Origin of the sequence: Nocardioides sp. Root190 (assembly GCF_001428565.1) — a bacterium.
GTDB lineage: Bacteria > Actinomycetota > Actinomycetes > Propionibacteriales > Nocardioidaceae > Nocardioides.
This window is the reverse complement of sequence record NZ_LMIA01000010.1, coordinates 172,333-285,823: the sequence shown is the minus strand read 5'-3', so window position 1 is coordinate 285,823 and position 113,491 is coordinate 172,333. Positions and strand designations below refer to the sequence as shown.

Here is a 113,491-nt window from a genome sequence, read left to right as displayed (position 1 = left end):
GAGCTCTCGTAGATCGGGACGGTCGCGGCGCCGGCGAACCAGATCGCGTAGTCCAGCAGCGTCCACTCGTAGCGTGTGCGCGAGATCACGGCGACCCGGTCGCCGGGCTCGACCCCCGCGGCGAGGAGTCCCTTCGCGACGGCGGAGACCTCAGCCAGGAAGGCGGCGCAGGTGACGTCGGACCATCCGCCCTTGCCGTCCGGACGGCTGAATTGCACCGTGTCGGGCGCCTCGGCGGCGTTCCGTACGACGTCATCGGTCAGGTTGCCGCTGGTGGGGACGGTCACCGTCTGCGGGGTGGAGTACTCGCGCACGTCCGCAGGCTACCGCCGGGCACGGGGACCCGCCCGTTCCGGTAACCTTCCGGCATGGCCGAACAGACGTCTTCGTCGATCGTTGTCGACGCCCCCGCTGCCGATGTGATGGCCGTCATCGCCGACTTCCCCGCCTACCCCGCCTGGGCCAAGGGCGTGACCGTCGCCGACGTCCGTTCCTCCTTCGACGGTGCGGACGAGCGCCAGGCCGGCCGCGCCCGTGAGGTCTTCTTCGCGCTCGACGTCTCGCCCATCAAGGACGAGTACACGCTCGCCTACGACTGGGACGGCGACAATCAGGTCACCTGGACCCTCGTCGAGGGCAAGATGCTCAAGGCGCTCGAGGGTGCCTACGTGCTGCGTGCCACCGGGCCCGGCACGACCGAGGTCACCTACCGGCTCGCGCTCGACGTCTCGATCCCCCTGATCGGCATGCTCAAGCGCAAGGGCGAGAAGATCCTCATCGACACCGCGCTCAAGGGCCTGAAGAAGCGCGTCGAGTCCGGCGCCTGAGGGCGTCGGCAGACAGCGGACCCGTGCGCATCGTTCTCTTCACCGGCAAGGGCGGCGTCGGCAAGTCGACCGTCGCTGCGGGTACGGCTGCGCTCGCGGCCGCCCGGGGCCTGCGCACACTGGTGATCTCGACCGACGCGGCCCACTCGCTCGCCGATGCCTACGGCGCCGCCGGCACCGGCTCGGCCCTCGGCGGTGCCGAGCCCACCGAGGTCGCTCCGAACCTCCACCTCCAGCAGGTCGACGCCCAGCTGCGCTTCGAGCAGTCGTGGGCCGACATCCAGCGTTACCTGCTCTCCGTCCTCGACGCCGCGGGCATGGACCCGGTCGCGGCGGAGGAGATGACGGTCATCCCCGGGGCCGAGGAGGTCCTGGCCCTCCTCGAGCTGCGCCAGCACGCGCGGTCGGGGCGCTGGGACGTGATCGTCGTCGACTGCGCCCCGACGGCGGAGACGCTGCGCCTGTTGGCCCTGCCCGAGGCGCTGGGCTGGTACATCGAACGGCTCCTCCCGATCCAGCGACGCCTGGTCAAGGCGCTGCGTCCCGTGCTGAACCGTGCGGCCGGCGTGCCGATGCCCGGTGACGCCGTCTTCGACGCCATCACGCGGCTGCACGCCGAGCTCGACGACGTGCACGCGCTGCTCTCCGGGCCCGAGGCGAGCGTCCGGCTGGTGCTGACGCCGGAGAAGGTGGTCCTTGCCGAGGCGCGGCGGGCATTCACGAGCCTGTGCCTGTTCGGCTACCGCGTCGACGGCGTCGTGGCGAACCGCGTCTTTCCCGCGGCCGATGGTGACGCGTGGCGCTCGGGATGGGTCGATGCCCAGCGCCGGGTGCTCGCCGAGGTCGCCCAGTCCTTCCCCGGACTCCCCGTCCACACCTCCGAGTACCAGCCCGCCGAGCCGGTCGGGGTCGATGCGGTGGCCGCCCTGGCCGAAGCGTTGTACGACGGCGCCGACCCCCTCGCAGTCCCCACCGGGGAGGGGCCGTTCCGGGTGACCCGGCCCGAGCCCGGGGTGGCGGTCATCCACCTCTCCCTGCCCTTCGTGACGCGCGACGAGGTCGATCTCGCCCGCAACGGCGACGAGCTGGTCATGACCGTCGGCTCCCACCGGCGCCTGCTGACCCTGCCCCCCGGCCTGGCGCGGCTGCGCGTGGCCGGCGCCCGGGTCGTCGAGGGCGAGCTCCGCGTACGGTTCGCCGAACCCGCTCCTGCTGTTGTCGGAGGTGAGCACTGATGACCGATGAGCACCAGCCCGAGGTCGGAAGCGTCGGCGAGGAGGCGATGAAGCTCTTCGGCGCCCTCGCCGACCTCGCCCGCCAGCACTCCGGCGACGCCGCCGGCACCGTGGGCGACCTCGCGGGCCAGGCCGCCGCGATGGCCAGCGAGGTCGGGGAGCACATCGCCACCGACAGCGTGGAGTGCCGCTACTGCCCGGTGTGCCGCGTGGTCCACGCCGTACGCCAGACCTCACCGGACGTGCGCGCCCACCTGATGGTGGCGGCGACGTCCCTGCTGCAGGCCGCTGCTGGCTTCATGGAGACGCTCCCGCCTCCGCCGGGCGAGGGGACGCCACGCGGCCCCGAGGTCGAGCGGATCGATCTGGACGACGACGCCCCGGAGGACGACCTGTGACCGACGGACTGACCTGTGGGATCGACATCGGCGGCACGAAGGTCGCCGGGGCCGTCGTCGACGTGGACGGCAACGTCATCGCCGAGGCTCGCGTCGTGTCGCCTGCGACCGACCCGTCGGCGATGGAGGCGGCGGTGGCCGAGCTCGTGGCCGGTTTCTCTGCCGAGCACGAGATCGTCGCGGTCGGCGTGGGGGCGGCGGGCTACATCGCCTCCGACCGGTCGACTGTCCTCTTCGCCCCGAACATCGCCTGGCGCAACGAGCCCCTCGGCGCGGATCTCGCCCGGCTGACGGGGTTGCCCGTGGTCATCGAGAACGACGCGAACGCTGCGGCCTGGGGCGAGTTCCGCCACGGCGCCGGCCGCGACGTCGAGGACCAGCTCATGGTCACGGTCGGCACCGGTGTCGGCGGTGGCGTGGTCACCGAGGGCCGTCTCCTGCGCGGCGCGCACGGTGTCGCCGCGGAGATCGGCCACCTGTGCATCGTCCCCGAGGGTCGGCCCTGCGGGTGCGGGAACCGGGGCTGCCTCGAGCAGTACGGCAGTGGTACGGCGCTGGTGCGCAGCACCCGCGAAGCCGTTGCTGCCGGATCCCTCCTCGCCCGCGACATCCTGCAGCGCGCCGGCGGGGACGCCGAGGCGATCACCGGACCGATGATCACCGACGCCGCCCGTGAGGGTGACCGGTTCGCCGTGGAGCAGTTCGAGCAGCTCGGTGCCTGGCTCGGGCACGGCATCGCCTCGCTCGCGGCGATCCTCGACCCGGCCGTCGTGGTCATCGGGGGCGGTGTCGGCGAGGCGGGCGACCTCCTGGTCACCCCGCTGCGCGCGACCTTCGAGCGGGAGCTGACCGGTCGCGGCTTCCGGCCCCGTGCCGAGATCCGACTGGCCCAGCTGGGCAATCGTGCGGGTGTCATCGGTGCCGCCGACCTCGCCCGTCGCGGAATCTGAACCTCCCGTGTCGGCCGGCAGCAGCATCGGCGTCGACGTCGGTGGCACGAAGGTCCTCGCCGTCCGGATCTCGGTCGAGGGAACGGTCCAGGACGTCGCGACCCGCCCGATGCCCGGCCGGAGCGCGCCGGAGGCCGAGGTCGAGCACGCTGTGGTCGAGGCGGCTCGCGCCGTCAGCGACGGGGACGGCGCGGCCCCCATCGGTGTCTCGGCCGCCGGCCTCGTCGACCGGGCGGGGGAGCACTACCTGTTCGGCGCGCACCTGCCGTGGCGCGACGCCCCGCTCCGCTCACGCCTGGCCGAGCAGACCGGGCACCCGGTCGTCCTCGAGAACGACGCCAACTGCGCCGCCTACGCCGAGCTCCTGCTCGGCGCCGCGCGCGACGTCGACTCGGCCCTGCTGATCACCATCGGAACCGGTATCGGGGGAGCGCTGGTCCTCGACCGGCGGATCGTGCGGGGTGCGAACGGTCTCGCAGGGGAGTTCGGCCACATGCAGGTCGTCCCGGACGGACTGGCCTGCGAGTGCGGACTGCGGGGGTGCTGGGAGCAGTACTGCAGCGGACGGGCGCTCGAGCGGGTGACCCGGGTCGCGCTCGGCAAGCACCGGGACGGACCCGAGGTCTCCCGGATGGCGCTCGACGGCGACGACGTGGCCCGGCAGGCATTCGCCACGATCGGTACCTGGCTCGGTGTCGGCGTGGCGGGCCTGGTCTCGGCGTTCGACCCCGAGCGGGTGGTCGTGGGCGGCGGAGTGTCCGCCGTGGGCGACCTCCTCCTGGCCCCGGCGCGGTCCGCCCTGCTGGGCTCGTTGCAGGGCACCGGTCACCGGCCCGTACCCGACCTGGTGCCGGCGGCCCTCGGGCCGCAGGCCGGCGCGATCGGCGCGGCACTGCTCGCCCGCGACGGCCGGCCCTGAGCCCAGGTCCGGACAGGCGGTCTACAACTGGGCGCCGTTGTCCCAGGGATCGCGCGGCTCGCTCGGCATCTGCATCACGAGGTACCCGAAGCCGACGAGGAACCAGCCGACGAGGGCCCATCCGACGAGCTGCGGCATGCCGAGTCCGGTGATGACGAAGAACAGCAGCACGGCCGGCGCGCCGAAGACACCGAGCCAGGCCAGCAGCCGGTCGATCGGTGGCCGCGGCAACGGAGGCGGGGTCGGCGGGACGAAGGCATCGTCCGGATCGGGCAGCAGCTCGTCCGGCACCTCGTCACGCGGTTCCGGACGGACCTGCTTCACGACGGGCGTCGACTCGGGCAGGGCATCGAGGGACGGATCCGGCTCGAGCACCGATTCGCCGTAGTTCTCGACGATGGCCCGCCAGGCGGCGTCCTGGTCGTCGGGCTGTTCCCGCTGCACCACACCAGCCTACGTGGTGGGGTTCAGCGGGTCACCCGGGCGACGAAGGCTGCTGACTCCTCGAAGATCTTCGGGGCGTCGTTGTCCAGGGTCGCGACGTGGTAGCTGTCGGCCAGCTCGATCCGGGTCACGTCGCTCGAGGAGATCCCGGCCAGGATGATCGGCTCGGACGAGCCGTCGACGACGTGGTCCTGCGGCGAGCGGAAGTAGACGAGCGGCGCGGTGATCTGGCCGAGGTCGGAGATGAGGGCGGGCCAGGTGCCGATGAAGGAGTGGATCGCCTTCAGCGGCGTGCGGGCGTAGCCGGACTCGTCAACACCCTGCTTCTTGATGTCGTTGGCGATGGCGGGGAACGACGGGACGAGGTGCTTGAGGACCGGTAGCAGCTTCACGTCGAACCGCTTCGTCGCGAGGGCCGGGTTGACCACCATCACGCCGGCGACCTGGTCGCCGCGGTCGGCGGCGAGCCGCAGCACCAGCGCACCGCCCATCGACAGTCCGCCGATGACGACGCTGTCGTGCTCGGCGAGCAGCGCGTCGAAGGTGGTCGACACCTCGGCGTACCAGTCGGCGAAGCGGTGCGTGTTGAGGTCCTGCCACGTGGTGCCGTGCCCCGGGAGGCGGGGTACGACGACGCCGTACCCGAGCGCGCCGAGGTGCTCACCCCACGGGCGGATCGACGCGGGGGAGCCGGTGAAGCCGTGGCTGAGCAGCACGCCGATCCGCTTGCCCCCGGTCAGCTCGGGACGCGCGGCGATGGTGAGGGCTTCGGTCTGCGGTGCAGGGCTCGACGGCATGGCGTGATTGTGCCGCACCCGCACGTCTCGCCGGACACGTCGGGGATACGTGCCGCACCCGCGCAGGCACTACGCTGCGAGTCAGGCGGGTTCCGTTCGGGCGGGATTCCGGTTCACAGGGGAAAGGCGCGGTCGGTTGTTCTACTGGTTCCTCAAGTTCGTCGCACTCGGTCCGCTGCTGAAGGTCATCTTCAGGCCGCGCTCCGAGGGCGTGGAGAACGTCCCGTCGAGCGGCCCGGCGATCCTCGCCAGCAACCACCTGTCCTACGCCGACTGGCTCTTCATGCCGCTGGTCATCCCGCGGATGGTGCGCTTCGTCGCCAAGGCGGAGTACTTCACCTCGCCCGGCGTCAAGGGCTGGCTGCAGAAGAACTTCTTCAGCGGCACCGGCAACATCCCGATCGACCGGGCCAGCGGTGACGCGGCGTCCGGCGCGCTCGTCTCGGCGAAGCGGGTCCTGGCGGAGGGTGAGCTCTTCGGCATCTACCCCGAGGGCACCCGCTCCCACGACGGCCGCCTGTACCGCGGCAAGACCGGCATCGCCCGGCTCGCACTGGAGACCGGTGTCCCCGTCATCCCCGTGGCGGTCGTCGGCACCGACGTGGTGGCGCCCCCGGGCAAGAAGTTCGGCCGGATCACCCGCCCCACCGTGCGTTTCGGCAAGCCGCTGGACTTCTCGCGCTACGCCGGCATGGAGAACGACCGCTTCATCCTGCGCTCGATCACCGACGAGATCATGTACGAGATCATGAGGCTCTCCGAGCAGGAGTACGTCGACATGTACGCCACCCGCGCCAAGTCCGAGTCCCGCAAGGCCGAGCACGGGGACGACCACCGGAAGCTCGCTTCCTGATCTCCGCGTCATGAGCAGCGGTACGACGACCAGGGCCGCGGTCGCGGTCGAGGACCGCATGTTCGCGGCGCTCGCCGTGCTGCGCGTCGTGGTGCTCGCCTACACGGTGGCGATCAACGCCTACCGCAACAACTTCGAGCACCCCGCGCTCGCGTGGACCTGCGTCGGCGTCATGGTCCTCGCGACACCCGCGGCGATCGTGGCCTACGCGGCCCCGGAGCGACGGGGCCCGGCGTTGCTCGTGGCCGACCTGGCCCTGGCGGTCGCCCTGCTCCTCGCGACGCCGATCGCCAAGGGCGAGTGGTTCAACGCCACCATCCCGGGCTACTGGATCGTCGGCGCCCTGCTGGCCTGGGCGGTGCGCTACGGCTGGCGCGGCGGCACTGCGGCCGCGGTGCTGCTCGGTGCGGTCGACCTGCTCAGCCGCGCGGAGATCGCCCAGAAGGACTGGGGAAATGTCTTCCTGATCCTCCTGGGTGGCTCGATGGTCGGCTTCCTCTGCGAGTCGCTGAAGGAGATGTCGGCGGCCCGTGACGTCGCGCAGCGCGAGGCAGCGGCGTCGGCGGAGCGGGCCCGGCTCGCCCGGGTCGTCCACGACGGCGTCCTCCAGGTGTTGGCGCTGGTCCAGCGCCGTGGAGGTGAGCTCGGCGGTGACGCCGCCGAGCTCGGTCGGCTCGCCGGTGAGCAGGAGAAGGCGCTGCGGACGTTGATCCGGTCCCAGGACTCCGTGTCGAGCACGGTCGGCCGCGCAGCGAGGACCGCCGACCTGGCATCGGTGCTCAATGCCCTCGGCAGCCGGCCCGCCACAGAGGTCGCCCTGCCCGCCGGAGCCGTCGTGCTGTCGAGCGGCGCGGTCGAGGAACTGGTGGCGGTGGTCCGCGCCTGTCTGGACAACGTGGACCGGCACGTCGGTGAGGCCGCCCCGGCCTGGGTGCTCCTTGAGGACCTCGGGGACCACGTCGAGGTGTCGGTGCGCGACGAGGGGCCGGGCATCGACCCGGACCGTCTGGCCGAGGCGGAGCGCGACGGTCGGCTCGGTGTCGCCGAGTCGATCCGCGGCCGGATCCGCGACCTGGGGGGCACCGCGACCCTCGACACCGGGAGCTACGGCACCGAGTGGACCTTCGTCCTTCCCCGAGAGCCCCAGGAGCGTTCATGACGATCCACACCACGCACCCCTTCGCCGAGGCCGATCCGGACCCGGCCCGCAGGTTCCGGGCACGCGCGTCCGGTGCGGTGACGCTCTGGACCACGGGCGACGAGGCCGAACGGGCGGGTCTGACGGTCACCTCGCTGATGGTGGCGCTGGGTCCGGAGGCGTCCGTGCTGGCGTTGCTCGACCCCGACTCCGACCTGCTCGACGTGCTCAGGGAGACGCGTCGAGCCGTCGTCCAGGTCCTGTCGTGGCCGGACCGTCAGCTGGCCGAGGCCTTCGCTGGTACGGCGCCCGCGCCCGGCGGACCGTTCCGGCAGGCCGAGTTCGTGGACACCACGCACGGCCCGCGGCTGGCCTCGGCGTCGACCTGGGCGCAGGTGCGCCTCGAGGACGAGCGTGAGATCGGTTGGTCGGTGGAGGTCCGGACAGTCGTCGAGCACGTCGGGATCGGCGACCTGGAGGACCCGCTGCTGCACCACGGTGGCCGCTTCCACCGCGCGGGCTAGGGTCCTGACCATGACGGAGCGGATCCGGGTGATGGTCGTCGACGACCACCCGATGTGGCGCGAGGCGGTCGAGCGTGACCTCGTCGCGGCAGGCTTCGAGGTCGTCGCGGCGGCCTCGACGGGCACCGAGGCGATCAACAGGTTCAAGGCGACCCGGCCGCAGGTCGTGGTCCTCGACCTGCAGATCCCCGAGCCCAGCGGTGTCGAGGTGACCGCGACGGTGCTGGCGAGCGAGCCCTCGTCCCGGGTCCTGATCCTCTCGGCGTCCGGCGAGCAGGACGACGTCCTCGCGGCAGTCAAGGCCGGTGCGACGGGCTACCTGGTGAAGTCGGCGTCGCGCGAGGAGCTCGTCGCCGCCGTACGACGCGTGGCAGCCGGCGACAGCGTGTTCACGCCCGGTCTGGCAGCCCTGGTCCTCGGTGAGTTCCGGCGGATGAACCAGCCGGAGACGCCGCCGGGGGAGCAGCTCACCGATCGCGAGACCGAAGTCCTGAAGATGGTCGCGAAGGGGATGTCCTACAAGCAGATCGCCGAGCGGCTGGTGCTCTCGCACCGCACCGTGCAGAACCACGTCCAGAACACCCTGCGCAAGCTGCAGATGCACAACCGGGTGGAGCTCACCCGCTACGCCATCGAGCAGGGCCTCGACACCGAGGACTGAGCCGTCGGGGTGCCGCGGTCAGTCGCCGCGCGCCGGGTGCGGTCGCCCGCCGCCCGGCGAGGTGTCGACCAGGTCGTGCTCGACGCCCCAGTCGCGGCGCAGTCGCCTCTCCTGCTCCTGCTCGTACTCCTTGCCCTTCTGGGTGCGTCGGGGCAGCGAGGAGGTGCGGAGGTCGCGGCGGTGGTTGATCCAGGTGAGGACGGGACCGCTGCGCGCCAGCACGGCCGTCAGCCGGGTCCGCGGGATCTCCAGCTCGTCGGCGATCTCGTCGCCCAGGAACAGGCGCTCCAGTGCATGGACGACCCGAGGTGCCTGACCGGCCAGGCGGCGCGGCAGCACGCCCTGGATCTCGGGGACCAGGAACTCGCGGTTGATGCTCGCGACGAGCGAGCGGCAGTAGTCGTCGACGACGGGGCGGGTGAGGAGGTAGATCTCCTCGAGCCGCTCCTGCTCGAGGGCGTCACGCGGCAGGAGCGCCGTGTCGATGCCCAGCAGGTGTCCGAGGTAGCGCCAGCGGGCGTAGGCAGCCCGCTCCTCGTGAGGCAGGTACGGCGCCCCGACCTGCCGCATCGCGCGCAGCGGGATCAGGGTGAACTCGACCAGCGTGTAGCCGAGGTAGGCCTGGCAGATCGGGACACCCCAGGCGTCGGTGTCCCAGTCGGGGCGCTCGAGAAGGCTCGCCCGGACCAGGGCGTGGATGATCCGCACGCGCACCGTGAGCTCGAAGCCGTCGCTGTGTCGCTCAAGGCCGCCGGGCTTGTTGACGGCGATCAGCCAGGACCCGACCTCGATGGTCCGCGCGCCGGCGTTCTCGACGTACCGCCCGGTCAGCTCGAGGGGTCGCGACGCGGCGGAGTTGGCGTAACCGCTGACCAGGGAGGCCGCGCCGAGCACGATGCCGGAGGCCAGCGAGTAGCGCGACGTGTACTGGCTGTCGCGGTCGATCGCCGTGGTGTCGAGCCAGTCCGGGATCTCGTCGAGCTGGGCGAAGAGCGCCCTCAGCGAGGTCGGCGCGTCCGGGACGGCGGCGATGCCCTCCTGGCAGGCGGTGCGCAGCATGCGCATGGCGCGGCCGTGGCCGAGGGCGGGGAAGTCGGCCACGAACGCATCGGCGAGCGGGTCGCCGACCCACATCGCGGCGAGGTAGTCGTCGGTGAAGGACCCGTAGCGCCCTCGCGCCTCCTCCACCCGACGCAGGCTGGAGGGGATCGGCGCGACGACGTCCGCGCTGTGATTGTCGGGCAGCTGCTCGGTCACCATGCGACGACGATAAAGTGAGGAACTCTCACCTTCCATTCACTTTTCACCGGGCGACCTCGAGGAGCTGCCGTGGCCCAGCGACAACGCGCACTGCCCCGGCAGGACCGGGCGGTGCAGACCCGACGGATCCTGCTCGACACCGCGGTGCGGATCCTCGACCAGCAGGGAATCGAGCGGCTCACCACCACCGCCGTGATCCAGCAGGCCCACGTCAGCAGTGGCACCTTCTACCGCTACTTCAACGACCGCCAGGAGCTCCTGATGGTGCTGCGCGAGGAGGCGGTCCGCTCCATCAGCGACGACCTCATGGTCAGTGTCGTCGACGCACTCGAGCTCGACCTCGACGATGCGTTGCGGCTGGTCGTGACCACGCTCGTCGACGGGTTCGAGCGGCACCGCGGCGTCATCCTGGCGATGGTCAGCCAGCTGCCTGCCGGCAACAACGCCAACGTCCTGCCCGAGATCGAGGCCGACCTGCACCGGCTCGCGTCGATCCTGCCTCGCCGGCACCGCCCGGACCTGCCTCCGGAGCAGCTGGAGGGCGTGGTCTTCATGCTGATGGGTGTGCTGGTCTCGACGTGCCTGCGCATCGCTCTGGGTCGTCCTGTGGCGGTGGGGCGCGACCAGCTGGTCGACCTGACGGTCACGATGATCGCCGCGGCCTTCCACGAGCTGCCCGGACCGGCCTGAGCGGGTCCGGCCTGACAGACTCGGCCTCGTGGCCGACCTGCTGGAGATCGCCGACGAGCTCTACGCCCTCACGCTGCCGGAGTTCACTCCGGCCCGCGACGCGCGCGTCAAGGAGCTGAAGGGCACGCCGCTCGCGGCAGCCGTCAAGGCGTTGCGCAAACCCAGCACGTCGGCCTGGGTCCTCAACCTGCTCGTACGACGGGAGGCCGGTCAGGTCGACCAGGTGCTGAGCGTCGGAGCAGCCCTGCGCGAGGCACAGCAGGCGATGTCGGCGGGGGAGTTGCGGGCGTTGACCCGGCAGCGGCGCCAGGTCACGGCGGCCGTCACCACCCAGGCACGCCGCCTCGCCGGCGAGGAGGGGCTGCGGGTGACCGAGTCCGTCGCCGAGCAGGTCGAGGCCACCCTCACGGCGGCCATGGTCGACGAGGGGTGCGGCCGCGCCCTGCGCAGCGGCCTGCTGGTGGCGGCCCTGAGCACGACCGGCGTCGAGCCGATGGACGATGCCGACCTGGCGGCGGCCGTGGCCCTGCCCGATGCGCTCGGGTTCAACGCGACACCACGGGCCGCTCCGGTGCCGGGTCCTCCGGACCTGCACGTGGTGCCGGATCCCGACCGGGCCGCCAAGGCACGCGCCGCTGCCGAGGAGCGCCTCGCGGAGGCGACGGGCGAGCACGAGGAGGCGCAGTCCGCCTTCGACGAGGCGAGCGGCGAGGTGGAGCGGCTGCAGGCGCGCTCCCTTCAGCTCGAGGCGGAGATCGACGAGCTCCGGCGCCGGCTCTCGGACCTGGAGGAGGAGTCGGACGGGCTGGAGGAGGAGCTCGCCGAGGCCGAGGAGGTCAGGGACGGCGCCGGCGCAGAGCTGCGCACGGCCACCGCCGCGCGCGATGGTGCGCAGGCGGCCGTCGACCGCCTCGATCGCGGCCAGCGCTGAGCCTCAGGCGTCCCCGCGCACGACGTCGAGGATCCGCTGGTCGATCCACGACAGGTCCGGCGCCACCCGCATCTCGTAGTTCTCGGTGCCGACCCAGGAATGGAAGTCGCGGTGCCCGGCACCTGCGGCGAAGGTCTCCAGCTCGTTGCGGAGCGCGTCGTCGACGGTGATCTTCTCTTCGTCGGTCGAGGCGGTGAGGTAGAGCTCGTGCAGGTCGAGCAACCGCACCATCTCCTCGATCGGGGTCGCGTGGTCGTCGACGCGCAGGTCGACCGCGACGTCGTCCAGCCCGCCGTAGCCCGCCTCGTCACGGACCACGAGGATCGCCGCCGACTGGCGGCCGCGGCGATCGCCACCGGCCGCATCACCCGCGGCCAGGGCGGCGATCAGCCGGTCCTGGAGCGGCGCCTCGGGGGTGCTGTCGGCCCAGGCCTGCTCCATCGCCTCGAGGACCTCGGGCCCGGTGAGGCAGTTGCCCTGGACGGCGTACCCGGCCCCGGTCCGTCCGCCGGCCCACGGGATGCACTCTGCGCCCGTGTGCGAGGCCGCAGTGCCGTCGAGGTCGACGATCCCGACCTGGCGGTGCGCGTGGCCGGGGTCCTCCTCCAGCAGTCGCTCGAGTGCGATGGGTGCCGTCGCGCCCTCGTCGAGGTGCGACAGGGCCAGGCCCTTGTAGGCGACGTTCGCGTCCGCCTGGGTGGCCAGGGCACCCACGCCGGCGACCGCCGCGGGGACGGCAGAACCGACAGCGAGGAACTTCGAGGCGACGGCGACGCCCCACGACTCACCGTCGGCGGACCGGGCAACGATCGAGAAGGTCATGGTCGTCAGCCTAGGAGTCCGCCGGCGAGCGCGTACGTTGGAGTCATGCGCGTCGGTGTACTGACCGGTGGGGGCGACTGCCCGGGACTCAATGCGGTGATCCGGGCCGTGGTCCGCAAGGGGGTCAACGAGCACGGCTTCGACTTCGTCGGCTTCCGCGACGGGTGGCGGGGGCCGCTCGAGGGGATCACGATGCCGCTCGGGATCGAGCAGTGTCGCGGCATCCTCCCGCGCGGCGGCACGATCCTGGGCTCGTCGCGGACCAACCCGTTCGCTGTCGACGGCGGCGTGGAGCGGATCCGCGAGAACCTCGCCGCAGCCGGGGTCGAGGCGCTCGTCGCGATCGGCGGCGAGGACACGCTCGGCGTCGCGACGAAGCTCGCCGACCTCGGGGTGGCCGTCGTCGGCGTCCCCAAGACCATCGACAACGACCTCTCCGGGACCGACTTCACCTTCGGCTTCGACACCGCGGTCAACATCGCCACCGAGGCCATCGACCGGCTCCACACCACCGCCGAGTCCCACCACCGCGTCCTGGTCGTCGAGGTCATGGGCCGTCATGCCGGCTGGATCGCGTTGCACGCCGGCATCGCCGGGGGAGCGAGCGCGGTGCTCATCCCCGAGGTGCCCTTCGACATCGAGGCGGTGTGTGCCCACGTCCAGACCCGTTTCCACAGCGAGTACGCGCCGATCATCGTGGTCTCCGAGGGCGCTGTTCCGGCCGACGGCACCGGCATGACCCTGGCCAGCGGGGAGAAGGACGCCTTCGGTCACGTCCGGCTCGGCGGCATCGGCGACCGGCTCGCCCACGAGATCGAGGTGCGCACCGGGTCAGAGGCCCGGGCCGTCGTCCTCGGTCACGTCCAGCGCGGCGGCACTCCCTCGGCCTTCGACCGCTGGCTCGCCACCCGCTTCGGGCTGCAGGCGATCGGTGCGGTCGCCGACGGGGACTTCGGCGTCATGGTCGCGCTGCGGGGCACCGACATCGTGCGCGTCCCGTTGAGCGAGGGCACGGCTGCCCTCAAGCTGGTCAGCGCCGAGGAGTACGCCGAGGCGCAGGTCTTCTTCGGCTGAGCCCGACCGACCCCGGCTCGAGGTCGACCACCAACGCCCGGTGGTCCGACAGGGCCATCCGGCGGGCCTCCCCCCGGGCGGTCATCTCCGGCTCGCCGAGCACGTGGTCGAGCTGCTCGACCGGATCGCCCACCGGGAAGGTCGCCGCGCGAACCAGCGGCGAGAGACCGGTGATCCGGCTGGCGCGGTCGGCACCCATGTTGAGGTCGCCGGTCAGCACGAGCGGACCGCGCGCGCCGCGCAGTGCCCTGGCGAGGTGGGCGAGCTGGCGTCCGTTCCACCAGCTCACGAAGGACAGGTGGGTGGTGGCGACGGTGACCGGGCCGAAGGACGTCTCGAGAAGGGCCGCGACGGCCACCCGCGGCTCGTCGCGCACCAGGTTGGGCCGCAGCTGGCCTGCGAAGCGCATCGGGACCGGGGCGCGCAGTGCCGGGAGTCGCACCACCTCCCACCCGGTGACCGGAACCCTGCTGAGCAACGCGATCCCGTAGGCAGCGTCATCGGGCTGCTCCTCACCCGTCGCTGCCGTCCAGGTGGCACCGGGGCTCCCGGCCAGCGCCGCGACGAAACGGTGGGCGCGGGCTCCCATCGCCTCGGCGGCCACCGCGGTGAGGTCGGCCAGACCAGAGCGTTCCTGGCTGCGGTCGACCTCCTGCAACGCGAGGACGTCGGCGTCGAGGTCGCGGACGGCGTCCGCCAGCACCTGCACGTCGACCACGTGGTCGTGCGGCGTGCGACCGTTGAGGATGTTGAAGGTGACGACTCTCATCCCTGTGGGGGTACCCGATCGGCGTCGTCGCATATCGGCCCGGAGCACGGGTACATCGGTCCCGAGGTGATCGACGATGACGTACGACGAAGCCGACGGGTGTGAGCCACGGCCGGTGCCGGTGGGACCCAACCTGCTGCGGGAGGCGCTCAAGCTCGTGGCGGTGGTCCTGAAGGAGGGCGAGGTGGACCATGCCCTCGCCGGCAGCTACGGACTGTGGGCACGGGGAGGTCCGGAGCCCGACCACGACGTCGACTTCATGGTGGCCGAGGAGGACGCCGCGCGTGCGCGTGACCTGCTCGCGGCACGCGACCTCGTCGTCGTACAGCCTCCCGAGGACTGGCTGTTCAAGGTCTTCATCGAGGGCGCCATGGTCGACGTGATCTTCCGGGTCAAGGGCGAGCCGATCGGGCGCGGCCGGTTCGAGGACGCCGAGGTCATGGAGGTCGAGTCGGTCTCGATGGCGGTCCTGTCCGCGACCGTGCTCATGGGGGACAAGCTGTCCGCGATGGAGGAGCACGCCTGTGACTTCACCCGGGTGATCCCGGTGGCGCGGGCGGTCCGGGAGCAGGTCGACTGGTCGGTCGTCGAGACCCTCACTGCGGACAATCCGTTCGCGCAGGCCTTCCTCGGACTCCTCCGCGCACTGCACGTCGTACCGCCGCGCGGGGAAGGTGCTTCCGTTCCGCGGCTCACTGCGCAAGGGTGAGTCCGGCAGGAATGACTTCCGCCTCGGGAAGGGATGGAGCCCCATGACCAGCGACACCACCGGCGCCGACACCACGGACGCGCACGACCAGCCAGACCTGAAGCGGGTGCTCGGGCCAGGGCTGCTGCTCCTGTTCATCGTCGGCGACATCCTCGGAGCCGGTGTCTACGCGGTCACCGGGCGCCTGGCCGGCCAGGTCGGTGGCGTCGCGTGGCTGCCGTTCCTCGTCGCGTTCGCGGTCGCGACGCTGACGGCGTACTCCTACCTCGAGCTGGTGACGAAGTACCCCCAGGCCGCCGGCGCGGCCTTGTACGCCCACAAGGCCTTCGGCGTGCACTTCGTGACCTTCCTCGTCGCGTTCACCGTCATCTGCTCGGGCATCACCAGCGCGGCGACCTCGGCCAACCTGCTCGCCAACAACCTGCTGATCGGCCTCGACGAGATCTGGTCGGGGGTGCCGACGACGCCCGGGTGGGCACTGTTCGTCGCCCTGGCCTTCATGCTCCTGCTGGCCGCCGTGAACCTGCGCGGCGTCGGTGAGAGCGTGAAGTTCAACGTCGTCCTGACCATGGTCGAGATGCTCGCCCTCGCCATCGTGATCGCGATCGGCTTCTCGGTGATGGCCAAGGGCGACGGCGACTTCGACCGGATCACGGTGTTCGAGAGCCCGAGCGACAAGGGCCTGTTCATGGCGGTGACGATCGCGACGGCGATCGCCTTCTTCTCGATGGTGGGCTTCGAGGACTCGGTCAACATGGTCGAGGAGACCAAGGAACCCGAGCGGATCTTCCCGAAGATGATGCTCACCGGGCTCGGGATCGCGGTCCTCATCTACATGCTCGTGGCCATCTCGGTGGTGATCGTGATCCCCGCCGGCGACATCGGCACGCCGACCAATGCCGAGGCCGGCATCCTCATCGACGTCGTCAAGATCGGCGCGCCTGACCTGCCCATCGACGACGTGTTCCCGTTCCTGACCGTCTTCGCCGTGGCCAACACCGCCCTGATCAACATGCTGATGGCCAGTCGCCTGCTCTACGGCCTGGCTCGCCAGGGCGTGTTGCCGCCGGCCCTCGGCAAGGTGCTCCCGGGGCGTCGCACCCCCTGGGCCGCGATCGCGTTCACGACCGTGCTGGCGATGGCGCTGATCGTCGCCGTGGTGGGACTGCGCGACGCCAAGCTCGGCGACGCCGACGAGGGCACGGAGGTCACCGTCGTCAGTGCCCTGTCGGGCACGACAGGACTGCTGCTCCTCGCGGTCTTCGCGATCGTCAACGTCTGCTGCCTGGTCCTGCGCCGCGACCCCGACAGCGGCCACTTCAAGGCACCGACGGCGGTGCCGGTGCTCGGCGCGGCGTTCTGCCTCTACCTGCTCGGACCGTGGGCACGGCTCGCGCCCGACCGGATCCAGTACGTCATCGCGGGCTTCATGTTGCTCCTGGGCATTGTGCTGTGGGCCGTCACGCGGGTGTTCTACAAGCCGAAGGGCGGCTACTTCGCCGACATCGAGCACATGGACGACGACCCGTTGGACGACCCCAGGCAGCCGCACCGCTGAGTGACGCCGTCCACGGGTCAGCGCCGAGTCGGTGACCGTGGGCGGCGCGCCGTACGCTTGAGGGGTGAGCACACTCCCGTCCCTCGAGCAGTTGCACGCCATCGGCGCGAAGCAGCAGCCGTCGTACGACGACCCCGCGGCTCTCGCTGCGGCCGTCGCGCGACTGCGCACGCTTCCTCCGCTGGTCTTTGCGGGCGAGTGCGACGAGCTGAAGGCCAAGATCGCGGCCGCGAGCCGCGGCGAGGCGTTCCTGCTCCAGGGTGGTGACTGCGCGGAGACCTTCGTCGACGCCACGGCCGACAACACCCGCAACAAGCTGCAGGTCCTGCTGCAGATGGCCGTCGTGCTGACCTACGCGGCCTCCGTGCCGGTGGTCAAGGTCGGCCGTCTCGCGGGCCAGTACGCCAAGCCGCGCTCCTCGGACTCCGAGACCCGCGACGGCGTGACCCTCCCGGCCTACCGCGGCGACGCCGTCAACGGCTTCGACTTCACCCCCGAGTCCCGTCGCCCCGACCCCCAGCGCCTGCTGGACGTCTACCACGCCTCGGCCTCCACGCTGAACCTCGTGCGGGCCTTCACGACCGGTGGCTACGCCGACCTGCGGCAGGTGCACACCTGGAACTCCGAGTTCGTCCGCAACTCGCCCGTCGGCCAGCACTACGAGGCGATGGCGGCCGAGATCGACCGCGCACTGTCCTTCATGCAGGCGATCGGTGCCGACCCCGACGAGTTCCACCGCGTCGACTTCTACTCCTCGCACGAGGCACTCCTGATGGAGTACGAGCACGCGATGACGCGGATCGACTCGCGCACCGAGAAGCCGTACAACGTCTCGGGCCACATGGTCTGGATCGGCGAGCGCACCCGCCAGCTCGACGGTGCCCATGTCGAGTACTTCAGCCACATCAGCAACCCGATCGGCTGCAAGCTCGGTCCGACCGCGACGGCCGACGAGGCACTGGCGCTCGCCGCGAAGCTCAACCCGACCAACGAGCCCGGCCGGTTGACCTTCATCACCCGCTTCGGCGCGGGCAAGATCCGCGATGGCCTCCCGGCGCTGGTCGAGAAGGTCACCGCCGAGGGCGCCGACGTGGCCTGGGTGTGCGACGCGATGCACGGCAACACCTTCGAGGCCTCCAACGGCTACAAGACGCGCCGCTTCGAGGACGTCCTCGACGAGGTCCTCGGCTTCTTCGAGGTGCACCGCGCGCTGGGCACCGTTCCGGCCGGCATCCTGGTCGAGAACACCGGCGACGACGTCACGGAGATCATCGGTGGTGGCGAGGAGCTCGACGAGGAGGGCCTGACCCGCCGCTACGAGTCGCTGGTCGACCCGCGCCTCAACCGGGTGCAGTCGCTCGAGCTCGCCTTCCAGGTCGCCGAGAACATTCGCCTCAAGTGAGCGCAGGGGGATCCTCGGTGATCGACCTCCGCTCCGACACGGTCACCCGGCCGACGCAGCCCATGCGTGCTGCGATGGCTGCGGCCGAGGTCGGCGACGACGTGTACGGCGAGGACCCCAGTGTGATCGCGCTCGAGGAGCGGGTCGCGGCGATGTTCGGGCACGAGGCCGCGCTGTTCACGCCGACGGGGTCGATGGCCAACGTGCTCGCGGTCGCGTCCGTCGTCTCGCCCGGCCAGGAGGTCCTGTGCGAGGCGCGTGCGCACATCGCCCGCGCCGAGCTCGGTGCGCACGGCGCCGTGTCCGGACTGACGATGCGCACGTGGTCCCACCCGCGCGGCCAGATCGACCTCACCGCGCTCGACGACCTGTTCGCGCCCGACCTGGGCATGTACTTCGTGCGCACCGCTGCGATCTCGGCCGAGAACACGCACAACTTCGCGGGCGGTGCCGTGCTCCCGCTCGCCGACCTCCAGGCCCTGCGGGCGTTCGCCGACGAACGACAGGTCGCCGTCCACCTCGACGGAGCCCGGATCTGGAACGCCCACGTCGCGACCGGCGTGCCACTGGCGTCGTACGGCGCCGTGGCCGATGTCCTGGCGGTGTGCCTGTCCAAGGGACTCGGTGCCCCCGCCGGCTCGCTGCTCGTCGGCGGCCGTGAGGCGGTCCTCGAGGCACGGGTCCGGCGCAAGCGCCTCGGCGGCGGCATGCGCCAGGTCGGCGTCCTCGCTGCCGCGGGCCTGTACGCCCTCGACCACCACGTCGACCGGCTGGCCGAGGATCACGCGAACGCGCGCCTGCTCGCGGAGGCAGTCGGTCTGGATCCCGCTGTCGTGGACACCAACATCGTCGCGTTCGACTGTGCCGATGCCCCTGCGCTGGTCGCACGGGCCCGGGAGGCCGGCGTACTCATCGGCGCCGTCGGTGCGCGGACCGTCCGTCTGGTCACCCACCTCGACGTGACGCCGGAGCAGGCAGCGGCTGCCGCCCGGGTCCTGGGCGAGCTCGTCGCGTCCCAGGACGCCTGAGGGACACGCCCTCCGGGGTCAGCGCGGCGCGCCGAGGAAGCGGATCTCGCTGATCGCGGTGAAGTCCCGGCCGTCGGCACCCTTGGCCGGTGCGGAGACGCCGAGCAGGTGCACCGTCACGCTGCGCGTCTCGACCGGGCCCAGGTCGATCATCTGGATGACCTGCTGGTCGTCGAGGTCCTGGGTGACGCGGGTGCCGTCGTCGAACTCCCACTGCACGGTGCGGATCCGGCGGTTGGAGGTGTACCAGTTGGTGGGTCCGTCGATCTTCGCGTAGCCGTTGATCATCCCGACCTCGGTGATCACGACGTCCTCGTCGAACGCGAACGTCAGCGTCTGGCCGGTGCCGTCGCCGGGCATCCGCCAGGCCGTGCGCGGCTTGTCGTCCCACATGTTCGCCGGACGGAACCGGACCGGCCGGTTCCGGGTGTCGCGACTCGGGGGTGCGATCGCCGGGACCTCGGCGGTGACGCTCGAGGTGAGGTCGACGACGTCGTCCGGGTCGGGCTCCTGGGCCGGGGCGCCGGTCCCGGTGCTGTCCGGCTGGTCGGGCTGGTCACTGGAACCGTCGTCGCTGGGCCGGGTGGAGTCGGTCGACTGGCTGGATCCGCGCTCGTCGGAGGCCTGGTCGCCGTCGCTGTCGTCGCCGCCGAGGAGCAGGACGCCACCGACGCCGCCGATGAGTGCGAGCAGCACCAGTGCGACCAGCCACGGGATCCACACCGGGCGGCGGTCCGGAGCCGATGCGGACGAGCGCGACGACGGGGCCATGGGGGGCGAGGGCGGAGGTGCGTGCTGCGGAGGTGCGGAGGGGGGAGGTGCGCCGGGGCCGGGTGCCATGACCGTGGGCGGTGCGTCGGCGAACAGCGGATAGCGCGCCGCTGGCGGCAGCTGCCCGCTCGGCGGCGGCACCACGGGGGCCGCGGGCAGGGTCGAAGCCGGGGTGGCCTCGGGGTGTCGGCCGGGAACCGGCCTGCCACAGTTGGTGCAGAACCGGCCGATCCCGAGGTCGTGCCCGCAGCTGGTGCAGTACGTCGGGGAGGTCATCGCGGGCACACGCTACCGCGACCTCGCCGCTGGGACGTGGTTCTGCGGACCTTCGGATGCGCACACGGGCGCCTGGGGTGCTCAGCCGGTCATCGCGCGGCGGCAGGCCTCCGTCTCGATGTCGGCCAGGTCGTGCTCGAGGACCTTGCGCGACTGGTCGAAGCTGAAGCCGCCGAACATGGCCCACATCGCCCGCGACACCGGGGAGCGCTGGATCATCTCCACGGTCGTGGTCATGGCCAGGCGGGTGCTGGTGCGATCCGGTCCGGCCGGCGTCAGCCGGTAGGCCGTGCGGATGACGTCGTCGCCCACCTCGGCCTCCACGACGGTGCGCAGCGGCGGATCGGACTCGACGACGTGGAGCTGCTCGGCGCCGTGGTGCCCGAAGAGCGTGCGGCGCTCGCTCCAGCGGGTGCCGACGTCGTACTCGCCCTCGGTGAGGAGCTCGCACTCCTTGACGCTGCGCAGCACGGCGTCCGCGTGAGCGACATCGGTGATGACGTCCCAGACCTGCTCTGCCGGAGCGGGGATGGTGGCGTGGACATGGATGATGTGACCGGCCATGGTGCCTCCTGGATCGGGTTCCCCCAAGACCTCCATGGTGCGCCTGCGCAGCCCGGAACGCCAGAGGCTCACACCACCAGGTGGGTCACCTCGGCCTCGATCTTGCGTCGGGGCAGCGCCTCGACCACGACCATGGCCGCCAGCACCATCGCACCGCCGACCAGCATCCGCCCGGTGAGGGACTCACCGCCGAGAAGGACGGCGAAGAAGGTCGCGAACACCGGCTCCATGCTCATGATGATCGCGCTGCGGGTCGGAGGCAGATGGGACTGCGCCCAGGTCTGGGCCAGCATTGCCGCCGCGCCTGCGACGAGGGCCATGTAGACGAGGGAGACCCAGTCCCCGCCGCGCTCCGGGAGCACGATGCCGGGCGCGCCGGAGACCAGCGCCGCCACCAGGCAGATCGCCGCGATCACCAGGACCTGCAGGATCGACATGCCGAGTGCGTCGGCAGGCGTCGACCATGCACCGAGGCCCACGATGTGCGCCGCGTAGAGGAGCGCCGCGACGAGGGTGATCGCCTCGCCGTAGCCGATCGAGAGCCCGTCGAGGGTCAGCACGCCGAGCCCGGCGGTGGCCAGGGCCACCGCCGCCCAGGTGAGCCCGGAGATCCGGGTGCGCAGCAGGACGGCCGCGAACAGCGGCGTCGCCATGACGTAGAGGCCGGTGATGAAGCCGGACACGCTGGCCGGCGTGTGCGCCAGGCCGGCGGTCTGGAGGATCTGCGCGACGCCGTACAGGCCTCCGAGCAGGACTGCGCGACGGCGGACCTCGGGGGAGAGGCGCGCGATCGCGCGCGGCGCGACGAGCACCATCGCGGCACCGGCCACCAGGAACCGGACGGCCAGGAAGTCGGCCGTCGGGACCCGGTCCAGCAGGTCCTTGATGAGGAAGAACGTCGAGCCCCAGCAGGCGGTCATGGCCAGCAGCGCGACGGTGGCCAGCAGGGCCGTACGACGTCCGTCGTGGTGCTGGTCAGACGACATAGAGGATGACCGTGCTGCCCTTCTTGATGCGGCTGCCGGGCTTGGGGTCGGTGTCCCAGGCGACCTGGCCGCTGAGGTAGATGGTGGCGCGTTCCTTCTTGACCTTGAAGCCGAGGTCCTTGAGCTTCTCGACGGCCTCGTCGGTCGAGTCGTAACGGATCGAGGGGATGGTCACGAGCTCGGGCCCCTTGGACACGACGAGCTCGAGGGTGTCGCCCTTGTAGAGGACGCCGGACGTGGGGCTCTGGCTGATGATCCGGCCCTTCGCCACCTCGTCGCTGAACTCGGTGTCGGTGATCTTGACCTGGAGGCCCTTCTTCTCCAGCGCCTTCTCGATCGACTCGGCATTCTTGTCCGTCCAGTCCGAGATCTTGATCGGCTGGCGGCCCTTGCTGACCAGGAGCGACACGGCCGTGTCGATCGGCAGGGCCTTGGACTCCGGGCTGTCGAACGCGGGCTGGCTGCCGATGACCCGGCCCTTGTCGACGGTCTCGGAGAAGCGCGCGATCTGGCGGCCGAGGACCATCTTGACCTCGTCGAGACGGGCTTCGGCCTCCTCGACGGTCAGGCCGGCGAGGTCCGGCACGTCGTAGACCTCGGGACCGAGGGACACGGTCAGCTCGACGTCGTCGCCGGGAAGGATCCTTTCGCCCGGGCGGGGATCGGTGGTGACGACCTCACCGGGTGCGACGCTGTCGGAGAAGACCTCCTCGACCGTGGTGCCCAGCCCGGCGTCGTCGAGCCTGGTCTCGGCGGCAGCGAGCTCGAGGCCGACGACGCTCGGGGTGGAGGTGTAGCGCCCCCACCCGAACCAGTAGCCGCCGGCGCCGAGGCCGGCGAGGAGCAGGACGATGACCAGGCCGAGCACCAGTCCGCGTCGGCTGCGCCGGGTGGGCGCAGGGCCCTGCTGGACGGGCACGGGACGGGCTGGCTTGCGCGGCGGCGGAGGCGTGGCGCTCCGGATGATCGACGTCGGCTCGTCGCGCGGCGTCACCGCCGTGGCGAGCGAGCTCACCGGCTCCGGCGTGGTGTCGGGGTCGACACCGTCGTCGGCGTCCTGGTCCTCGATCCGGCGGGTGCTCGGGAGGAGATCGGCGACGAGCTCGGGATCGTCGCGCACCCCGTCGTGCAGGGCCTGGACGACGCGACGCACGTGGCGCAGCAGGACGGTCGCGTCGGAGGGACGCAGGCTGGGGTCGCGCGTGGTCGCGCGGGCGACCAGGGCGTCGACGTACGCCGGGAGAGCGGGCGCGAGGGTCGAGGGCGCGGGGACGTCGTGGTGCACGTGGCGGTAGGCGACGGCGATCGGGGTCTCGCCGGTGTGCGGCTTGGTGCCGGTCAGCAGCTCGAAGAGGATCACGCCGGCGGCGTACACGTCGGCGCGTGCGTCGGCCCGCTGCTCGACGACCAGCTCGGGCGCGAGGTAGGAGACCGTGCCGATCAGCACGCCGTTGGTCGCGGTGTGCTGGGTCTCGGCGCTGACGGCCTTGGCGAGGCCGAAGTCGGCGACCTTGATCCGGCCGTCGTCGGCGATCAGGACGTTCTCCGGCTTGACGTCGCGGTGGATCAGGCCCGCGCGGTGGGCGGCAGCGAGTGCGGAGAGGACCGGGTCGAGGATCGCGAGCGCCCGCTCGGGCGACATCGGCGCTTCCTTGGTGATCGTGTCGCGCAGCGTGTGTCCGGAGATGAGCTCCATGACGAGGTAGATGGTGCCATCACCGGTGTCGTCGCGTCCCTGGTCGTAGACCGCGACGACATTCGGGTGGGACAGCCGCGCTGCGGACCGCGCCTCGCGCACGAAACGCCGCGCGAAGGAGTCGTCGTCGTGCGAGGTCGCATCGCCGAGCCCCGGATGCATGATCTTGACCGCGACCGTCCGGTCGAGCCGGGTGTCGAGCGCCTCGTAGACGCTGGCCATGCCGCCACGCGCGATGCGGGGACCGATCCGGTAGCGGCCGTCGAGCAGGCGCCCCGACTGGTGGTCCTCGGTCCGGTTGGGCGGCCGTGCGGGGTCGCCACTGCGCGCAGCGTTGTCGCCGCGTGCGCGCTGGTCATCGTGCACAGCGACCCTCCTGTGCATTTTCATCCGGACCGGCCGGGGAAGTGACCGGAGGAGCCATCGTACGGCGAGGGACCTCACAGGACCGGTGGCCACGCCGGTGTGATCCGTGTCGGGCTTTTCGTGGAAGATGGGGTCATGAGTGAACTGCGACTCGCCGACCAGGACCTGGCCGCCCTCGTCGAGGACTGGCTCGACTGGGAACAGGCAGCCGAGCTGATCGGCGTGACCCCGGCCAAGGTGCGCACGATGGTGCGCGAGCACCAGCTGGCTGCAGCCGTTCCGGGAGAGGCCGGCCATGGCGTACGTCAGGGCGTACCGGCCTTGTTCCTCGTGAACGGCGAGCCCGTCAAGGGGCTGCCCGGACTGCTCACGATGATGCACGACAACGGGTACGACGACCGCGAGTGCATCGCGTGGATCTTCCTCGACGCCGATCTCCCGGGTCGCCCGATCGACGCGCTGCGGGAGAACCGCGGCTCCGAGGTCAAGCGCCGGGCCCAGGCGCTGGCGTTCTGAGCAGGACGGCGCGCCCGTGCCGACGATGAGCAGGCGTACCCGGCAGGTCGTCTCGACGATCGCCACCCTCGCCGTGCTGCTCGCGGTGTGGTGGATCCAGAGCGCCGACGACGGGAACGAGCCGCGTGGTCGCGACGACGCGGCGCCGTCCGCAACGCCCGGGGTCGACGACCCCACTCCGTCGGCCCGGCCCTCCCGCACTCCGTCGCCGTCCTCGGCCGCGACACCGAGGGCCGACGACGACGGCATCGCCTGGGTCTCGTTGGCCGACCTCCCGCCGGAGGCGGTGCAGACCGTCGAGCTCATCGAGGACGGCGGCCCGTACCCCTACCCGGGCAAGGACGGCTCCACCTTCGGCAACTTCGAGGGCGTGCTGCCGGACCGGCAGCGGGGCTACTACGCCGAGTACACCGTGGAGACGCCCGGCCTGTCGCACCGCGGTGCGCGCAGGATCATCGCCGGCGACGGCGGCGAGCTCTACTGGACCGAGGACCACTACGAGTCCTTCGAGAGGATCCGATGAGCGGACTGGCGGCGGTCCTCGCCGGACGGCACACGCCGGGCATCCATCGCTGGGAGTCCGCCCTCGACGTCGCTGCCGTTCGCCACGCGGTCGAGCAGGCGGGCTGGACCTTCGGCCACGTCGACGGCGCCGCTCTCGAGAGTCGTTCCGAGGTGCTGCGGGCCATCGGCGCCGCACTGGACTTCCCCCCGCACTACGGAGCGAACCTCGACGCCCTCCACGACTGCCTGCGCGACCTTCCCGGTCCCACGGTGCTGTTGTGGGAGGCCTGGTCGGGCTTCGCGCGTGCGCGGCCCGCCGATTTCGACCGGGTGAGTCGGGTCCTCGCCGAGCGTGGTCCGGTCGACCCCGTCATCGAGGTCCTGCTGCGCGGAGCCGGACCCGACGAGGTCGCTCCACTGCTGGAATGAGCGCGCCCAGTCGGCCCAGTCGGGTCAGTGGGCCCGGCGGGTGGCCGCGGCAGCGAGCTGCTCGAGGGCGCCGCAGGCGGCAGCGTCCCAGCCCTCCTCGGACTGGCCCTCGCGCAGCGCGGCCACAGCCTGGCGGGCGAGTGCGTCGATCATCTCCTCGACCTGCTGGCGAGCGCCACAGCGATCGATGATCGAGCGCAGCTCGGCGATCTCGCTCTCGCCCAGGGCCGTGCCCAGCGCTGCATCGAGCCGGGCGGCGTCGGCGGGCTCGGCCGCCGCCAGGGTGAGGGCGACCAGCACGGTCCGCTTGCCCTCGACCAGGTCGTCGCCGGCCGGCTTGCCGGTCGTCTCGGGGTCGCCGAAGACCCCGAGGAGGTCGTCGCGCAGCTGGAAGGCCTCACCGAGCGGCAGTCCGAAGCCGGTCAGCCGCTCCAGGGTGGCCGGACCGGCGCCCGCGAGTGCCGCGCCGACGTGCACGGGGCGCTCGATGGAGTACTTCGCCGATTTGTAGCGCAGCACGGTCGTGGCCTGCTCGACGCTCGCCCGCCCGCGCGCCTGGACCGACACGTCGAGGAACTGGCCGGCGATGACCTCGGACCGGCACAGGTCGAACACCTCGAGCGCGGGACCGATCCGGTCCCACCCGAGGCCGCAGCGGCGCAGGAGCTCGTCGGCCCAGGACAGCAGGAGGTCGCCGAGCAGGATCGCCGCAGCGGCGCCGTACTGGACCGGGTCGCCGCGCCAGCCGTCGGCACGGTGCTCGGCCTCGAAGCCGCGGTGGGTCGCGGCGCGGCCGCGCCGGGTGTCGGAGGCGTCCATCAGGTCGTCGTGGACCAGTGCACTCGCGTGCAGCAGCTCCAGGGATGCGGCGGCGCGCGCGACGGACCGCGCGTCGGCTCCCTCGGGCACGCCCGCCACGGCGGCGTACCCCCAGTGGCAGAAGGCGGCGCGGAACCGCTTGCCACCCGACACGGTCGCCCGGGCCTCGGTCAGCAGTCGCGCGGCATCGGCGCCCAGCGGCGCGAGGCGCTCGGTCTGCTCGGCGAGGAACGCGTCGAGGGTCGACTGCACCTCGGCCCGGAAGGTTGTCGGGTCCCAGCGGTGCTCGCTCACCTGCAGCAGCCTAGTGATGAGGCGCACTTGCGAGATGCCCGGCCCCGGCCCGGTCGCGGGACCTACACTTCGGCCCATGGTTACCGGTGCTGGGCGCTCCCTCGGCGAGATCATCCGCGAGGGTGGTCGGTCGTTCTCGTTCGAGTTCTTCCCTCCCAAGGACGACAAGGGGGAGGTGCAGCTGTGGGACGCGATCCGCGCCCTCGAGCCGTACCGTCCCACCTTCGTCTCGGTGACCTACGGCGCGGGCGGCAGCACGCGCGACAAGACGGTCGCGATCACCGGACGCATCGCCCGCGAGACCTCGCTGATCCCGATGGCCCACCTCACGTGCGTGGGACACACCCGTGAGGAGATCGAGGGCATCCTGGACGCGTACGACGCCGAGGGCGTCGCCCACGTCCTCGCGCTGCGCGGGGACCCCGAGGAGGGGCCTCGCGCCGACTGGACCCCCACTGACGGGGGCCTGAACTTCGCGGTCGACCTCGTCGAGCTCACCCGCGCCCGCGGCACCTTCCGGGTCGGTGTGGCTGCGTTCCCCGAGGGCCACCCCTCCGCGAGCTCGCTGGACGACGATGCCGACGTGCTGGTGGCGAAGGCGAAGGCGGGTGCAGAGTTCGCGGTCACGCAGATGTTCTTCCGCGCCTCGGACTACTTCGCGCTGGTCGAGCGGGTCCGCGATCGCGGCGTCGACATCCCGATCCTGCCGGGCATCATGCCGATCCTGAACCTCAGCGCGATCCGCCGCCAGGGCGAGCTGATCGGCACGAGCGTCCCGCAGGAGATCGTCGACCGGATCAGTGCCTTCGACGGTGACCCCGCCGCGGTGCGCGCCGAGGGCATCCGGATCGCGGCCGAGCTCTGCGACGAGCTGCTGGCCGGAGGCGCTCCCGGGCTGCACTTCTACACGCTCAACCGGTCCAAGGCGACGCTCGAGATCTTCGAGGCGCTGCAGATCACGGTCTGAGGCTCAGGCCGACCCGATCACCTGCGCCACCAGCGCAGCGGACTGGGTCACGAAGGGCACGCCCGCGCCGGGCGCAGCGTGCGCGCCCGCGACGTAGACGCCTGCCACCGGGGTCGTCGGCCCCAGGCGACTGCGCACGGTGCCGCGTCCCTGCCACAGCACGCCCATGGGGGAGCCGTTCCACTGCTCCACCAGGTCGCGTGGCGACAGGTCGACCCGGGTGACGATGTTCTCCCGGACGTCGATGCCGTGCCTCACGAGCGCGATGACCATGTCCTCCGCGATCTTGCCGCGGCCCAGCAGGGTCCACGCGGCGCCGCCCTCCGGGGCGCCGGAACCCGGTCGCACCGTGATCATCGGCTCGGCGTTGAACACGATGTCGTGGGTCAGGTCGGGAACGTCGCCGCTCAGGCCCAGGTGCGAGACGACCGGTGGGATCGCGGGCATCGTCTTCTCGACGTACGGCGCCAGTGTCGGCAGCCGGCGCGGGTCGATCGCGACGACGACCGCGTCGGCGTCGGCATCACCGTCCGCGGTGCGCACCGCGACCACCCGTCCGTCGCGCACCACGAGGTCGCTGACGGGCGTCCCGGTGCGGATCGTGACGCCGCGCAGGGCGAGGCGGGCGCCGAGCAGGTCGACCAGCCGGCCCATGCCGCCGGGGACCCGCCAGCCGCCGAACCGCTGCTCGAGGTAGGACGTCACACCGACCCACGACGGCACGTTGCGCAGGTCGTGGCCCTCAGCAGTGGCGGGATGGCCGGCGACCAGGGCGAGCCGTTCGTCACGGAAGTCGTGGCGCAGGCGCTTGTGGAGGGTCTCGCGGATGTCGAAGAGACTGGTGAGCTCCTTGGGCACCGCGCTCTTGTCGCCCGGCGTCCAGGGGACCTCGACGTAGTGGCGGCGCAGCACCTCCCACACCGCGTTGTAGAGGTCGACGTGCTGGGCCCACCGCTCGCCCAGCCCCGCGCCGAGCTCGTCGAAGGCAGCGATCTGGTCGGCCCGGGAACCACCGGGCAGCAGGACCGAGGTGCGGTCGGCGAACCGGTGCTCGCGCAGCACGGGGAGCGGCTCGAGCTCGACGTCGAGCTCCTTCTCCAGCGCCCGGCCGGACTTGCGGAACAGGTCCCGCAGGGCTGCCGGCAACAGCGTGCTGGAGGGACCTCCCTCCCAGCGGTAGCCCTCCTGCTCGACCGGGGCGAGGGCGCCACCGAGGTGGTGGGACGCCTCGAGCAGCGCGACCTCGTGGCCCTGCTTGGCGAGGCGGGCCGCGGCGGCCATGCCGCCGAGGCCGCCGCCGATGACGATGATGCGCATGTGTCTCCTTGAGCCGCTACGCGACGTCGATCGGGGTGGCGCCGGTCAGCGCCAGCAGCTCGTCGTACGACGTCGCGAAGACGGCCGCCGGGTGGCCGGCGGCCGCCCAGAGCACGTCGTACCGCTGCAGCCATCGGTCGAGGTAGGTCGGCACCGGCGCCGGGTGCGCGATGGGCGAGACACCGCCGATGACCTGGCCGGTGTGCTGGCGCACGAACTCGGGGGAGGCGCGGCGCAGGGGGCCGCGGTCGATGACGGCACCTGCGTGGGTGGTGTCGACGCGGTGGTCGCCGGAGGTGAGGATCAGCACGGGGGATCCGTCGGCATCGAAGAGCAGACTGTTCGCGATCGCACCGACAGCGCAGCCCAGCGCCTCGGCAGCCAGTGCAGCGGTGTGGACGGAGTCAGGCAGAATGACGATCTCGCCCGCTCCTCCGCGGCGCTGGTGCTCCGCGCGGAAGAGGGTGATCGAGGGATGGTCGGCTGACATGGGGGAGACCCTATCGATGCCCACCGCCCACCATGTCGATGCAGGAGGAACGATGACCAAGCGACCACCGGCGGTCGAACTGGCCTGCTGGCTGCTGTGGTTCCTGGTGGCGGCCGGACTGCTGGTGTGCGTCATGGTGGTGGTCCAGCGCGACGACCTCGGCGCCGTCTGGTCGCCGATGCAGGTGGGCGACAGCACGGTCCAGCCTGTCGAGTTCGTGCCCGTGATCCTGGTCCTGTACGGCGTCACCGCCGTCCTCGCCGCGACCCTGATCGCGCTGTTCCGCACGGGACACAACTGGGCCCGTCACTCCCTGGCCGCGATCGTCGTCGGGATCTTCCTGGTGGCCGTGGCGACGGTGCGCACGGATCCGCCGACGCTGGTCGACGGCATGGCGATCGGGGCGGCCGTCCTGAGCGCGGTCACGTTGGTCTTCATCTGGCACCCGCAGAGCCGCGGTTTCGTCCAGCACATCGCCGCCCGCGAGTCTTGACGTCCTGTCGGACCCGGGGTGTACCTTCGAACCGTTCGAACATCTGTTCGAACGAACTCGAAGGAGATGGCCCGTGGTCCACTCGCAGATCGCCCCGCAGCACGACTCGTCGCTCCCGGTCGGCCCGCACACCCTGCCGGCGACCACCCACAACTACCTGCTCCGTTCCGCGCAGTCGCTGAGTGAGGCGCTCGGGGCCGGTGACGTCGCGACGCGCTACGCCTGCGCCCACGTCGCCGCGCTGCGGGCTGCTGCGGCGCTGCTCTCGGCGCGGGCGCGCCCCACGGCTCCCCGACGTCGCCCGCAGAAGAACGCCTGGGTGCTGCTCGCCGAGGTCGCGCCCGAGCTGGGTGAGTGGGCCACCTTCTTCGCGGCCGGGGCGGCCAAGCGGGCCGCCGCTGAGGCGGGTTCGAGCCGCGCGGTGACCGAGCGGGAGGCCGACGACCTCGTGCGCGACGCGGACCGCTTCCTCGCGTTGGTCGAGCAGTCGCTCGGACTGACCCCCCATGCGACGCTCGGTGAGCGGATCGCCGGCCGCGCCGCAGGGTGAGGGCCACGCCGGGCCACTGCGCGGGGTCGCCTCCACTAGGGTTGCGGCCATGGCCACCTCTCGTGAGCAGCGCGGTTCCGTGCGGACCGCCGTCGTCTGGGACGCGCTCGAGGCGGCCCTCGAGGGACGCACCCTCGACGTGGTCGACATCGGCGGCGGCACCGGCGGCTTCGCCGTACGGCTGGCGGAGTCCGGTCACCGGGTCCGGGTCGTCGATCCCAGCCCCGACGCGCTCGCGTCCCTGTCCCGCCGTGCCCGCGAGGCCGACCTCGAGGTCGTCGGCCTCCAGGGCGACGTCACCGACCTGGTCGAGGTCGTCGGCGCCGGCAGTGCCGACGTCGTCCTGTGCCACGGCGTGCTCGAGGTCGTCGACCCCGTCCTCGCCCTGGTCAACATCCGCCAGGTGCTGCGTCCCGACGGCCTGCTCAGCCTGGTGGTCGGGCAGCGTCACGCGGCGGTGCTGGCCCGCGCGATGGCCGGACACTTCCAGCAGGCCCGCAACCTCCTCGACGGCCGGCAGCCGGTCGATGCCCGCACGGGCCGCCGGTTCACGGCCGCCGAGCTCGAGGCCCTCCTCGCCGCGGCCGGTTTCACCACGTCCGCCGTCCACGCCGTTCGTGTCTTCACCGACCTGGTGCCCTCGGCGCTGGTCGACCTCGAGCCGGGTGCCGCCGCGGCCCTGGTCGAGCTCGAACGGGCCGTGGCCGACCGGCCCGAGTACCTCCCGCTCGCCACTCAGGTGCACCTGCTCGCTTCGCGCTGACCTCCCCGCGCCGGCACCGGTCCGGTGAGCGGCGAGCTCGCGTGCCCGATCCTGCACGTGGACATGGACGCGTTCTACGCGGCCGTGATGATCCGCGACCGCCCCGAGCTCCAGGACGTGCCGGTGGTGGTCGGTGGTGGCCACCGTGGTGTGGTGCTGTCCGCCAACTACCCCGCCCGGCGCTTCGGCGTCCGCTCCGGCATGTCGGGCACCGAGGCCCGGCGACTGTGCCCGGACGCCCTGACCATGCCGCCCGACTTCGCCGTGTTGACGCCCGTCTCGCGAGCGATCATGGAGACCTTCCGCTCCTTCACCCCCGCTGTCGAGGTCACCTCGCTCGACGAGGCGTTCCTCGACGTCAGGGGAGCGGTGCGGCTGTTCGGTTCGCCCGAGGCGATCGCCGAGCGGATCAGGTCGAGGATCCGGGCCGAGCACGGCATCACCTGCTCGGTCGGGATCGCCGCCACGATCTCGGTGGCCAAGCTCGCCAGCCGCCGGGCCAAGCCCGACGGCGTACGAACCATCGCCCCCGACCACTTCGTCGCCGAGGTGCACCCCCTGGACGTGGGCGTCCTGTACGGCGTCGGCGAGGCCACCCGGCAACGCCTGCACCGCCTCGGCCTGCAGACCGTCGGCGACGTCGCGGCCTTTCCCGTCGACCAGCTGCGCCAGATGCTCGGCGGGCACCTCGGCACCCACCTCCACGCGCTCGTCTGGGGCACCGATCGCAGTGACCTGCGCCCCGGTGGCGCCGGGGTGTTCGGCTTCGGCGAGGGCGAGCCCGAGGGGAGCATGGGCGCCCAGCACACCCTGGCCGTCGACCTCTCCGACCGGTCCCGGCTGCACCGCGAGCTGCTGCAGCTCGCCTCGCGCGTCGCCGCCCGCGTCCGCAGCGCGGGGCGAGTCGGCCGCACGGTGGCGATCACCGTGCGGTTCAGCGACTTCGTCACCCTCAACCGGTCGCGGACCCTGCCGGAGCCGACCGACGTGACCCAGGAGATCTACGACGTGGCCGTCGCCCTGTTCGACCAGCTGCTCGACGACCTCCTCCCGCGACGCCCTTCCATCCGACTCGTCGGCGTGCGCGTCGAGGGCCTGCGCGCGGTGCGCGACGGCGACAGTCGCCAGCTCGCACTCGGTGAACGCGACCCCGGCTGGCCCGACGCCGACCGGGCCGTCGACCGGGCATCGAGCCGGTTCGGTTCCTCCGCAGTCCGCCGCGCCAGTCTGCTGCAGCAGGCGTCACGAAGCGCCGCCCGGTAGCCGTTCGGACACAAATTCGGGGGACCGCTACCCCCTTGACCATTGCCTGCCTACACTTGGACCAGTAGCCAGCAATGTGTCGGAGGAACGGTGCCACTCTCAGAAGAGGAGCTTCGCCTGCTCGAGCAGATGGAGCGCGCCCTCAGCGAGGAGGACCCGAAGTTCGCCTCGACATTGCGGGGCACCACCTTGCGTCAGGCAGCCCGTCGCCGTGCCATCCTGGGCGGCGTCGTCTTCGCCGTCGGTGTCGCGGTGATGATGGGCGGAGCCGTCAGCGGCTACTGGCCGGTCGGCGTCGTCGGCTTCGTGGTGATGCTCGGCTCCGCGACCATGCTGCTCTCTGCCCTGCGCGGACAGCGCGGCGCACCCGACCCCCACATCTCCGCCCACCCCTCCGGCTTCGGCATCGTCGACGGCGGCCGTAGCCGTCGCTCCTCGGGCAACCGCGGTGGCGGCTCCTCCGGCGGCTTCATGGGCACCATGCAGGCACGCTGGCGTCGTCGCAAGGAACGCGGCCTGTAGGTCGGCACGACTCCTGCCGTGGCGCCGAGCCGCGGTCGGCTCGGGTGCGAGGTCAGTTGTTCTGCGTCCGCCGCCAGACCGAGCGCGGGATCCACTGTGCACGGCGCCGTACCCGCGGCGTCACCCCGGCGCGCAGCGAGGCGTCGACGAGCTCGGCGTCGTCCTCGACCCTCGTGCGCTCGAGGGTCACGACCGAGCCGGGGCGGGCGTAGCGGGTCCGTTCGACGGCGATGACCAGGCGCTCCAGGGCGGCCGTTGCCTCGGGGCAGGCGTCGGGGCCGGTGCGGGGGCGCTCCAGGGGTTCCTCGTCGGGATCGGCGAGGTGGTCGAGCAGGAAGACGCCGATCTCACGCGGTGAGCGGCCGTCCGGCCAGGCGATGCCGAGGTCGATCGAGGTCGCGCGCAACTCCGACCACAACTCGTCCGGTCCGCCGTCGAGCCGCTGGCGTCGGGTCCGGCTCCGCACGGAGCGAGGGCCTGCGAGGAGGAGGACGACCAGGAGCAGGATGACCAGCACCCCGCTGCCGATCGCGAGGGTCCGGCCCGTCGAGGAGGCGCCCTCGCCCTGGTCGCCGGAGCCTTCGCCGGGCTGCTCGGTCGGTCGGGAGGGGACCGGGTTGGGGGCGACGGTCGCCGTACCGCTGGCTGAGGGTGCCCGGCTCGTCGGTGCGCCCGGGTCATCGGGGCCGATGCCGCCGACGGGGACGTTGGAGTAGTTCGGAACCGACTCGACCCGTCCGGACGGGGTCGGCTCGAAGCGGACCCAGCCGGCGCCCGCGAAGTAGAGCTCGGGCCACGCGTGCAGGTCGTGGCTGCTGTACTCGTAGCGGCCGTCCCCGATCGCGGTGGGCTCGAGGAAGCCGACCGCGACGCGAGCGGGGATCCCCAGGATCCGCGCCATCACCGCCATCGCCGAGGCGTACTGCTCGCAGTAGCCGACGCGGCCGTCCTCGGAGAGGAAGGCCTCGAGGGTGCCGTTGCCGGTGCCGTTGGGAGCCTTGCGCAGGTCGTAGCGGAAGCCGCCGTCCTGGCGGAACCAGCGCTGGAGCATCAGCGCGCGTTCGTAGTCGTTGGTCGCCGGACCGGTGACGCTGCGGGCGAGGTCGCGAACCAGGTCGGGCACGCCTCCGGGGAGGTCGAGCACGTCGTCGGAGACGGTGCCGGCGGCGGCGTCGCGGAAGTGCTGTCCGTCCGTGCCGTAGTCCGGCTCGATGGCGGTCATCGAGTAGGCCATGCCACGGGTGTCGAGGTCGTCGTCGGCGGCGAGGAAGTCCATGGAGGCCGGGTCGAAGCGCCAGTCGCCGTCGGCACGCAGGGCCGAGGCGGGGAACTGGGTGGGCAGCCAGGTGGAGTCGAAGTCGTCGTTGATCCGCACCTCGTAGTCGTACTCGGAGCGGGGCACCGAGTCGCTGAGGCCGAGCGGCGGGGGGAGCGCGCCGCTGGCGGTGTCGTCGCGGGCGACGTCGCGGTCGCCGCTGCTCCACTCCTGTCCGGTGAACCGGTTGAGCACCGAGATGCGGAGGTACGACGGCGCCGGGTCGTCGGTCGTCACGGTGATCAGCGGCACGTCCTCTCCGCGCTCGAGGTCACGGCGCATGTCGGCGATCGGCTTGCGGATGCGGATGTCGTCGCCGCCGCCGCTGTTGCCGAGGTTGAGCAGGTCGATCCCGATGACGGGGATGAAGGTGGGCAGGACCAGCGCCAGTGCGGTGGCGGTGATGCCGATCCGGGCGGCGCCGGCGCGGGCGGCCTCGCGCACGGGGTTGGTGTGCCCCCAGGGGGAGTCGTCCTCGGGGCCGAGCGCGCGACCCCAGCGTTGCAGCTGGTCGCGGGCGTCGAGGTGGAGGAGCACGAGGAAGCCGGCGGCCGCGACGACGAAGGATCCCCAGCCGGGGCCGTCGTCGAGCAGGCCGCTGGGGACGGAGTAGATCGCGAGCAGGGCCAGGCCGGCGCCCGGTACCCGGCGCAGGGTGCAGGCGAGGGCGTCGACGAGGACGGCGAAGACGGCGCCGCACACGACGAGGAGTGGCCACACGGGTGGGACCCGGGCACTGATGGGTGCGGTGTAGGTGCGCGCGCTGTCGACGGCGGTCGACAACGCCTGGCCGATGTCGCCGCTCGGGATGAACGAGCCGGTGATCTGCTGCGACACGACCGCCGTCGCCGCGGCGGCCTGGGTGAGGACGACCAGCCAGCTCGGCAACCCCCGCCAGCGCAGGAGTGCGCCGAGCGTGGCGACGACGACAGCCACGACGGCGACCCGGCCGAGATAGCTCGTCGGCTCGGTCACGAAGCCCTGCCAGGCGGTGAGCGCCACCCAGGTGGTGGCGGCGGCGACGAGGCCGACGGACAGGGTGGCCGGGAAGGAGGTACGTGCGCTCATGAGCGCATCCCGCCTCTCGAGGGGGCGCGACCGAGATCGCGCCAGGCGGAGTCGAGCCGGTCGCGCGGCCCGACGCCGGTGGCTCGCCATCCGGCGGCGTGGAGGGGGGAGGCGGCGGCACTGGGGCCGGCGCTGCGGCGGGTGGCCGACCACTGCTCGACGTCGAGGACGACGGCCAGTGCCGCGCCGGCGTCGTGGCGGATCCGGCGCAACGGCTTCTCGTCGCCGGGGACGATGGCGCCGAGGACGGCGACGACCACCCCGCCGCGGGCCTGGTCGCCGGACCAGCTGGTGTCGAGGGCCGGTCGCTGCGACAGCGTGAGCATCGCCAGGTGGCGCAGGGCGTGCTCCGCGCCGTCGGCGGCGGCGCCGTCGGCGGTGGCGAGCTGGACGGCGTACCCGTGCTGCTCGAGGTGGACCACGACGGAGGCGGCGGTGACCACGGCGGACTCCAGGCTCGACGCCGGGCCCTGGCCGCGGTGGACGTGGCCGCGGTTGTCGACGATGACGGTCGCGTGGGCCTCCCAGGGCTGTTCCTCGCGCCGCACCATCAGCTCTCCGGTGCGTGCCGAGCTGCGCCAGTGGACGCGGCGGAGGTCGTCGCCGCGGCGGTACTCGCGCACGCTGACGTCCTCCGAGGATCCCGAGGCGAAGGCCTGGGGGCGGTGCTCGCCGGCTCCCTGCCAGCCACCCGAGAGCGGGATCGCAGGGAGCGGCAGCACGCGGGGTGTCACCACGACCTCGGCAGTCCCGCCGACCAGGCGCCGGCGCTCGACCAGGCCGAACGGATCGGTGATGCGTACGGCGAGCGGGCCGATGACGTACTGCCCGCGCAGGTCGGAGCGCACGGGATAGGTCACGGTCCGTTCCCAGCGCTGGCCCAGGCCCTGGAGCACGAACCGGGGGCGGCTGCCCAGGGCGTAGGGGAGTGTCTCCTCGATGAGCAGGGCGCCGTCGGCCCGCCTGCGGTCGCTGGACACCGCGAGGTCGATGCGCGCGGACTCGCCGGCGCGCAGCAGGCGCGGCCACACCGTCCGGGTCACCGAGGGGTCGTGGCGGCGGCGGCTGACCACGACCGCGGCGACCAGGGGGAGGGTCAGGACCAGGACCCCGACCCGGGTCAGTGCGGGTTGCCCGAAGATCACGGCACAGATCACGGCGGTGAGACCGGCCGCGATGAACGCGCGACCACGCAAGGTCAGCGAGGACAGGGCCGATCGGATCATCGCTGGACCGCCGTGGCTCAGGGAGTCGTGTCGGGGACGGGGACCTGGGCCGCGATGCCCTGGAGGATCGAGGCTGCGTCCCGGCCACCGACGGCTGCCTCGGCGCTCGCGAGCAGACGGTGTGCGAGCACCGGCTGCAGGAGGGCGCGCAGGTCGTCGGGCAGGACGTAGTCGCGGCGGTGCAGGGCGGCGCGGGCCTTGGCGGCGCGGACCAGGTGCAGGGTGGCGCGTGGGGAGGCGCCGAGGATCAGCTCGGGGCTGTTGCGGGTGGCCGCGGTCAGCGCCACGGCGTACCTCTGCACGGCATCGGACATGTGGACCTGGGCCACGATGCTGCACAGCTTGCGGATCTCGGCGCTGTTGGTCACCGGCTCGAGGTCGTCCAGCGGGTTGGTCGTGCCGTGGTTGGACAGCATCGCGATCTCCGCTGCGGGCACGGGGTAGCCGATCGACACCCGGGCGAGGAATCGGTCCCGCTGCGCCTCGGGGAGCGGGTAGGTGCCCTCCATCTCGACGGGGTTCTGGGTCGCGATGACCATGAACGGCGTCTCGAGCTGGTAGGTCACGTTGTCGACGGTCACCTGGCGCTCGGCCATGCACTCGAGCAGCGCGGACTGGGTCTTGGGTGAGGCCCGGTTGATCTCGTCGCCGATCACGATGTTGGCGAAGACGCCGCCGGGGCGGAACTCGAAGGTCCGCGTCGACTGGTCGAAGACCGAGACCCCCGTGATGTCGGAGGGCAGCAGGTCCGGGGTGAACTGGACGCGGCGCACGGTCGAGTCGATGCTGCGGGCGAGCGCCTTGGCGAGCATCGTCTTGCCGACGCCCGGGACGTCCTCGATCAACAGGTGGCCCTCGGCGAGCAGGACGACGACCGCCGCGCTGATCACCTCGCCCTTGCCCTCGATGACCTTCTCGACGTTGGACCGGATGAGTCCGGCGACCCGGGCAACGGTGTCGACGTCGGCGCCCGTGGACGGCGGGCTGGACGGCGGGCTGGTCGGCAGGCCCGATGGCGGGCTGGTCGGCGCTTCCACGTGTTCTCCCTCGTCGTGCTGGCCCGTGATCGGGGTGGCACAACCCTACGGCGCCGGTGGCTGGGATCCAGCCGTTCGGTGCCTGCTCCCTCCCCGATGCGCCCCGGCTCTCCACGATTCCCCACTTTTCCCTCCACTTCGCTCCACCGCGGCGCGCAGGCCGCTGACCTGCGGTTTTGCCGCACCAAGGGCGCAACTCGCCCCGATCTGGGGGGCAGAGGTGGTTGACGGTGGAGGAAAGTGGGTTAGGGTGGGGGAAAGTGGAGGAAGACGGAGTCCGGTGGGACAGCTGGGGGTGGCCCGATGCTCTTCATGGGCACCTACACCCCGAAGCTCGACGAGAAGGGCCGTCTCTTCCTCCCGGCGAAGTTCAGGGATCGATTGGCGGAGGGCCTCGTGGTCACACAGGGACAGGACAAGTGCCTCGTCGTGTGGCCGAGCGATGTCTTCGCCGACGAGGCCGAGCGGGCATCCGCCCGGCCGATGACCAACCGCGCCGCCAGGCGCTACGCCCGGGTCCTCTTCGCCGGCGGCGACGAGAGCACCCCTGACAAGCAGGGCCGGATCGGTATCCCGGCCCACCTCCGGGACTACGCAGGCCTCGAGCGCGACGTCGTCGTGATCGGGGTCAGGGACCGGCTGGAGATCTGGAACCCGACCGCATGGCGCGAGTTCCAGGCCGAGGCGCTGGAGGAGTTCGCCGACCTCGACGAGGACGACGACTGATCCACCGGCCCGCCCGGCAGCACCACCACTGACAACACAACAGCGGATCCGCAGGACGAGGTCTCAGCCCGCTCCCGCTCCCGACACCCCGAGGTCACGACCTCCTGGCGCACTTCCCCGGCACCAGGCGCTCACCACGACCTCGGGGGTCACCCGGTCATCTGGGGCACTTCCCCGGCACCAGACGACACTCGAACACACGGGCACGGGAGCGGGCAGGGACCTGGCTCTGCGGATCCGAACGATTTCAGCAGTCCAGCAATTCCAGCCAGTTCCAGCCAGTTCCAATGAGTTCACGGGTCCACCGGACCAGGGTCGAAGGGTCGAAGCCATGAGCGTGATGCGGACGCACGCACCGGAGCTGTCCGGTGAGCGTTCCCCGCAGCCGCGGGTCCGGGAGCAGGCGCGCGACGCGCTGGCCCTGATGGCGTTCTCTGCCGCGGTCTCCGTGGCCTGCGTGGTCCTGCTGATCGTGACCCACCTCGCCTCCGGATCATCGGGGCGCTGAACCGATCATGCCGAGCCCCCGCCACGTCCCCGTCCTCCTCGACCGGGTCGTCGCCCTTCTGGCGCCCGCCCTCGACCGGCCCGGCGCAGTCCTGATCGACGCCACGCTCGGTCTCGGAGGCCACAGCGAGGCCGTCCTCGAGCGCTGCCCGCAGGCGAGCGTGATCGGTGTCGACCGCGACCAGCAGGCACTGGCGATGAGCCGCGAGCGGCTGGCGTCGTACGGCGACCGGTTCAGGGGCGTGCACGCGGTGTACGACGAGATCCCCGACGTGATGGAGGACCTCGGCCTCGATCACGTGTCCGCCGTGCTCTTCGACCTCGGCGTCTCCTCGATGCAGCTCGACCTGCCCGAGCGCGGCTTCGCCTACTCGGTCGATGCGCCGCTCGACATGCGCATGGACGGGAGCCGGGGGCCGACGGCCGCCGACGTCCTCAACACCTACAGCGCCGGCGACCTCGCCCGGGTCCTGCGTGACTACGGCGAGGAGAAGATGGCGAAGCGGATCGCGGACGCCGTCGTCCGGGAGCGCGCCAGCGAGCCCTTTGCGAGCTCGGGCCGTCTCGTGGCCCTGCTGTACGACGTCATCCCGGCGCCGGCGCGGCGAACCGGTGGCCACCCTGCCAAGCGGACCTTCCAGGCCCTGCGCATGGAGGTCAACGACGAGCTGGCGGTGCTGCGCCGCGCGATGCCGGCCGCGGTCGAGGCCATCGATGTCGGCGGCCGGGTCGTCGTCGAGTCGTACCACTCGCTCGAGGACCGCCTGGTCAAGCGCGTCTTCGCCGACGTCACCCGCTCCACCGTGCCGGACGACCTGCCCTTCCTGCCGGAGGGCTCGGAGCCGTCGTACCGGCTGGTCACCCGCGGTTCCGAGCAGGCCAACGAGGCGGAGACCGAGGAGAACCCCCGGGCTGCCTCCGTCCGGCTCCGCGCCGTCGAGCGCACCCGATCGATCAGTTCCACCAGTTCCGCCAGGGGCACGTCCAAGCGCACACACAAGGGCAAGGGAGCCACGTCGTGAGCAGCACCGCACCGCAGGTCCGTCGGTTGCCTGCCATCGCACCGCGTCTGGCCCAGGCCGCGCTCGAACGAGCGCGGTTCACGGTCGTTCCGCGCACCCGGCGCTCCCGAGCGCCGCGGGTTCCCTTCGTGACCTTCGTCAGCATCATCCTGCTCGCCGGGGTGGTCGGCCTCCTCCTGTTCAACACCTCGATGCAGCAGGCGTCCTTCCGGGCGACGGCTCTCGAGCAGCAGGCCACCGACCTCGGTGCCCAGCAGGAGGCACTGGAGATGGACATCCAGGCCCTGCGCGAGCCCGAGCGGGTCGCGCGGGCCGCGCAGGAGCTCAGGATGGTGATCCCGGCGAACCCGGCCGGGGTCCTGCACCTCGGCAGCGGCAAGATCAGCGGCCGTCCGACGCCGGCCTCGGCGTCCGACAGCATCCCGCTGCACCTGCCCGGGCCGCAGAAGCCGGCCGTGCTCCAGCGCCCGACCGTCAAGGTCAAGGTCGGTGCCGGGACCGACGGCGCGCCCGCCAGCAATCGGTGATCGTTCCGCCTAGGTTGGTGGAGCCCAGCAGCCCGGACCCCCGTCAGCGATCAGGACGAGAGCGTTGAGTCGACCCCATCCCCTCCGCACCCGCCGCCCCGGCTCACGACGCCGGGGGTCTCCGCAGCTGCGCATGCAGGTGGGACTGCTGCTGATCGCGATCGTCCTGTCGGTGTTCGCCGGACGGCTGATCCAGCTGCAGGGCATCGACCCGTCGTCGTACGCCGAGATGGCGGCCGCCGAGGGCTCGGAGATCGTGGTCCTGCCCGCCACCCGTGGCGAGATCCTCGACCGCAACGGTGAGGCGCTGGCCGAGACGGTCGACGGACGGATGATCATCGCGGACCCCGCGGTGACGTCGAAGGTGGCGCCCGAGCTGGCAGGGATCCTGTCCCAGCGCCTCGGCGTCGACTACATCGACACCCTGGAGCGGCTGCGCACCGAGGGCAGCCGGTTCCAGTACGTCGCCCGCCAGGTCCCGGCCAGCAAGGCCGAGAAGGTCGTGGCGGACGTCGCCGAGAAGTTCAAGGACAAGGACGGGCGACCGTTCGCGGGCCTGATGACCGAGCGCGACCCGTTGCGGATCTATCCCAACGACGACACCGCGGCCAACCTGATCGGGTTCCTCGGCACGCCCAAGGACGACGGCTCGGCGCAGGCCCTCGCCGGTCTCGAGGACTCCTTCAACACCTACCTGTCCGGCAAGGACGGCGAGGCCCGCTACGAGGTCGGTGCCGGCAACCAGATCCCGCTCGGTGACAACACCGTCACCCCGGCGGTGGACGGCCGCGTCCTGCGCACCACGATCGACCGGGACCTGCAGTTCTACACGCAGCGGGTGCTGCAGCAGACCGTCCAGCGCGCGGGGGGCAAGTCCGGCATCGCCGTGATCATGGACAGCCGCACGGGCCAGCTGCTCGCGCTGGCCGACTATCCGACCTACGACGTGTCGACGCCGTACGAGTTCTCCGACGAGCTGTACAAGTCCTCGGCACTGACCGACGTCTACGAGCCCGGCTCGGTGGAGAAGGTGCTCACCGTGAGCTCGCTGGTCGACGCGGGCCTGGCGTTCAAGGAGCAGAAGTTCCGCGTCCCCGGTCAGCTCAACCGCCAGGACCGCCCGATCGGCGACTACTGGGACCACGGCATGCTGCGCCTGACCCTCGCCGGCGTGCTGGCGAAGTCGTCCAATGTCGGCACGGTGCTCGCCGCGGACCAGTTCAAGCGGGGCCAGCTGCGCAAGTACCTCACCGCGTTCGGCCTGGGCCAGCGCACCGACATCGGCCTCGGCGGCGAGACCAAGGGACTGCTGCCGCAGGGCGCCGCCTGGACCTCGCAGGTCGGCGACCGCATCGCCTTCGGCCAGTCGCTCTCGGTCAACGCGATCCAGATGGTCAGCGCGGTCAACACCATCGCCAACGGCGGCGTGCGGATCGACCCCACCCTCATCCAGGGCAGCGCCACCACCGACGAGGGCAAGGCCATCGGCAGCGAGGTCGCCACCAGTCGTCGCGTCATCAGTGCCGACGCGGCGCGCGAGACGATGCTCATGATGGAGCGGGTGATCGACCCCGAGGCCGGCGTCGCTCCGGGCGCCGCGGTGCCCGGCTACCGCGTTGCCGGCAAGACCGGAACCGCGCAGCGGGTGGGCGAGGACGGCGGGTACGACGGCAGCACGACCGTGTCGTTCGCCGGCTTCGCTCCTGCCGACGACCCGCGGTTCACGATCTACGTGCTGGTGCACAGTCCGCGGGCAGGTGCCGGTGGCGGCAGCGTCGGCGGACCGGCGTTCTCCCGGCTGATGAGCTTCACCCTGCGGCGCTACGGCGTCCCGCCCACGGGCGCGAAGCCCAACCAGACACCGGTCGAGTGGTGACCCGGGCGTGGTGAGCGACACGACGCGCCCCGCCCACCCGCCGTCGACGCCCCTGGACGATGTCGCGGGCCTGATCGGTGCGGAGGGCTCCTTCCCCGGGGTGCAGGTGCTGGGGGCGACCCTCGACTCCCGCCGGGTGCAGCCCGGCGACCTCTACGCCGCGCTGCCCGGTGCCCGCGTGCACGGCGCGAGGTTCACCCAGCAGGCGGCCGACGCCGGTGCGGTGGCGGTGCTCACCGATCCCTCCGGGCACGCCGACGCGAGCGGGTCGGGCCTGCCCGTCCTGGTCGTCGAGGACCCGCGCAAGGTCCTCGGCACGGCCGCGGCCCTGGTCTACGGCCGTCCGGCCGAGGCCCTGCGCACGGTCGGCGTCACCGGGACCCAGGGCAAGACCACCGTGACCCGCCTCCTCGACGGGGGCCTGCTCGCGGCCGGGGTCCGCAGCGCTGCCATCGGCACGGTCGGCACCCGGATCGCCGGTGCAGAGGTCAAGACGTCACTGACGACGCCGGAGGCGCCGGACCTGCACGCCCTCTTCGCCCGGATGCGCGAGGTGGACGTCACGGCATGCGCCATGGAGGTCTCCAGCCACGCACTCGTCATGGGCCGGGTCGACGGTGTCCGCTTCGACGTCGCCGTCTTCACCAACCTGGGCCGCGACCACCTCGACTTCCATGCCGACCTGGAGGACTACTTCCGCGCCAAGGCGATGCTGTTCACACCGGAGCACGCCGCAGCGGGCCTGGTCTGCATCGACGACGAGCACGGGCGCCGACTCGTCACCGAGGCGAGGATCCCGGTCCGCACCTACGCGGTGTCCCGGCCCGCCGACTGGTCGGTGACCGACGTCGAGCTGGGTCCGGAGGGCTCACGCTTCACCGTGCACGGGCCCGACGGGGTCCGGGTCGCGGGCGCCGTACTCCTGCCGGGGGACTTCAACGTCGCCAACGCCCTCGCGGCGATCGCCTCGGCCGCCGAGGCGGGCTTCGACCCGCAGGCCGTCGCCGACGGGATCGCGGCCAGCGGAGGAGTGCCGGGCCGGCTGGAGCGGATCCCCACCGGCCGCGACCTGACCGTGGTCGTCGACTACGCCCACAAGCCCGACGCCGTCGAGGCGGTGCTGCGCACCCTGCGCCCGGTCACCCGCGGCCGGCTCGTCATCGTGCTCGGCGCGGGCGGCGACCGGGACCGCGGCAAGCGCCCGGTGATGGGCGAGATCGCCGCCCGGCTGGCCGACGTCGTGGTGGTCACCGACGACAACCCGCGCTCCGAGGACCCGGCCACGATCCGGGCCGAGGTCCTGGCGGGAGCGCTCGGCCCTGCCACGGTCGAGGAGATCGGGGACCGCCGGTCGGCGATCGATGCGGTGATCGGGCGTGCCCGGCCGGGTGATGTGATCGTGGTGGCAGGCAAGGGACACGAGACGGGACAGGAGGTCGCCGGCGTGGTGCATCCGTTCGACGACCGCGAGGTGGTGCGCGAGGTCCTGCGCGAGCACCCCGGGGACCGTCGATGATCCCGCTGCGGCTCTCCGAGATCGCAGCTGCCGTCGGTGGCGTGGTGCACGGCGAGGACGTCCTGGTCACCGGGCACGCCTACGTCGACAGCCGCCTTCCCGTGCCCGGTGGACTCTTCGTCGCGATCGTGGGGGAGCGCACCGACGGCCATGAGTACGCCGACGGGGCACATGCCGTGCTCGGGAGTCGTCCGACCGGCGCACCCACGGTCGTCGTGACCGACCCGGTCGTGGCACTCGGCACGCTGGCCCGACACGTGCTGGACCGGCTCGGTGCGACCGTCCTGGCGATGACCGGCTCGCAGGGCAAGACCGGAACGAAGGACTACCTCGCTGCGGTGCTGGGGGCGCTCACGCCCGGCGACACCGTCGTGGCGACCGCTGCCAACAACAACAACGAGCTCGGTGTGCCGCTCACCGTGCTGCGCGCCGGGACGGACACCACTCACCTGGTGGTCGAGATGGGTGCCCGCGGCGTCGGTCACATCGACTACCTCTGCTCCATCGCGCCCCCCGGGATCGCGGCGGTGCTCAACGTCGGCACTGCCCACGTCGGTGAGTTCGGTGGTCGCGACCAGATCGCGCGGGCCAAGGGCGAGATCGTCGAGTCGCTGCCGGCGGGCGGCGCGGCGGTGCTCAACGCCGACGACCCGCTCGTCGCCGCGATGGCGCCTCGCACCGGCGCGCGAGTGATCACCTTCGGCGAGGCCGGCGACGTGACCTGGCACTCGGTGCGCCTCGACGCCCTCGGACGGCCCGCCTTCGTGCTGGAGCACGACGGCGCCTCCAGCGAGGTCCAGCTCCTCCAGTCCGGAGCCCATCAGGTCCAGAACGCCGCGGCCGCCGCCGCGATGGCCATCGCCGCGGGCTTCTCCCTGCCCGAGGTGGCGTCGGCGCTCGCGGGCGCCGCGTCGGCCTCGCGGTGGCGCATGGAGCTCGCCGAACGCGCCGACGGGCTCGTCGTGATCAACGACACCTACAACGCCAACCCCGACTCGATGAGGGCCGCTCTCGAGGCGCTCCGTTCGATCGGGACGAGCGGCTCGCGTCGTACCCTCGCCGTCCTGGGGGAGATGAAGGAGCTCGGTTCCGAGCACGATGCCGGTCACCGCGCCGTCGGCGCTGAGGCCGCCCGGATGGCTGTCGACGTCCTCGTGGTCGTCGGTGAGGCTGCCCGCGGGATCGCCGAGGGTGCCGGTTCCGGGGTCGGTGAGGTGATCGTCACGGCGGGGCGGGAGGAAGCCGCGGCCTGGGTGCGGCAGAATGCCGGACCGGAGGACGTCGTCCTCGTCAAGGCGTCGCGGGGCGTCGCCTTGGAATGGGTGGTGGACCAGTTGCTGGAGGAGACGACGCCGTGAGAGCGATCCTGCTCGGTGGGGGCATCGCGCTGCTGATCTCGCTGCTCGGCACCCGCGTGGTCATCAACCTGTTCACGCAGTGGGGCTACGGCCAGGAGATCCGCGACGACGGACCCACGAGCCACCACACCAAGCGCGGCACGCCGACGATGGGCGGCGTGGTGATCATCCTCGCCGCGGTCATCGGCTACTTCGCCGCGAAGCTGATCACGCTCACCACGCCGAGCGCCTCGGCGCTGCTCCTGCTGTTCCTCTTCGTCGGGATGGGCCTGGTCGGGTTCCTCGACGACTTCATCAAGATCTCCAAGCAACGCAGCCTCGGCCTGCGGAGCAAGGCCAAGATGGCGGGGCAGACGATCATCGCCCTCGTCTTCGGCTGGCTGGCGCTCTCGCCGTGGCTCGAGGACGAGAACGGTCGTACGCCGGCGAGCGAGAAGGTCTCGTTCCTCCGTGAGCTCGACTGGTTCGTGCTGCCCACGATCCTCGCGCTGCTGCTGATCTGGCTCTTCGTGGCCGGTTTCAGCAACGCCGTCAACCTGACCGACGGACTCGACGGGCTGGCCGCCGGCGCGTCGGTGATGGTCTTCGGTGCCTACACGCTGGTGAACATCTGGCAGAACAACCAGTTCTGCCAGGACGAGCCGAGCGCCACCTGTTACAACGTCCGCGACCCGCTCGACCTGGCCATCATCGGTGCCGCGATCACCGGAGCCTGCTTCGGCTTCCTGTGGTGGAACGCGTCCCCGGCCAAGATCTTCATGGGCGACACCGGCTCGCTCGCGCTCGGCAGCGCGCTGGCCGGCTTCGCGATCCTGACCCGCACCGAGCTGCTGCTCGTCATCCTCGGCGGCCTGTTCGTCCTCGAGACGGTCTCGGTGATGATGCAGGTCGGCTTCTTCAAGCTCACCAAGGGCAAGCGGATCTTCCGGATGGCCCCCATCCACCACCACTTCGAGATGCTCGGATGGGAACAGGTCACCGTGGTCATCCGGTTCTGGATCATCACCGGTCTCTTCGTCGCGACCGGTCTCGGCGTGTTCTACGCGGAGTGGGTCTCGAGGCTGTGAGGACCCTGCCGTGACCCGTCCCGACCCCAGCGACCTCGGTCGCGCGGACTCCTGGGAGGGCGTGCGTGCCGTCGTCGCCGGTTTCGGCGCGAGCGGTGCCGCCGCCGTCGACAACCTGCTCCACCTCGGTGCCGAGGTGCACGCGGTCGCCGAGTCGGTGAACCCGAAGATCCTCGAGCGCGTCGAGCTGCTCGAGGTGCTCGGTGCCCGCATCGACGTCCACGAGGGCGCGACCTCCGTGCTGCCCGAGGACACCGACGTCCTCGTCGTCTCGCCCGGATTCCGGCCGGACGCCCCGATCATCCTGGCCGCACGGGAGCGCGGCGTCCCGGTCTGGGGTGAGGTCGAGCTCGCCTGGCGGTTGCGCGATCCCGAGCACCCCGCGCCGTGGTTGTGCGTCACCGGCACCAACGGCAAGACGACGACCGTGCAGATGCTCGACAGCATCCTGCGCGCGGCCGGACTCCGCAGCGTCGCGGCCGGCAATGTCGGACTGCCCCTGACCGAGGCCGTCATGGACCCGGAGCCCTACGACGTGATCGCCGTCGAGCTCTCGAGCTTCCAGCTCCACTACACCGACACGGTCGCTGCCGAGAGCGCGGTGGTCCTCAACGTCGCCGAGGACCACCTGGACTGGTACGACGGACCGGCCGGCTCCGAGGTCGACCCGATGGTCGGCTACGCCCACGACAAGGGCCGGATCTACCAGGGCGTCGAGCGGGCGTGCGTCTACAACGCCGCCGACCCGGAGACCGAGCGGCTGGTGCGCGAGGCCGACGTCGTCGAGGGCGCCCGCGCCATCGGGTTCACCCTCGGTGTCCCCGGGCCCGGCATGGTCGGCGTCGTCGACGACATCCTCGTCGACCGCGCGTTCATCGAGCAGCGCACGACCAGCGCCGCCGAGCTGTGTACCTTCGAGGACCTCGCCTCGACCGCGCCCCACTTCATCGCCAACGCCCTCGCGGCGGCCGCCCTCGCCCGTGCCCACGGCGTCAGCCAGTCCGCGGTGCGCGACGGGCTCCGCGCCTTCCAGCCCGACGGGCACCGGATCGCCGTGGTCGCCGAGCACGCCGGCATCACCTGGGTCGACGACTCCAAGGCCACCAACCCGCACGCCGCCGCCTCCTCGCTGGCCGCGTTCGCCCCGGTGGTGTGGGTGGCCGGCGGTCTCGCCAAGGGTGCACGCTTCGACGACCTGGTCCGCCAGCTGGGGGACCGGCTCCGCGGTGTCGTGCTGATCGGCCGGGACCGGGGGATCATCGCCGACGCGCTTTCGCGACACGCTCCCGATGTGCCGGTGATCGACGTGGACACCGACGAAACTGGCGTCGTGGCCGGTGACGACCGGATGAGGCGCGTCGTCGCGGCAGCCGCAACGCTCGCCCAGGTGGGCGACACGGTGCTGCTGGCCCCGGGATGCGCCTCGATGGACCAGTTCGCCGACTACGCCGCACGGGGTGACGCGTTCGCCGCGGCGGTCACCGGGTACGTCGAGGAGCACTGAGTCAGGAAGCGGGGGACGGGTCATCACCACAGCGAACCCCGAGAAGTTCCGCTTCTCGCTCCGCCCCAGGGCCGCGGTCCGCCGCCCGAGCTGGGTCAGCGCCCTCAAGGTCGCGCTCGATCGCCCGCTGACGACCTACTACCTGCTCCTCGGCGCCACGGCGCTCCTGCTGACCATCGGCCTGATCATGGTGCTGAGCGCGTCCAGCGTGGCGTCGTACCAGAAGACGGGCGACTCCTACACGGTCGTGCGGCGTCAGGTGATGTGGGTGCTGATCGGCGTTCCGTGCGCCTTCATCGCCTCGCGGGTGTCGGTGCGCTGGGTCCGCGGGCTGTCCTATCCCGCCTTCTCGATCTCGCTGGTCATGCTCGCGCTCACGGCGGTCGTCGGGGTCAAGATCAACGGCAACACCAACTGGCTGGCGATCGGCCCGCTGCAGATCCAGCCGTCGGAGATCGCGAAGCTCTCGCTGGTGATCTGGGCCGCCCACATCTATGCCAACAAGGAACGACGGTTGGGCAGCCTGCACCAGATGCTCGTGCCGGTCGTGCCCGGCATGGCGCTGGCGACGGGCCTGGTCATCTTCGGCCGCGACCTCGGCACCGCACTGGTCTTCTTCGCGCTGCTCGTGGCGATGCTCTGGGTGGTCGGAGCGCCCGGCAAGCTGTTCTTCATCGCGCTGCTCTCGGTGTCGACGCTGGCCCTGGCCCTCGCCGCCACCTCGTCGGTGCGAGCCGCGCGACTGGTGAACTTCATCGATCCCTTCAAGGACTACCACGGCACGGGCTGGCAGCCGGCCCACGGTCTCTACGCACTCTCCAGCGGTGGCGTCTTCGGTGAGGGGATCGGGGCGAGCCAACAGAAGTGGGGCCAGCTGCCCGAGGCCCACACCGACTTCATCTTCGCCGTCCTGGGCGAGGAGCTCGGGCTGGTCGGCACCCTGCTGGTCATCGGCCTGTTCCTCGTCATCGCCTACGCCGGCGTGCGCGTGGCCCGCGAGGCGCGCGACCCCTTCGTCCGCTACTGCACCTTCGGCATCGTCGTGTGGCTGCTCGGGCAGATGATCATCAACGTGGGCATGGTGCTGGCGCTCCTGCCGGTCATCGGGATCCCGCTGCCGCTCGTGTCCTACGGCGGTTCCAGCCTGCTCCCGACACTGGCCGCGCTCGGCCTGGTGATCGGCTTCGCGCGGCGTGAGCCCGCGGCGGCCCGCGCGCTCAAGCAGCGGCGCAAGGCCCGGTCCGCCGGGCTCTCGGCCCGCCGGTAGGTTGGCGGCGTGCGAGTCTTGTTGGCCGGTGGGGGAACGGCGGGGCACACCTCGCCACTGCTCGCCACCGCAGATGCCCTGCGACGCCTCGACCCCGATGTCGAGATCACCTGCCTCGGTACCCCTCGTGGCCTCGAGAACAAGGTGGTGCCGGCAGCCGGCTATCCGTTGCGGCTGGTGCCGCCGGTGCCGCTGCCCCGCAAGCCCGGCAAGGACCTCGCCCTGGTGCCGAGCCGACTGCGCACAGCGGTCAAGGCCGCCATGGAGGTGATCGACGACGTCCGCCCCGACGTGGTGGTCGGCTACGGCGGCTACGTCTCGATGCCCGTCTACGTCGCCGCGCGCCGGCGCAAGCTGCCACTGGTCGTGCACGAGCAGAACGCCCTGCCCGGCATCGCCAACAAGTTCGGCGCCCGCGTGGCGACCCGGGTCGCGGTGAGCTTTCCCGACACCCCGTTGAGGAACGCCGAGTACGTCGGCCTGCCGATCCGGCAGATGATCGCGACGCTCGACCGCGGTGCGCTGCGTGCCGAGGCCCGGTCGTTCTTCGGTCTCGATGCCGACCTGCCGACCCTGGTGGTCACCGGTGGCTCCCAGGGGGCCCGGCGGCTGAACCAGGCCGTCAGTGGTGCGGCCGCGGCGCTCGGGTCCGCGGGGGTCCAGGTCCTGCACGTGATCGGGCCCAACGGTGCCAGTGATCCGAGCTGGTCCACCCCGGTTCCGACCGGGGTTCCCTACGTCGTGCTCCCGTTCGTGGACCGGATGGATCTCGCGCTGGCCGCAGCAGACCTGATGATCTGTCGCGCCGGCGCCTCGAGCGTCGTGGAGGCGTCGTCCACCGGCGTCCCCGCCATCTTCGTCCCGCTCGCCATCGGCAACGGCGAGCAGGTCCAGAACGCCCGCCCGGTCGTCGATGCGGGGGGTGCGCTCCTGGTGGACGACGCCGACTTCAACGCCGACTACGTCGCCGACACCGTGCCCGACCTGTGCGCCGACCCTGCTCGCCTGGCTGCGATGGGCAGCGCCGCGGCGCACCTGGTCCCGCGCGACGCGGACGAGCGACTGGCCCGGATCATCCGCGACGCGGCCGGAGTGAGCGGGGCCCGACGGTGAAGATCCCGGTCCCCGACGAGATCCTGGCCGCGGACCGACTGGGACGGGTCCACTTCGTCGGCATCGGCGGCGCCGGACTCTCCGGGATCGCCCGGCTGATGCACGGCGCCGGGATCGCCGTCAGCGGCAGCGACGCCAACGACTCCGCGGTCGTGCAGGCACTGCGCAGCGAGGGGATCACCGTCCACGTCGGCCACGACGCCTCGCACCTCGACGGCGTCGACACCGTGGTCGCGACGACCGCCGCCCGTGAGGACAACCCCGAGATCGTCGCCGCGACGGCACGCGGGCTCCGCCTGTGGCCGAGGTCGGCCGGGCTCCAGTCCGTGCTGCTCGGCCGCTCGGTGGTCGCGATCGCCGGGACCCACGGCAAGACCACCACGACCGCGATGACCACCGTCGCGCTCCAGGAGGCGGGCATCGACCCGATCTTCGCGATCGGCGCCGAGGTCGAGACGCTCGGCACCAACGCCCGGCTGGGCGCCGGACCGGTCGCCGTCGTGGAGGCAGACGAGTCCGACGGCGCCTTCCTCGTCTACACCCCCGACATCGCCGTGATCACCAACGTCGACGCCGATCACCTCGACCACTGGGGCACCTCCGAGGCGTACGACGCCGCCTTCGCGGAGTTCGCCCGTCGCGCCCGGGTCACGATCGCGGACCGTGCAGACCTGGCGGACGTGACCGCAGGCTTCTTCGACGGTGCCACCGTGCGCGGACACGACCTCGTCATCGAAGGTGGCGGGACCCGGTTCCGCGTCGAGGCACGCGGGGAGGACCTCGGCGTGGTCGAGCTGGCCGTCCCGGGGCGGCACTACGCCCAGGACGCGCTCTACGCCCTGGCGGTCGGCCTCGAGCTCGGCGCAGACCCGGCCGCCCTCGTCCGGGGGCTGGCCCGGCACCGCGGCGCGAAGCGACGCATGGAGCCGATCGGTGAGGCGGGCGGGGTGCGGGTCCACGACTCCTACGCCCACCACCCGAGCGAGATCCGCGGCGACCTCGAGGCCGCCCGCTCGCTCGTGTCGGGCGACCAGCGCCTGATCGTCTGCTTCCAGCCCCACCTCGTCTCGCGGACCCGCATCTTCGGCACCGCGATGGGTGCCGAGCTCGCTGCGGCCGACGAGGTCGTCGTCCTCGACGTCTACGTCGCGCGCGAGGACCCCGACCCGGAGGTCACCGGCGCCCTGGTGGCCGGCGCGGTGACACTTCCTCCTGACCGGGTCCACTTCGTCGCCGACCGCGAGGACGCGGTCCCCATGCTGGTGGGCCTCGCCCGACCGGGGGACCTGCTGCTCACCCTCGGCGCCGGCGACGTCACGGCACTGGCTCCGCTGCTCCTCACCGCGCTGGCGGAGCGGGCGCGTGGCTAGGAACCGGACCGCGCTCTCCCTCCAGGAGCGCGCCCGCAAGGCCTTTGCCCGACGCCAGCGCGCCCGCCGCTGGCTGACGTGGCGCTACATCGTCGGCGGCACCGCAGCGGTCCTGCTGCTCGGCTTCGGGATCTACGCCCTCTACTTCTCGTCCTGGTTGCGGGCCGAGGGAGTCGAGCTGATCGGCAACGACCTGGTCGACGACAAGCAGGTCCTGGCCGCGGCCGAGGTGCCGACCGGGGACCAGCTGGTCCAGATCGACCTCGGTTCGATCGAGAAGCGGGTCAAGTCGCTGGCGGCCGTCAAGAGCGTCGACGTGTCGCGCAAGTGGCCCCACGACATCCGGATCGAGATCGTGGAGCGGGTGCCGATCGCGGTGCTCGACCGGGGGACGAAGGTCGTGGCGCTCGACGCGGACGGGAACGCCTTCCCGGCGCCGCAGCGCGCCCGTGACGGGCTGCCCCGGGTGAAGGTCGGCGCCGGCGCCGACCGTGACGCACTGCGCGAGGGCGCGGCCGTCGTGGCTGCTCTCGACGGCGAGGTCGCCGAGCTGGTCGACCACGTCGAGGTCCGCACCGTCGACGAGATCCTCCTGCACCTGCGCGACGGCCGGCTGGTGCGGTGGGGGAGTGCGGACCAGTCCGAGGACAAGGCCGCGGTGCTGCTCGACCTGTTGGGCCAGAAGGCCACGACGTACGACGTCTCGGTGCCCGGAGCCCCGACCACCCGCTGATTTCGCGTCTCCTCGACAGTGGCGCGGCGTGTCTGCGCCGTGCACAGGACCGGCGTACCTACTGTCGTCAGCACGACGAGGTTGACATAACTATAACCCTCAGGTTGAGGGTCAGGGTTTCAGCTCGTCAGTCGGGCCCGGGGAAGCGGTCCGGCTGTCCTCATTCGGATCCACACCTACAGGAGGGGTGAGCCGCCGTGGCTGCAGCACAGAACTACCTGGCGATCATCAAGGTCGTCGGCATTGGCGGTGGTGGCGTCAACGCCGTCAACCGCATGATCGAGGTCGGGCTCAAGGGCGTCGAGTTCATCGCCATCAACACCGACGCGCAGGCGTTGCTGATGAGCGACGCCGACGTGAAGCTCGACATCGGTCGGGAGCTGACCCGCGGACTCGGTGCGGGCGCCAACCCCGACGTCGGCGGCAGGGCCGCCGAGGACCACGCCGAGGAGATCGAAGAGGTGCTCAAGGGCGCCGACATGGTCTTCGTCACCGCTGGCGAGGGCGGCGGCACCGGCACCGGCGGCGCGCCCGTCGTGGCCCGGATCGCGCGCTCCCTCGGTGCGCTGACGATCGGTGTCGTGACGCGGCCCTTCACCTTCGAGGGTGCCCGCCGCAAGAAGTCGGCCGACGAGGGCATCGAGCGTCTCCGCGAGGAGGTCGACACCCTCATCGTGATCCCGAACGACCGGTTGCTCCAGATCTCGGACCGCAACGTGTCGATGCTCGACGCGTTCAAGCAGGCCGACCAGGTGCTCCTGCAGGGCGTCTCCGGCATCACCGACCTGATCACCACCCCGGGCCTGATCAACGTCGACTTCGCCGATGTCAAGGCGGTCATGAGCAACGCCGGCTCGGCCCTGATGGGCATCGGCTCCGCGCGCGGGGAGAACCGGGCGCTGCAGGCAGCCGAGATGGCGATCAGCAGCCCCCTGCTCGAGGCGTCGATCGACGGCGCCCACGGCGTGCTGCTCTCGATCGCGGGAGGCTCCGACCTCGGCATCTTCGAGATCAACGAGGCCGCCGCGATGGTGGCCGACTCGGTCCACGAGGACGCCAACATCATCTTCGGCACGATCATCGACGACGCCCTCGGCGACGAGGTGCGGGTGACGGTCATCGCCGCCGGGTTCGACGGCGGCCTGCCCAAGCGTCGTGACGAGTCCGCAGCACGCCGCCAGCAGGCGGCCGCGGTGGCTTCGCGTCCGAGCACCCCCGCCGCCAGCCCGTCGACCGCTCGCCAGGAGCAGTCCCCGGCGCAGGCCAGCCAGACCAGGGACAACGCCCCGGTCGAGCCGCAGCCCGTCGGTGCCCGCACCACCCCGGCGCCGATGCAGTTCGACGACGGCGACGACCTGGACGTGCCCGACTTCCTCAAGTAGTCGTGTTCTCGTTCCGCGATCACCTCGACCCGGATCCCGCCACTGGTGGGCGCCGGGTCGAGGTCGCGTTCACGGACGTCTCGATCGACGTCGCGGAGCGCGGCGACCTCGAGGGCGCGCTCGGACTGCTCGGCGCCGAGCTGGGCGTCGCGTTCGCGCGCACCGATCAGGTCCACGGGTGCGAGGTCGTGGTCCTGGACCGTCCCGGGGACGTCCGGGCCCTCCCCGTGGGTGACGGCATGGTCACGACCCTGGCGGGCACGGCGCTGATGGTCCGGGTGGCCGACTGCGTGCCCGTCCTCCTCGCCAGCGCTGAGGCGGGGGTGCTCGGGGTAGCGCACGCCGGTCGACGCGGGGTCGAGCTCGACGTGGTGACCCGCACCGTCGAGCAGATGCGCGCGCTCGGTGCCGGCGAGATCCTGGCGTGGATCGGACCACACATCTGCGGCGGTTGCTACGAGGTGCCCGAGGCGATGCGCACGGAGATCGCCGCGCGGGTGCCGGCCACCCACGCGCAGACGACGTGGGGCACGCCGTCCCTGGACCTCGGTGCCGGTGTCGCCGCGCAGCTGGCGGCCGCCGGCGTCACCGCGACCACCGTCGGCGGCTGCACCCGCGAGAGCGCCACGCTCCACTCCTTCCGGCGTGACGGTGCGGACGCCGGACGACTCGCCGGACTGGTGTGGCTGCCATGACCCGTCACGACGAGCTGCAGGCCAGGCTCCGAGCTGTCCGCGAACGCATCGACCTCGCTGCCGCTGCTGCCGGCCGCGAGGATCGGGTCGAGCTGGTCGTCGTCACCAAGTTCTTCCCGGCGAGCGACGTGCGCATCCTGGCCGACCTCGGGGTCAGCGACGTCGGCGAGAACCGCCACCAGGAGGCAGAGGCCAAGGCCGCCGACGTCGGCGACCTGTCGCTGCGCTGGCACTTCATCGGCGCCCTGCAGTCCAACAAGGCGGCCGCCGTCGCCCGCTACTCCCACGTCGTCGAGTCCGTCGATCGCACCTCCCTCGTCTCCCGGCTGGCCCGGGGAGCAGGGGAGTCGGAGCGCCGGCTCGACGTCCTGCTCCAGGTCAGCCTCGACCCGCCGGGAGCTGACCACCGTGCCGGCGCCGACCCCGACGACCTGGCAGGGCTCGCCGAGAACGTCGCCGCCGCCCCCGAGCTGTCCCTGCGCGGCCTGATGGCCGTCGCGCCGCTGGGGGAGGACCCCGTCGTGGCCTTCGATCGGCTCGCCGGGATCCGTCAACGCTTCGTCCAGCAGTTCCCGACCGCGACCCTCCTCTCCGCCGGCATGAGCGGCGACCTGGAGGCCGCGATCACCGTCGGCGCGACACACGTGCGCGTCGGCTCCGCGGTCCTCGGATCAAGGGTCCACGTCCAGTAATGTCCAGAACACCACCAGTTGCCCTCGAGACCCGAGGGCACGGATCACGGAGGCAACAGTCATGAGCGGTGCGATGCGCAGGATCGGCGAGTACCTCGGCCTGCTGGAAGACACCGGCTATGACGAGTACGACGACGAGATCGCCGAGCAGGCTCCCGCGCGTGAAGCGCGCGAGCCCCGCCAGGCCCGTCCCGTACGCGCCGTGCCGTCCAACCCGGTCGCCGACCTCGACGAGCGCCGACGGCCCGTTGCGGTCGCCCCGCAGCCGACCGTGGCCGAGCTGTCCCGGATCACCACGCTGCACCCGACGACCTACAACGACGCACGCTCGGTCGGCGAGTCCTACCGCGAGGGCATCCCGGTGATCATGAACCTCACCGAGATGGACGACTCCGACGCCAAGCGTCTTGTCGACTTCGCCGCCGGCCTCATCTTCGCCACGCGTGGCAGCATCGAGCGGGTGACCAACAAGGTCTTCCTCCTCTCGCCGCCCAACGTCACCGTGGCCGCCGAGGACAAGCAGCGCATCGCGGACCGGGACTTCTTCAACCAGAGCTGAGCCCATGGCGCGAGCTGTTCCCGGTGATTGAGGCGCGCCAGCGCCGAACCTCGAAATCCCCGGCCACAGAGCAGGGTCCGGGTCCGTACCCGCCACCCGCGACCCGATAGATTGGCAACCGTGAGCATCGCCGGCTGGATCATCGAGGGCATCCTCTTCGCCTTCATCGCGTTCCTGTGGGTGCGCTTCATCACCGACTGGGTGCAGGCCTTCGCCCGCACCTGGGAGCCCCGTGGCGTGGCGCTGGTGTTCCTCGAGCTCTGCTACACCGTCACGGACCCGCCCATCGCTGGTCTGCGCAAGGTGATCAAGCCGATCCGCATCGGAAATTTCGCGCTGGACCTCAGCTTCCTGCTCGTGATGATCCTCGCGTACGTAGCACTGAGCGTGAATCGCTCGACACTGCTGGTCTGAACACCGTCTCGGTGCGCGGGTGATGCGGGCTTCTCGTCCGCAGGCGCTAAGGTTCGGTGAAAGTTAGTTTGTCCTTGAACTTCGAAGATAGGTGAGGTCATGCCGCTGACGCCTGAGGACGTGAGCAACAAGCGCTTTACGCCGGTCCGGCTGCGCGAGGGCTACGACATGGGCGAGGTCGACCAGTTCCTGGATGAGGTGGAGGCCGAACTTGCCCGCCTGACTCAGGAGAACGACGACCTTCGCTCCAAGTTGGCAGCCGCTCAGTCCGGTTCGTCGGCCGCGTACGACGCGCCGACCCAGCTCGCGCCTGTTCCCCAGATCGCTCCGGTCGAGGTTCCGGTCGCCGCACCGGCTCCGATCGAGCCGGTCGCCCCGACGCCTGCTCCGGTGCCTGTCGCCGCAGCGCCGGCCGGCGGTGTGCAGACGATCCGCGTGGAGACGGTGCCCGAGGCGTCCAACGCCGCTGCCCGTCTGCTCGAGATCGCGACGCGCAACGCCGACGAGCTCGTCGAGGACGCCAAGAACGAGGCCGACAAGATCGTCGGCGAGGCTCGCACCAAGTCCGAGCGTCTGGAGTCCGAGGCCAAGGTCAAGGCCGACCGCCTCGAGTCCGACGCCCGCACCCGTGCGGAGATGCTCGACAGCGAGACCGCCGAGCGTCGTACGCAGCTCTTCGGTGACCTCGAGAAGGAGCGCGACAAGCTCTCTGCCGAGGTCGAGACGCTGCGCTCCTTCGAGCGCGAGTACCGCTCGCGCCTGAAGAGCTACTTCAGCCAGCAGCTCGAGTCGCTGCAGACCCCGGGCGACACCCTCGCCCCGGTCGAGGAGGCACCCGCACCCAAGCGGCTGCGCTCGATCCTCGGCGAAGAAGAGGCCTGAACCACTCGTTCTGCGCTTCTGAAAGCTTGATCCACCGGCTGGTCCGCTCTTGTTGCGGGTCAGCCGGTGGTGTTTTTGCCGGTGAGCCTGCTTGGTGCGGCCTGCTGCAGCCGTTACCCTCCGCAGCAGCCAGACGATTTCCGTCACCGGCTGCCCCTTCTGAGGAGTCCTCCATGGCCCGCAGTACGAAGAAGACGTTGGCCGGTCAGGCCGCATCCGCAGCGCGCAAGATGATCCGGCCCCGCAAGGGCACCGCCGCGACGGAGGCTGCGCCCAAGAAGGCGGCTCCTGCTCCGGCGAAGAAGGCGGCTCCGGCCAAGAAGGCGGCCCCGGCCAAGAAGGCGGCCCCGGCCAAGAAGGCGGCCCCGGCCAAGAAGGCGGCCCCGGCCAAGAAGGCGGCCCCGGCCAAGAAGGCCGCACCGGCCAAGAAGGCCGCACCGGCCAAGAAGGCCGCACCGGCCAAGAAGGCCGCACCGGCCAAGAAGGCCGCACCGGCCAAGAAGGCCGCACCGGCCAAGAAGGCCGCACCGGCCAAGAAGGCCGCTCCCGCCAAGAAGGCCGCTCCCGCCAAGAAGGCGGCTCCCGCCAAGAAGGCGGCTCCCGCCAAGAAGGCGGCTCCCGCCAAGAAGGCGGCTCCCGCTCCGGCGAAGAAGGCGGCCCCGGCCAAGAAGGCGGCCCCTGCTCCGGCGAAGAAGGCGGCCCCGGCCAAGAAGGCGGCCCCTGCTCCGGCGAAGAAGGCGGCTCCCGCCAAGAAGGCGGCCCCTGCTCCGGCCGCGAAGTCCGCCGCCGCACGCAAGACCAAGCCGGCCGCGCTCGTCGTGCTCGATCACGAGGCAGCCTGGTCGAAGGCGGAGCTGGCCGAGGTGCTGGCCGCCCTGCACGAGCAGCACGGCCACAGCTCGGAGATCATCGCCGCGCAGGAGGAGGACCTCACCGGTCTGCTCCGCGACTCCGGTGACGGTGCCGGTCAGGACCAGGCGGACCTCGGTGCGACCAGCTTCGAGCGGGACCAGGAACTGACCGTGCTGCAGCACGAACGGGACAAGCTGGCCCAGATCGACCGGGCCCTGGGTCGCATCGACGACGGCACCTACGGCGTGTGTGAGTCGTGCGGGAACCCGATCGGCAAGATGCGGCTCATGGCGTTTCCGCGTGCCACACTGTGCATGACATGCAAGCAGCGCGAGGAACGCCGGTAGACGACCGGGGCAACGGCCCGGAAGGCAGCCGAAGCCCCCTGCTGGCAGCACCGCGGACGTGGCTGCTGTTCGCCGTCCTCGCGGTCGTCATGCTGGTCCTCGACCAGGTCTCGAAGGTCCTGGCCGTGCGCCACCTCACCGGCGAACCCGACGTCGAGCTGGTCGGCGAGGTGCTGCAGCTCCACCTGACCTACAACCCCGGGGCCGCCTTCAGCCTCGGCACCAGGTTCACGGTCGTGCTCGCCGTGCTGGCCTGCACCGCGACCGTCGTCGTGCTGTGGATCAGTCGACGTCTCGCCAACCGCTGGTGGGCCGTGGCGCTGGGGTTCCTGTTCGCCGGCATCGTCGGCAACCTGACCGACCGGCTGTTCCGCGACCCGAGCCCGTTCCGGGGTCATGTCGTGGACTTCCTGATGCTGCCGAACTGGCCTGTGTTCAACATCGCCGACATCTGCATCAACGTGGGCGTCGCGATGATCCTGGTCCAGGTGCTGCGGGGCATCGCTGTCGACGGCACCAAGATGAGCGACGAGTCGGACGACACGGCTGAGCACAAGGCGGAGGACAAGGCGTGACCCAGGTCGATCACCGCAGTCTGCCGGTTCCCGACAGCCTCGAGGGCGAGCGCGTCGACGTCGCTCTCGCCCAGCTCTTCGGCGTCTCCCGCACCCGCGCAGCAGAGCTCGTCACCGAGGGACGGGTCCGCATCGACGGCGCGAGCGTCGGTGGCAAGAGCGACCGGGTCCTCGCCGGTTCGATCCTCGACGTCGAGATCCCGGCCGAGGTCGACCTCCTCGCCGTGGTTCCCGAGATCGTCGAGGGCATCAAGATCATCCACGACGACGACGCCATCGTGGTGATCGACAAGCCCGTCGGTGTCGCCGTCCACCCCTCGCCCGGCTGGCGCGGCCAGACGGTGGTGGGGCACCTCGCCGGCGCCGGCTTCCGGATCTCCACCTCGGGGGCCAAGGAGCGCGAGGGCATCGTCCAGCGCCTCGACGTCGGCACCTCCGGCGTGATGGTGATCGCGAAGTCCGAGCACGCCTACTCCGTGCTCAAGAACGCGTTCCGGCAGCGGACCGTCGACAAGACCTATCACGCGCTGGTGCAGGGCCACCCGGACCCGCACGAGGGCACGATCGACGCCCCCATCGGCCGCCATCCCCGCTTCGACTACAAGTTCGCGGTGATGGACGACGGTCGGCACAGCGTCACCCACTACGAGACGCTCGAGGCCCACCGCTTCGCGAGCCTGCTCCAGATCCACCTCGAGACCGGTCGTACGCACCAGATCCGGGTTCACATGAGTGCGCTCAAGCACCCCTGCGTCGGTGACATCACCTACGGCGCCGACCCGGTGCTCGCCCGCAAGGTCGGCATGGAGCGCCAGTGGCTGCACGCGGTGAAGCTCGGTTTCGAGCACCCCGACGGCGGTTACGTCGAGTACGAGTCGACCTATCCCGATGACCTCGCCCGGGCGCTCGACGTGGTCCGCGAGAGCCACTGAGCCAGCCGCGTGGTCGTCGACCTGACGCTCCGGCCGGCGACCTCCGCTGACGCTGCTGCGGTCGCGCTGGTCCACCTGCGTGCGCGCGCGGCTGCGCCGATGCCGCCCCCGGTGCACACGGACACCGAGGTCGCCTCGTGGCTCGCCTCGCGCATCGGTGGCGCGGGTGGCGACGAGGTCTGGGTCGCGCTGCGCGGTGAGACGCTCATCGGCTACGTCCGTTTCACGCGGACCTGGCTCGACGACCTGTACGTCGATCCGGACCATGCCGGGCGGGGCGTGGGCACCGCGCTGCTCGACCTCGCCAAGGCCCGTCATCCGCGCGGATTCGGGCTCTGGGTCTTCGAGAGCAACACCCCGGCGTACGCCTTCTACCTCGCCAGCGGGCTGGTCGAGCGGGACCGGACGGACGGCTCCGCCAACGAGGAGCGGGCCCCCGACATCCGGATGGAGTGGCCCGGCGCCTGAGCCGACCCGGCCAGGGAAAGTGTCGGAGGTGTCGCCGACGATCGCCTCCGACGGTCGCGTAGGCTGATCCCCTTCCCCGACCGCGTCCACCCACGACTGTGAGGAGTCACCACACCCGATGGCAGCCGGTTCCGGGGGAGCGGATTTCGCCCACCTGCACGTCCACACCGAGTACTCCATGCTCGACGGAGCATCCCTTCTCGACGGGCTGTTCAGCCGCGTCAACGAGCTCGGCATGTCCTCGATCGCGATGACCGATCACGGCAACCTGCACGGTGCCTACGACTTCTACTCCAAGGCGAAGAAGTACGGCGTCAAGCCGATCATCGGCATCGAGGCCTACATCACCCCGGGTACTCCCCGCGGTGAGCGTCGCCGGGTGCGCTGGGGCAAGGGCAACGCGGCCGAGGAGGGTGGCGACGACGTCGCCGGTGGCGGTGCCTACACCCACATGACGATGTGGGCCGAGACGACCGAGGGCATGCACAACCTCTTCCGGTTGTCGTCCCTGTCCAGCCTCGAGGGCTTCTACTTCAAGCCCCGCATGGACAAGGAGATCCTCCAGACCTACAGCAAGGGCCTCATCGTCAGCACGGGGTGCCCGAGCGGCGCGATCCAGACGCGGTTGCGCCTGGGGCAGTGGGACGAGGCCGTCCGCGAGGCAGCCGAGCTGCAGGACATCTACGGCAAGGACTCCGTCTTCCTGGAGCTCATGGACCACGGCATCTCGATCGAGAAGCGGGTCCGCGACGACCTGCTGCGCCTGGGCAAGGAGCTCGGCCTCCCACCGATCGCGACCAACGACTCCCACTACAACAACCCCGAGGACGCCGACGCCCACGACGCACTGATCTGCGTCGCGTCCGGCAAGCGGCTCTCCGACACCAACCGGCTCAAGTTCGACGGCGGCGGCTACTACATCAAGTCGGCCGCCGAGATGCGCGAGCTGTGGGCCGACCGCTTCGGCATGCCCGAGGCCTGCGACAACACGCTCGCGATCGCCGAGCGCTGCTCGGTGGAGTTCACCGACTCCACCGGTGGCTACATGGCGCGCGCCGACGTCCCGGCAGGCGAGACCGAGGAGTCCTGGTTCGCCAAGGAGGTCTGGCGCGGCATCGAGGCCCGCTATCCCGGCGACCGGCTCGACCAGGCGGTGCGGGACCGGGTCGAGATGGAGCTCGCGATCGTCTCCCAGAAGGGCTACTGCGGCTACTTCCTGGTGGTCGCCGACTTCATCGGCTGGTCCAAGGACAACGGCATCCGGGTCGGCCCCGGACGTGGTTCCGGTGCGGGCTCGATCGCTGCCTACGCCCTGCGCATCACCGACCTCTGCCCGCTGGAGCACGGCCTCTTCTTCGAGCGGTTCCTCAACCCCGAGCGTCCCTCGATGCCCGACTTCGACATCGACTTCGACGATGCGCGTCGTGGCGAGGTCATCAACTACGTCAGCGACAAGTACGGCGCCGACCGGGTCGCCCAGATCGCGACCTTCGGCCGGCTCAAGGCCAAGGCGGCCATCAAGGACGCCGCCCGGGTGCTCGACCACGGGTTCGCCATCGGCGACAAGATCACCAAGGCGCTCCCGGCCGACGTGATGGGCAAGGGCGTCCCGCTCAAGGAGATGTTCAACCCGGAGCACAAGCGCTACAACGACGGCGGCGAGTTCCGGGCGCTCTACGAGTCCGACGCCGAGGTCCGCACGATCTACGAGACCGCGATCGGCCTCGAGGGCCAGATCCGCAACTGGGGTGTGCACGCGGCCGGCGTGATCATGTCCAGCGAGCCGCTGATCGACATCGTCCCGATCATGTCGCGCCCGCAGGACGGCGCGGTGATCACCCAGTTCGACTACCCGATGTGTGAGTCGCTCGGGCTGGTCAAGATGGACTTCCTCGGGCTCTCCAACCTGCGCATCCTCGAGGACGCGCTGGTCAACATCGAGGCCAACCGGGGCGAGAAGGTCGTCCTGGAGGAGCTCCCCTTCGATGACCGCGCGACCTACGAGCTGATGGGCCGTGGCGACACGCTCGGCGTGTTCCAGCTCGATGGTGGCGGCATGCGCGCGCTGCTCCGTTCGATGCAGCCCGACAAGTTCGCCGACATCACCGCGGTCAGCGCGCTCTACCGCCCCGGTCCGATGGGTGCGGACTCGCACAACAGGTACGCCCGCCGCAAGAACGGCCGCGAACCGATCGACCCGATCCATCCTGCCCTCGCCGAGGCGCTCGAGCCGGTCCTGGGGGAGACCTACGGCCTGATCGTCTACCAGGAGCAGGTGATGGCGATCGCTCAGGTGCTCGCCGGCTTCACCCTGGGTGCGGCCGACAACCTGCGCCGCGCGATGGGCAAGAAGAAGAAGGAAGAGCTCGACAAGCAGTACGCCGGCTTCCAGGCCGGCATGCTCGAGCGCGGCTACCCCCAGAAGGCGATCGACACGCTCTGGGAGATCCTGCTCCCGTTCTCCGACTACGCCTTCAACAAGTCGCACTCCGCGGCGTACGGCGTCATCACCTACTGGACGTCCTACCTCAAGGCGAACTACCCGACCGAGTACATGGCTGCGCTCCTGACGTCCGTGAAGGACGACAAGGACAAGATGGCCATCTACCTCAACGAGTGTCGGCGGATGAAGATCCAGGTCCTCCCGCCCGACGTCAACGAGTCGGCCCACAACTTCACCGCCGTCGACCGCGACATCCGGTTCGGCCTCACCGCCATCCGCAACGTCGGTTCCAACGTCGTCGACGGCATCGTCGCGGGGCGTCAGGACGGCCGCTACGCCGACTTCAACGACTTCCTGTCCAAGGTGCCGGCCCAGGCCTGCAACAAGCGGGTCATCGACTCGCTGATCAAGGCCGGCGCGTTCGACGACATGAAGCACCTGCGCCGGGCACTGGTGGCGATCCACGAGACCGCGGTCGACCAGTACGTCGACATCAAGCGCAACGAGGCGATCGGCCAGGACTCGCTGTTCGCCGGTCTGGGCGACGACGACGGCGGTGACGGTGGCTTCGGCGTCAGCGTGGCCATCCCGGAGCTCGACGAGTGGGACAAGATGACCCTGCTCGGCCACGAGCGGGAGATGCTCGGCCTCTACGTCTCCGACCATCCGCTGCTCGGCCTGGAGCACGTCCTGTCCAACGGCACCGACTGCACCATCGGCCAGCTGGTCACCGACGAGGACCGTCCGCACAACTCGACGGTCACGGTCGCCGGCCTGGTGACCTCCATCCAGCGCAAGATCACCAAGAACGGCGACCCGTGGGCCACCGTGACGCTGGAGGACCTCGACGGTGGCATCGACGTCCTGCTCTTCCCGAGCTCGTACCGACTCGCGGCGCCCTATCTCACCGACGACGCGATCATCCGGGTCCGGGGCCAGCTGGACAAGGAGCGCGACACCGCGCAGCTGCGCGGCCAGGAGGTCACCGTCCCCGACCTCGACAAGCGCAGCGACGGTCCGGTCGTGATCAGCCTCCCGTCGACGCGGTGCACCGGCCCGGTCGTCCAGCAGCTGCGTGACGTGCTGACGACGCACCCCGGTCTCACGGAGGTCCGGCTGCAGCTGCTGAGCCGCGAGTCCACCAAGCTCATGCGCCTGGGGGACAATCTCCGGGTGACTCCCAGCCCGGCACTCTTCGCCGATCTCAAGCAGCTCCTCGGCCCCGGATGCCTGGCCGTATGACCTTCCGCATGAAGGGCCCCGAGCTCCGTGCTGTCCTCGTCCCGCTGGCGCTCGGTCTCGCGCTCGGCGCTGTCGGCGGGTGGCTGTGGTGGACCTGGTGGGGGCCGCCGCCGGTGGGCAAGGTCTACGAGACCCAGGCGGGTCCGACCTGGTACCCCGACCCGTTCGACCCGGGCGTCACCCGTGACTTCACCGGTACGGCGACCTTCGTGGTCCTCGGCTTCGGGCTCGCGCTCGTGCTCGGTCTCCTCGGCGGCTGGATCGCGCGCCACCGGGCCGTGCCGGGTCTTGCCGCGGTGCTCCTGGCCAGCGTGGCGGCTGCGGCGTTGATGACGCTGATCGGGCTGTCCCAGAGTCCTCCGGACCCCCAGGCGCGCGCGGACGACGTCGAGATCGGGACCACGCTCCCGGGTCATCTGGAGGTGGCCAACGGCCGCGTCGACCTCCCGACGTTCGTCGAGGAGCTGTTCAACGACGACGACGGCGTCCTCGAGATCCCCACGCCGTACCTCACCTGGCCGGTGGGTGCGCTGCTCGGCCACATGATCCTGATGCTGTCGGTCACTTCCGAATGGCGGCGACCCGAGCAGCCGTCAGCCGTACCAGCTCAGCAGGTCTGAGCTCGATCTCCAGACCGCGTCGGCCGGCCGAGACGAACACCGTCTCGTGGCCCGAGGCGGACTCGTCGACCACGGTCGGATGCGCCTTGCGCTGGCCCAGGGGAGAGATCCCGCCCACGACGTAGCCGGTCGCGCGCTCGGCGGTCCGGGGGTCGGCCATCGCCGCCTTGCGCCCCTCGACGGCGCGGGCCAGCGCCTTCAGGTCCAGCTGGCCCGACACCGGGACGACGCCGACGACGAGTCGGCCGTCGACGTCGACGAACAGCGTCTTGAACACCCGCTCCGGATCGACGCCCATCGCCTCGGCGGCCTCGGTGCCGTACGACGCAGCCCGGGCGTCGTGGTCGTACTCGTGGAGCGTGAACCCGACGCCGGCATCGGCGAGCGCCGTCGTGGCCGGCGTTCCGCCGGGCTTCTTCCTGGCCATCGGCGGGTGGGCCTAGTTGGGCGACCAGCGCGTGCGGGCGACCTCGGTCGCCGGCAGCGAGGTGATCACGTTCATCGCGCGGAGCTCGTCGCGCAGCAGGTCGGTGATCAGGATCAGGCGCTCGGCGGGGTCGGTGGCCTCGAGCAGACCCTGGCGCTCGCCGAGGGGGAGTGGAGAGCACGCCGCGAGGGTCCAGGAGAGGTACTGCGGGTCACTCGGCAGGTTGCCCTCGAGCGGGTCGGCCGAGATCTCGCTCACCACCGCGCGGTAGGCGGCGAAGGTCGCCCGGGCACGGTCGACGATCTCGGCGGGCACCTCGTCGGTGGGCTCGGGCAGGGCCCGGACCTCGCCGATGGGGAAGGTGTCGGTCGTGCGGAGACGGTCGAGCTGGATCCGGTCGCGTCCGACGGCCACGATGTCGAAGGTTCCGTCGGCGTGCGCCTCGACGTCGGTCACCTGCATGCGGACGCCGATCCGGAACAGCGACTGGGCGCCGTGGTCCCCGACCTCGTAGCCCTCGCGGATCGCCACCGAGCCGAACAGGCGCTCGGCCGGGTCCTCAATCCGCAGGAGGTGATGGACCAGCGCGCGGTAGCGATCCTCGAACACGTGCAGCGGCAGACTCACCCCCGGATAGAGCACCGCGTTGAGCGGGAACATCGGGAGCTGGTCCGTCACGTGTCCAACCTACGGGGCAGTGCTGCGTTCGACCGTAGAATCGGGGGCATGTCCCTCATCCGTCGCATCGACCTGCGCACGACGCCGACCGCTGGCGACGTCGCGGTCGACTACCGCGCAGCTGTGCCCCGTGCCGACTTCGACATCGAAGCAGCGGTGCCGGCCGTGCATGCGATCTGCGAGGAGGTGCGGACCCGGGGTCTGGAGGCCCTGCGCGAGTTCGGTGAGAAGTTCGACGGCGTGGTCGTCGAGGACATCCGCGTGGCCCCCGAGGCACTGCGCGCCGCGCTCGAGAACCTGGACCCCGACATCCGTGCCGGCCTCGACGAGTCGATCCGTCGGCTCCGGGCGACCTGCGCCAACGAGCTGGAGAAGGACGCCGTCACCGACCTCGGTCCCGGCGCACGCGTGACCCACCGCAAGGTGCCGGTCGGCCGGGTCGGCCTCTACGTCCCCGGCGGCCTCGCGCCGCTGGTGTCCTCGGTGCTGATGAACGTCGTTCCCGCCCAGATCGCCGGTGTGACCTCGATCGCCCTCTCCAGCCCGCCGCAGAAGGAGTTCGGTGGCTCGGTCCACCCGACGATTCTCGCCGCGTGTGCGCTGCTCGGGGTCGAGGAGGTGTACGCCGTCGGCGGCGCCCAGGCGATCGCGATGTTCGCCTACGGCGTCGGTCCCTGTGCCCGGGTCGACCTGGTGACCGGCCCCGGCAACATCTGGGTGGTCACCGCGAAGCGGCTCCTGAAGGGGCAGATCGGCATCGACTCCGAGGCCGGTCCGACCGAGATCGCGATCCTTGCCGACGACACCGGCGATGCGGCGTTCGTCGCCGCGGACCTGATCAGCCAGGCCGAGCACGACCCGCTCGCAGCGGCCGTGCTCGTCACCACCTCGGAGCGACTGGCCGCCGAGGTCGAGGTCGAGCTCGACCGCCAGGTCGCCCTGACCAAGCACTCCGAGCGGATCGTCACCTCGTTGTCCGGACAGCAGTCCGCGATCGTGCTGGTCCGCGACCTCGAGCAGGGTCTGGCCGTCGTGGACGCCTATGCCGCCGAGCACCTGGAGATCCACACCGAGGACGCCTCCGCGTGGGCAGCCCGGGTCCGCAACGCCGGGGCGATCTTCGTCGGTCCGCACGCCCCGGTCAGCCTCGGCGACTACTGCGCAGGGTCCAACCACGTACTGCCGACAGCGGGATGCGCCTGTCACTCCTCGGGCCTGTCGGTGCGCGCGTTCACGAAGTCGATCCACGTCATCGACTACTCCGCCGAGGCGCTCGCCGAGGTGGCGGGCCACGTCGTGACGCTCGCCGAGGCCGAGGACCTGCCCGGCCACGGTGCCGCGGTCTCGGTGCGGGTCCAGCGATGAGCGCCTCGACCTGGCCGCCCCTGCGCGAGGAGCTGCGGGGGATCGAGCCCTACGGGGCGCCCCAGCTCCCCATCGACAAGGTGCCCGTCCAGCTCAACGTCAACGAGAACCCCTACGGGCCCTCGAGCGCGTGCGTCGCCGACATCGCGACCTCGGCCGCCGAGGCGGCCATGACCCTCAACCGCTACCCGGACCGTGAGTTCGTCGCGCTGCGCCAGTCGCTCGCGTGGTACCTCTCCCGGGACACCTCGACCGGCATCGTGCCCGAGCAGGTCTGGGCAGCGAATGGCTCCAACGAGGTGATGCTGCAGCTGCTTCAGGCGTTCGGGGGACCGGGGCGCACCGCGGTGAGTTTCGCGCCGACGTACTCGATGTACCCGGAGTACGCCCGCGACACGAACACGCGCTGGCTCGCCGGGCACCGGGCCGAGGACTTCTCGCTCGACCTCGATGCCGCCCGGGACCTGGTGAAGTCGGAGCAGCCGAGCGTCATCCTGCTGCCGAGCCCGAACAATCCGACCGGGACGGCGCTGCCCCCCGAGGCGGTGGCGGTGCTCTGTGAGGCCGCCGGCGACGACGGCATCGTGGTGGTCGACGAGGCCTACGGCGAGTTCCGCCGCGAGGGCGTGCCGAGCGCGCTCGAGATGCTGCCGGCGTACCGCAACCTCGTCGTGACCCGCACCATGAGCAAGGCGTTCGCCGGTGCCGGGCTGCGCCTCGGCTACCTCGCCGCGGCGCCGGAGATCTGTGACGCGATCCGGGTCGTCCGGTTGCCCTACCACCTGTCCGCGGTCACCCAGGCGGTCGCGCTCGCGGCACTGCGGCACGCGCCGGAGCTGCTCGGCAAGGTGGACGAGCTCCGCGCCGAGCGCGACGCGTTGGTGGCGTGGCTGCGGGACCAGGGGTACGACGTCGCCGACTCCGACGCGAATTTCTGCTTGTTCGGGCGATTCGCCGACCGCCATGCTGTCTGGCAGGGTCTGCTGGACAGAGGCGTCCTCATCCGGGAGACCGGACCCGAGGGATGGCTGCGGGTCTCGGTCGGTACGCCGGACGAGATGGCCGCCTTCCGCGACGCCCTCATCGATGTGAACGGAGAACGAGCATGAGCCGCAGCGCACGCGTGGAGCGAGCCACGAGCGAGTCGAAGGTCGTCGTCGAGGTCGACCTCGACGGCAGCGGCCGGCACGACATCTCCACCGGGGTCGGTTTCTACGACCACATGCTCACCGCCTTCGCCCGGCACGCGCTGGTCGACCTGACCGTCCAGACCGAGGGTGACGTCCACATCGACGCCCACCACACGGTCGAGGACACCGCGATCGCCCTCGGCCAGGCGCTGCGCCAGGCACTCGGCGACAAGGCCGGCATCCGTCGCTTCGGCGATGCGACCGTCCCGCTCGACGAGGCGCTCGTGCACGCGGTCGTCGACGTCTCGGGTCGTCCGTACTGCGTCCACACCGGTGAGCCCGAGGGCCAGCAGTACGTCGCCCTCGGCGGTTCGGGCGTGTCCTACCTCGGCTCGCTCACGCAGCACGTCTTCGAGTCGATCGCCTTCCACGGCCACTTCGCCCTGCACGTGCGGGTCCTGGCCGGCCGCGAGCCGCACCACATCGTCGAGACGCAGTTCAAGGCGTTCGCCCGCGCCTTCCGCGACGCCGTGGCCCTCGACCCGCGCGAGACCGGCATCCCCTCCACGAAGGGCGCTCTGTAACCAGATGAGCGAACGCAAGCCGTCCGTGGTCGTCCTCGACTACGGCTCCGGCAACCTGCGCTCCGCCGTGCGCGCTGTCGAGCGCGCCGGGGCCGAGGTCACCCTCACCGGTGACTTCGACGCCGCGCTGGAGGCCGACGGTCTCCTCGTGCCGGGCGTGGGTGCCTACGACGCCTGCATGCGTGGCCTGCGTGCGATCCGTGGCGAGCGGATCATCGGACGTCGCCTCTCCGGGGGCCGACCGGTGCTGGGCATCTGTGTGGGCATGCAGATCCTCTTCGCGAAGGGGATCGAGCACGGCGTCGAGACCGAGGGGTGCGACGAGTGGCCCGGCGTCGTGGAGCGCCTGCAGGCGCCGATCGTGCCGCACATGGGCTGGAACACCGTCGCCGTACCCCCGGACACGCGGCTCTTCGCGGGCATCGAGGACGAGCGCTTCTACTTCGTCCACTCCTACGGCGTCCGTGACTGGACGCTCGAGACCAACGACCGGACACCCGACAGCCACCAGCCGAAGGTGACCTGGTCGGAGCACGGAGGCGACCACTTCGTCGCCGCCGTCGAGAACGGACCACTCTGTGCCACGCAATTCCACCCGGAGAAGTCGGGGGATGCGGGCGCGCAACTGCTGAGGAACTGGGTGAGATCACTGTGAGCCCCACGAACGCCTACCTGGAGATGCTTCCTGCCGTCGACATCAAGGGCGGCCAGGCCGTCCAGCTGGTGCAGGGTGTCGACGGGTCGGAGAAGCGCTTCGGCGACCCGATCGAGGCTGCACTTCGCTGGCAGGAGGCGGGGGCGGAGTGGATCCACCTCGTCGACCTCGACGCCGCCTTCGGCCACGGCAACAACCGCGAGCTCCAGGCCCAGATCGTCGGCAAGCTCGACATCCACGTCGAGATGAGCGGCGGGATCCGCGACGACGAGTCCCTCGAGGCCGCGATGGCGACCGGGTGCCGTCGGGTCAACATCGGCACCGCGGCCCTCGAGCAGCCCGAGTGGTGCGCGAAGGCGATCGCGACGTACGGCGACCGGGTGGCTGTCGGCCTCGACGTCCGTGGCCGCACGCTGGCCGCGCGCGGCTGGACCCAGGAGGGCGGGGACCTCTACGAGACCCTGGCCCGCCTCGACGGTGAGGGCTGCGCCCGCTACGTCGTCACCGACGTCAACAAGGACGGCATGCTGCAGGGCCCCAACCTCCAGCTGCTGCAGGACGTCTGTGCCGCCACGTCGCGTCCGATCGTCGCTTCGGGCGGGGTCACCACCCTCGACGACATCCGCGCACTGATGGACCTGGTCTCGATCGGGGTCGAGGGCGCGATCGCCGGCACGGCGCTCTACACGGGCCAGTTCACCCTCGAGGACGCGCTGGCGCTCACCAAGGGCGGACTGGTGTGAGCCTGGCCGTCCGGGTGATCCCGTGCCTGGACGTCGACGCCGGCCGCGTGGTCAAGGGCGTCAACTTCCAGGAGCTGCGCGACGCCGGTGACCCGGTCGAGCTCGCCCGGCTCTACGACGCCGAGGGCGCCGACGAGCTGACCTTCCTCGACATCTCCGCCTCCCACGAGGGGCGGGCCACGACGATGGAGATCGTCTCGGCCACGGCGGAGCAGGTCTTCATCCCGCTCACCGTCGGCGGAGGAGTGTCCTCGGTCGAGGACGTCGACCGCCTGCTGCGCGCCGGGGCCGACAAGATCGCGGTCAACACTGCTGCGATCCGTCGCCCGGAGCTCATCTCCGAGATCGCGCAGCGCTTCGGCAACCAGGTCCTCGTGCTGTCCGTCGACGCCCGTCGGGTGCTGCCCGGCTCGGGTGTCTCGACGGACTCAGGCTTCGAGGTCACCACGCACGGGGGGCGCCAGTCCGCCGGGATCGACGCCATCGAGTGGGCCGTGCGTGCCACCGAGCTGGGTGCGGGCGAGATCCTGCTCAACGCGATGGACGCCGACGGCACCACCGACGGTTTCGACCTCGACCTGATCCGCGCGGTGCGCAGCGAGGTCTCCATCCCGGTGATCGCCTCCGGCGGCGCCGGGGCCGTCGAGCACTTCGCCCCGGCCGTCGACGCCGGCGCGGACGCGGTCCTCGCGGCCACTGTCTTCCACTTCGGAACCCTGAAGATCGCCGACGTGAAGTCGTCGCTGGCGCAGGCGGGCCACCCCGTCCGCTAGGGCGAGCCCTGCCCTCGCGGGCTGTCGAGCCCGTCGGCGCCCGGCCCGGCGCCGGTGCCGAGTGGTCCGGACGGAGTCTCGCGCGCCGGGGGTGTGCGCAGGTCGGGTGCTTCGGCCGCGGGACCCGCGCACGCGCTCAGGCAGAGCAGCGCGACGCAGAGGATCCCGAGGCGGGAACCGGTGGTGTCCACGGTGCCCTTCCTCTCGTCGGTGGTGGCACGAGCCTCGGCGTGATGCCGCCTGTTCGCAACCGCCGCAGCGGCGGCCTGTGGACAACCGGTGGTTCTCCACAGGCCGCCGATGGGTCGGCGCCTCGACCCTGCGGAATAGTCTCCGACCGACCGGTGGTTGGGGTTGGTTGCGGCCGTGATCGGATCGGTCGCGCATCGAGGCGGGAAGCAGGGACGAGTGGCGACGGCGAGCAGTCCAACGGCGGTCACGGGGACGACGTCCGCCGGATTCGGCGTCCTCTGGGTCGCGATCAAGCGTGAACCGTGGATCTTCACCCTCTCCACGCTGGGCAGCGTCCTGTTCGGTGCCCTCACCGTCGCCGACGCCTGGGTCCTGGGCTGGTCGACCGACCACGTCGTCCTTCCTGCCTTCCGCGACGGCGAGATCGGCTCCGGGCTGCTCTGGGCCGTCCTCGGGTTGTTCGTGGCCGTCGCGATCCTGCGCGCGGTCGGCATCGTCGCGCGACGCCTCGGCGCGGGGATCATGCAGTACCGCATGCAGGCGCACAGCCGCCGCGCGGTCACCCGCCAGTACCTCCAGCTCCCGATGGCCTGGCACCAGAAGCACCCGACGGGCGAGCTGCTCTCCAACGCCAACTCCGACGTCGAGGCTGCCTGGGGACCGATCGCGCCGCTGCCGATGGCGGTGGGAACGGTCGCGATGATGGTCATCGCCGTCGTCCAGATGCTGTTCACCGACCTCGCGCTGGCCGTCGTGGGCCTGCTGGTCTTCCCGGTCGTGATCGGCACCAATGTCGTCTACCAGCGGCTGGCGCAGGGCTGGGCGACGCGGGCACAACAGCTGCGGGCCGAGCTGTCCGAGATCGCGCACGAGTCCTTCGACGGTGCTCTCGTGGTCAAGACGCTGGGCCGCGAGCCGGAGGAGACCGAACGCTTCCGGGCCAAGGCGGCCGAGCTGCGCGAGGCCAACATCAAGGTCGGCCGGATCCGGGCGGCCTTCGACCCGACGCTCGCGGCGCTGCCCAACATCGCCGTCCTCGTCGTGCTCGTCCTCGGCGTGCACCGGGTGACCTCCGGTGCGACGGCACCGGGTGACGTCGTCACGATCGCCTACCTCCTCACGGTCGTCTCCTTCCCGATCCGCTCCATCGGCTGGCTGCTCGGCGACTTCCCGCGCAGCGTCGTCGGGTACCGCCGGGTCGCCGCCGTGCTGAGGGCCTCCGGCGCGATGGAGTACGGCGACCGTGAGCTCCCGTCGCAGACCGGCGGCGCCCGGCTCGAGGTGGACCGTGCGTCGTTCGGCTACCAGCCCGACCGGCCCCTCCTGCGCGAGCTGACCTTCGCCGTCGAGCCCGGCCGCACGGTCGCCCTCGTCGGCGCGACCGCGTCCGGCAAGAGCACGATCACGACGCTGCTCGCCCGCCTGGTCGACGTGGACGCCGGCGCGATCCGGGTCGACGGGCACGACCTGCGCGACCTGCGTCGTGGCGTCCTGGCCGGGACCCAGGCCGTCGTCCCGCAGACGGCGTTCCTCTTCGACGACACCGTGCGCGGCAACGTGACGCTCGGGCTCGACGTACCCGACGAGGAGGTGTGGTCCGCGCTGCGCACGGCCCAGGCCGACGGCTTTGTGGCGGCACTGCCCGAGGGGCTCGACTCCCGGCTGGGGGAGCGGGGAGCGACCCTGTCCGGCGGACAACGTCAGCGACTGGCCCTGGCCCGGGCGCTGGTCCGTCACCCACGCCTGCTCGTCCTGGACGACGCGACGTCGGCGGTCGACCCGGAGGTCGAGGCGCGGATCCTCGCTGGCCTGCGCGGCGACGACGCGACGCTCGTGGTGGTGGCCTACCGCAAGGCGACGATCAGCCTGGCCGACGAGGTGCTCTTCCTGGTCGACGGAGCGATTGCCGACCGCGGTCCCCACGCCGAGCTGGTCGCCCGCAACGACGACTACGCCCGGCTCGTCAACGCCTACGAAGAGGTGCCGGCATGAGCGAGTCGACCACGACCACGACCGTGCTCAGCAGCGGTGAGGACATCGGCGCCTGGGAGACCATCCGCCGCGGCGTGCGCCACTCCCCGGAGCTCGTCGAGGGGATCGGCTGGACGCTGACCCTCGCGGTGCTGGCGTCCGTGGGCCAGGTGATCGTGCCGATCGCCGTGCAGCAGACCATCGACAAGGGTCTGCGCGGGCCGGGCGGGCCCGACGTCACCTTCACCACCTGGCTCGCCCTCGCAGCCGGCGCCGCGATCGTGGTGACCAGCTGGGCGTCGTACGCCATGACGGCGCGACTCTTCTCGACCGCGGAGCGTGGCCTGGCCACCCTGCGGGTCAAGGCGTTCCGCCACGTCCACGACCTGCCGCTGCTGACCCAGAACACCGAGCGGCGCGGTGCCCTGGTGTCGCGGGTGACCAGCGATGTCGACCAGGTCAGTCAGTTCCTGGTGTTCGGCGGCCTGCTCTTCGTGGTGAGCATCGGGCAGATGCTGATCGCCACGATCGTGATGATCTTCTACAGCTGGCAGCTCGCGCTGGTGGTGTGGGTCTGCTTCGCGCCGCTCTTCCTGAGCCTGCGCTACTTCCAGCGCAAGCTGGCCGCGGCCTACGGGACGGTACGCCGCCAGGTCGGCGCGCTGCTCTCGGCCGTCTCCGAGCCGGTGGTCGGCGCCGCGGTCGTGAAGTCCTACGCCGTCGAGGCCCGCACCCAGGAGCGGATCGACCTCGCCATCGACACCCACAAGGCGGCGAGCACTCGCGCCCAGGGCTTCACCGCCTTCTCCTTCAGCCTCGGCGGGATCTCGGCGGGCTTCGCCAACGCCGGTGTGCTGGTGGTCGGCATCTGGCTCGGGCAGGGTCTTGCCTGGGGCGAAGGGATCACGGCCGGTGAGGTGCTCGCCTTCGCGTTCCTGGTGACCCTCTTCGTCGGACCGGTCCAGATGGGCACCCAGATCCTCACCGACGCCCAGAACGCGATCGCGGGCTGGCGGCGGGTGATCGGCATCCTCGACACCCCGGCCGACCTCGTCGATCCCGGCCCGGACGGACAGCGCCTGCCGCAGGGCGCGATCGACGTCCGCTTCGACGCGGTCTCCTTCGCCTATCCCGGCGGTTCCGAGGTGCTCTCCGACATCGACCTGGTGATCCCGGCCGGTCAGCGCGTGGCTGTCGTCGGCGAGACGGGCTCCGGCAAGTCGACGATCGCCAAGCTGCTGACCCGGCTGATGGACCCGAGCCGCGGTCGGGTGCTGCTGGACGGCATCGACCTGCGCGAGGTCGCCGAGACGGCACTGCGCAGCAGCGTGGTGCTGGTGCCCCAGGAGGGCTTCCTCTTCGACGACACCCTCGCCGCCAACGTGCGCTACGGCCGTCTCGGCGCCACCGCCGACGACATCCGCGAGGCTGCCGAGACGATCGGCCTCGGCGACTGGCTCGCCGGGCTGCCCGACGGGGTCGAGACCCGCGTCGGTCAGCGGGGTGAGTCGTTGTCGACGGGGGAGCGGCAGCTGGTCGCCCTGCTGCGGGCACAGCTCGCGGACCCCGACCTGCTGGTCCTCGACGAGGCCACCAGCGCGGTCGACCCCGAGCTCGAGACCCGGATCGCCCGCGCGCTGGAGCGGCTGATGTCGGGCCGCACCTCGGTGACGATCGCGCACCGCCTCTCGACGGCCGAGGCCGCCGACGTCGTGGTGGTGGTCGACCGGGGTCGGATCGTCCAGCACGGTCCGCACGCCGCCCTCGTCGCCCAGCCGGGGACGCCCTACGCCCGCCTGCACGCGTCCTGGATCTCCCAGCGGGGATAATGGCTCCCGTGACTTCCCTCGCGCCCGAGATCGCCGATCGGCTCAAGCGCACGACCGACGGGCTGCTGCCCGCGGTGGTGCAGCAGCACGACACCGGTGAGGTGCTGATGCTGGCCTGGATGGACGACGAGGCACTGCATCGCACGCTCACGACGGGGCGGGCGACCTACTGGAGCCGCTCCCGCCAGGAGTACTGGGTGAAGGGCGAGACCTCCGGCAACCCCCAGCACGTCCACGAGGTCCGCCTCGACTGCGACGGCGACACGCTTCTCCTCAAGGTCGACCAGGTGGGCGTGGCCTGCCACACCGGCGCGCGGACGTGCTTCGACGACGGGTTGCTCGGTGCCTGATCCCGCCACCCGCACGTCCGACACCCGCCCGTCCGGCCCCCGTCGGACCTTCGGTCCGGTCGTGCTGCTCGGCCTCGCCGCGAGCGGCGGCGTCGCCCTGGCCGGCCACAAGGGCATGCTCGCGCTGCCCGAGGACTTCCTGAAGTCTGCTGGTCTGATCAGTCTCCAGGGCCAGGACGGCACCATCGTCGAGTTCCCGCTCGCGGGCGCTCTGGGGCTGGTGTCCCTGGCCTGCTGGGGCGTCCTGCTCGTCACCCGCGGCGTCGTACGACGTGCGGTGGCCGTGATCGCCGCCCTCGCCTCGCTCGGCGTGCTCGCCGTGGTCGTCATCGGAGGCTTCTTCCAGGTCGACGACGCGGCCGCCGACCTCAGCACCCGCCTGGGGGCGTCCTCCTTCGACGACCTTCCCCTGGAGCGCACGGGATGGTTCTGGGTCGCGCTGGTCGCCGCCGTGGCCGCGTTCGCGGCCGGCGTCGCCGCCGTCCGCTTCGTCGGTGGGTGGCCCGAGATGGGCACGCGCTACGACGCGCCCACCGGTGCCGGCTCGACGTCGGGTTCCGCCGAGGGAGCCGCAAAGGAGCCCGAGGAGCAGTCCAACCTCGATCTGTGGAAGTCGCTGGACGAGGGCACCGACCCGACCGAGAAGTGACCTTCTATACTTCGGTCGTTGAGGTGCGAGGCCGTCCACGGCCGAGCCTCGAAACCCCGCCCGTCTGAACGAGGAGCTCGAACTCATGGCCGACAACCACGGCAACACCCCCGCCGCCTGGACCGCTGTCCTGGTCTCGCTGGTCGGATTCGTCGTGGGTGCCGTCGGCATGTCGGTGTCGCCGCTCAACTGGCCGCTCTTCTGGATCGGCGCGGTCATCGCGGTCGCCGCCGGCCCGCTGTTCCTGGTCCTCGTCAAGATGGGCCTGCACGAGTCGGGTCACTGATCCGGTGACCCTCACCGCACCACCCGTCGCGCCCGGAGAGACCTCTCGCCGGCGTCGGATGGTGCCGCCGGCGCTCGTCGCCGGGGGTCTCGGTCTCGCGACCCTCGCGCTGCACCTGCGTGACCCGCACAGCGACGGCAGCTGGGGCATCTGCCCGACGGCGGCGATGGGCTTCCAGTGCCCGGGGTGCGGAGGCCTGCGTGCCGTCAACGACCTGAGCAACCTGCGCATCCTCGACGCGGCGTCGAGCAACCTGGCCTTCGTGCTGGCCCTGCCGCTGATCGCCTACGCCTTCCTGCGCTGGACCCGCGGCCGCTGGATCGGTCAGCCGTGGCAGCCGTCGGACCGCGCGTTGAAGTACGGCGCCATCGCGGTGATCGTCGTCCTGGTCGTCTTCACCGTGATGCGCAACACCCCCGCCGGGAGCTGGTTGGCTCCCTGACGGGGGTGCTGGCGGTGCTGCAGCGGTGGGCCGGTGAGGCTCAGAAGTCGCTGTAGGCGTCGAAGTCGAAGACGCCGACGGCGAACAGCACGACCATCAGGATACTGAGCAGGATGCCGATCACTCCGGTGATGATGCCGGCCATCGCCATGCCGCCGCCCTTCTTGGCGCCGGTGGCGGTCTCCTTCTTGCCGAGGACGCCGAGGATCACGGCGGCGATGGAGAACACGAAGCACCCCCACAGGCAGGGGATCAGGCCGACGATGCCGGTGACGAGGGCGATGATCGCCATCACCGAGGTCTGCTGCGGCTGGCCCCCGCCGTAGGGCTGGTTGCCGTAGGGGTCCCCGCCGTACGGCGGCTGGCCGCCGTAGGGAGGCTGGCCGCCGGGGGGCGGGGGTGTTCCGTAGTTCGGCGGCTCGTTGTAGCTCACGTCTGGTCCTTCCGTGGGGTGACCCGGTCGAGTCGCGGGCAGTGTGTGGAACCCTAACTGGCGCGTGCCACACTCGACACGACAGACCTGCAGTGGAATGGAGACGACATGCCGGCCCCCCAGGCCACGGTGCTCGACGGGATCGTCGCCGGTGTCCTCGAGGACCTCGCCGCCCGTCAGGCGACCACGACCGAGGCCGACCTGCGCGCGGCGCTCGCCGACGTGGCTCCGCCGCGCGACCCGATGCCGCACTTCCGGGCACCGGGATCCAGCGTGATCGCCGAGGTCAAGCGCAAGAGCCCCAGCAAGGGCGAGCTCGCCGACATCGTCGACCCGGCCGCTCTCGCGAGCGAGTACGCCGCCGGCGGAGCCGCCGCGATCAGCGTCCTGACCGAGCAGCGCCGCTTCAACGGCAGTCTCGCCGACCTGCGCGCGGTGCGTGCCGCGGTCGAGACCCCGCTCCTGCGCAAGGACTTCATGGTCACCGAGTACCAGCTGCTCGAGGCGCGTGCCGCCGGTGCCGACCTGGCCCTGCTGATCGTCGCGTCGCTTCCCGGCGAGCGGCTGCGCCAGCTCCACGACTACGCCCGCGAGCTCGGCCTGACGGTGCTGGTCGAGGTGCACGACGAGATCGAGACCGAGCGGGCCGTCGAGCTGGGCGCCGAGCTGATCGGCGTCAATGCCCGCAACCTCAAGACCCTCGCCGTCGACGCGGACACCTTCGGGCGCCTCGCACCGATGGTGCCCGCGGACCGCGTGCTGGTGGCCGAGTCCGGCATCACCGGCCCCGCAGACGTCCAGCGCTTCGTCGACGAGGGCGCCCGCGCGGTGCTGGTGGGCGAGGCGTTGGTGCGCGAATCTGGCATCGGAGGCCCACGCGCGAGCGTCGCGGACATGACAGGACTGGTGGGATGAGCACGACCGGTACGACCAGCGGGTACGACGCCGACGGGTTCGGCTGGTTCGGGGGAGCGGGCGCCTTCGGGGGCCGGTTCATGCCCGAGGCACTGATGGCAGCGCTCGACGAGCTCGACGTCGCGTGGCAGCAGGCCATGCTCGACCCGAGCTTCGTCGCCGAGTTCGAGGGCCTGCTGCACACCTACGCCGGCGTCCCGAGCATGGTCTACGACGCCCACCGGCTCTCCGAGGTCGCGGGCGCCCGGATCCTGCTCAAGCGTGAGGACCTGAACCACACCGGGGCCCACAAGATCCGCAACGTGCTCGGCCAGGCGCTGCTCACCAAGCGGATGGGCAAGACCCGGGTCATCGCCGAGACCGGCGCCGGCCAGCACGGCGTCGCCTCGGCGACCGCAGCGGCCTACCTCGGTCTGGACTGCACCGTCTACATGGGCGAGGTCGACACGGAGCGGCAGGCCCTCAACGTGGCCCGCATGCAGCTCCTCGGCGCCGAGGTCATCCCGGTCCGCAGCGGCTCCAGCACCCTCAAGGACGCGATCAACGAGGCATTGCGCGACTGGGTGGCCAGCGTCGACCACACCGCCTATCTCTTCGGCACGGCCGCCGGACCGCACCCGTTCCCGAGCCTGGTGCTGTCCTTCGTGCGCGGCATCGGCGACGAGGCGCGGCAGCAGTGCCTGGACCTCACCGGTCGTCTGCCCGACGCGATTGCCGCCTGCGTCGGCGGGGGATCCAACGCGATCGGCCTGTTCGCCGGATTCCTCGACGACCCCGAGGTCGCGATCTACGGCTTCGAGGCCGGCGGCGACGGTGTCGAGACCGGCCGCCACGCGGCGACGATCTTCGCCGGGTCCATCGGCGTCCTCCACGGCTCGCGGACCTTCGTCCTGCAGGACGAGGACGGCCAGACGATCGAGTCGCACTCGATCTCCGCTGGCCTGGACTACCCGGGGGTCGGGCCCCAGCACGCTGCCCTGTCGCAGGCCGGGCGGGCGTCGTACCTCCCGGTGACTGACGCGGAGGCGATGGAGGCCATGGCGCTGCTCGCACGCACCGAGGGCATCATTCCCGCCATCGAGAGCGCCCACGCGATCGCCGGCACCCTGAAGGTCGCCGAGGAACGTCCCGGGCAGACCCTCCTGGTCAACCTCTCCGGTCGCGGTGACAAGGACATGGGCACCGCGATGGAGTACTTCCAGCTCGGCAAGGCCGACGCGCCGGCGGTCGGGGAGGGCAAGTGACGAGCACCAGCGTCGCCTTCGACAAGGCGCGCAGTGAGGGACGGGCGGCACTTGTCGGCTACCTCCCCGCTGGTTTCCCCGACGTGGAGGGCAGCATCGCTGCGCTCAAGGTCATGGTCTCCGCCGGGTGCGACGTGATCGAGATCGGCCTGCCCTACAGCGACCCGGTCATGGACGGTCCGACCATCCAGGCGGCAGCCCAGCAGGCGCTCGACAACGGTGTGCGCACCGCCGACGTGCTGCGCACCGTCGAGGCCGTGGCCGCCACCGGCGTCCCGACCCTGGTGATGACCTACTGGAACCCGATCGAGCGCTACGGCGTCGACCGCTTCGCCCAGCAGCTGCTCGACGCCGGGGGAGCGGGACTGATCACGCCCGACCTCACCCCCGACTTCGCCCCCGAGTGGATCGCCGCGGCGGACCAGCGTGAGCTGGACAAGGTCTTCCTGGTCGCCCCGTCCTCCACCGAGGAGCGCATCGCCCTCACCACCGCCGCGTGTCGCGGTTTCGTCTACGCCACGGCCGTCATGGGTGTCACCGGTGCCCGGACCACGACCAGCGACCTCGCCGGTCCCCTCGTCTCCCGCGCCAAGGCGGCGACCGACCTGCCCATCGGCGTCGGTCTCGGCGTCAGCAACGGCGCGCAGGCCGCCGAGCTCGCGACGTACGCCGACGGTGTGATCGTCGGATCGGCCTTCGTGCGTGCGCTGCAGGACCACCCCGACGACCGCGCCGCCGGCCTGGCGGCGATCGGTGCGTTGACCGAGGACCTCGCGGCCGGCGTGGCAGGGGTCGTGCGTGCGTAGGTCCTCCACGCTCGCGCTGCTGCTCGCCCTGGTGGGGCTGCTCGGAGCCGCGTGCTCCAGCACCCCCGAGGAGTTCACGGGCTCGCGCCTGAAGAACCCCTACGCCGCGCCGGACATCGCCCTCACCGACACCGGCGGTCAGCCGTACTCGCTCGCCGCGTCGACGGACAAGCCGCTGACACTGGTGTTCTTCGGCTACACGAAGTGTCCCGACTTCTGCCCGATGGTGCTCAACAACATCGCCGCCGCGATGAACCTGCTCGAGGACGGCGACAGGGACCGGGTCGACGTCGTCCTGGTGACCACCGACCCGGCGCGTGACGACGAGAAGACCCTGCGCACCTACCTCGACCGCTACAACGAGGACTTCATCGGCCTGACCGGCGATCTCGCCACCATCATCGAGATCGGCGAACCGCTGGCCGTCTACGTCAACGAGGGCAAGGAGCTCCCCACCGGGGGCTACGACCTCGGTGGCCACTCCACCTTCACGCTCGCCATCGACGGCGACGACGAAGCCATCGCGTTGTGGAACCAGGAGACCTCGAGCGCCGAGTTCGCCGCCGACATCCACACCCTGCTCACCGAGGACTGATCCGTGTTCCAGCTCATCACCGCCAGCATCCCGAGCCCGGCCAACGGCGTGTGGGAGCTCGGGCCCTTCCCGCTGCGGGGCTACGCCCTCTGCATCATCCTCGGCATCGTCGTGGCCATCTGGATCGGCGAGAAGCGCTGGCAGGCGCGCGGCGGCCAGCTCGGCGAGATGCAGGACGTCGCGATCTGGGCGGTGCCCTTCGGCCTGGTCGGTGCGCGGCTCTACCACGTCGCCACGGACTGGAAGAACTACTTCGGCGAGGGCGGTGAGCCGATCGAGGCGCTCTATGTCTGGCACGGCGGCCTCGGCATCTGGGGCGGGGTCGGCCTCGGCGCCGTCGGCGCCCTGATCGGCGCGCGACGCAAGGGCATCAAGATCGCGCCGATGCTCGATGCGCTCGCCCCGGGCGTGCTCGTCGCCCAGGCCATCGGCCGCTGGGGCAACTGGTTCAACCAGGAGCTCTACGGCCGGCCCACCGACGCACCGTGGGGCCTGAAGATCGACCAGGACCACTTCAGCAGTGCCTACCTCGCCAGCCAGGACTACCGCGACGCGCTCGCGGCCAACGGCGGCATCCCGCCGGAGTTCGCGACCTTCCACCCGACGTTCCTCTACGAGTGCCTCTGGAACCTGGCCGCCTTCGCCCTGATCATCTGGCTGGAGCGTCGCTTCCGGCTCGGTCACGGCCGGGTGATGGCCGTCTACGTCATGGCCTACACGGTGGGTCGCGGCTGGATCGAGTACATCCGCATCGACGACGTGCAGCTCGACGACGTGCTCGGCCTCCGCTTCAACGTGTGGACCTCGATCGTGCTGTTCGTGGTCGCTGCCGCCTACTTCGTCTGGTCGCTGCGCAAGCACCCCGGCCGCGAGGACGAGGTGTACGTCGATGCGACCCCTGTGGCTCCCGGTGCGAGTGTGACCGACGAGGCATCCACCGACGACTGAGGATGGGCGCAGCGGGTTCACACAGTGGTAACCTGAGCGCTCCGCCGCGTGGGCCAGTGCTGTCCCTTGCGCCCCACCTTCTGTGGACATCTCGCTGCGATGGCATCCATCGTCGCGGAGTGGCCTGCAGACGTAGTCGACGGGAGAACCCTGGTGCCCTACACGCACGCGTTCCCGCCGCCGGAGGGTCTTTACGACCCGCGCCACGAGAAGGACGCCTGCGGCGTTGCCTTCGTCGCGACGCTGACCGGTGAGGCCAGCCACGACATCGTGGTGAAGGCCCTGACGGCCCTTCGCAACCTGGATCACCGCGGCGCCGCTGGCGCCGAGGCGAACTCCGGTGACGGTGCCGGCATCCTCCTGCAGGTGCCGGACGCATTCCTCCGAGCGGTCGCCGGCGATGCCGGTGTCACGCTGCCTGCTGCCGGCACGTACGCCGTCGGCACGGCCTTCCTCCCCGGCGAGCCGGAGCAGGTCGCCAAGACCCGCGCCCGGATCGAGGAGATCGCTGCCGAAGAGGGCCTCGTCGTCCTCGGCTGGCGCGAGGTCCCGGTCAACCCGGACATCCTCGGCACCATGGCGCTCAGCGTCATGCCGGCCTTCACGCAGCTGTTCGTGCAGGCGAACCCGTTCGGTGGCGGGGTTCCCCAGGGATCAGCGCTGAGTGGCATGGACCTGGAGCGCCTGGCGTTCTGCCTGCGCAAGCGCGCCGAGCGCGAGACCGACGTGTACTTCCCGTCGCTGTCCTCCCGCACGCTCGCCTACAAGGGCATGCTCACGACCGACCAGCTGGACAACTTCTTCCCCGACCTGCGCGACGAGCGCATGGCCTCGGCGATCGGCGTCGTCCACTCCCGGTTCTCGACCAACACGTTCCCGAGCTGGCCGCTCTCGCACCCGTTCCGCTTCATCGCGCACAACGGCGAGATCAACACGGTCATGGGCAACCGCAACTGGATGCGGGCGCGCGAGGCGCTGCTCGACTCCGAGACCATCCCGGGCGACCTGGAGCGGCTCTTCCCGATCTGCACCCCGGGTGCCTCGGACTCGGCGTCCTTCGACGAGGTCCTCGAGCTCGTGCACATGGGCGGGCGCAGCCTGCCGCACGCCGTGCTCATGATGATCCCGGAGGCGTGGGAGAACCACACCGAGATGGACGAGCTGCGGCGCGACTTCTACCGCTTCCACTCCACGATGATGGAGCCCTGGGACGGTCCCGCGTGCGTCGTGTTCACCGACGGCACCCAGATCGGCGCGGTCCTGGACCGCAACGGCCTGCGTCCGGCGCGCTACTGGGTCACCGAGGACGGCCTCGTCGTCCTCGCGTCCGAGGTCGGCGTGCTCGACCTCGATCCCGCCACGGTGGTCCGCAAGGGCCGGCTCCAGCCGGGCCGCATGTTCCTCGTCGACACCGAGGAGCACCGGATCATCGAGGACGAGGAGATCAAGTCCCAGCTCGCCGCGGAGCACCCGTACGGCGAGTGGCTGCACGGCGGCATGATCCACCTCGACGACATCCCCGAGCGTGAGCACATCGTGCACACCCACGCCTCGGTGACCCGTCGCCAGCAGATCTTCGGCTACACCGAGGAGGAGCTGCGGATCCTGCTCACCCCCATGGCCAACACCGGGGGAGAGCCGCTCGGCTCGATGGGCACCGACACGCCCATCGCCGCGCTCAGCGACAAGCCGCGGTTGATCTTCGACTACTTCAGCCAGCTGTTCGCGCAGGTCACGAACCCGCCGCTGGACGCGATCCGCGAGGAACTCGTCACCTCGCTCAACGGCAGCATCGGCCCGGAGTCGAACCTGCTCGAGCCGACGCCGTCGTCGTGTCGCCAGGTGGTGCTCCCGTTCCCGGTCATCTCCAACGACGACCTGGCCAAGATCCGCCACATCAACCGCGACGGCGACCACCCCGGCTTCGTCACCCACGTCTCGCGCGGCCTGTACGCCGTCGAGGGCGGCGGCGCGGCCATGGCGGCGCGGATCGAGGAGATCTGCGCCGAGGTCAGCCAGGCGATCGCCGACGGTGCGCGCATCATCGTGCTCTCCGACCGGCACTCGACCGCTGAGCTCGCGCCGATCCCGTCGCTCCTGCTCACCGGCGCCGTCCACCACCACCTGGTGCGCGAGAAGTCGCGGACCCAGGTCGGCCTCCTCATCGAGGCGGGCGACGTCCGCGAGGTCCACCACGTGGCGCTGCTCGTCGGCTACGGCGCGGCTGCGGTCAACCCGTACCTCGCCATGGAGACCGTCGAGGACCTGGCGCGTGAGGGCTACTACGTCACGACCGAGCCCGAGCAGGCCGTCAAGAACCTGATCAAGGGTCTCGGCAAGGGCGTGCTGAAGGTCATGTCCAAGATCGGCGTGAGCACGGTGGCGTCGTACACCGGTGCGCAGATCTTCGAGTGCATCGGCCTCTCGCAGACCGTCGTGGACAAGTACTTCACCGGCACGACCTCCAAGCTGGGTGGCATCGAGCTCGACGTCATCGCGCAGGAGGTCGCCGCGCGTCACGCGAAGGCGTACCCGCCGGCCGGCATCGCGCCCGCGCACCGCGAGCTCGAGATCGGTGGCGAGTACCAGTGGCGTCGTGAAGGCGAGCCGCACCTCTTCAACCCGGAGACGGTGTTCCGCCTCCAGCACTCCACGCGGACCGGTCGCTACGACATCTTCAAGCAGTACACCGCAGCCGTGGACGAGCAGTCCGAGAAGCTGATGACGCTGCGCGGCCTGTTCAAGTTCAAGGACGCCGCAGCGTTGGGCCGTGCGCCGATCTCGATCGACGAGGTCGAGTCCGTGTCCGACATCGTCAAGAGGTTCTCGACCGGCGCCATGTCGTACGGCTCGATCTCCCGCGAGGCGCACGAGACCCTGGCCATCGCCATGAACCGGCTGGGCGCGAAGTCCAACACCGGCGAGGGCGGCGAGGACTCCGATCGTCTCCACGACCCGGAGCGGCGCAGCTCGATCAAGCAGGTCGCGTCGGGACGGTTCGGTGTCACGAGCGAGTACCTCACCAACGCCGACGACATCCAGATCAAGATGGCGCAGGGAGCCAAGCCCGGTGAGGGCGGCCAGCTGCCCGGCAACAAGGTGTACCCCTGGGTCGCCAAGACCCGGCACTCCACGCCGGGCGTCGGCCTGATCAGCCCGCCGCCGCACCACGACATCTACTCGATCGAGGACCTGGCTCAGCTGATCCACGACCTCAAGAACGCCAACCCGTCGGCCCGCGTCCACGTGAAGCTGGTCTCCGAGGTCGGCGTCGGCACGGTCGCTGCCGGTGTGTCGAAGGCGCACGCGGACGTCGTCCTGGTCTCCGGTCACGACGGTGGCACGGGTGCCTCGCCGCTCACCTCGCTCAAGCATGCGGGTGGTCCCTGGGAGCTCGGCCTCGCCGAGACCCAGCAGACGCTGCTGCTCAACGGTCTGCGTGACCGGATCGTGGTGCAGACCGACGGCCAGCTCAAGACGGGTCGCGACGTCGTCATCGCCGCGCTGCTCGGTGCCGAGGAGTTCGGTTTCGCGACCGCGCCCCTGGTGGTCTCGGGCTGCATCCTGATGCGGGTCTGCCACCTCGACACCTGCCCGGTGGGCGTGGCGACGCAGAACCCGACGCTCCGTTCGCGGTTCAGCGGCAAGGCCGAGTACGTCGTCAACTTCTTCGAGTTCATCGCCACCGAGGTCCGGGAGCTGCTTGCAGAGCTCGGGTTCCGCTCGATCGAGGAGGCCGTCGGCCAGGTCGAGGCGCTCGACACCGTGGACGCGCAGCGTCACTGGAAGGCGCAGGGTCTCGACCTCTCGCCGATCCTGCACAAGGTCGACGTCGCCGGCACGCACTTCCCCGACCAGGACATCCACAACACCAAGGGCCAGGAGCACGGCCTGGAGAAGTCCCTGGACGTCACCGAGATCCTGCCGCTGGCGGCTGCCGCCATCGAGTCGGGCGAGCCGGTGCGGGCGCAGCTGCAGATCCGCAACGTCAACCGGACCGTCGGCACGATCCTGGGCCACGAGGTCACCAAGAAGTACGGCGGCGCCGGCCTGCCCGAGGGGACGATCGACCTGACGTTGATCGGGTCCGCCGGTCAGTCGCTGGGTGCCTTCGTGCCGAAGGGGATCACGCTGCGACTCGAGGGCGACGCCAACGACTACGTCGGCAAGGGCCTCTCGGGCGGCCGGATCGCGATCCGGCCTGACCGCAACGCGTCCTTCCGTGCCGATGAGCACATCATCGCGGGCAACACGATCGCCTACGGCGCGACCTCGGGTGAGATCTTCATCCGCGGTGGCGTGGGCGAGCGGTGCTGCGTGCGCAACTCCGGTGCCACGGTCGTGACCGAGGGCGTGGGCGACCACGGCTGCGAGTACATGACCGGTGGCCGTGTGGTCGTGCTCGGCAAGACCGGCCGGAACTTCGCGGCGGGCATGTCGGGCGGTGTCGCCTGGGTGCTCGACCTCAAGGAGTTCCGGGTCAACGCCGAGCTGGTCGACCTCCGTCCGGTGAGTGCTGAGTACGCCGCTGACCTCGAGGCGATCGTGCGCAAGCACCTCGAGGAGACCGGTTCCGAGATCGCGCAGGAGCTGCTGGCCGACTGGGAAGCCGCACTGCCGCGGTTCACCGAGGTCATGCCCCGCGACTACGCAAAGGTGCTGGCGGTCCAGGCCGAGGCGGAGGCCGCTGGCCTCGACGCCGACGCTGCCGCCAACCGAGTCATGGAGGTGCTGTATGGCTGACCCGAAGGGGTTCTTGAAGAACTCACGCGAGGTGGCGACGCGACGCCCCGTCGAGGAGCGCGTCAACGACTGGGACGAGGTCTACCCCGGCGGGATCGGTCGCGCGCTGCTGCCGATCATCAACGTCCAGGCGAGCCGTTGCATGGACTGCGGCATCCCGTTCTGTCACTCCGGTTGCCCCCTGGGCAACATCATCCCGGAGTGGAACGACCTGGTCTGGCGCGATGACTGGGAGGGCGCCATCGAGCGCCTGCACGCGACGAACAACTTCCCGGAGTTCACCGGTCGCCTCTGCCCGGCGCCCTGCGAGACCGCGTGCGTCCTCGGCATCAACCAGCCGGCGGTGACGATCAAGAACATCGAGGTCTCGATCATCGACAAGGCCTTTGACCAGGGCAACGTCCGGCCTCAGCCGCCGGAGTGGCTCTCGGGCAAGACCGTGGCTGTCGTGGGATCGGGGCCGGCCGGACTGGCCGTCGCCCAGCAGCTCACCCGGGCCGGTCACACGGTGGCCGTCTACGAGCGGGCCGACAAGCCCGGTGGACTGCTGCGGTACGGCATCCCCGAGTTCAAGATGGAGAAGAAGCACGTCGACAAGCGCCTCGAGCAGATGAAGCGCGAGGGCACCGTGTTCCGCTCCGGCGTCGAGGTCGGCCAGGGCAACCTGACCGGCGACGCCCTGCGGGACCGCTACGACGCCGTCGTGCTGGCTGTCGGGTCGACCGTTGCGCGGGACCTCCCGGTCCCCGGTCGTGAGCTCCGTGGCATCCACCAGGCGATGGAGTTCCTGCCGCAGGCCAACCGGGTCGCTCTCGGCGAGACCGTCGAGGACCAGATCCGTGCCGATGGCAAGCACGTCGTGATCATCGGTGGCGGTGACACCGGTGCCGACTGCCTGGGCACCTCCACCCGTCAGGGCGCTGCCTCAGTCACGCAGCTGGAGATCATGCCCCAGCCGACGGAGGACCGTCCCCAGGGCCAGCCGTGGCCGACGTACCCGATGCTCTTCCGCGTCTCCTCGGCCCACGAGGAGGGTGGCGAGCGTGTCTACGCCGTCTCGACCAAGGAGTTCCTGGGCGACGAGGACGGCAACGTCCGCGCGCTGCGGATCGTCGAGGTCGCCTTCGAGGGCGGCAAGCTCGTCGAGGCCGAGGGGACGGAGCGGGAGATCCCGGCCGACCTCGTCCTGTTCGCGATGGGCTTCGTCGGTCCCGAGCAGCCCGGCCTGGTCGAGCAGCTCGGTGTCGAGCTGGACGAGCGCGGCAACGTGAAGCGCGACAACGACTACGCCACCAACGTCGACGGCGTCTTCGTCGCCGGTGACGCGGGTCGTGGTCAGTCGCTCATCGTGTGGGCGATCGCGGAGGGCCGTGCGGCCGCCGCTGGTGTGGACAAGTACCTCACCGGCAGCACGCAGCTCCCCGCGCCGATCCCGCCGACGGCCCGCCCGCTGGTGGTCTGAGAAGCATCTCGACGCATCGGCGCAGACTTCATCGGAAGTTTGCGCCGATGCGGCGTTTTCGGCTCAGCCGGCACCGATAGGCTGCAGGGGTGCGGAGAGCCAAGATCGTGTGCACCCTGGGTCCGGCGACCAGTTCGGAACGGAGGATCCGCGAGCTGGTCTATGCCGGCATGGACGTGGCCCGGCTGAACATGAGCCACGGCAGCCACGCGGACCACGCCGAGGTCTACCGACTGGTCCGCGAGGCGTCCGACGCGAGCGGGCACGGCGTGGGGATCCTCGCCGACCTCCAGGGCCCGAAGATCCGTCTCGAACGGTTCTCCGGGGGACCGGTGCCGCTGCAGCGCGGTCAGCGCTGGACGATCACCACGCGCGACGTCGACGGCAACGGCGAGATCGCCGGGACGACGTACAAGGGCCTTCCCGGCGACGTCAAGGTCGGCGACCCGATCCTGATCGACGACGGCAAGGTGCGCCTGCGGGTCGTGGACATCCTCGACGGCACCGATGTCGTCACCGAGGTCCTCGTCGGTGGCAAGGTCAGCAACAACAAGGGCATCAACCTGCCCGGCGTCGCGGTGTCGGTTCCCGCGCTGTCCGACAAGGACACCGCCGACCTGCGTTTCGCGCTGCACCTCGGGGTGGACTTCATCGCCCTGAGCTTCGTGCGCAACGCGCAGGATGCCGAGGACGTGCGGGCGATCATGCGCGAGGAGGGGATCATGCTCCCCATCATCGCCAAGATCGAGAAGCCCCAGGCGATCGAGAACCTCGACGAGGTCGTCGAGGCGTTCGACGCCCTGATGGTCGCCCGTGGTGACCTCGGCGTCGAGTGCCCGCTGGAAGAGGTGCCCTTCCTGCAGAAGAAGGTCATCGTCGCGGCCCGCAGCAACGCCAAGCCGGTCATCGTCGCGACGCAGATGCTCGAGTCGATGGTCACCAACCCCGCGCCGACCCGCGCCGAGGCGAGCGATGTCGCCAATGCCGTCCTGGACGGGGCCGACGCCGTGATGCTCTCCGGCGAGACGAGCGTGGGGGAGCACCCGATCCACACGGTCGAGACGATGGCGCGCATCATCGCCGCCACCGAGGCGCACGCACTCGTCGACGACACGTTCAGCCGGTTCGGTCGCATCGCGTGGGACCCGCACACCCGCGGCGGCGTGATCACCAAGGCAGCCGAGGAGGTCGCCGACCGGGTCGGCGCGAAGTACGTCGTCGCGTTCACGCAGTCCGGTGACTCCGCCCGACGCCTCGCCCGCCTGCGCAGCCCGATCCCGGTCCTCGCCTTCACCCCTGAGGCCCGTTGCCGCTCCCAGCTCGCGGTCACCTGGGGCGTCGAGGCGTTCAAGACCTCCACCGTCGAGCACACCGACGAGATGGTGCGCCAGGTCGACGAGGAGCTGCTCCGCATCGGCCGCGTCAAGGAAGGTGACCTCGTGGTGATCGTCGCTGGGAGCCCGCCGGGCATCCCCGGCTCGACGAATGCGCTGCGGATCCACCGGATGGGCGACGCCATCAACGAGGCCGCGCCGGCGTACCGGCGTCGCTAGTTCGCGCCCTGGTTCGTGTGCCCCGGGTGAGATTCGAACTCACACTGAATGCTGTTTGAGAGCATCGCCTCTGCCGTTGGGCTACCGGGGCCGTTCAGCAGGAGAAACGGTAGCCGAGACGGCTCCGGCAACTCACATCGACCCGGCCGATAGCCTTGGCCCGTGACCGAGCCCCAGACTGCCCCGACCTCGCAGCCGACACCGCTCACCGTGGTGATCGCCGAGGACGAGACCCTGATCCGGATGGACCTCGCCGAGATGCTCGTCGAGGAGGGGTACGACGTCGTCGGGCAGGCCGGTGACGGGCAGAAGGCGATCGAGCTGGCCGAGGAGCTGCGGCCGGACCTGGTGATCCTGGACGTGAAGATGCCCGTCCTCGACGGGATCGCGGCCGCGGAGGCGATTGCCGGCAAGCGGATCGCTCCCGTGGTGATGCTCACCGCCTTCTCCCAGCGTGAGCTGGTCGAGCGGGCCCGTGAGGCCGGCGCGATGTCCTACCTCGTCAAGCCGTTCTCACAGAGCGACCTGGTCCCGGCGATCGAGATGGCGGTGAGCCGGTTCGCCGAGATCACCCAGCTCGAGAGCGAGGTCACCGACCTGCGCGAGCGCCTCGAGACCCGCAAGGCCGTCGACCGGGCCAAGGGGATCCTCCAGGAGCAGCTCTCGCTGACCGAGCCGGATGCCTTCCGGTGGATCCAGAAGACGGCGATGGACCTTCGGATGTCGATGCGCGAGGTGGCCGAGGGAGTCGTCACCCACGGTGTCCCCGGCGGGTCTTCTGCGTAAATAATCCGTGTGATGCGGCTCTCAGGTAACAGATTCGTCAGGATTCGCCCCCAGAGCCGCCGAGTTGCTTCCACCGACCCCTCGGCAGGTGTAGGTTCCCGCGGCAGGACACCCCTGCAGGCAGCGACCGCTGCCGCGGGTTCAAGAGGAAGCGGGATTGTCTTGAGGCGTAACAAGGTAGCTGGACTGAGCGCGATCGTTCTGGCGCTCGGCCTTTCTGTGACGGCATGCGGGACGACGGACGACAAGGAAGCTGGAGGCGACGGCGCCTGCGACCTGAAGCTCGCCTTCTTCGGTCCCGAGACCGGCGATGCCGCGGGTCTCGGCAAGCCGATCATCCAGGGCGCGCAGCTCGCGGTGAACCAGTACAACGACGACGCCGAGTGCGACGTCGAGCTCGAGAAGAAGGACTCGCAGGGCAGCCCTGACGCTGCCCCGGCTCTGGCGACCGACGTCGTCAGCGACGACTCGATCATCGGCGTCGTGGGCCCGGCCTTCTCCGGCGAGTCCGCTGCTGCCGGCCCGATCTTCGCCGAGGAGGGCGTCCCGACCATCACCCCGTCGGCGACCAACCCGACCCTGGCCGACAACGGCTGGGACACCTTCCACCGCGCGCTCGGCAACGACGCGACCCAGGGTCCCGCCGCTGCGAAGTACATCAAGGACACGATCAAGGCCGAGTCGGTCTTCGTGATCGATGACGCGTCCGAGTACGGCGCCGGCCTGGCCGGCATCGTCGAGAAGGACCTCGGTGACCTGGTGACGGGCACCGACACGATCCAGCAGAAGCAGACCGACTTCTCCGCGACCGTGACGAAGGTGAACGACGCGAAGCCCGCCGCCGTGTTCTTCGGTGGCTACTACGCCGAGGCGACCCTGCTCATCGGCCAGCTGCGTGACGGTGGCTTCGACGGCACCTTCATCGTCGCGGACGGCGTGAAGGACCCGGCGTTCCTCGACGCGAAGGCTGCGGCCGAGGGCGCGATCATCACCTGCCCCTGCATCCCGGACACCGACCCGGCCGTGGCTGACTTCGCCACGGCCTACGAGGCGGAGTTCGGCGAGGCGCCGGGCACCTACGCCGCCGAGGCCTACGACGCCGCGAACATCTTCCTCGCCGGTATCAAGGACGGCGTCGAGGACCGCGAGGCCATGCTCGAGTTCGTCAACGGCTACGACGAGAAGGGCGTGACCAAGCAGCTCAAGTTCGACGACAAGGGTGAGCCGGCTGACGTCCACGTCTACGCCTACACCGTCAAGGACGGCGCGATCGTCGCCGACGGCGAGATCGAGTGATCAACAGCTGAACTGATCGGCAACACAGTGACACGGCCGGGGACTGCTCGTCCCCGGCCGTGACACTGTCCGGAACGGGGGGCCAGGAGGCCTGGGTGTGAACCTGAACTTCGAATTCTTCTTCAACAACCTGCCCGAGCTCACCATCACCGGGCTGGCGTTCGGCGCGATCTACGCGCTGATCGCACTGGGCTACACGATGGTCTACGGCGTGCTGCAACTGATCAACTTCGCGCACTCCGAGGTGTTCATGTACGGCACCTTCGCGATGCTCTGGACGATCATGGCGCTGGGCGCGGCTGATGCCAACGGGGTGCACCTGGTGGCGATCCTCATCGCGGCGCTGTTCGCGGCGATGGCGATGTCGGCCGTCATCGCACTCGGTCTCGAGCGGATCGCCTACCGACCGCTCATCAAGCGGAACGCTCCGCGGCTGATCGCCCTGATCTCCGCGATCGGTGCGTCCTTCGTGCTCGCCGAGCTGATGGGCCTGCGCGACAAGATCTCCGGCTGGTTCGGACTCGACGACGACCTGTCGGACTACGTCCAGAAGGCCAAGATCAACAACAGCATGGCCGGCGTGCTCGAGAAGCCCCGGTTCGAGATCGCGGGCGTCTCCATCTCCTCCATCGACGTGATCGTCATCGTCTCCGCGGTCGCGATGATGGTCCTGCTGGACCAGTTCGTGCGTCGCTCGCGTCTCGGCAAGGGCATCCGGGCCACGGCCCAGGACCCGGAGACTGCGTCACTGATGGGGGTGAACCCGACCCGCACCATCCAGATGACCTTCCTCATCGGCGGCCTGATGGCAGGTGTCGCCGCCTTCCTCTACATGCTCAAGCTGGACGCGACGAACTACCAGGTCGGCTTCCTGCTGGGGGTCAAGGCCTTCACGGCCGCCGTCCTCGGCGGCATCGGCAACCTGCGCGGTGCGCTTCTCGGTGGACTGGTCCTCGGCGTCGCCGAGAACTGGGGCCAGGCGATCCTGGGCAGCGAGTGGCGTGACGTCATCGCGTTCGTGCTGCTGGTCCTGATCCTGCTCGTCCGACCCACCGGTCTGCTGGGCGAGTCGCTCGGAAAGGCACGGGCATGAAGAAGTTGAGCGCTCTCCCCAAGCCGGCCAAGATCCTGATCTGGTTCCTGATCGCGCTGTTCGCCTACGCGCTGCCGCTGCTCGAGCTGCCGATCCTGTCCACTCCGGACTCGGACTTCGCCAGCGTCCTGTTCACCGTCAGCATCTACTGCCTGGTGGCCCTCGGCCTCAACATCGTCGTCGGCTACGCCGGACTGCTGGACCTCGGGTACGTCGGGTTCTACGCCATCGGTGCCTACACCGTGGCCATCCTGACGTCCTTCCACGGGAGCTGGCCGCTGCTGCTGGCCATCCCCGTGGCCGTCGTCGTCGCGATGATCTCCGGGGTCATCCTCGGTGCGCCCACGCTGCGGGTGCGCGGTGACTACCTCGCGATCGTGACCCTCGGCTTCGGTGAGATCATCCGCCTGGTCGCCGTCAACACCGAGTGGCTCGGCGGCAACAAGGGCATCAACAACATCGGTCGCCCGCCCAACCTCGGTGACGAGAAGACCGGCCTGTTCGAGGTGCCGCACCTGTTCTGGGGCGATGGCACGGTCCTGCTCGACAACAAGGACACGACCAAGTTCCTCATCTTCGGATACTCCGACGCAGTGCCGTACTACTGGATGGGCCTGACGGCGGTCGTCCTGGTGCTGCTGGCCGACATCCTGATCAAGAACAGTCGGGTCGGACGTGCCTGGGAGGCAACCCGCGAGGACGAGGACGCCGCCGAGCTGATGGGCGTTCCGACCTTCAAGTTCAAGCTCCTCGCGTTCTCGACCGGCGCCTTTGTCGGTGGTCTCGCAGGTGCCCTGTTCGCCAGCAGACAGAGCTTCATCAATCCACAGTCGTTCCTGCTGTTGTTCTCGATCCTCTACCTCGCGGCCGTGGTCGTGGGTGGTCAGGGCAACCGCTGGGGTGTGTTGCTGGGGGCCTTCCTGGTCGCCTATCTGCCCGAGCGCTTCCGTGGCTTCGAGGACTTCCGGGTGCTGGCCTTCGGCCTCGCTCTGGTCCTGCTCGCGACCCTTCGACCCGAGGGCCTCCTGCCCCCGCGTCGTACGGTCCGGGCCAAACAGTTGGAGCACGAGCTCGACGAGCTCGAAGAAGGCGCCGAACCCGACCACGACGGAGAGGAGACGGCCCGTGCCTGACCTGACCAAGCAAGAGCCTGCCGCCGCAGCCCCGGTGGCGCCACGTGGTGGGACCGTCCTCGAGGTCCGCAACGTCACCCTCAAGTTCGGGGGCCTCACGGCTCTCGACGATGTGTCGTTCGAGATCGCCGAGGGCGAGATCCTCGGCCTGATCGGACCGAACGGCGCCGGGAAGACGACCTGCTTCAACGCGGTCACCGGTGTCTACCGCCCGACGTCGGGCGACATCCTCTTCGAGGGTGCCTCGATCATCGGTCTGAAGAAGCACAAGATCACCCAGAAGGGGATCGCGCGCACCTTCCAGAACATCAGGCTCTTCCCGACGATGACGGCCCTGGAGAACGTCCTGGTCGGCACGGACGCCCAGCACACGACGGGCATGCTCAGCGCCTTGTTCCGCCTTCCACGCCACCGGCGCGAGGAGGAGCAGGGCCACGCCCGGGCGATGGAGCTCCTGCGCTTCATGGGCATCCACCGCAAGGCCGACGAGCTCGCGGCCAACCTCTCCTACGGCGACCAGCGTCGCCTGGAGATCGCTCGGGCGATGGCGACCGGACCCAAGCTCATCTGTCTCGACGAGCCTGCAGCGGGGTTCAACCCGGCGGAGAAGGTCGAGCTGATGAACCTGATCCGCAAGGTCCGCGACCAGGGCTACACCGTCCTGCTCATCGAGCACGACATGAAGCTCGTCATGGGCGTGACCGACCGCATCGTGGTCCTCGAGTTCGGACGAAAGATCGCCGAGGGCGCGCCCGCCGAGATCCGTGACAACCCGGCGGTCATCGCCGCCTACCTGGGAGTGGATGAAGAAGATGCTTCTTGAGGTCGAAGGCCTCTGCGTCAACTACGGACACATCGAGGCGATCCGTGACATCAGTTTCAGCGTTCCCGAGGGGACGGTGACCACACTGATCGGTGCCAACGGCGCCGGCAAGACGACCACCCTGAAGACGATCTCGGGACTTCGCAAGATCCGTGCCGGCTCGATCAAGTTCGAGGGCAAGGACATCTCCGCCGTCGAGCCCTACGACCGGGTCAAGCTCGGCATCGGGCAGTCTCCCGAGGGTCGGCGATGCTTCATCGGCATGACGGTGCGCGAGAACCTGGAGATGGGGGCGTTCACCCGCAAGGACCGCAAGACCGCGGCCTACCGGGACGACCTGGACCGCGTGCTCGGCCTGTTCCCGCGCCTGCAGGAGCGGATCGACCAGATCGCCGGGACGATGTCCGGCGGTGAGCAGCAGATGCTGGCCATGGGGCGTGCCCTCATGTCCCGGCCCCGCCTGCTGCTGCTCGACGAGCCGTCGATGGGCCTGGCGCCGAAGCTGATCCAGCAGATCTTCACGATCATCACGGAGATCAACAGCCAGGGCACCACCGTGCTGCTCGTCGAGCAGAACGCCGCCCAGGCGCTCAAGCGCTCGCACGACGCGCACATCCTGGAGACGGGCGAGATCGTCCGCTCCGGCAAGGGCAAGGACCTCGCGGTCGACCCGGCGGTCAAGGCCGCCTACCTCGGCGGAGACGTGTAGCGAAGGTGTGATCACGCAGCAGGGCCCGGGCGACAGCCCGGGCCCTTCTGCGTCGTACGACGCTCAGAGGACCTTGGAGAGGAACGCCCGGGTCCGCTCGTGCTGCGGGTCGGAGAGGACGACGGAGGGCAGGCCCTCCTCGACCACGACGCCGTCGTCCATGAAGACCAGCTTGTCGCCGACCTCGCGGGCAAAACCCATCTCGTGGGTGACGACCATCATCGTCATGCCCTCCGCGGCGAGGTCCTTCATGACGGCGAGGACGTCGCCGACGAGCTCGGGGTCCAGGGCGCTGGTGGGTTCGTCGAAGAGCATCATGTCCGGGTCCATCGACAGGGCCCGGGCGATGGCCACGCGCTGTTGCTGACCGCCGGAGAGGTGCGCCGGGTAGGCGGACTCCTTCTCCGCGAGGCCGACCTTGGCGAGGTTGCGCCGGGCGACCTCCACCGACTCCTCCTTGCCCCGCTTGCGGACCTTGCGCTGGGAGATGCAGAGGTTCTGCAGGACCGTCATGTGGGGGAACAGGTTGAACTGCTGGAAGACCATGCCGGTCCGGGAGCGCAACGCGTCGATGTCCACGTCGGGGTCGGTCACCTCGACGCCCTCGACGAAGATCCTGCCGATGGTCGGGACCTCCAGCAGGTTGACGCAGCGCAGCAGCGTCGACTTCCCCGACCCGCTCGGACCGATCACGCAGACGACCTCGCCTCGCGCGACCTGGACGTCGATCCCCTTGAGCACCTCGTTCTCGCCGAAGTGCTTGTGCAGGTCCTGGACGTCGATCGCCGCGGCGTCGCGCGCGGCCGGTGCCCCCTGGGTTGCGTCGGTTGTCGTCATCAACGTGCCCTTCCGGCCTTGGCTTCCATCCGTCGGACCACGATCGAGAGCGGCACGGTGATGATCAGGTAGCAGAAGCCGACCACGATGATCGGCGTCAGGTTGGCTTCGCTGTTCATCCCCTCACGGCCCCACTTGGTGAGCTCGTACTGGTCGAGGGAGAGACCGAGGATGTAGATCAGCGAGGAGTCCTTGGTGAGCAGGATCAGCTCGTTGGTCAGCGGCGGCAGCACGATGCGGAACGCCTGCGGGACGACCACCGAGACCATCGCGCGCGAGTGGGACATGCCGAGTGTCCGCGCTGCTTCGTACTGGCCCTTGGGGACCGCCTGGATGCCGGCGCGGATGGTCTCGGCCATGTAGGCGCCGCCCACCAGGCCCAGGGCGAGCGTCGCCGTGCCGAGCTGTCCGCCGGGGATCTCGTACTGGGGGAACGCACGGGGGAACCCGACGCCCAGCGCGAGGAAGACCACCAGGGCCGGGAGTCCGCGGAACAGCTCGATGACCCCGGTCGACAGCCAGCGCCACGGTCCGACGCTGGACAGCCGCATCAGGGCCAGCCCGAGGCCGAGCGCGAGCCCGAACGCGAAGCCGCAGGCCGTGAAGACGACGGTGTTCTTGAGCGCGACCGTGAGGACGTCGGGGAACTGGTCCCTGATGATGTCGGGGTTGAAGAACTTGTCCCTCAGGACTCCCCAGTCCGCAGCCAGGACGACGACCGCAGCAAGGGCGAGGATCAGGACGTACTGCGCGTAGCGGAGGTAGGCCGCGCGCTTGCGCTTGGTCAGTGGCACCGCGTCACTCCGCCGCGGCGCCGAACCACTTCTCGTACGCCGCGTCGTAGGCGTCCTGGTCCGCGATGGCGGCGTTGATGGCCTCGAGGAGGTCGGCGTTGTCGTCCTGCTTGACCGAGAACCCGTACTCCTCGCCGGTCTTGAACTCGGTGGTCACCTCGACGCCGGGGTTCTGCTCGACGTAGTAGTTGACCAGGCCGTTGTCGTTGACCCCGGCGTCAGCCTGCCCGTTGTTGACGGCCTCCATCATCAGCACGGAGTCCTCGTAGGACACGGCCTTGGCGCCCTTCGGCAGGTTCTCCTTGACGTAGGTCTCGCCGGTCGTCCCCTCCTGGACCGCGATCCGCTTGCCGGCCAGGTCCTCGAGGCTGGAGAAGCCCGAGCCCTTCTTCGTGAGGAGTGCCTGGGTCGCCTCGAAGTAGGGCTCGGAGAAGTCCATGACCTCGACCCGCTCCGGGGTGATCGTCATGGCGCCGGCGGCCACGTCGCAGTCGCCCCCCTCGAGGGCGTTGCCGGAGACGATCGTCTCCCACGGGGTGTCCACGACCTTGGTCTCGAGGCCCTCCGCGTCGGCCGCGATCTTCAGGACGTCGATGTCGAAGCCGACGACCTCGCCGCTCTCGGTGAACTCGAACGGCTCGTAGGGCAGGTGCGTGCAGATGGTCAGCACGCCTTCCTCGACGACCTTGACACCGGATTCGGTCGTGGTCGTGTCGGCGTCCTTCGCGCACGCGGCGAGGGTGAGCGCGGCGACGGCGGCGAGAGCCAGGACTGGGAGGCGAGACGTCTGCATGTCGGCACTTTAAGCGCTGATCCTCCGGTGGGGGAGGGCCGAACGGCGATGATCTCCGGTTGTTCCACGATCGTGATCGGATCGAGTCATTGGACCCTCAGTTCCGATGAACCCGCACCAAACTCGGGTGTACCCCTGTCGGCCCCCGGAGCCTGGGCGTAGTGTTCGGATCCGGACCGCTCGACGTTGCGCGGTCCCCGTCTTGGGTGAGGAAGGCAGGGGCCGGATGAGCAGGTATTCATTGACCACGCGGGTCGCCACGCGCGACGATGCGCCCGCCCTCGCCGAGATCTGGAACGAGGCCGTACGCCGGGCCGATCGCTCCGAGCAGGTCGCCGATCTGGAGCTGGTGGTCAAGGGTGCCGCCGCCTCGCCCGAGCAGCGCGTCGTCGTCGTCGAGTACGACGGCCAGCTCGCCGGAGCGGTCTACCTGCGGATCACCACGCTCTCGCCGCTGAACCTGGAGCCGTGCGTGCAGTCGATCCACCCGCGGGTGCTCGACAAGTACACCGGCCACGGCATCGGGCACGCCCTGATGGAGGCCGCCACCTCGTTCGCCGAGGAGAACGGCATCCTGCACGTCGTCACGGCCGTCCCGCACGGCTCGCGGGAGGCCAACAGGTTCATGGCGCGCCTCGGGCTCGCCCCCGTGGTGCTCTACCGCGTCGCGCCGACGGCGGTCCTGCGCAACCGGGTCTCGCCGCAGCGCTCGACCCCCGGGGCCGAGAGCACGCGGAGCAAGGTGCTGGCCGCACGCCGCTCGTTGCGACGTGCGCGAGCCGAGCGACTGTCGCTGCCCGACTCCTGAACCGGACCCTGGACCCGGACCGTGAACCGGCCTCAGGCCGTGGGCGTCGGGTCCCGCTCGATCAGCGCACAGGTGATGCGCGAGGTGCACACGCGGCGCCCGTCCTCGTCGGTGATGGCGATCTCGAAGCTCGCCATCGTGCGCCCCAGGTGCAGCGGTGTGGCCACGCCCGTCACCAGGCCCTTGGTCGCCGAGCGGTGATGGGTGGCATTGATGTCGATGCCGACCGCAAAGCGTCCTGCGGGAGCGTTCAGGGCCGCGGCCACCGAGCCCAGGGTCTCGGCGAGCACCACCGAGGCGCCGCCGTGCAGCAGGCCGTAGGGCTGGGTGTTGCCCTCGACGGGCATGGTGGCGACCACCCGGTCGGGGGCCAGCTCGACGAGCTCGACGCCCATCCGCTCGTTGAGGGCACCCATGTGGGTGCGCATGAACTCGGCGATCTCGTCGTTGCTGGTCATGGCGCGACGATATCGAGCACGCCGGGCGCACTGGCTGTCGGTCGGCCTCGGTAGAGTCGCCGGGTGCCCGAGACCTCCCGTCCGCGTCTGCTCCTCCTCGACGGCCACTCGCTGGCCTACCGCGCCTTCTTCGCGCTGCCGGTGGAGAACTTCTCCACCGCCACCGGGCAGAACACCAACGCCGTCTACGGCTTCACCTCGATGCTGGTCAACGTCCTGCGCGACGAGCAGCCCACCCACGTCGCGGTCGCCTTCGACCTGTCGCGCCAGACCTTCCGGCTCGAGGAGTACCCCGAGTACAAGGCGAAGCGGAACAAGACGCCCGGAGAGTTCAGCAGCCAGCTGCCGCTGATCCAGCAGGTGCTCGACACCTTCTCGATCCGCTACCTCACCGCTCCCGGCTTCGAGGCCGACGACATCATTGCCACCCTGGTCACCCAGGCCCTCGCCGACGAGACCAGCGGGCTGGAGGTCCTCATCCTCACCGGCGACCGCGACTCGCTGCAGCTGGTGACCGAGCGGTCCACGGTGCTGTACCCGATGCGCGGTGTGTCCGACCTGGCCCGGATGACTCCGGCCGCCGTCGAGGAGAAGTACGGCGTCCCGCCGCACCGCTACCCCGAGCTCGCCGCGATCGTGGGGGAGACCTCCGACAACCTGCCCGGCGTGCCCGGCGTCGGCGCCGGCTTCGCCGCGCGCTGGATCAACACCTACGACGGTCTCGACAACGTCATCGCCCAGGCCGACAAGATCACCGGCAAGAAGGGTGAGTCCTTCCGGGAGCACCTCGGCGACGTGATCCGCAACCGCCACCTCAACGCCCTCGTGCGTGACCTCGACCTCGGCGTCGTCATGGACGACCTCGTGCGGGGCGAGTGGGACCGCACGGCCGCGCTCGAGCTGCTCGACGAACTGGAGTTCCGTGGCGAGCTGCGCACCCGGATCATGGACGTCGTCGCCCCCGGCGAGGAGGTCGAGGTCGAGGCCGGCGTGGACATCGACGGCACCACCCTCGCGCCTGACGCCGTGGCGGGTTGGCTCGAGGCCGTCGGTACCGAGACCGTCGGCCTCCAGGTGCGCGGCACCTGGGGCAGCGGCACCGGCCGGACCAGCGGCCTCGCGTTCGCCCTGGCCGACGGCCGGGCAGCCTACGTCGACGTCGAGGCGATCAGCCCCGCCGACGACCAGGCGCTCGCCGGCTGGCTCGCGGACACCGCCCGGCCCAAGGTCCTGCACGACGCGAAGGGCCAGGGACTCGCGATCGCCGCCCAGGGCTGGCACCTGGCCGGGGTCGTGGAGGACACCGCCCTCGCGGCGTACCTCGTCGCGCCCGACCAGCGCTCCTACGACCTTGCGGACCTGACCCTGCGCTACCTCCACCGCGAGCTCGCCGCCGTCGGGGACGCCGATCAGGGGATGTTGTTCGAGGAGGAGTCCGACAACAGCGGCGTCGCCCGCGGCGCCATGGTGCAGGCACGCGCCACGCTCGACCTGTCCGCCGAGCTGGCCGGTGAGGTCGACCGCGCCGGCGGACGCGACCTGCTCACCGACGTCGAGATGCCGCTCGTCGGTGTCCTCGGTGCCATGGAGGAGGTCGGCATCGCCGTCGACACCGAGCACCTCGAGGGCCTCGAGGCGCACTTCGGCGAGGAGGTCCGCAAGGAGGCCGAGGAGGCGTACGCCGTCATCGGCAAGGAGATCAACCTCGGCTCGCCCAAGCAGCTCCAGGTCGTCCTGTTCGACGAGCTCGCGATGCCGAAGACCAAGCGCACCAAGACCGGCTACACGACCGACGCGGACGCCCTGCAGAACCTCTTCAAGCAGACCGAGCACCCGTTCCTGCTCCACCTGCTGCGGCACCGCGAGGTGATCCGCCTGCGCCAGACCATCGAGGGCCTGCTCAAGACGGTCCAGCCCGACGGGCGCATCCACACCACGTTCCACCAGACGATCGCCGCCACCGGGCGGCTGTCGAGCACCGAGCCCAACCTGCAGAACATCCCGGTCCGCACCGAGGAGGGCCGTCGGATCCGCGAGAGCTTCGTGGTGGGTCCGGGCTACGAGTCGCTGATGACGGCCGACTACAGCCAGATCGAGATGCGGATCATGGCGCACCTGTCCGAGGACGTCCTGCTGACCGAGGCCTTCCGCACCGGGCGCGACTTCCACGCCGAGACCGCCTCGCGGGTGTTCGACGTCGCTCCCGAGGACGTCACGCCCGAGATGCGCGCCGAGATCAAGGCGATGAACTACGGGCTGGCCTACGGGCTGTCCGCGTTCGGCCTGTCCCAGCAGCTCGGAATCACGCCGGGCGAGGCCAGCGGCCTGATGGATGAGTACTTCGAGACCTTCGGTGGCATCCGCGACTACCTGACCGGGGTGGTCGAGGAGGCCCGTCGCACCGGCTTCACCGAGACGATCATGGGCCGTCGCCGCTACCTGCCCGACCTCACCAGCGACAACCGGATGCGCCGGGAAGCAGCCGAGCGGATGGCCCTCAACGCCCCGATCCAGGGCTCGGCCGCCGACCTGATCAAGGTCGCGATGCTCCGGACCCGCCACGCGCTCGACGAGGCCGGGTTGCGCTCACGGATGCTGCTGCAGGTCCACGACGAGCTCGTCTTCGAGGTGGCCGAGGGCGAGCACGAGGCTCTCGAGGCGCTCGTGCGTGAGCAGATGGCCGGCGCCGCCGACCTCACCGTCCCGCTCGACGTCTCCGTCGGCACCGGCAAGAGCTGGCACGAAGCCGCGCACTAGCGGGACGGCGCGAGCTCAGCCGACGGCCGAGTCGGCTGTCTCGCGGCGGTGGCGGAACATCTGCAGCGCGATGAGCAGCGCGACGACGAGGGCATCGACGGCGGCGACGGTCAGCGCGAGCCCCAGCACGCTGTCGGTCGTGGCGCCGGCGGCGACCAGGACGACGACGCCGATCCCGATGAGGTACTTCGTGGCGCGGCCGCGCTTGGCCAGGCCGGCGTACACGAGCAGCTGCAGGACCGACAGCAGCCCGCCGAGGACGGCGAAGAGCCAGAGCTGGTCCTGCACGCCGGCGTAGTCGTCGCCGCCGATGAAGACCAGCGCGAGCCCGGAGAGCAGGTACGTCGCCAGGGTGCAGGCCGCCCCCAGGCCGGTCAGCAGCGCCAGCCCCTTGAGCACCGCCGTGCGGCTCTCCCCGTCGGTCGACATGGACGGGAAGAGGATCACCACGGCGAACTGCGGAAGGAAGAGCACGGCCTTGGTGACGATCAGGCCGCCGGCGTACAGGCCGGCGTCGTGCTCGTCGAGCACGCTGCGGGCCACGACGACGTCGAGGTTGGACAGTGCGAGGAAGGCCAGCAGGGCCACGGCGCTGCCGAGGGTCTCCTTGAGCACGTCGCGGCGCACGGTCAGGTCGTGGTGGACGACGTCGCCGGGGCGGCGGCGCAGGGCCCAGGAACCGACGGCGACCGGGAGCCAGGAGGCGACCAGGACACCGAGCATCGCGCTCGTCTCGGTGGGCGACACCAGCAGGAACCCACCGCCGAGCAGGACGCGGGGGACGCCGACGGAGAGGTAGACCAGGCTCAGCGGGAGCCAGCGGCGTTCCCCCTGGAGCACGCCCGCCTGACCGCCCATCACGGTCACGGGGATGACGCACAGGGCGAGCAGGACGGCAGGGGCCAGGCCGTCGAGGCGCAGGAGGTGCCAGACGGCCGGTGCGGCGGCGAGCGCCAGCAGACCCAGGAGCAGCGCGGCGCGCCACGTGGTGACCAGCACCGTGCGTTCGATCGCCGCGACGTCGTCGGGCTCGGCGGAGATCCGGCGCGCGGCCGTGGCCTGCAGGCCGAGCTGCACCACCGAGAGCACCATGAGCAGCGCCATCATGCTCGCGACGGCGCCGTACTGGCTGGGCCCGAGGGTCCGGGCGGCGACCATCTGGAACGCGTAGGTGCCGATGTTCATCACGGCCATGGCAATGGCGATGCCCGCCGTGCTGCGCAGGACGCGCACCACGCGGGACTGCTGGAGCTCGACGGACGTCGTCACGGCAGCAGGTTAGGCGGACACCTCCAGATCCGGGGATTCGCCACCCTCCGAATACAGTGACCAGCGCCACAGGGAGGTGGCGCCGGGAGGAGGTGGGATGAGGGACACGGACGAGCAGCGCGGGACGACCGCGGGGATCGCGGCAGCGTTCTACGTCGTCGTGACGCTGCTCATGCTGGTGCAGCAGCCCGGCAGGACCACCTACGACACCCGTGCCGAGCTCACCCAGCGGCCCGGCGACTTCCTCGGCGGCGCCTTCAGCCTGTGGCACCCCGGCAGCAACTTCGGCGAGTTCCAGAACCAGGCCTACGGCTACCTCTTCCCCCAGGGGACCTGGTTCGTCCTCACCGACCTGCTCGCGGTGCCTGACTGGATCAGCCAGCGGCTCTGGTCGGCGCTCATCGTGGTCCTCGCCTGCGAGGGCGCGCGGCGGGTCGCCCGTGCGCTGGGGCTCACCGGGATGCCCGCCCTGCTCGCCGGTGCGGTGTTCGCCCTGTCGCCCCGCCTGCTCGGGACGATCGGCGTCCAGACGGCGGAGTCCCTGCCCGGAGCCGTGATGCCGTGGCTGGTGCTGCCGGTCGTCCTGCATCTCAGTGGGCGCCTCGGTGCACGCACGGCGATCCTGCTCAGCGGTGCTGCCGTGGTCTGCATGGGTGGCGTCAATGCGGTGGAGACCGCCGGATCGCTGCCACTGGCGGTGATCCTGGTGTTCTGGGGAGTACGCCGCGGCCTCGCCGGGCGACGCTTCGCGCTGGGCTGGACGGCCGCCGTCGGTGCGGCCTGTCTCTGGTGGGCGCTGCCGCTCGTGGTCCTCGCCCGCTACGCGCCGCCGTTCTACGAGTACGTCGAGAGTGCCGGCGACACGACGTCGCTGATCGGCTGGTCGGAGTCCGTGCGGGGGGACTCGTCCTGGCTGGGCTACCTGTTGTCGGGGGACCGGCCCTGGTGGCCGGCGGCGTTCGACCTGGCCACTGATCCGCTGCTGATCGTGGTCGCTGCCTCCGTGGCCGCGATCGGTCTGGCCGGGCTCACTGTTCTCACGAGCGACCTGCGGCGACCGCTGGTCCTGGCGGCGGTGCTCGGCCTGGGTTGCCTTGCTGTCGCCCACGGCGGTCTCGCCGGAGCACCCGTCGCCGACCAGGTGCGGACGCTCCTGGACGGCCCGCTCCAGATCTTCCGCAACGTCCACAAGATCGATCCGGTGGTCCGGTTGCCGTTGGCGATCGGCTTCGCCGTCGCTGCCGAGCACGTCGTGCGGGCGCTGATCGAGCGGTGGGCCGGCCGGTGGCCGCGTCTGGTCGAGGGGCGTCAGGCGCTCCTGGCCGTGCCGCTCGTCCTGGTCGCGGTGCTGCTCCAGCCGTTCGTCCTCAACCACTCCCGCACACCGGGCTGGTCCGGGATCGACGAGCCGTGGCGCGAGGCGCAGGCCTTCTTGGCGGACCAGGATGCCGACCGCGTGCTGGTGGTCCCGGGCTCGAGCTTCGCCCTGCAGGACTGGGGATCGACGATCGACGAGCCGCTCGCGATCCTCGGCGGCACCAGCGTCGTCAGCCGCACCCAGGTGCCCCTGGTCCCGGGTGAGACGATCCGTTACCTCTCCGCGCTCGACCAGGGCATCGTGACCGGACGCGCGACGGAGTCGCTCGTCGACCAGCTCGCCCGCGCCGGGATCACCCATGTCGTGCTGCGCCGCGACCTGCTCCGGGACCAGACCCGGTCGCCGAACCCGGGCGGTACTGCGGTCTCCCTCGACCGCGCCGGTCTGCCGCGCCTGGCGGGTTTCGGCACGACCGCCGGCGGCGAGGCGGCGGTGGAGGTGTTCGGGGTGCCGCGCCGTACGCCGCTCCTGCGGGCGACCGACGTCGACGACGTCCTCACCGTGCGGGGGGCACCGGAGAGCGTCCTCGCCCTGCAGCGCTCCGGGATCCTCGGCACCTCCCGGGCGAGTGTGCTCGAGGGGGAGCCCGGGTGGGAGCGCGAGGCCGATGTGGTCACCGACGGCGACCAGCGCCGCGAGCGCGCCTTCGGGAACAACGACGAAGCCCTTTCCGCGCTGATGTCGGCGGACGAGGACTTCCGGCTCGAGCGCGCGGCCCATGACTACCCGGCCGGCCCCTCGGACCACACCGTCGTCGCCGGGTACGACGACGGGCTCCGCGCGGTGAGTGCCTCCAGTGCGCAGGGCTACGCCGACAACTACGGTCCGGTGACCGTGGAGTCGGGGCCGCAGGCAGCCGTCGACGGCGACCTCGACACCCGGTGGGTCACCGCCGGGTTCGGGCGTCCGGACGAGCAGTGGCTCCGCCTCGACCTCGACGGTCCGAGGGCGGTCCACCGTGTGAGCGTGACCCCTGTGGCCGATGACCCCTTCGTCGTACCCGTGCGGGAGATCGAGGTCGTCGCGGGAGACCAGCGGGTGCGGGCCCGGATCGGCGCCGCCGGTGTCCCGGTGGTCGTCCGGCTCGACGGCAGTCAGGTGTCCCGGGTCGAGGTGCGCGTGGTCGAGGCGGCGACGTCCTCCCGCGCGGCCCGCGTGGGCCTGCGCGAGGTCCGTCTCGACGATCGCTCGCCGCGACGGACCTACCGGATCCCCGGCTCCGCCCCGAGCGGCTCGTCCTTCGTGCTGGCCGCGGCGCCCGGTCGTCGCGCATGCTTCGTCACCCCTGGCGTCCCCGACTGCGACGTGGCGCGGATCCGTGGCGCCGAGGAACGCGGCGGCATGGACCGCAGCTTCACCACCTCCGGCTCCGGGCCGGTGCGGATCACCGGACACGCGGTCGCGCGGAGCACGCCCGAGGCGGCGCTGCTGCTCACGCCGTTCGACGGCGGTCTCCCGGTTGGTGTCTCGTCGTCCTTCGGCCAGGACCCGAAGGTCGCCGGACGCTTTGCCCACGACGGCGAGCCGACGACGATGTGGGTCTCGGACGACACGGACCTCTACCCGACGCTGACCTTCCAGTGGCGTGAGCCGCAGACCATCACCGGCCTGGACGTGGACACCAGTGGCGGGGACCACGCACCCGTCGCGGTCGTGGTGACTGGCGAGGACGGTGTCCCCGAACGGGTCGGACTGGGCCAGAGCGCGGGCAACGACCTCGACCGCCCGCTGCGCACCCGCACGCTGTCGGTGCGATTCGAGAAGGCTGCGGGACTGCGCCACGTGGTGGTTCCCGAGGTCTCGTTGCGCGGCGCCGATGTCACGCGTCCCTTCATCGCCGACGCCCCGACGGGTCGCGCCTGCGGCTTCGGGCCCGAGGTGGAGCTCGACGGACGCCGTCTGGCGACCTCCGTCGAGGGGACGATGGCCGATGTCGCCAACGGCAGTCCGCTGTCCCTCGAGGTCTGCGACCCCGTGACCGGCGAGCCGGTTCTCGCCGACCTGTCCGCCGGGCCGCACCGTCTGCGGGTCACCCCGAACGCCGAGCTCGAGGTGCTCGACCTCGCCGTCGTCGACGACGCCACCGCCGCATCGGTGGGGGAGACCGTGGATGAATCGGTGGGCGAGGGGCGCGACGTCCGCGTGGGTGAGTGGGGGAGCAGCCGTCGTACGGCCCGGGTCGGTGCCGGCGCACCGACGGTGCTGCACCTGCCCGAGAACTTCAACGAGGGCTGGATCGCCGAGGCCGACGGCGAGCGCCTCGAACCGTTGCGGGTGGACGGCTGGCAGCAGGGCTGGCTCCTGCCGGCCGGCGGTGCCGTCGACGTGGAGCTCCGCTACGCCCCCGAGCGGTCCTACGACGTCCTCCTGCCGGTGGGCCTGGCTGTCAGCGGCGGGGTCCTCCTCGCCGGCACGGTCGCCCTCGGCCTGCTGCTGTGGCGGCGGCGCCGCACCCCGGAGCCGGTCGACCCGGTCGACCCGGGTGAGTCCGTCGGCTGGCCGACGTCGGAACCCGTGCCGGTGCCGTTCTGGATCGGGGCCGCTGCGCTGGCCACCCTGCTCCTCGGTCCTGCCGCACTGGTCGGTCTCGTCGCGGGCAGCCTGGTCCGTCGACCGGTCGCCCTGGCCTGCAGCGTGGCCGCACTGGTGCTGGTCTCGGGCGCGCTGGACGCCTGGACCAGCGTCGAGGTGGTCGCCGGCTCGGCTGATCTCGCCGCCGCGGTGGCCGTCGGCCTGGTCGCCGGGTCCGCACTCGGTACGCCGACCCGCTGGGTCCGGCGACGGGAGGTGGCCTCGTGACCGGCAGGTTCGCCGCCTGGCGTGGCGCCCACGGGATGGCTGCGCTCGGGATCATCGCGGTCACGCTGCTGGTCCGCGGCCGACTGCTCGCGGGCTCGTACTTCAACCAGGACGACTTCTACATGATGGGTCGGGCCCACGAGTCCGACCTGACCTGGGACTACCTCGTCCGTGACTTCGCCGGCCACGTGAACCCGCTGCAGCAGCTCACGCTGTGGCTGGTGGCCCACGGGACGCCGTACCGCTGGCCGGTGCTGGTCGTCGGGATCCTGTTGGTCAACGTGGCCGCTGTGGTGCTCGCGTGGCTGATCATCCGTCGTCTGCTGCCCGGGCGCTGGGCGGGCGTCCTGCTGCTCGCGGTGTTCGCATGGACCCCCCTCACCCTGGTCTCGACGCTGTGGTGGAGCGCGTCGATGTTCCTGTGGCCGCACGTCGTGTGCTCCCTGGCCGCGGTGTGGCTGCTGGTCCGCTGGAAGCAGGAGGGCGCCGCGCTGAGGCACGTCGTCGCGATCCTCGTGGTGACGGCGATCGGCCTGCTGTGGCACGAGCGGGCCGTCCTGATCCCGCCGTTGGTCTTCGGCGTCGCGGTCGCGCTCGCCGACCGGGCGACGGGCTGGCGCCGGATCACCGCAGCGGTGCGGGACAATGCCTGGCTCTGGGGTGGGATGGTCTCCCTCGTGGGCGGATTCCTGGTGGCCCACGCGCAGCTGACCGAGGTCGAGGGTGGAGGTGGCACGCCGCGCCAGCTCCTCGGCGTGACGTGGTCGTTCCTGGGCCGCAGTGCCGTGCCGGGACTGGCCGGGGGGCCGTGGACCGGGGAGATCGAGGGCGGCGCCGTGCGTCCCGCCGCCTGGGTGACGGCGGTCAGCCTGCTGCTCGCCGCCGCCGTGCTGGTGGCGCTGCTGCGTGGCGGCGGCCCGGCCCGGCGCTGGGCGGTCGCGGTCCTGGTGGGCTACCTCGCCGCGGACACCTTCCTGCTCCTCACCGGACGCGCTGCCTTCGGATCGATCATCGGTCTGGACCCGCGCTACTCCGCCGACATCCCGCAGGCCGCCGTCGTCTGCGCCGCACTGGCACTGCGCGGGGGGCCGGCCGGACTGGGGTTCGGCCTGCTGCGCGAAGCCCGCGTCCGGCGGTTCGCCGTGGCCGGCCTCGTCGCCGTGTACGCCGTGGGGGCAGCCTTCGGCACCGCACTGCTCGTGCCGCACTTCCAGAACGAGGAGGACCGTTCGTTCGTCGAGGCCTTCCGGGGTGATCTCGCAGCTGATCCGACCCAGGTCGTCTTCGACGACCTCGCGCCGGCCGAGCTCGTGCTCCCTCTCGTCGGGGACGACTCGCGCTACTCCCACATCTTCGGGCTGCTCCCGGAGCAGCCGGCCTTCGACGAGCCGTCACCGCGACTCCGGGTCGTGGGCCGGGACGGTCATCTCGAACCGGTCCGGTTCGCCGGCACGATCGGTGCCCTGCCGGGGCCGGACGGCAACTGCGGGTACGAGGTGATCGGTCCCGAGGAGACCGAGATCCCGCTCGCACTGCCGGTCGAGGGCCGCCTCGTCGTACGCCTGCAGTACTTCAGCCAGGCGGAGTCCACCGTCGAGGTCGGCGCCGCCGACTGGTCGGTCGACTTCCTCGCCCGTCGTGGCCCGAACGAGATCTGGCTGGTGCTGCCCGACCTGCCGGGCCTGGTGCCCTCACTGGCACTGCAGGGTGAGGGGACCGAGCCGGTCTGCGTCACCGACGTGGCCGTCGGGCTGCCGGAGGCACCGTGAAGAGGCACGCGCCCGACCTCGCGGTGACTGGTCTCGTTGCCCTCGTGGTGCTCGGACCGCTGCTGATCGGCAGCGGGTTCTGGATCGTCGGCGACATGGTGTTCGTGCCGGACCAGCAGTGGCGGCCCGCCTGGCTCGGGTTGGACGGCTCATTGCCCCGGGCGGTCCCGATGGACGCACTGGTCTCGGTCGCGACCGCGGTCCTGCCCGGCGCGCTCGTGCAGAAGCTCCTGCTCCTGGGCGGGTTCCTCGCCGGCGGCCTGGGGATCGCGCGGGTCGTGGGGGACCGGGCGTGGTTCGCGCGGGCGGCTGCGATCACGCTGTTCTGCTGGAACCCGTGGGTCTACGAGCGGTTGCTGATCGGCCAGTGGGCCATCCTGCTCGGCTACTTCGTGCTGCCGTGGGTCGCGGTCGCCGCCCGGCGCCTGCGGCGGGACGCCACCGACTGGTCGCCCGCCGCTGTCGCACTGGTCCTCTCCGCGATCTGCAGCCCGTCCAGCGGACTGATGGCGGTCGGCGTCCTGGCCGTGCTCGGCCTGGGTAGGGACCGTCGGGCGTGGTGGCGCCTCGCCGTGATGGCGCTGGTCGCCAACCTCACCTGGCTCGTTCCGGCGGTGACCGCGGACTCGGCACGGATCACCACCGAGGGCGTGTTCGAGGGCTTCGCGGCGCGCGCCGAGTCAGGGGCCGGGACGTTGGCCAGCCTGCTCTCGCTCGGCGGGATCTGGAAGACGTCCATCGTGCCGGGCGAACGCGAGGCCGTGCTCCTGGTGCTGCTGTCCTGTGCGTTGTCCGTCGTCGCCCTCAGGGCGTTGTGGGGCTCGGGGAGTGGCCGCGCGCGCTGGCTGGTCCTCGGCGGCCTGTCGCTGGCACTGGCGTTCCTGCCCGTCATCGCGCCGGACCTGATGGAAGCGGCCGGATCCGCCGTCCCCCAGCTGGCCCTGCTGCGTGACTCGCACCGCTTCCTCGCCCCGCTGGGCCTGGTGCTCGCGGTCGGCATGGCGCAGACAGCGACGGACCTCCGCGCGCGGATCACCCCGGAGACGACGGCCCTGTGGAGCAGCGTCGCGCTGGCGGTCATCGCCCCTGTCCTGCTGCTGCCCAGCCTGGCGTGGGGGGCGGCGGGTGAGCTCGAGACGTCGTCGTACCCCCAGGAGTGGAGCGACGTCGCCGCGCTCGTGGGCGACGACGAGGCGACCGTCGTGCTCCCGTGGGGCAGCGCCTACCGCAGCTTCGACTGGAACCACCGTCGGGCCGTGCTGGACCCCGCGCCCCGTTTCCTGCGCGGCACCGTGCTGATCGACGACACCGTGCGCATCGAGGTGAGCGAGGGGTCGGGGAGCGAGACGGTGATCGTGCCGCCCGAGGACCCGCGGGTCGTGGCGGTCGGCACGGCACTGGCCGAGGAGGACCCCGCAGCGGCGCTGCGCGCGCTGGGCGTGCGCTGGGTCCTGGCCGAGCAGGGCATGGTCGCGATCACGCTCCCGAGCGGCGGAGAGGTCGTCCACGAGGGGGACCGGCTCACGCTGGTCGATCTGGCTGCCGCCGGCCCGGTCGCGGACGATCCGTCAGTCGTCCGGCCGGACATCACGGTCAGGCGGCGAATCTTCGTCATTTCTGGTCACGGTTTGGCGATTCTTTTGCTTTTGGTAGGTGCGACATGGATACTCCGATCAGGGAGTAACGAGCGTCACACCGCATGATGGACATGGGGAAGCGTCGCTCTGTGCTGGTCTTTGGGAGGGGACCTGCGCATGAACATCATCATCGCCACGATCGTGGGGGCACTGGCCTCGACGACTGTTCTCATCGCTGGAGTCAACGCCGTTCAGAACGGTGACTCGCAGCAGTCGGTCAGCAGCGAACAGCTCTCGAGCTACTCGGACCAGTAACCGTCTGGTCGTGCGTCGTCCTCGTGACGGCGCCGACTTCGTCATACGTCCTTCTGGGAGGGAGGACGTCTGAGCAGACGGCTTGGGAGGGTCCGATGCTGCAGATCGTCATACCGGCGTTCAACGAGGAACGCCGCCTACCGCGCACCTTGCGGGAGCTGCGCCGCCACGTCGGCGTGCACCGTGGTGTGCTCGGCCGGGTCGAGGTCATCGTGGTCGACAACGCGAGCACCGACGCGACCGCCGAGGTCGCCCGCGCGGCGAGCTCGGCGGCGATGCCGGTGCGCGTGGTCCGCTGTGACCGACGCGGCAAGGGTGCCGCCGTGCGTGCAGGCCTGCTGGCCACCGACGCCGAGCTGGTGTGCTTCATGGACGCCGACGGCGCGACCGGTCTCGACGCCCTGGAGGTGGCCTGGCGCCACCTCCTGCTGGGCGCCGACGCGGTCATCGGCTCGCGCGGGCTCGCCGAGAGCGACACGGCCGCACGGCACTGTCGCACCCGGTCCACGGGTGCTGCTGCCTACCGCCGCATCGCGGGCCGGCTGCTGCCGGGCATCGCCGACACCCAGTGCGGCTTCAAGCTGTTCCGCGGTGACCTGGTGCGGTCGGTCGTCACCGACCTGCGCACCGCCGGGTTCTCCTTCGACGTCGAGCTCCTCGTGCTGCTGCGTGCGGCCGGAGCCCGGATCGAGGAGATCCCGGTGACGTGGGTCGACGTGCCCGGTTCCACCTTCGTCCCCGCGCGCCACGGTGCCGGGGCCTTCGCCGAGCTGGTCCGCATCGCCTGGTCCACCCGCGACCTGGCCCGCCCCGTCCCCGCAGGACTGGCAGGCCTGGGGGGCGCCGCATCGCTCTCGACGATGCCGGTCGCGGCGGCCCTGCCTGCCGGGGGTGCCGGATGACCCCGCTCACCGGAGCACGCGTGGTCGTCGTCAACTGGCGCGATCCTGACCACTCGCTCGCGGGCGGTGCGGAGATCTACGCCTGGCAGTTCGCCCGCGCGCTGCGCGACGGCGGCGCCCGGGTCACCTTCCTCACCGCACGTGAGGACGGTCAGGCTCCGCGCGAGGAGCGCGACGGCATCGCGCTGCGCCGCGGTGGTGGCACGCTCGGCTTCTACCTCTTCGTCCTGGCCTGGCTGCTGCGCCACCGGCGCCAGCTCGACGCGGTCATCGACCCGGCCTGCGGGCTGCCGTCGTTCTCGCCGCTCGTGCTCCGCCGGAGCACGCCCGCGCTGCTGGTGGTGCACCACGTGCACCAGGACCAGTTCGCCGTGCACTTCCCGGCACCGGTCGCCGCCTTCGGGCGGTGGATGGAGCGCGTGGCGATGCCGCGTGTCTACCGCCGCCGTCCGGTCGCGGCCGTGTCGGACTCGACGGCCGCGGAGATGCGTCGCCAGCTGGGCTGGACCGGCGAGGTCCTGCGTCTGGAGAACGGCGCCGACCTGCCGTCGTACGACGCGCGGGACGCCGTCACCAAGGACCCGCTCCGGATCGTCGTGCTGGGCCGGCTGGTCACCCACAAGAGGGTGGACCTGGCTCTCGAGGCCGTCGCCCGGCTCGGACGTGGCGACGTCCGCGTCGACGTGATCGGGCAGGGTCCCGAGCACGACCGGCTCCTCGCCCGGGCGGACGAGCTCGGCCTGGCCGATCAGGTCCGGTTCCACGGCTTCCTGCCCGGACCCGTCAAGGACGATCTCCTGGCCCGGGCCAGCGTCCACCTGTGCGCCTCGGACGCCGAGGGCTGGGGGCAGGCCGTCATCGACGCCGCCGGCTCCGGCGTCCCGACCGTGGCGCGCGACGTGCCGGGTCTGCGTGACTCCATCCGCCACGGCGAGTCCGGTTGGCTGGTCGCCGACGACACCGACCACGGTGTGGTCGTCGCCCGGATGGCCGACGCCGTGGCGCAGGCACTCGAGAGCGCTGCCGTCCCCTCGGCCCGGGTCCACCGGGCCGACGCCTGCCTGGCGTGGGCGCACAAGTTCGACTGGTCGCAGATGCGCGAGAACGCTCGCGACCTCACCATCCACATGCTTGTCGGGGGCGCCACCGTGTCCTCCGATCGTCACCAGCCACGCGTTGACCGCGTGGCCGTCTGAGAGGTGCTGTCCATGCGCAGCAAGATTGCAGCCGTTGCCGTTGGCTTCGGCGTGTTCATGATCGTCGCGGCGGTGCTGGTCCGCGCCTATGCCTACCCGACCCTCGCGACGGTCCCGGCCAGCTACAAGGGCACCACCATGCTCGAGGCGACGGGCGCCGAGGTGCTCAACTTCGAGACCTACCAGCCCGAGACCCATGACCTTCGGATCGAGTCGTTCACCATCGCCGACAGCGGTGCGGACACCCCGGACGGCGTCGTCGTGTGGCTGAACTCGGCGACCGTGACCCGTGAGGACGGCTCGATCTTCCAGCAGACCCGCGAGCGCGCGGCCTTCGACGCCGTCAGCGGCGCCGGGGTCGACTGCGAGGAGTGCGAGTCCTGGACCGAGGCGAAGGACGGCGACGAGGTCGTCCAGGAGCCGACCGTTCGCGAGGGCCAGGTCTACAAGTTCCCGTTCGGCACCGAGAAGCGTGACTACGACGTGTGGGACGGCACCATCGGCGAGTCCAGCAAGGCGACCTTCGAGGGCGTCGAGGAGATCGACGGACTCTCCGTCTACAAGTTCGTGCAGAAGATCGACGCACGCGTCGTCGAGAGCCGCGAGGTCCCGGGCTCGATGTTCGGATCCACTGAGGCCTCCGTCGACGCCGAGCTCTGGTACGGCATGAACCGCACCTTCTGGGTCGAGCCGCAGACCGGTTCGCCGGTCGACCGGGTCGAGGAGCGCACCCAGGAGCTGCGCTACGACGGCATCGCGGTGCCGGTGTTCAACGGCACCGTCCAGTACACCGACCAGCAGGTCTCCGACCTGATCAACGGCACCAAGGACATGAAGGGTGCCAAGGAGAACGGGATGATGCTCGGCGGCGCCAAGCTGCTCTACCCGCTGGTCATGGGTCTCGTCGGCCTGGTCCTGTTGGCCGCCGGCCTGTTCCTCGGTCGCTCGGCGCGTTCACACAAGCGCGACGAGGCAGAGCCCAGGAAGGATCTGGTCAAGGCGTGACCAGCCTCCACTGACTCCTCTTCACAGGAGGGAGATGACGGCCTCGAGCACTTGCTCGAGGCCGTTGTCCGTCCAGGTGTCTGCGCGGGCGCGCAGGGTGAGGACGGTGGTGCCACGGAGCCCGACTGCACCGAGGGACATCCCGGTGCCCCCGGCCGTGACGGGGTGGAAGGCGAGACCCTCGACCAGCGGCGCGGTCACCTCGCCGAGGTGGGAGACCAGGAGCGTCGAGCCGAGCCGCGGCGCGAGCATCCGCAGCCCGGTGGCAGTGACCCGATCGAGGGCGGGCGTCCAGGCACGTGCGGCCGTCG

At 70.9% G+C, this 113,491-nt stretch carries 111 protein-coding genes and 1 tRNA gene (2 of these 112 running past the window's edge); 85 read left to right on the top strand and 27 right to left on the bottom strand.

The features are described 5' to 3' along the window. On the bottom strand, positions 1 to 314 hold the 5' portion of the coding sequence (locus ASE01_RS14235) for an AMP-dependent synthetase/ligase (protein ID WP_056753142.1). It extends 1,477 nt beyond the left edge of the window; only the first 314 of its 1,791 coding nucleotides appear in the window; the start codon lies at positions 312 to 314; its stop codon lies beyond the left edge, outside the window. Positions 315 to 368: 54 nt separating this feature from the next. Between ASE01_RS14235 and ASE01_RS14230 the strand changes: the two genes are divergently transcribed. Genes ASE01_RS14230 through ASE01_RS14210 form a run of 5 tightly spaced genes read left to right on the top strand, consistent with a single transcriptional unit; the run spans position 369 to position 4,329 of the window. Continuing rightward, on the top strand, positions 369 to 827 hold the full coding sequence (locus ASE01_RS14230; RefSeq protein WP_056753139.1) for an SRPBCC family protein: 459 nt from the start codon (positions 369 to 371) through the stop codon (positions 825 to 827). Positions 828 to 850: 23 nt separating this feature from the next. Further along, positions 851 to 2,062, top strand: coding sequence for an ArsA family ATPase (locus ASE01_RS14225; protein ID WP_056753136.1), 1,212 nt, complete (start codon positions 851 to 853; stop codon positions 2,060 to 2,062). Next, complete coding sequence (locus ASE01_RS14220) at positions 2,062 to 2,460, top strand: hypothetical protein (RefSeq protein WP_056753131.1); 399 nt, start codon at positions 2,062 to 2,064, stop codon at positions 2,458 to 2,460. Before ASE01_RS14225 ends, ASE01_RS14220 begins: the two co-directional genes overlap by 1 nt. Then, a complete protein-coding gene (locus ASE01_RS14215; RefSeq protein WP_200958851.1) occupies positions 2,457 to 3,410 on the top strand; it encodes an ROK family glucokinase in 954 nt (317 codons plus the stop codon). Before ASE01_RS14220 ends, ASE01_RS14215 begins: the two co-directional genes overlap by 4 nt. 7 nt (positions 3,411 to 3,417) lie before the next feature. After that, positions 3,418 to 4,329: an ROK family protein gene (locus ASE01_RS14210; RefSeq protein ID WP_056753128.1), complete on the top strand. Its 912-nt coding sequence runs from the start codon at positions 3,418 to 3,420 to the stop codon at positions 4,327 to 4,329. Positions 4,330 to 4,350: 21 nt separating this feature from the next. Here ASE01_RS14210 and ASE01_RS14205 read toward each other — a convergent pair whose 3' ends face one another. Both ASE01_RS14205 and ASE01_RS14200 read right to left on the bottom strand, forming a co-directional pair. After that, positions 4,351 to 4,773, bottom strand: a complete 423-nt coding sequence (locus ASE01_RS14205; protein WP_157537359.1) for a hypothetical protein — start codon at positions 4,771 to 4,773, stop codon at positions 4,351 to 4,353. A gap of 23 nt (positions 4,774 to 4,796) precedes the next feature. Beyond that, positions 4,797 to 5,570, bottom strand: coding sequence for an alpha/beta hydrolase (locus ASE01_RS14200; RefSeq protein ID WP_082606059.1), 774 nt, complete (start codon positions 5,568 to 5,570; stop codon positions 4,797 to 4,799). Between the two features lie 136 nt (positions 5,571 to 5,706). Between ASE01_RS14200 and ASE01_RS14195 the strand changes: the two genes are divergently transcribed. Genes ASE01_RS14195 through ASE01_RS14180 form a run of 4 tightly spaced genes read left to right on the top strand, consistent with a single transcriptional unit; the run spans position 5,707 to position 8,746 of the window. Then, complete coding sequence (locus ASE01_RS14195; RefSeq protein ID WP_056753121.1) at positions 5,707 to 6,423, top strand: lysophospholipid acyltransferase family protein; 717 nt, start codon at positions 5,707 to 5,709, stop codon at positions 6,421 to 6,423. Positions 6,424 to 6,433: 10 nt separating this feature from the next. After that, entirely contained in the window at positions 6,434 to 7,582 is a 1,149-nt protein-coding gene (gene macS / locus ASE01_RS14190) for a MacS family sensor histidine kinase (protein WP_056753117.1), read from the top strand. Continuing rightward, positions 7,579 to 8,085, top strand: coding sequence for a flavin reductase family protein (locus ASE01_RS14185; protein ID WP_056753113.1), 507 nt, complete (start codon positions 7,579 to 7,581; stop codon positions 8,083 to 8,085). The genes macS and ASE01_RS14185 overlap by 4 nt, the downstream gene beginning before the upstream one ends. Positions 8,086 to 8,095: 10 nt before the next feature. After that, complete coding sequence (locus tag ASE01_RS14180; protein WP_056753109.1) at positions 8,096 to 8,746, top strand: response regulator; 651 nt, start codon at positions 8,096 to 8,098, stop codon at positions 8,744 to 8,746. A gap of 18 nt (positions 8,747 to 8,764) precedes the next feature. Here ASE01_RS14180 and ASE01_RS14175 read toward each other — a convergent pair whose 3' ends face one another. Next, positions 8,765 to 10,006, bottom strand: a complete 1,242-nt coding sequence (locus ASE01_RS14175; protein WP_056753105.1) for an oxygenase MpaB family protein — start codon at positions 10,004 to 10,006, stop codon at positions 8,765 to 8,767. Positions 10,007 to 10,075: 69 nt separating this feature from the next. Here ASE01_RS14175 and ASE01_RS14170 point away from each other — a divergent pair, with 69 nt between their 5' ends. Further along, on the top strand, positions 10,076 to 10,696 hold the full coding sequence (locus ASE01_RS14170) for a TetR/AcrR family transcriptional regulator (RefSeq protein ID WP_082606057.1): 621 nt from the start codon (positions 10,076 to 10,078) through the stop codon (positions 10,694 to 10,696). 28 nt (positions 10,697 to 10,724) lie between these two features. Further along, positions 10,725 to 11,627, top strand: coding sequence for a hypothetical protein (locus ASE01_RS14165; RefSeq protein ID WP_056753095.1), 903 nt, complete (start codon positions 10,725 to 10,727; stop codon positions 11,625 to 11,627). Between the two features lie 3 nt (positions 11,628 to 11,630). Here the strand turns inward: ASE01_RS14165 and ASE01_RS14160 are convergent, their stop codons facing one another. Next, positions 11,631 to 12,449: a DUF1028 domain-containing protein gene (locus ASE01_RS14160; protein ID WP_056753092.1), complete on the bottom strand. Its 819-nt coding sequence runs from the start codon at positions 12,447 to 12,449 to the stop codon at positions 11,631 to 11,633. Positions 12,450 to 12,494: 45 nt separating this feature from the next. Here ASE01_RS14160 and ASE01_RS14155 point away from each other — a divergent pair, with 45 nt between their 5' ends. After that, positions 12,495 to 13,523 (top strand): 6-phosphofructokinase, encoded by a 1,029-nt coding sequence (locus tag ASE01_RS14155; RefSeq protein ID WP_056753088.1) that lies wholly within the window; start codon positions 12,495 to 12,497, stop codon positions 13,521 to 13,523. Here ASE01_RS14155 and ASE01_RS14150 read toward each other — a convergent pair. Further along, positions 13,480 to 14,292: an endonuclease/exonuclease/phosphatase family protein gene (locus ASE01_RS14150; protein WP_056753084.1), complete on the bottom strand. Its 813-nt coding sequence runs from the start codon at positions 14,290 to 14,292 to the stop codon at positions 13,480 to 13,482. The genes ASE01_RS14155 and ASE01_RS14150 overlap by 44 nt on opposite strands. A gap of 76 nt (positions 14,293 to 14,368) precedes the next feature. Here ASE01_RS14150 and ASE01_RS14145 point away from each other — a divergent pair, with 76 nt between their 5' ends. The 4 genes from ASE01_RS14145 to ASE01_RS14130 all read left to right on the top strand — a co-directional run bounded on the left by ASE01_RS14145 (position 14,369) and on the right by ASE01_RS14130 (position 18,989). Beyond that, complete coding sequence (locus tag ASE01_RS14145) at positions 14,369 to 15,001, top strand: hypothetical protein (RefSeq protein WP_235536020.1); 633 nt, start codon at positions 14,369 to 14,371, stop codon at positions 14,999 to 15,001. 43 nt (positions 15,002 to 15,044) lie between these two features. Continuing rightward, positions 15,045 to 16,559 (top strand): APC family permease, encoded by a 1,515-nt coding sequence (locus ASE01_RS14140; RefSeq protein WP_056753081.1) that lies wholly within the window; start codon positions 15,045 to 15,047, stop codon positions 16,557 to 16,559. Between the two features lie 64 nt (positions 16,560 to 16,623). Beyond that, positions 16,624 to 17,961 carry a class II 3-deoxy-7-phosphoheptulonate synthase gene (locus ASE01_RS14135; RefSeq protein WP_056753079.1) on the top strand — a complete coding sequence of 446 codons (1,338 nt, stop codon included), beginning with the start codon at positions 16,624 to 16,626 and terminating at the stop codon, positions 17,959 to 17,961. Next, a complete protein-coding gene (locus ASE01_RS14130; RefSeq protein WP_321164126.1) occupies positions 17,958 to 18,989 on the top strand; it encodes a GntG family PLP-dependent aldolase in 1,032 nt (343 codons plus the stop codon). The genes ASE01_RS14135 and ASE01_RS14130 overlap by 4 nt, the downstream gene beginning before the upstream one ends. 18 nt (positions 18,990 to 19,007) lie before the next feature. Here ASE01_RS14130 and ASE01_RS14125 read toward each other — a convergent pair whose 3' ends face one another. The 4 genes from ASE01_RS14125 to pknB form a co-directional block, all read right to left on the bottom strand. Further along, on the bottom strand, positions 19,008 to 20,036 hold the full coding sequence (locus tag ASE01_RS14125) for an NADase-type glycan-binding domain-containing protein (protein ID WP_157537357.1): 1,029 nt from the start codon (positions 20,034 to 20,036) through the stop codon (positions 19,008 to 19,010). 81 nt (positions 20,037 to 20,117) lie between these two features. Beyond that, the gene (locus tag ASE01_RS14120) at positions 20,118 to 20,600 is read right to left on the bottom strand and encodes an SRPBCC family protein (protein WP_056753066.1); all 483 of its coding nucleotides are present in this window, start codon (positions 20,598 to 20,600) and stop codon (positions 20,118 to 20,120) included. Positions 20,601 to 20,668: 68 nt separating this feature from the next. Further along, complete coding sequence (locus ASE01_RS14115) at positions 20,669 to 21,586, bottom strand: DMT family transporter (protein ID WP_056753063.1); 918 nt, start codon at positions 21,584 to 21,586, stop codon at positions 20,669 to 20,671. Next, positions 21,576 to 23,648 carry a Stk1 family PASTA domain-containing Ser/Thr kinase gene (pknB, locus tag ASE01_RS14110; protein WP_235536017.1) on the bottom strand — a complete coding sequence of 691 codons (2,073 nt, stop codon included), beginning with the start codon at positions 23,646 to 23,648 and terminating at the stop codon, positions 21,576 to 21,578. Before pknB ends, ASE01_RS14115 begins: the two co-directional genes overlap by 11 nt. Before the next feature lie 135 nt (positions 23,649 to 23,783). Here pknB and ASE01_RS14105 point away from each other — a divergent pair, with 135 nt between their 5' ends. The 3 genes from ASE01_RS14105 to ASE01_RS14095 are packed head-to-tail and all read left to right on the top strand — an operon-like array spanning position 23,784 to position 25,097. Next, complete coding sequence (locus ASE01_RS14105) at positions 23,784 to 24,164, top strand: Rv2175c family DNA-binding protein (RefSeq protein ID WP_056753057.1); 381 nt, start codon at positions 23,784 to 23,786, stop codon at positions 24,162 to 24,164. Positions 24,165 to 24,189: 25 nt separating this feature from the next. Continuing rightward, positions 24,190 to 24,687 carry a ribonuclease domain-containing protein gene (locus tag ASE01_RS14100; RefSeq protein ID WP_082606146.1) on the top strand — a complete coding sequence of 166 codons (498 nt, stop codon included), beginning with the start codon at positions 24,190 to 24,192 and terminating at the stop codon, positions 24,685 to 24,687. After that, entirely contained in the window at positions 24,684 to 25,097 is a 414-nt protein-coding gene (locus tag ASE01_RS14095) for a barstar family protein (protein WP_056753048.1), read from the top strand. The genes ASE01_RS14100 and ASE01_RS14095 overlap by 4 nt, the downstream gene beginning before the upstream one ends. Before the next feature lie 24 nt (positions 25,098 to 25,121). On the opposite strand, the gene ASE01_RS14090 is transcribed toward ASE01_RS14095, so the two are convergent. Beyond that, complete coding sequence (locus tag ASE01_RS14090) at positions 25,122 to 26,210, bottom strand: polyprenyl synthetase family protein (protein WP_235536015.1); 1,089 nt, start codon at positions 26,208 to 26,210, stop codon at positions 25,122 to 25,124. A 76-nt stretch (positions 26,211 to 26,286) separates the two neighbouring features. On the opposite strand from ASE01_RS14090, the gene metF reads away from it, so the two are divergent. Continuing rightward, positions 26,287 to 27,177 (top strand): methylenetetrahydrofolate reductase [NAD(P)H], encoded by an 891-nt coding sequence (gene metF / locus ASE01_RS14085; RefSeq protein ID WP_056753044.1) that lies wholly within the window; start codon positions 26,287 to 26,289, stop codon positions 27,175 to 27,177. 3 nt (positions 27,178 to 27,180) lie between these two features. Here the strand turns inward: metF and ASE01_RS14080 are convergent, their stop codons facing one another. Together ASE01_RS14080 and ASE01_RS14075 are read right to left on the bottom strand one after the other, a co-directional pair. Continuing rightward, the gene (locus ASE01_RS14080) at positions 27,181 to 28,494 is read right to left on the bottom strand and encodes a phytoene desaturase family protein (RefSeq protein ID WP_056753040.1); all 1,314 of its coding nucleotides are present in this window, start codon (positions 28,492 to 28,494) and stop codon (positions 27,181 to 27,183) included. Positions 28,495 to 28,510: 16 nt separating this feature from the next. Then, positions 28,511 to 28,984 (bottom strand): YbaK/EbsC family protein, encoded by a 474-nt coding sequence (locus tag ASE01_RS14075; RefSeq protein ID WP_056753037.1) that lies wholly within the window; start codon positions 28,982 to 28,984, stop codon positions 28,511 to 28,513. Positions 28,985 to 29,036: 52 nt separating this feature from the next. Here ASE01_RS14075 and ASE01_RS14070 point away from each other — a divergent pair, with 52 nt between their 5' ends. The 5 genes from ASE01_RS14070 (at position 29,037) to ASE01_RS14050 (ending at position 32,575) form a co-directional block, all read left to right on the top strand. Then, positions 29,037 to 29,477, top strand: coding sequence for a hypothetical protein (locus ASE01_RS14070; RefSeq protein ID WP_056753034.1), 441 nt, complete (start codon positions 29,037 to 29,039; stop codon positions 29,475 to 29,477). A gap of 73 nt (positions 29,478 to 29,550) precedes the next feature. Continuing rightward, complete coding sequence (locus ASE01_RS14065) at positions 29,551 to 30,027, top strand: SAV_6107 family HEPN domain-containing protein (RefSeq protein WP_235536014.1); 477 nt, start codon at positions 29,551 to 29,553, stop codon at positions 30,025 to 30,027. 49 nt (positions 30,028 to 30,076) lie between these two features. Continuing rightward, entirely contained in the window at positions 30,077 to 30,790 is a 714-nt protein-coding gene (locus tag ASE01_RS14060) for a class I SAM-dependent methyltransferase (RefSeq protein WP_056753031.1), read from the top strand. 24 nt (positions 30,791 to 30,814) lie between these two features. Then, a complete protein-coding gene (gene dinB, locus ASE01_RS14055) occupies positions 30,815 to 32,053 on the top strand; it encodes a DNA polymerase IV (RefSeq protein WP_235536012.1) in 1,239 nt (412 codons plus the stop codon). Between the two features lie 90 nt (positions 32,054 to 32,143). Then, positions 32,144 to 32,575, top strand: coding sequence for a DUF3040 domain-containing protein (locus ASE01_RS14050; protein WP_056753027.1), 432 nt, complete (start codon positions 32,144 to 32,146; stop codon positions 32,573 to 32,575). 52 nt (positions 32,576 to 32,627) lie between these two features. On the opposite strand, the gene ASE01_RS14045 is transcribed toward ASE01_RS14050, so the two are convergent. From ASE01_RS14045 to ASE01_RS14035, 3 genes are read right to left on the bottom strand one after another with little or no spacing between them, the layout of a single operon-like run. After that, the gene (locus ASE01_RS14045; RefSeq protein WP_056753024.1) at positions 32,628 to 34,958 is read right to left on the bottom strand and encodes a transglutaminaseTgpA domain-containing protein; all 2,331 of its coding nucleotides are present in this window, start codon (positions 34,956 to 34,958) and stop codon (positions 32,628 to 32,630) included. After that, positions 34,955 to 36,184: a DUF58 domain-containing protein gene (locus tag ASE01_RS14040; protein ID WP_235536004.1), complete on the bottom strand. Its 1,230-nt coding sequence runs from the start codon at positions 36,182 to 36,184 to the stop codon at positions 34,955 to 34,957. The genes ASE01_RS14045 and ASE01_RS14040 overlap by 4 nt, the downstream gene beginning before the upstream one ends. A 17-nt stretch (positions 36,185 to 36,201) precedes the next feature. After that, the gene (locus ASE01_RS14035) at positions 36,202 to 37,221 is read right to left on the bottom strand and encodes an AAA family ATPase (RefSeq protein WP_056753019.1); all 1,020 of its coding nucleotides are present in this window, start codon (positions 37,219 to 37,221) and stop codon (positions 36,202 to 36,204) included. Positions 37,222 to 37,524: 303 nt separating this feature from the next. Between ASE01_RS14035 and mraZ the strand changes: the two genes are divergently transcribed. The 25 genes from mraZ (at position 37,525) to ASE01_RS13915 (ending at position 63,910) form a co-directional block, all read left to right on the top strand. Further along, positions 37,525 to 37,947, top strand: a complete 423-nt coding sequence (gene mraZ / locus ASE01_RS14030; protein ID WP_056753015.1) for a division/cell wall cluster transcriptional repressor MraZ — start codon at positions 37,525 to 37,527, stop codon at positions 37,945 to 37,947. Between the two features lie 331 nt (positions 37,948 to 38,278). Next, entirely contained in the window at positions 38,279 to 38,455 is a 177-nt protein-coding gene (locus ASE01_RS24435) for a hypothetical protein (RefSeq protein WP_157537353.1), read from the top strand. A 7-nt stretch (positions 38,456 to 38,462) separates the two neighbouring features. Next, on the top strand, positions 38,463 to 39,476 hold the full coding sequence (rsmH, locus tag ASE01_RS14025; protein WP_056753012.1) for a 16S rRNA (cytosine(1402)-N(4))-methyltransferase RsmH: 1,014 nt from the start codon (positions 38,463 to 38,465) through the stop codon (positions 39,474 to 39,476). Then, on the top strand, positions 39,473 to 40,003 hold the full coding sequence (locus ASE01_RS14020) for a hypothetical protein (RefSeq protein WP_056753009.1): 531 nt from the start codon (positions 39,473 to 39,475) through the stop codon (positions 40,001 to 40,003). Before rsmH ends, ASE01_RS14020 begins: the two co-directional genes overlap by 4 nt. 133 nt (positions 40,004 to 40,136) lie before the next feature. Then, entirely contained in the window at positions 40,137 to 41,879 is a 1,743-nt protein-coding gene (locus ASE01_RS14015) for a peptidoglycan D,D-transpeptidase FtsI family protein (RefSeq protein WP_056753005.1), read from the top strand. A 7-nt stretch (positions 41,880 to 41,886) separates the two neighbouring features. Next, entirely contained in the window at positions 41,887 to 43,395 is a 1,509-nt protein-coding gene (locus ASE01_RS14010) for a UDP-N-acetylmuramoyl-L-alanyl-D-glutamate--2,6-diaminopimelate ligase (RefSeq protein ID WP_056753000.1), read from the top strand. Then, positions 43,392 to 44,753 (top strand): UDP-N-acetylmuramoyl-tripeptide--D-alanyl-D-alanine ligase, encoded by a 1,362-nt coding sequence (locus tag ASE01_RS14005; RefSeq protein WP_056752996.1) that lies wholly within the window; start codon positions 43,392 to 43,394, stop codon positions 44,751 to 44,753. The genes ASE01_RS14010 and ASE01_RS14005 overlap by 4 nt, the downstream gene beginning before the upstream one ends. Then, on the top strand, positions 44,750 to 45,820 hold the full coding sequence (gene mraY, locus ASE01_RS14000) for a phospho-N-acetylmuramoyl-pentapeptide-transferase (protein WP_056752992.1): 1,071 nt from the start codon (positions 44,750 to 44,752) through the stop codon (positions 45,818 to 45,820). Before ASE01_RS14005 ends, mraY begins: the two co-directional genes overlap by 4 nt. A 10-nt stretch (positions 45,821 to 45,830) precedes the next feature. Continuing rightward, complete coding sequence (gene murD, locus ASE01_RS13995; RefSeq protein ID WP_056752988.1) at positions 45,831 to 47,324, top strand: UDP-N-acetylmuramoyl-L-alanine--D-glutamate ligase; 1,494 nt, start codon at positions 45,831 to 45,833, stop codon at positions 47,322 to 47,324. After that, positions 47,278 to 48,591 (top strand): putative lipid II flippase FtsW, encoded by a 1,314-nt coding sequence (gene ftsW, locus ASE01_RS13990; protein ID WP_235536002.1) that lies wholly within the window; start codon positions 47,278 to 47,280, stop codon positions 48,589 to 48,591. The genes murD and ftsW overlap by 47 nt, the downstream gene beginning before the upstream one ends. Positions 48,592 to 48,600: 9 nt before the next feature. Then, on the top strand, positions 48,601 to 49,704 hold the full coding sequence (murG, locus tag ASE01_RS13985; protein WP_056752981.1) for an undecaprenyldiphospho-muramoylpentapeptide beta-N-acetylglucosaminyltransferase: 1,104 nt from the start codon (positions 48,601 to 48,603) through the stop codon (positions 49,702 to 49,704). Beyond that, entirely contained in the window at positions 49,701 to 51,074 is a 1,374-nt protein-coding gene (gene murC / locus ASE01_RS13980; protein WP_056752978.1) for a UDP-N-acetylmuramate--L-alanine ligase, read from the top strand. The genes murG and murC overlap by 4 nt, the downstream gene beginning before the upstream one ends. Continuing rightward, complete coding sequence (locus ASE01_RS13975) at positions 51,067 to 51,807, top strand: cell division protein FtsQ/DivIB (RefSeq protein ID WP_056752975.1); 741 nt, start codon at positions 51,067 to 51,069, stop codon at positions 51,805 to 51,807. Before murC ends, ASE01_RS13975 begins: the two co-directional genes overlap by 8 nt. A 197-nt stretch (positions 51,808 to 52,004) precedes the next feature. Next, the gene (gene ftsZ / locus ASE01_RS13970; protein WP_056752971.1) at positions 52,005 to 53,189 is read left to right on the top strand and encodes a cell division protein FtsZ; all 1,185 of its coding nucleotides are present in this window, start codon (positions 52,005 to 52,007) and stop codon (positions 53,187 to 53,189) included. A gap of 2 nt (positions 53,190 to 53,191) precedes the next feature. Next, positions 53,192 to 53,884 carry a polyphenol oxidase family protein gene (locus ASE01_RS13965; protein ID WP_056752967.1) on the top strand — a complete coding sequence of 231 codons (693 nt, stop codon included), beginning with the start codon at positions 53,192 to 53,194 and terminating at the stop codon, positions 53,882 to 53,884. After that, positions 53,881 to 54,576, top strand: coding sequence for a YggS family pyridoxal phosphate-dependent enzyme (locus tag ASE01_RS13960; protein ID WP_056754708.1), 696 nt, complete (start codon positions 53,881 to 53,883; stop codon positions 54,574 to 54,576). The genes ASE01_RS13965 and ASE01_RS13960 overlap by 4 nt, the downstream gene beginning before the upstream one ends. 61 nt (positions 54,577 to 54,637) lie before the next feature. Next, the gene (locus ASE01_RS13955) at positions 54,638 to 55,135 is read left to right on the top strand and encodes a cell division protein SepF (RefSeq protein WP_056752962.1); all 498 of its coding nucleotides are present in this window, start codon (positions 54,638 to 54,640) and stop codon (positions 55,133 to 55,135) included. A gap of 120 nt (positions 55,136 to 55,255) precedes the next feature. Then, a complete protein-coding gene (locus tag ASE01_RS13950; protein WP_056752957.1) occupies positions 55,256 to 55,549 on the top strand; it encodes a YggT family protein in 294 nt (97 codons plus the stop codon). 99 nt (positions 55,550 to 55,648) lie between these two features. Then, positions 55,649 to 56,431 (top strand): DivIVA domain-containing protein, encoded by a 783-nt coding sequence (locus ASE01_RS25500; protein WP_056752953.1) that lies wholly within the window; start codon positions 55,649 to 55,651, stop codon positions 56,429 to 56,431. A 173-nt stretch (positions 56,432 to 56,604) separates the two neighbouring features. Next, positions 56,605 to 57,630, top strand: coding sequence for a TraR/DksA family transcriptional regulator (locus tag ASE01_RS25275; RefSeq protein ID WP_235535999.1), 1,026 nt, complete (start codon positions 56,605 to 56,607; stop codon positions 57,628 to 57,630). Then, positions 57,603 to 58,205, top strand: coding sequence for a signal peptidase II (gene lspA, locus ASE01_RS13935; protein WP_056752949.1), 603 nt, complete (start codon positions 57,603 to 57,605; stop codon positions 58,203 to 58,205). The genes ASE01_RS25275 and lspA overlap by 28 nt, the downstream gene beginning before the upstream one ends. Further along, positions 58,202 to 59,137, top strand: coding sequence for an RluA family pseudouridine synthase (locus tag ASE01_RS13930; RefSeq protein WP_056752940.1), 936 nt, complete (start codon positions 58,202 to 58,204; stop codon positions 59,135 to 59,137). Before lspA ends, ASE01_RS13930 begins: the two co-directional genes overlap by 4 nt. Before the next feature lie 9 nt (positions 59,138 to 59,146). After that, on the top strand, positions 59,147 to 59,605 hold the full coding sequence (locus ASE01_RS13925; protein WP_056752923.1) for a GNAT family N-acetyltransferase: 459 nt from the start codon (positions 59,147 to 59,149) through the stop codon (positions 59,603 to 59,605). Between the two features lie 118 nt (positions 59,606 to 59,723). After that, the gene (gene dnaE, locus ASE01_RS13920; protein WP_056752918.1) at positions 59,724 to 63,290 is read left to right on the top strand and encodes a DNA polymerase III subunit alpha; all 3,567 of its coding nucleotides are present in this window, start codon (positions 59,724 to 59,726) and stop codon (positions 63,288 to 63,290) included. 8 nt (positions 63,291 to 63,298) lie between these two features. Continuing rightward, positions 63,299 to 63,910, top strand: a complete 612-nt coding sequence (locus tag ASE01_RS13915; protein ID WP_162260296.1) for a hypothetical protein — start codon at positions 63,299 to 63,301, stop codon at positions 63,908 to 63,910. Here ASE01_RS13915 and ybaK read toward each other — a convergent pair. Together ybaK and ASE01_RS13905 are read right to left on the bottom strand one after the other, a co-directional pair. After that, positions 63,852 to 64,337 carry a Cys-tRNA(Pro) deacylase gene (gene ybaK, locus ASE01_RS13910; RefSeq protein ID WP_056752909.1) on the bottom strand — a complete coding sequence of 162 codons (486 nt, stop codon included), beginning with the start codon at positions 64,335 to 64,337 and terminating at the stop codon, positions 63,852 to 63,854. The genes ASE01_RS13915 and ybaK overlap by 59 nt on opposite strands. Before the next feature lie 12 nt (positions 64,338 to 64,349). Continuing rightward, positions 64,350 to 65,015 (bottom strand): LON peptidase substrate-binding domain-containing protein, encoded by a 666-nt coding sequence (locus ASE01_RS13905; protein WP_056752906.1) that lies wholly within the window; start codon positions 65,013 to 65,015, stop codon positions 64,350 to 64,352. Between the two features lie 48 nt (positions 65,016 to 65,063). Here ASE01_RS13905 and hisD point away from each other — a divergent pair, with 48 nt between their 5' ends. From hisD to hisF, 6 genes are read left to right on the top strand one after another with little or no spacing between them, the layout of a single operon-like run. Next, positions 65,064 to 66,380: a histidinol dehydrogenase gene (gene hisD / locus ASE01_RS13900; protein WP_056752902.1), complete on the top strand. Its 1,317-nt coding sequence runs from the start codon at positions 65,064 to 65,066 to the stop codon at positions 66,378 to 66,380. Further along, entirely contained in the window at positions 66,377 to 67,489 is a 1,113-nt protein-coding gene (locus tag ASE01_RS13895) for a histidinol-phosphate transaminase (RefSeq protein WP_056752898.1), read from the top strand. Before hisD ends, ASE01_RS13895 begins: the two co-directional genes overlap by 4 nt. After that, positions 67,486 to 68,094 (top strand): imidazoleglycerol-phosphate dehydratase HisB, encoded by a 609-nt coding sequence (hisB, locus tag ASE01_RS13890; protein ID WP_056752893.1) that lies wholly within the window; start codon positions 67,486 to 67,488, stop codon positions 68,092 to 68,094. Before ASE01_RS13895 ends, hisB begins: the two co-directional genes overlap by 4 nt. 4 nt (positions 68,095 to 68,098) lie before the next feature. After that, on the top strand, positions 68,099 to 68,749 hold the full coding sequence (gene hisH, locus ASE01_RS13885) for an imidazole glycerol phosphate synthase subunit HisH (protein WP_056752887.1): 651 nt from the start codon (positions 68,099 to 68,101) through the stop codon (positions 68,747 to 68,749). A 23-nt stretch (positions 68,750 to 68,772) separates the two neighbouring features. Then, positions 68,773 to 69,492 carry a bifunctional 1-(5-phosphoribosyl)-5-((5-phosphoribosylamino)methylideneamino)imidazole-4-carboxamide isomerase/phosphoribosylanthranilate isomerase PriA gene (gene priA, locus ASE01_RS13880; RefSeq protein ID WP_056754703.1) on the top strand — a complete coding sequence of 240 codons (720 nt, stop codon included), beginning with the start codon at positions 68,773 to 68,775 and terminating at the stop codon, positions 69,490 to 69,492. After that, positions 69,489 to 70,265: an imidazole glycerol phosphate synthase subunit HisF gene (gene hisF / locus ASE01_RS13875; RefSeq protein WP_056752881.1), complete on the top strand. Its 777-nt coding sequence runs from the start codon at positions 69,489 to 69,491 to the stop codon at positions 70,263 to 70,265. Before priA ends, hisF begins: the two co-directional genes overlap by 4 nt. Here hisF and ASE01_RS13870 read toward each other — a convergent pair. After that, positions 70,262 to 70,456: a hypothetical protein gene (locus ASE01_RS13870; protein WP_056752878.1), complete on the bottom strand. Its 195-nt coding sequence runs from the start codon at positions 70,454 to 70,456 to the stop codon at positions 70,262 to 70,264. The two genes, hisF and ASE01_RS13870, sit on opposite strands and share 4 nt — an antisense overlap. Positions 70,457 to 70,673: 217 nt before the next feature. Between ASE01_RS13870 and ASE01_RS13865 the strand changes: the two genes are divergently transcribed. The 6 genes from ASE01_RS13865 to ASE01_RS13840 all read left to right on the top strand — a co-directional run bounded on the left by ASE01_RS13865 (position 70,674) and on the right by ASE01_RS13840 (position 75,984). Next, the gene (locus tag ASE01_RS13865) at positions 70,674 to 72,449 is read left to right on the top strand and encodes an ABC transporter ATP-binding protein (protein ID WP_056752874.1); all 1,776 of its coding nucleotides are present in this window, start codon (positions 70,674 to 70,676) and stop codon (positions 72,447 to 72,449) included. Further along, positions 72,446 to 74,257, top strand: coding sequence for an ABC transporter ATP-binding protein (locus tag ASE01_RS13860; RefSeq protein ID WP_056752871.1), 1,812 nt, complete (start codon positions 72,446 to 72,448; stop codon positions 74,255 to 74,257). The genes ASE01_RS13865 and ASE01_RS13860 overlap by 4 nt, the downstream gene beginning before the upstream one ends. After that, complete coding sequence (gene hisI / locus ASE01_RS13855) at positions 74,257 to 74,607, top strand: phosphoribosyl-AMP cyclohydrolase (protein ID WP_056752867.1); 351 nt, start codon at positions 74,257 to 74,259, stop codon at positions 74,605 to 74,607. Before ASE01_RS13860 ends, hisI begins: the two co-directional genes overlap by 1 nt. After that, positions 74,600 to 75,256 (top strand): Trp biosynthesis-associated membrane protein, encoded by a 657-nt coding sequence (locus tag ASE01_RS13850; RefSeq protein WP_056752864.1) that lies wholly within the window; start codon positions 74,600 to 74,602, stop codon positions 75,254 to 75,256. The genes hisI and ASE01_RS13850 overlap by 8 nt, the downstream gene beginning before the upstream one ends. Before the next feature lie 85 nt (positions 75,257 to 75,341). Next, a complete protein-coding gene (locus ASE01_RS13845) occupies positions 75,342 to 75,542 on the top strand; it encodes an HGxxPAAW family protein (RefSeq protein WP_056752862.1) in 201 nt (66 codons plus the stop codon). A gap of 4 nt (positions 75,543 to 75,546) precedes the next feature. Continuing rightward, positions 75,547 to 75,984, top strand: coding sequence for a DUF2752 domain-containing protein (locus ASE01_RS13840; protein WP_200958850.1), 438 nt, complete (start codon positions 75,547 to 75,549; stop codon positions 75,982 to 75,984). A gap of 40 nt (positions 75,985 to 76,024) precedes the next feature. On the opposite strand, the gene ASE01_RS13835 is transcribed toward ASE01_RS13840, so the two are convergent. Further along, the gene (locus tag ASE01_RS13835) at positions 76,025 to 76,417 is read right to left on the bottom strand and encodes a DUF4190 domain-containing protein (RefSeq protein WP_056752853.1); all 393 of its coding nucleotides are present in this window, start codon (positions 76,415 to 76,417) and stop codon (positions 76,025 to 76,027) included. Positions 76,418 to 76,525: 108 nt separating this feature from the next. On the opposite strand from ASE01_RS13835, the gene trpC reads away from it, so the two are divergent. From trpC to pyk, 8 genes are all read left to right on the top strand, one after another. Further along, positions 76,526 to 77,332, top strand: coding sequence for an indole-3-glycerol phosphate synthase TrpC (gene trpC, locus ASE01_RS13830; protein WP_056752850.1), 807 nt, complete (start codon positions 76,526 to 76,528; stop codon positions 77,330 to 77,332). Positions 77,333 to 77,412: 80 nt separating this feature from the next. Beyond that, positions 77,413 to 78,576, top strand: a complete 1,164-nt coding sequence (trpB, locus tag ASE01_RS13825) for a tryptophan synthase subunit beta (RefSeq protein WP_235536064.1) — start codon at positions 77,413 to 77,415, stop codon at positions 78,574 to 78,576. Next, the gene (trpA, locus tag ASE01_RS13820) at positions 78,573 to 79,382 is read left to right on the top strand and encodes a tryptophan synthase subunit alpha (protein WP_056752844.1); all 810 of its coding nucleotides are present in this window, start codon (positions 78,573 to 78,575) and stop codon (positions 79,380 to 79,382) included. The genes trpB and trpA overlap by 4 nt, the downstream gene beginning before the upstream one ends. Further along, on the top strand, positions 79,375 to 79,977 hold the full coding sequence (locus ASE01_RS13815) for an SCO family protein (RefSeq protein ID WP_056752839.1): 603 nt from the start codon (positions 79,375 to 79,377) through the stop codon (positions 79,975 to 79,977). The genes trpA and ASE01_RS13815 overlap by 8 nt, the downstream gene beginning before the upstream one ends. Positions 79,978 to 79,980: 3 nt before the next feature. Then, entirely contained in the window at positions 79,981 to 80,925 is a 945-nt protein-coding gene (gene lgt / locus ASE01_RS13810) for a prolipoprotein diacylglyceryl transferase (RefSeq protein ID WP_056752836.1), read from the top strand. A gap of 153 nt (positions 80,926 to 81,078) precedes the next feature. Beyond that, complete coding sequence (gene gltB / locus ASE01_RS13805) at positions 81,079 to 85,668, top strand: glutamate synthase large subunit (RefSeq protein WP_056752831.1); 4,590 nt, start codon at positions 81,079 to 81,081, stop codon at positions 85,666 to 85,668. Continuing rightward, positions 85,661 to 87,130 (top strand): glutamate synthase subunit beta, encoded by a 1,470-nt coding sequence (locus ASE01_RS13800; RefSeq protein ID WP_056752827.1) that lies wholly within the window; start codon positions 85,661 to 85,663, stop codon positions 87,128 to 87,130. The genes gltB and ASE01_RS13800 overlap by 8 nt, the downstream gene beginning before the upstream one ends. An 89-nt stretch (positions 87,131 to 87,219) precedes the next feature. Then, positions 87,220 to 88,683 (top strand): pyruvate kinase, encoded by a 1,464-nt coding sequence (pyk, locus tag ASE01_RS13795; protein WP_056752824.1) that lies wholly within the window; start codon positions 87,220 to 87,222, stop codon positions 88,681 to 88,683. An 18-nt stretch (positions 88,684 to 88,701) separates the two neighbouring features. On the opposite strand, the gene ASE01_RS13790 is transcribed toward pyk, so the two are convergent. Then, positions 88,702 to 88,774, bottom strand: a tRNA-Leu gene (locus tag ASE01_RS13790). Between the two features lie 71 nt (positions 88,775 to 88,845). Between ASE01_RS13790 and ASE01_RS13785 the strand changes: the two genes are divergently transcribed. The 6 genes from ASE01_RS13785 (at position 88,846) to ASE01_RS13760 (ending at position 94,523) form a co-directional block, all read left to right on the top strand. Further along, positions 88,846 to 89,469 (top strand): ANTAR domain-containing response regulator, encoded by a 624-nt coding sequence (locus ASE01_RS13785; protein ID WP_056752820.1) that lies wholly within the window; start codon positions 88,846 to 88,848, stop codon positions 89,467 to 89,469. 219 nt (positions 89,470 to 89,688) lie between these two features. Continuing rightward, complete coding sequence (locus ASE01_RS13780; RefSeq protein ID WP_200958849.1) at positions 89,689 to 90,765, top strand: branched-chain amino acid ABC transporter substrate-binding protein; 1,077 nt, start codon at positions 89,689 to 89,691, stop codon at positions 90,763 to 90,765. A 97-nt stretch (positions 90,766 to 90,862) separates the two neighbouring features. After that, positions 90,863 to 91,858 (top strand): branched-chain amino acid ABC transporter permease, encoded by a 996-nt coding sequence (locus ASE01_RS13775; RefSeq protein ID WP_235535997.1) that lies wholly within the window; start codon positions 90,863 to 90,865, stop codon positions 91,856 to 91,858. Beyond that, positions 91,855 to 92,991 carry a branched-chain amino acid ABC transporter permease gene (locus tag ASE01_RS13770; RefSeq protein WP_056752813.1) on the top strand — a complete coding sequence of 379 codons (1,137 nt, stop codon included), beginning with the start codon at positions 91,855 to 91,857 and terminating at the stop codon, positions 92,989 to 92,991. Before ASE01_RS13775 ends, ASE01_RS13770 begins: the two co-directional genes overlap by 4 nt. A 1-nt stretch (position 92,992) precedes the next feature. Further along, positions 92,993 to 93,814: an ABC transporter ATP-binding protein gene (locus tag ASE01_RS13765; protein ID WP_056754697.1), complete on the top strand. Its 822-nt coding sequence runs from the start codon at positions 92,993 to 92,995 to the stop codon at positions 93,812 to 93,814. Continuing rightward, on the top strand, positions 93,804 to 94,523 hold the full coding sequence (locus ASE01_RS13760; protein ID WP_056752808.1) for an ABC transporter ATP-binding protein: 720 nt from the start codon (positions 93,804 to 93,806) through the stop codon (positions 94,521 to 94,523). The genes ASE01_RS13765 and ASE01_RS13760 overlap by 11 nt, the downstream gene beginning before the upstream one ends. A 63-nt stretch (positions 94,524 to 94,586) precedes the next feature. Here ASE01_RS13760 and ASE01_RS13755 read toward each other — a convergent pair whose 3' ends face one another. The 3 genes from ASE01_RS13755 to ASE01_RS13745 are packed head-to-tail and all read right to left on the bottom strand — an operon-like array spanning position 94,587 to position 96,947. Beyond that, positions 94,587 to 95,360, bottom strand: coding sequence for an amino acid ABC transporter ATP-binding protein (locus ASE01_RS13755; protein WP_056752804.1), 774 nt, complete (start codon positions 95,358 to 95,360; stop codon positions 94,587 to 94,589). Continuing rightward, positions 95,360 to 96,154, bottom strand: a complete 795-nt coding sequence (locus ASE01_RS13750) for an amino acid ABC transporter permease (RefSeq protein ID WP_056752800.1) — start codon at positions 96,152 to 96,154, stop codon at positions 95,360 to 95,362. Before ASE01_RS13750 ends, ASE01_RS13755 begins: the two co-directional genes overlap by 1 nt. Positions 96,155 to 96,158: 4 nt before the next feature. Beyond that, the gene (locus ASE01_RS13745; protein ID WP_056752797.1) at positions 96,159 to 96,947 is read right to left on the bottom strand and encodes a transporter substrate-binding domain-containing protein; all 789 of its coding nucleotides are present in this window, start codon (positions 96,945 to 96,947) and stop codon (positions 96,159 to 96,161) included. 226 nt (positions 96,948 to 97,173) lie between these two features. Between ASE01_RS13745 and ASE01_RS13740 the strand changes: the two genes are divergently transcribed. Continuing rightward, positions 97,174 to 97,755 carry a GNAT family N-acetyltransferase gene (locus tag ASE01_RS13740; protein ID WP_157537351.1) on the top strand — a complete coding sequence of 194 codons (582 nt, stop codon included), beginning with the start codon at positions 97,174 to 97,176 and terminating at the stop codon, positions 97,753 to 97,755. A 32-nt stretch (positions 97,756 to 97,787) separates the two neighbouring features. On the opposite strand, the gene ASE01_RS13735 is transcribed toward ASE01_RS13740, so the two are convergent. Next, positions 97,788 to 98,213: a hotdog fold thioesterase gene (locus ASE01_RS13735; protein ID WP_056752789.1), complete on the bottom strand. Its 426-nt coding sequence runs from the start codon at positions 98,211 to 98,213 to the stop codon at positions 97,788 to 97,790. Positions 98,214 to 98,276: 63 nt separating this feature from the next. Between ASE01_RS13735 and polA the strand changes: the two genes are divergently transcribed. Further along, a complete protein-coding gene (gene polA, locus ASE01_RS13730) occupies positions 98,277 to 100,970 on the top strand; it encodes a DNA polymerase I (protein ID WP_056752786.1) in 2,694 nt (897 codons plus the stop codon). Between the two features lie 15 nt (positions 100,971 to 100,985). Here the strand turns inward: polA and ASE01_RS13725 are convergent, their stop codons facing one another. Beyond that, positions 100,986 to 102,239: a lipopolysaccharide biosynthesis protein gene (locus tag ASE01_RS13725; RefSeq protein WP_056752783.1), complete on the bottom strand. Its 1,254-nt coding sequence runs from the start codon at positions 102,237 to 102,239 to the stop codon at positions 100,986 to 100,988. 97 nt (positions 102,240 to 102,336) lie between these two features. On the opposite strand from ASE01_RS13725, the gene ASE01_RS13720 reads away from it, so the two are divergent. The 7 genes from ASE01_RS13720 to ASE01_RS13695 all read left to right on the top strand — a co-directional run bounded on the left by ASE01_RS13720 (position 102,337) and on the right by ASE01_RS13695 (position 113,180). Beyond that, positions 102,337 to 106,416, top strand: coding sequence for an alpha-(1->3)-arabinofuranosyltransferase domain-containing protein (locus ASE01_RS13720; protein WP_056752780.1), 4,080 nt, complete (start codon positions 102,337 to 102,339; stop codon positions 106,414 to 106,416). Further along, positions 106,413 to 108,185, top strand: coding sequence for a hypothetical protein (locus ASE01_RS13715; protein ID WP_056752776.1), 1,773 nt, complete (start codon positions 106,413 to 106,415; stop codon positions 108,183 to 108,185). The genes ASE01_RS13720 and ASE01_RS13715 overlap by 4 nt, the downstream gene beginning before the upstream one ends. Then, positions 108,182 to 109,888, top strand: a complete 1,707-nt coding sequence (locus ASE01_RS13710) for a hypothetical protein (protein ID WP_056752773.1) — start codon at positions 108,182 to 108,184, stop codon at positions 109,886 to 109,888. The genes ASE01_RS13715 and ASE01_RS13710 overlap by 4 nt, the downstream gene beginning before the upstream one ends. A gap of 51 nt (positions 109,889 to 109,939) precedes the next feature. Further along, positions 109,940 to 110,077, top strand: coding sequence for a hypothetical protein (locus tag ASE01_RS24430; RefSeq protein ID WP_157537349.1), 138 nt, complete (start codon positions 109,940 to 109,942; stop codon positions 110,075 to 110,077). Positions 110,078 to 110,172: 95 nt separating this feature from the next. After that, positions 110,173 to 110,979, top strand: a complete 807-nt coding sequence (locus ASE01_RS13705) for a glycosyltransferase (protein ID WP_056752769.1) — start codon at positions 110,173 to 110,175, stop codon at positions 110,977 to 110,979. Then, complete coding sequence (locus ASE01_RS13700; protein WP_056752766.1) at positions 110,976 to 112,175, top strand: glycosyltransferase family 4 protein; 1,200 nt, start codon at positions 110,976 to 110,978, stop codon at positions 112,173 to 112,175. The genes ASE01_RS13705 and ASE01_RS13700 overlap by 4 nt, the downstream gene beginning before the upstream one ends. A 12-nt stretch (positions 112,176 to 112,187) precedes the next feature. Beyond that, positions 112,188 to 113,180 carry a DUF3068 domain-containing protein gene (locus ASE01_RS13695; RefSeq protein WP_056752762.1) on the top strand — a complete coding sequence of 331 codons (993 nt, stop codon included), beginning with the start codon at positions 112,188 to 112,190 and terminating at the stop codon, positions 113,178 to 113,180. A 21-nt stretch (positions 113,181 to 113,201) separates the two neighbouring features. On the opposite strand, the gene ASE01_RS13690 is transcribed toward ASE01_RS13695, so the two are convergent. Beyond that, on the bottom strand, positions 113,202 to 113,491 hold the end of the coding sequence (locus tag ASE01_RS13690) for a hypothetical protein (RefSeq protein ID WP_056752758.1). The gene runs 736 nt beyond the window's last position; the window shows 290 of its 1,026 coding nt (coding positions 737-1,026); the start codon falls outside the window, past its right edge; it ends in the stop codon at positions 113,202 to 113,204.

Bases quoted from the DNA above. Each gene is read 5' to 3' on its own strand.
- ASE01_RS14230 (WP_056753139.1), top strand. From the start codon at position 369: ATGGCCGAACAGACGTCTTCGTCGATCGTTGTCGACGCCCCCGCTGCC.
- ASE01_RS14220 (WP_056753131.1), top strand. From the start codon at position 2,062: ATGACCGATGAGCACCAGCCCGAGGTCGGAAGCGTCGGCGAGGAGGCG.
- ASE01_RS14200 (WP_082606059.1), bottom strand. From the start codon at position 5,570: ATGCCGTCGAGCCCTGCACCGCAGACCGAAGCCCTCACCATCGCCGCG.
- macS (WP_056753117.1), top strand. From the start codon at position 6,434: ATGAGCAGCGGTACGACGACCAGGGCCGCGGTCGCGGTCGAGGACCGC.
- ASE01_RS14185 (WP_056753113.1), top strand. From the start codon at position 7,579: ATGACGATCCACACCACGCACCCCTTCGCCGAGGCCGATCCGGACCCG.
- ASE01_RS14180 (WP_056753109.1), top strand. From the start codon at position 8,096: ATGACGGAGCGGATCCGGGTGATGGTCGTCGACGACCACCCGATGTGG.
- ASE01_RS14175 (WP_056753105.1), bottom strand. From the start codon at position 10,006: ATGGTGACCGAGCAGCTGCCCGACAATCACAGCGCGGACGTCGTCGCG.
- ASE01_RS14160 (WP_056753092.1), bottom strand. From the start codon at position 12,449: ATGACCTTCTCGATCGTTGCCCGGTCCGCCGACGGTGAGTCGTGGGGC.
- ASE01_RS14155 (WP_056753088.1), top strand. From the start codon at position 12,495: ATGCGCGTCGGTGTACTGACCGGTGGGGGCGACTGCCCGGGACTCAAT.
- ASE01_RS14150 (WP_056753084.1), bottom strand. From the start codon at position 14,292: ATGAGAGTCGTCACCTTCAACATCCTCAACGGTCGCACGCCGCACGAC.
- ASE01_RS14145 (WP_235536020.1), top strand. From the start codon at position 14,369: ATGACGTACGACGAAGCCGACGGGTGTGAGCCACGGCCGGTGCCGGTG.
- ASE01_RS14140 (WP_056753081.1), top strand. From the start codon at position 15,045: ATGACCAGCGACACCACCGGCGCCGACACCACGGACGCGCACGACCAG.
- ASE01_RS14125 (WP_157537357.1), bottom strand. From the start codon at position 20,036: ATGACCTCCCCGACGTACTGCACCAGCTGCGGGCACGACCTCGGGATC.
- ASE01_RS14120 (WP_056753066.1), bottom strand. From the start codon at position 20,600: ATGGCCGGTCACATCATCCATGTCCACGCCACCATCCCCGCTCCGGCA.
- ASE01_RS14115 (WP_056753063.1), bottom strand. From the start codon at position 21,586: ATGTCGTCTGACCAGCACCACGACGGACGTCGTACGGCCCTGCTGGCC.
- ASE01_RS14105 (WP_056753057.1), top strand. From the start codon at position 23,784: ATGAGTGAACTGCGACTCGCCGACCAGGACCTGGCCGCCCTCGTCGAG.
- ASE01_RS14100 (WP_082606146.1), top strand. From the start codon at position 24,190: ATGAGCAGGCGTACCCGGCAGGTCGTCTCGACGATCGCCACCCTCGCC.
- ASE01_RS14095 (WP_056753048.1), top strand. From the start codon at position 24,684: ATGAGCGGACTGGCGGCGGTCCTCGCCGGACGGCACACGCCGGGCATC.
- metF (WP_056753044.1), top strand. From the start codon at position 26,287: ATGGTTACCGGTGCTGGGCGCTCCCTCGGCGAGATCATCCGCGAGGGT.
- ASE01_RS14080 (WP_056753040.1), bottom strand. From the start codon at position 28,494: ATGCGCATCATCGTCATCGGCGGCGGCCTCGGCGGCATGGCCGCCGCG.
- ASE01_RS14075 (WP_056753037.1), bottom strand. From the start codon at position 28,984: ATGTCAGCCGACCATCCCTCGATCACCCTCTTCCGCGCGGAGCACCAG.
- ASE01_RS14070 (WP_056753034.1), top strand. From the start codon at position 29,037: ATGACCAAGCGACCACCGGCGGTCGAACTGGCCTGCTGGCTGCTGTGG.
- ASE01_RS14060 (WP_056753031.1), top strand. From the start codon at position 30,077: ATGGCCACCTCTCGTGAGCAGCGCGGTTCCGTGCGGACCGCCGTCGTC.
- ASE01_RS14045 (WP_056753024.1), bottom strand. From the start codon at position 34,958: ATGAGCGCACGTACCTCCTTCCCGGCCACCCTGTCCGTCGGCCTCGTC.
- ASE01_RS14040 (WP_235536004.1), bottom strand. From the start codon at position 36,184: ATGATCCGATCGGCCCTGTCCTCGCTGACCTTGCGTGGTCGCGCGTTC.
- mraZ (WP_056753015.1), top strand. From the start codon at position 37,525: ATGCTCTTCATGGGCACCTACACCCCGAAGCTCGACGAGAAGGGCCGT.
- ASE01_RS24435 (WP_157537353.1), top strand. From the start codon at position 38,279: ATGAGCGTGATGCGGACGCACGCACCGGAGCTGTCCGGTGAGCGTTCC.
- rsmH (WP_056753012.1), top strand. From the start codon at position 38,463: ATGCCGAGCCCCCGCCACGTCCCCGTCCTCCTCGACCGGGTCGTCGCC.
- ASE01_RS14015 (WP_056753005.1), top strand. From the start codon at position 40,137: ATGCAGGTGGGACTGCTGCTGATCGCGATCGTCCTGTCGGTGTTCGCC.
- ASE01_RS14005 (WP_056752996.1), top strand. From the start codon at position 43,392: ATGATCCCGCTGCGGCTCTCCGAGATCGCAGCTGCCGTCGGTGGCGTG.
- ASE01_RS13960 (WP_056754708.1), top strand. From the start codon at position 53,881: ATGACCCGTCACGACGAGCTGCAGGCCAGGCTCCGAGCTGTCCGCGAA.
- ASE01_RS13955 (WP_056752962.1), top strand. From the start codon at position 54,638: ATGAGCGGTGCGATGCGCAGGATCGGCGAGTACCTCGGCCTGCTGGAA.
- ASE01_RS25500 (WP_056752953.1), top strand. From the start codon at position 55,649: ATGCCGCTGACGCCTGAGGACGTGAGCAACAAGCGCTTTACGCCGGTC.
- ASE01_RS25275 (WP_235535999.1), top strand. From the start codon at position 56,605: ATGGCCCGCAGTACGAAGAAGACGTTGGCCGGTCAGGCCGCATCCGCA.
- lspA (WP_056752949.1), top strand. From the start codon at position 57,603: ATGCAAGCAGCGCGAGGAACGCCGGTAGACGACCGGGGCAACGGCCCG.
- dnaE (WP_056752918.1), top strand. From the start codon at position 59,724: ATGGCAGCCGGTTCCGGGGGAGCGGATTTCGCCCACCTGCACGTCCAC.
- ASE01_RS13915 (WP_162260296.1), top strand. From the start codon at position 63,299: ATGAAGGGCCCCGAGCTCCGTGCTGTCCTCGTCCCGCTGGCGCTCGGT.
- ybaK (WP_056752909.1), bottom strand. From the start codon at position 64,337: ATGGCCAGGAAGAAGCCCGGCGGAACGCCGGCCACGACGGCGCTCGCC.
- hisD (WP_056752902.1), top strand. From the start codon at position 65,064: ATGTCCCTCATCCGTCGCATCGACCTGCGCACGACGCCGACCGCTGGC.
- ASE01_RS13895 (WP_056752898.1), top strand. From the start codon at position 66,377: ATGAGCGCCTCGACCTGGCCGCCCCTGCGCGAGGAGCTGCGGGGGATC.
- hisB (WP_056752893.1), top strand. From the start codon at position 67,486: ATGAGCCGCAGCGCACGCGTGGAGCGAGCCACGAGCGAGTCGAAGGTC.
- hisH (WP_056752887.1), top strand. From the start codon at position 68,099: ATGAGCGAACGCAAGCCGTCCGTGGTCGTCCTCGACTACGGCTCCGGC.
- priA (WP_056754703.1), top strand. From the start codon at position 68,773: ATGCTTCCTGCCGTCGACATCAAGGGCGGCCAGGCCGTCCAGCTGGTG.
- ASE01_RS13860 (WP_056752871.1), top strand. From the start codon at position 72,446: ATGAGCGAGTCGACCACGACCACGACCGTGCTCAGCAGCGGTGAGGAC.
- hisI (WP_056752867.1), top strand. From the start codon at position 74,257: ATGGCTCCCGTGACTTCCCTCGCGCCCGAGATCGCCGATCGGCTCAAG.
- ASE01_RS13845 (WP_056752862.1), top strand. From the start codon at position 75,342: ATGGCCGACAACCACGGCAACACCCCCGCCGCCTGGACCGCTGTCCTG.
- trpC (WP_056752850.1), top strand. From the start codon at position 76,526: ATGCCGGCCCCCCAGGCCACGGTGCTCGACGGGATCGTCGCCGGTGTC.
- trpB (WP_235536064.1), top strand. From the start codon at position 77,413: ATGCCCGAGGCACTGATGGCAGCGCTCGACGAGCTCGACGTCGCGTGG.
- ASE01_RS13800 (WP_056752827.1), top strand. From the start codon at position 85,661: ATGGCTGACCCGAAGGGGTTCTTGAAGAACTCACGCGAGGTGGCGACG.
- ASE01_RS13770 (WP_056752813.1), top strand. From the start codon at position 91,855: ATGAAGAAGTTGAGCGCTCTCCCCAAGCCGGCCAAGATCCTGATCTGG.
- ASE01_RS13760 (WP_056752808.1), top strand. From the start codon at position 93,804: ATGCTTCTTGAGGTCGAAGGCCTCTGCGTCAACTACGGACACATCGAG.
- ASE01_RS13755 (WP_056752804.1), bottom strand. From the start codon at position 95,360: ATGACGACAACCGACGCAACCCAGGGGGCACCGGCCGCGCGCGACGCC.
- ASE01_RS13745 (WP_056752797.1), bottom strand. From the start codon at position 96,947: ATGCAGACGTCTCGCCTCCCAGTCCTGGCTCTCGCCGCCGTCGCCGCG.
- ASE01_RS13740 (WP_157537351.1), top strand. From the start codon at position 97,174: ATGAGCAGGTATTCATTGACCACGCGGGTCGCCACGCGCGACGATGCG.
- ASE01_RS13735 (WP_056752789.1), bottom strand. From the start codon at position 98,213: ATGACCAGCAACGACGAGATCGCCGAGTTCATGCGCACCCACATGGGT.
- ASE01_RS13720 (WP_056752780.1), top strand. From the start codon at position 102,337: ATGAGGGACACGGACGAGCAGCGCGGGACGACCGCGGGGATCGCGGCA.
- ASE01_RS24430 (WP_157537349.1), top strand. From the start codon at position 109,940: ATGAACATCATCATCGCCACGATCGTGGGGGCACTGGCCTCGACGACT.
- ASE01_RS13705 (WP_056752769.1), top strand. From the start codon at position 110,173: ATGCTGCAGATCGTCATACCGGCGTTCAACGAGGAACGCCGCCTACCG.
- ASE01_RS13700 (WP_056752766.1), top strand. From the start codon at position 110,976: ATGACCCCGCTCACCGGAGCACGCGTGGTCGTCGTCAACTGGCGCGAT.
- ASE01_RS13695 (WP_056752762.1), top strand. From the start codon at position 112,188: ATGCGCAGCAAGATTGCAGCCGTTGCCGTTGGCTTCGGCGTGTTCATG.